Here is a 106,638-nt window from a genome sequence, read left to right as displayed (position 1 = left end):
AACCGGCGGTTTGAAGCCGCCGCCCGTGCCGGTGATGTCTTTGGAGTTGAACAGTAGGCTAAGTTGGTTGCGAGCCCCCGCAACCAATTAAGCCCTTAACCTCAATAGGTTACGGGCTTTCTTGATTCTGGGGCTGTCGCGCGGTGGTCGATTTGGCGCACCGGATTGACGGCGACTCTGGCCGGCCCCTATGCTTCTGGTTGGCGAATATGCTTAAGTCGTGACTTTTGGAACTGTGAAGTGGGCCCTGCTTTTGACATTGATGCCCTGCGTGCGGTGGTGGCCGGCATAGACTTGCGCAGTTTCGCGCGGGCCGCCGTGGCGCTCGGACGATCGCAGTCGGCCGTCAGCATGCAGCTCAAAAAGCTTGAGCGGCAGGCCGGCACGCAGCTGTTCGTGCGCAAGGGCAGAGGCCTGGTGCCGACCGAGGCCGGCGAAGCCCTTGCCGCGTATGCGCGCCGGATCATCGCACTCAACGATGAAGCCGCACGCGCATTGGGCGCGGCCGTCACTTCGGAAACCGTGCGTCTCGGCCTCCCCCAGGATTTCTTCGACGATGTGATGCCGGCCACGCTGGCGGCGTTTGCAAGCGATCATCCGGACGTTCATGTCGAGGTGCGTGCCGGCCCGAACCATACCTTGGGTGAGGAAATCCGCGCCGGCCGTCTTGATGGTGCAATCGTCTTCTTCCCCCGGCGGGCCGGGGGCGAGGGAGAACTTCTTTGTGAACTGCCGATGCATTGGCTTGCGCACACTGCCTTCGCCGACATCCCGGCGCAGACCCGGGTTCCGCTGGTGATGTTCGATCACCCCTGCCTGTTCCGACAGGCAACGCTTGCCAAGCTCGACCAGGTGGGCCGGCGCTGGCGGATAGCGGTGACGACACCAAGCCTCCCGGGCATATGGGGCGCGCTGCGTTCCGGGCTGGGAATCGCCGTGCGAACGGGCCATGGCGTGCCCGATGACATCATTCGCGTGGGCGATGGTCTCTGTCTGCCAAGCCTTCCGGTCATCGAGTTGAGAATGCTCCGATCACAAAACGCGACACCCGCCGCGCAAGCCCTGTGTCAGGCGCTGCAGAGGGAAACGCTTGATCGGGTGACTCCGCATTGAGAGGCCACCATGCCCGCAACACCACGGCACATCTTCAAGCCTTTCCCAATCGCCGCCACGATTGCCGCCGTCATCCATGAAGGGCGCATTCTTCTGGTGCGTCGGGCCAATCCGCCGGATGCCGGCCGTTGGGGGTTTCCGGGCGGCAAGATCGAAGCCGGCGAGCCGATGGAAACCGCCGCCGTCCGGGAGCTCTTCGAGGAAACCGGGGTCCGTGGACAAGCGCGCCGTGTCTTCACCGCGGTCGATGCCTTCGACCGCGACGAACACGGTCGGCTTCGCCGGCATTTCGTGCTGATTGCGGTGCTGTGCGACTGGGTTGCCGGCGATCCGGTCGCTGGGGACGATGCTCTCGAAGCGCGATGGTTTCGTCTGGACGAACTGGACGGCGCCGGACTTGCCCTCAGTCTCGATGTCGCCAAGGTTGCCCGTTTGGCAGCCGACATCGCCACCCAGCAGGACGGCCGGTCATGAGGGCCCACATCGTGCGTCCTTGAGCGGCATATACAGCTCCCCGCCTTCGCGGAACTTCTCGGCCATCTTCGCCATGCCTTCCTTCCGGGCCTCGGCGCGGATGTCGTGGGAGATGCGCATGGAGCAGAACTTCGGCCCGCACATGGAGCAGAAATGCGCCACCTTGTGCGCCTGGTTCGGCAGGGTCTCGTCATGCATGGCGCGCGCCGCGTCGGGGTCGAGCGCAAGGTTGAACTGATCCTCCCAGCGGAATTCGAACCGCGCGCGCGAAACCGCGTCGTCACGAATCCGCGCCGCCGGGTGGCCCTTGGCGAGATCGGCGGCGTGGGCCGCGATCTTGTAGGTGATGACGCCCACCTTCACGTCGTCGCGGTCGGGCAGGCCGAGGTGCTCCTTGGGCGTCACGTAGCAGAGCATCGCCGTGCCGAACCAGCCGATCATCGCCGCGCCGATCCCGGAGGTGATGTGGTCGTAACCCGGCGCGATGTCGGTGGTCAGCGGGCCGAGCGTATAGAACGGCGCCTCGCCGCAAACCTCGAGCTGCTTGTCCATGTTGGCCTTGATCTTGTGCATCGGCACATGGCCGGGTCCCTCGATCATCACCTGGCAATCCTTGGCCCAGGCGATCCTGGTCAGCTCTCCCAGCGTTTCGAGCTCGGCGAACTGCGCGGCGTCGTTGGCGTCTGCGATCGAGCCGGGGCGCAGGCCGTCGCCCAGCGAGAAGGACACATCATAGGCGCGGCAGATGTCGCAGATTTCCTCGAAGCGTTCGTAGAGGAAGCTTTCCCTGTGATGATGCAGGCACCACTTGGCCATGATCGAGCCGCCGCGCGAGACAATACCGGTGACACGGTCCACGGTGAGCGGAATATGGCGCAGGCGCACGCCGGCGTGGATGGTGACATAGTCCACCCCCTGTTCCGCCTGCTCGATCAGCGTGTCGCGATAGACCTCCCAGGAGAGATCCTCGACAATGCCGCCGACCTTCTCCAGCGCCTGATAAAGGGGCACCGTGCCGATCGGCACCGGGGAATTGCGGATGATCCAGTCGCGGATATTGTGAATGTTGCGGCCCGTCGACAGGTCCATCACTGTGTCGGCGCCCCAACGGGTGGCCCAGACCATCTTGTCCACCTCTTCCGCCATCGAGGAGGCAGCGGTCGAGTTGCCGATATTGGCGTTGATCTTCACCAGGAAGTTTCGCCCGATGGCCATCGGCTCGGCCTCCGGGTGGTTGATGTTGGACGGGATGATCGCCCTGCCCCGCGCCACCTCGTCGCGGACGAATTCAGGCGTGATGAAATCAGGAATCGCCGCGCCGAAAGCGTCCCCGTCACGGGTCAGCGCCTGCTTTGCCGCCTGCCGGCCGAGGTTCTCGCGGATGGCGACGAATTCCATCTCCGGGGTGACGATCCCGGCGCGGGCATAAGCCAACTGGGTGACGGCGCGGCCAGCCTTCGCGCGCCGTGGTTCGTGCCGGACGGGAAACGCCGGCGTCAGGCGCTCGCCCTGGGCAAAGCCGTTGTCCTCCGGCCTCACATGGCGGCCTTCATACCGCTCCGTATCGCCCCGCGCGGCGATCCAGGCCTCGCGCGGGCGTGGCAGGCCGCGCTCGATGGCGATCTCGGCCTCGGGATCGGTGTAGGGGCCGGAGCTGTCATAGACGGTGACCGGCGGCTCGCCCGCCGTGGGGTGCAGGTCGATCTCGCGCAGGGGAACGCGGATCTCGGGGTGGAGAACGCCGGTCTGCCAGACGCGGCGCGAGGCGGGGAGCGGTCCCGTGGTGACGGCGGGAGAGATGTCTTTCATCGGTCGGAGCCTCCAGTGCCCGAAGCGTGGAGACCCAGTTCGCGGGAATGAATGGAGGGTGGCCGCGTGAAACACCGTGGAGGTCTTGGCCAAAGCCGCGCAGCCCGAGCACCATCCCTACGCCAGTATGAACTGGATCAGGTTCATCGGGTCACTGCGCTGCGCGGACCTGCCGGACCGGCCATCAGAATCTCAGCCCCTTGGCGGGACCCCCCGGGTGAATGTGCCAAGACTGCGTTCCGACCCACGCTTTGTCAACCACCCGGCCGGCGGTTGAAACATACCCGTTTTCTTGAACCCAGACTCAATGAGCATTCGTTTTTCCAAACGGCGGCTGGCGTATAAGCTTGACGGAGCGACCATCGGGAGCCTGGAGACGTGGACATGCCGCCGGATTCACCAATCGGCTTCATCGGCCTTGGCACGATGGGCGCCCCCATGGCGCTGAACCTCGTGCGGGCCGGCGCGCCCCTCGTCGTCTGGAACCGGACAAGCGACCGTTGCGCCGCGCTGGAGCAGGCCGGCGCCACGGTTGCCCTTGACGCGGCCGATCTCTTCGCCCGTTGCGAGACGGTCCTTCTCATGCTGGAAAACGACACGGCGACCGACGCGGTGCTCTGTCGTCACGGCCCGGACTTCGCACGCCGCGTCGCCGGGCGGACCATCGTCTCCATGGGCACCGTCTCGGCGGACTATTCGAAACACCTGTCCGAACACATTCGCGCGGCCGGCGGGCGCTACGTCGAAGCCCCGGTTTCGGGCTCGCGCAAACCCGCCGAGGCGGGGCAACTGGTCGGCATGCTCGCCGGCGATGCCGAGGATGTCGCGCGCCTGCGTCCGGTCTTGTCCCCGATCTGCAAGGAGCTGGTCGACTGCGGCGCGGTGCCCGGTGCCCTGCACATGAAGCTTGCGGTGAACACCTTCCTGATCACGATGGTCACGGGGCTGGCCGAGGCGGCCCACTTCGCCGCCCGGCACGGCCTCGAGATGAGCCGTTTCACGGACATTCTGAACGCCGGACCGATGGCCAGCGATGTCTCCCGGGTCAAGCTTGAGAAGCTTGCGCGGCACGATTTCGCCCGTCAGGCGGCAATCTCCGATGTGCTGAAGAACAACCGCCTCGTGGTCGAGGCCGCCCGGGAGGCCGGGATCGCGTCGCCCCTGATGGACGCATGCCTCGCCCTCTACGGCGAGACCGAAGGCCTGGGGTTCGCGGACGAGGACATGATCTCGGTGATCCGCGCGATCGAGGCCCGAACCGACCGCAATTCACTGGTGAAGGCTGAGAAGGCGGGTACGACATGAGCGCGAATGGAATGGCAATCGGCCTCGGCGCCCTCTCGGCCCGCGCGCCGCTTCCCGGTCAAGAGCGTGCGGCTTCCCGCATCGGTGCCGCCCATGGCAAATGACCTCCTTCTACTCTGGCTTGCCGCGTTGCCGCTGATGGGAAGCCCCGGGCCGGCCACCATGAGCCTGGCCGGCCTCGGCACCGCCTTCGGCTTCCGGCAGAGCCTCGGCTACCTTGTCGGCATCATCATTGGCACGACGGTTGTCCTGCTTATGATCGCGACCGGCGTTACCGCCGTTGTCCTGACCCAGCCGATCCTTCTCACGGCGCTGACGATTCTCGCCGGGGCCTACATCCTCTATCTCGCGTGGAAAATTGCCACGGCGCCGGTCGGAGGGCTCGAGCCGAGAGCGAAAAATCGGAACCACTTGGTGGTTCCCGATTTTTCGCTCAGATCGGCTCTACACCTGAAATCGAGAGCAGGTCGTGCGAAATCTGAAGCGCTCCGCGATTCACATTTCGCACGATCTGCTCTCGCCCCTCGACCGGCGCAGGCGCCGTCATTCGTCCCGGGTTTCAGCTTGGCTATTGCCAATCCCAAGGCATTTGCCGCGATCGGGGCGGTCTATGCGGGCCACACCCTGGTCGCCGACGATCCCACGGTCGATGCCCTCTACAAGCTGGTTGCGCTGACGCTCGTCATCGTGATCGTCAACACCGCATGGCTCGCCTTTGGCGCGCTGTTTTCACGAGTGTTGACCAACCCCGTTGCCGGACGGGCGGTGAACATCATCTTCGCCATCATGCTGGTGGTGTCGGTGGGGTTGGCGCTGGTTGCGGCATAGAGCAAATCCCGAGCGATCCGGAACGGATCGCGACGACGATTTGCGTCAATCAAGAGTCTCAAATCCCGAGCGGTCCGGAACGGAGCGTGACGACGATTTGCGTCAATCAAGAGTCTCAAATCCCGAGCGATCCGGGACGGATCGGGACGACGATTTGCGGCAATATCAAAAGCCTGGAGCAGGTTGTGTGAGTCACAAATCAGGCAACATCCTCTACGGCGCCGGGCGGGTTGGCTCCCCCTCCTCCCCATTCTCCACGGGCTCGCGGTCTCGGGGATACCGCTCGGCCAGCGGGAAGGCCGGCAGCCAGGATTCGCGGCGCACCGTCCACAATTCGTAGGTCGGTTGCAACTGGTTGGGGGCGTCCAGGCTGCCCAGGTTCACCTCGACTTCGTCGCCCGAGCGGGCGTACACCGACGAGCCACAGCGCGGACAGAACACCCGCCCCTGGTACTCGCCGGTCTCGCCCTCGACCCGCAGCGCCGTCGCCGGGAACACCGCCGAGGCATGGAACAGCGCGCCGTGGTGTTTGCGGCAGTCCAGGCAGTGGCACAGCCCGACCCGAAGCGGCTGCCCGGTGGCTTCCAGACGCACGGCGCCACACAGGCAGCCGCCGGTGAACCGTTGCATGGTCTGCTCTCCTTCTGAAGCAGCGCCTTGGATTCTTGATATCGCGGCAAATCGCCGCCGCGAGCCCTGCCGGATCGCGCGCGATTGGCGCTAATCCATCATCGCCGGCAGGGCGAGCACGATCCCCGGCACCAGCACCAGCAACACCAGCCGCACCAGATCGGCCAACAGGAACGGCACGATGCCCTTGAACACGGTGCCGGTGGGCACGGTGGGCAGCACGGCGCGCAGCACGAAGACGTTCATCCCCACCGGCGGGGTGATCAGGCTGATCTCGGTGATCACCACCACGATGATGCCGAACCAGATCAGATCAAAGCCCATTCCGGCGACCAGCGGAAAGAAGATGGGCACCGTCAAGAGGATCATCGACATGCTTTCCAGCACCGCGCCCAGGGCCACGTAGACGACCAGGATCAGGGCCAGCACGGCGAGCGGCGGCAGGCCACTGTTCTCCACCCAGCCGCCGAGCGCGGTCGGCAACCCGGCCAGATTGATGAAGTTGGCGAACAGCAGGGCGCCGATCAGGATCGAGAACAGCATGGCGGTGGTGATCACGCTGTCCTTCAGCACCTCGACGAGCCCCGCGAGGGTCAGCCGGCGCCGCGCCAGGGCGAACAGGAAGGCCCCCGAGGCGCCGATGCCGGCCGCCTCGGTGGGGGTGAACAGGCCACCGTAGATGCCGCCCACGACGATCACGAACAGCGCCCCGATGCCGGCCACGCCGCGCGTCGCGGCCAGCGCCTGGGGCAGCGAGAAGGCCTCGCCCGGGGGGCCCAGCTCGGGGCGCCGCCAGGTCAGCACGGCGATTGCCGCCATGTAGCCCAGGGCGCCCAAAAGGCCCGGCAGCACCCCGGCGACGAACAGCTTGCCGATGTCGGTGCTGGTCATCAGCCCGTACAGCACCAGCACCACCGAGGGCGGGATGAGAATCCCCAGCGAGCCGCCGGCGGCGATCGAGCCGGTGGCCAGGCTGGGGTGATAGCCGTAGCGGCGCATCGGCGGCATGGCCACCCGGGCCATGGTGGCGGCGGTGGCCAGCGAACTGCCGCAGACCGAGGAGAAGCCGGCGCAGGCGGCGATGGTCGACATGGCCAGCCCACCCCGGAAGCGGCCCAGCCAGGCATAGGCGGCGGCGTAAAGCTGGTCCGACATGCCGGCCCGGGTGACGAAGTTGCCCATCAGCACGAACAGCGGCACCACGGAAAGATCATAGGACAAGACGGTGTCGAAGGTGATCTGGCCGATCATGTGCAGGGCCGGGGTGATGTTGCCCAGCATCAGGGCCACCCCGACCACCCCGACCAGCCCCATGGCAAAGGCGATGGGCAGGCCGAGAAACATCAGCACCAGGACGGCGATCAGCCCGAGGGCCCAGGGTTCCATGCCGAAGGGGGTCCTTTGGAAACGCGGTGGTCAGCGCCGGGAGAACAGGGCGGGCAGGGCGAACAGGGCAAGCACGGCGGCCAGGGCGGCGCCGCCGCACATCACCCAGGCCAACGGTGCCAGGGGGATTTGCAGGAACACCGTCTTGCCGCCGTAGGCCGCCAGATCGGCCGCCTTGACGGCCAGCCGCCAGGACAGCACGCCGAGCACCCCGGCGGCCAAAAGCTGCACCACGATCAGCCGGATGCGGCCCAGCGGTCCCTTGAACAGCGAGGTCATCAAATCGACCACCACATGCCGCCCCTTGAGGCCGACCAGGGGCAGGGCCAGGAAGATGATCAGCCCCATGCCCAACTCGGTCAGCTCGAAGGCGGCGGGCAGCGGGCTGTCGAACAGGCCGCGCCCGATGACGTCGACCAGGGTGACCAGCATCATGGCGAACAGCGCCCCGCCGGCCAGCAGGCTGAGCCCGTCGGCCGTGCGCTGGGCGGCCCGGCCCAGCCAGCCCTCGATGGGCGGTCCCTCGGTGGGCGGGTCCTCTTCGTTCGGTGCGCCGGAGGCGACGGGCGGGGCCTCTGCCCCGCCCGCGTTCTGGTGTCCGTCGGTGGCGTGGTCGCCGTCCTGCATGGGGGTGGTTACTGGTCGGCCCGGGCCAGCTCGGCCTCAAGCTCGGTCAGCAGGGCGCGGCCGTCCACCCCCTGTTCGGCCGCCTCGGCGATCCAGGCTTCGGTGACCGGGGCCAGGGTTTCCTTCAGGTCGGCCAGGAACTCGGGGCTCGGCTGGATGATCTCCATGCCGGCGGCGAGGTTGGTCTGGCGGCCCCGGGCGTCGGCGCTGTCCCAGGCCTTGCCGGCCCGGCGGGCGAAGGTTTCGCCGGCCGTCAGGTCGAGCACGCGCTGCATCTCGGGCGACAGGCTGTCGTACTTGGCCTGGTTCATGACCACGAAGAAGCTGGTGTTGTACAGCCCGCCGGGGACCGCCGTGCCGTACCTGATGGCCCGGTCGATCTTGAAGAAGGCCACCGATTCGTCGGGGAACAGCACCCCGTCGACGACCCCGCGCGACACCGCGTTGAACACCTCCGGCGGCGGCACCGGCACCGAGACCACCTTCAGGCGCTCGCCGACGGCGGCCGCGGTGCGCCCGCCGATGCGCATCTTCAGGCCCTCGGCGTCGGCCAGACTGGTCACCGGGCGGCGGGTGTTGAAGAAGTGCCCGGGGCCGTGGGTGAACAGGCTCACCACGTGCACGCCGTCATGCTCGGCCTGCAGGGCCGGGGTCTTCTCGAACAGCCGCCAGAAGGCCACCGACATGGCCTCGGAACTGGGGGTCATGAAGGGCTGCTCGACCACGTTGGTCAGCGGGAAGCGGCCCGGGGTGTAGCCGTGGGCGGCAAAGGTGATGTCGGCCAGCCCGTTGCGGGCGATGTCGAAGTGCGCCGCCGGCTTGCCCAGGGGGGCTTTCAGCATCTCGATGCGCAGCTCGCCGCCCGAGGCGCTGGCCACGCTTTCCTGCCACGGGCCCAGCATGTCGGTGACGATGGGATGGGTCGGCGGCAGCCAGTTGGACAGGGTCAGCACGGTCTCGGCGCGCGCCGGCTGGGCGCCCAGCACGAGGCCGGCCAGGCCCAGGGCGAACAGGCCGCGCGCCAGACGGCGGCGGCTGGTGATGGCGTGGAACATGGCGATGGTCTCCCCTCTCCCCGTGGGTGGCCCCCCCGCTGCCCCGGGGCGGCCTGACATGATCACATAACGCTTGCCCCGGGATCATACCCGATCGGCGGCACAAGGCCACACCCCGGTGCGGTGCAAGGTGGCTTGCCCGCGCCTCAACTTGTCCGGTCCCTAACTCACCCGTTCCCTAATACCAGACGGCGATGAGAGAAACTCACCGCCGGTTGGTATGAATGAAAGGGGCTTTGCCCCTTTGAAACCCCACCGGGGGAGCCAGGGGCTCCCCCGGACCCCCTCCATTCATTCATTGATCGCCGAGCGAGCGGCCACTCCCTGGTTGTTTTCGAAAGGCCAGCGAAGCTGGCCTGCAACCAAAAAACCCCGGGCGTTCCGCTCGGAGGTAGCGTTTGTTCACCAACGAATGTGTTCACCAACGAATGGAGGGGTCCGGGGAAGCCCTGCTTCCCCGGTGGGGGTTTGGGGGCAAAGCCCCCAACTCAAAGCTTGACCAAGCCGCGATGAGTCCTGCTCATCGCCGGCTGGTATAACTCACCCGTTCCCTAACTTGCCGGTTCCCTAATTTGCCGGTTCCCTAACTTGCGGCGGCGGCCGGGGTCTCGGCCTCGCTCAGGGTGGCGCGCAGGCGGAAGCGCTGCACCTTGCCCATGGCGTTGCGCGGCAGGGCGTTGAAGAAGGCGACGTCCTTGGGATGCTTGTAGCGGGCCAGCCGGCCCTCGAAGCGGGCCAGCAGGGCCTCGGCGGTCAGGCTGTGGCCCTGCCTCAGCACCACGCAGGCCACCGGCACCTCGCCCCAGCGGCCGTCGGAGCGGCCGACCACCACGGCGTCGGCGACTTCCGGCATGGTGGCCAGCAGCACCTCGATCTCGGCCGGGTAGATGTTCTCGCCGCCGGAGATGATGACGTCCTTCTTGCGCTCCATGATCCAGAAGCGCCCCGCCTCGTCGCGCCGTCCGATGTCGCCGGTGAAGTACCAGCCGCCGCGCAGGGCCTCGCAGGTGGCCTTGGGATTGCCCCAGTACTCGAACATCACGTTGGCGCCGCGCACCAGGAGTTCGCCGTTGGTGCCGTCGGGGACGTCGTTGCCCTCGTCGTCGACCACCCGGATGTCGCAATGCAGGGCGGCGCGGCCGGTCGAGCCGACGCTCCCCATGGCGTCCTCGGGGCGCTGGTAGATGGCGATGGGGCAGGTCTCGGTGGCCCCGTAGACCTGGATCACCGGCAGCCCGCGGGCATGGACGGCGGCGATCAGGTGGGGCGGCACGATGGAGCTGCCGGTGGTCATGCAGCGCAGGCTGGACAGATCGAGGTCGGCCCACTCCGGGCGCTCGATCAGGGCCTGGATGGTGGCCGGGACCAGCACCACCAGACTGGGCCGGTCCTCGGCGATGGCCCGCGCCGTGGCCTCGGCCTCGAAGCGGCGGTGCAGGGTGACCGTGGCCCCGGCGTAGAGGGCCGGCGTGGTCTGGATGTTGAGGCCGCCGACATGGAACAGCGGCAGCACGGTCAGCACGTGGTCGCGGCTGGTCAGGTCGTGCATGTGGGCCGAATTGAGGGCGTTCCACTGCAACGCCGCCTGGGTCAGCACGGCGCCCTTGGGGTGGCCGGTGGTGCCCGAGGTGTAGACCAGCAGCAGCGGGCAGTCCTGATCGACGTGCGGGTTGCTGTCGTCGCCGCGCGCCGTGGCCACCGCCTCGGCCAGGCGGTGCCAGTCGCTGCCCGGGGGCGGCACGAAGTCGGCGGCGACCAGCTCACACTCGGGCAGGCTGGCGTGGATGCTTTCGGCGTGGGCCTGGAAGGCGCCCTCGGCGATCAGCACCCGGGCCCCGGCGTCGCCCAGGATGTAGGCGTGCTCGGGTGCGGCGAGGCGCCAGTTCAGGGGCAGGAACAGCGCCCCCAGGCGGGCGCAGGCAAACAGCAGGGCGATCTGTTCCGGGGCGTTGTAGGCCAGACAGGCCACCCGGTCGCCGCGCCCCACCCCGAAACGGTGCTTGAGCGCCCGGGCGTGGGCCTTGATCAGACGGTCGAAGTCGGCGTAGGTGATCTCCCGCCCCTCGAACCGGATGGCCGGTTTATCCGGAGTAAAATCGGCGTGCCGCTCGATCCAGCGCGACAGATTGCTCACTCGTCACTCTCCCCGGGCAGGTACAACGCCTCGCGGCCCAGCCGGTCGAGGCACAGCTCGGCCGTCCACGGCAGCATCAGCGAGCCACAGCGGGCGTCGCGGTACAGGCGCTCCAGATGGAAGCGTTTCAGCATCGATTGGCCGCCGCAGGTGCGGATGGCCAACTGGGTCATGCGGGCGGCGGTTTCCATCACCGTGTGCTGGCAGGCGTAGGCGCGCAGTTTCGACTCCCGGCCGGGGTCGGCCTGGGCCTCGCCCATCACCTGGAACCACAACGCCTTGGCGGTTTCCAGTTGGATCGAAAGGTCGGCCACCGCGAGCTGCTTGGTCGGATACATGCGCCGCTTGACCGGCGGCATGCCGGGCAGCTCGCCGCGCAGGTAGCGCACGGTGAAGTCATGGGCCGCCTGGGCGATGCCCAGATAGGCCGGGGTCAGGGTCATGAACATGTGCGGCCAGCGCACGGCGGCCTGATGATAGACCCCGGGCGGCATCAGCTCTTCCTCGGGGTCGACCTCGACCGCCTCGAAGATCAGGTCGCGCGACACCGTGCCGCGCATGCCCAGGGGGTCCCACTCGCCGGTGACGGAAAAACCGGGGGCATCGCCCGGCACGGCGAGATAGAGGGTGTCGCGCCGCCGTCCCTCGCCACCCGGCGTGGTTTCGGTGCACAGCACCCCGTAATAGTCGGCGGCGCCGGCCAGACTGGCGAAGATCTTGCGGCCATCGACCCGCCAGCGGCCGTCCTCGGTGCGCACCGCCCGGGTCGAGAAGGCCGCCCCGCCGGCCGCCGCCGCGCCGCCCTCGGAGAAGGGCTGGGCGTAGATCTTTCCCGCCTCGACGATGCGCGCGTAGTGGCGGGCCCGGCGCCTTTCGTGGGTGGCCCGGGTGGCGGCGTCCATCTCCAGGCCGTCGGCCAGGGCCCCCGACCACAGGCACGAGCAGACGTGCATGTTCCAGGTCAGCGCCGTGGCCCCGCAGTAGCGCCCCACCTCGGCCGCCGCCAGGGCGTAGGTCTTGAGGTCGGCGCCCAGGCCGCCGTGGTCCTCGGGCACGCAGATGGCGAGCAGGCGGCTGGCGTGCAGGTCGTCGAAGTTCTGGCGTGGGAACTGGGCCGCGCGGTCGACCTCGGCGGCCCGGGGATGGAAGCGGGTCTGCCCCAGGTGGCGGGCGGTGGCGGCGATCTCGGCCTGGCGTTCGGTCAGGCCCCAGGTGGCCGGGTCGAACATCGGGGCATCGGGGGGGGCGCTGGGCGGAACGGCGGCGGGATCGGCGGGCATCAAGGGGCTCGTTCAGGGCTGCCGGGAAGGGGTCGGCACGGGGGAGGGGGCCAGGAAATCGACCAGGGCCTCGGTGAAGGCGTCGGGGTGCTCCAGGTGGGCCAGATGGCCGGCCCGCTCGATCACCTTGAGGCGGGCACCGGGAATCCGCGCCGCCAGACGGGCCAGGGTAGACCGTGGGGTGTTGGGATCGCAACCGCCACCGATGACCAACGTGGGCACGGTGATGTGGTCCAGCAGCGGGCGCCGGTCGAAGCCGTCGAGGGCGCCCAGGGCCATCCGGTAGCCGGCCTCCGGCACCCCCGACATGGTGCTGACGGCGGTCGCCACGCCGGCCGGGTCGGCGCTCGGCCCGACCATGCCGGGGACCAGGGAATCGGCCAGTTCGGCCATGCCCTGGCCGGCCTCCAGGGGGGCCAGGCGGTCGGCCAGGAAGCCCCGGGCGACCTCGGGATCGCGCCCGCCGAAGGCCGGCGGGGCGGCATAAAGGACCAGACTGAGCACCCGGCCGGGCTGTTGGGCCAGCAGTTCCAGGGCGATCATGCCGCCGATGGAATGGCCGACCAGATGGACGCCGGGCAGGCCCAGATGGTCGAGCAGGGCGCCGGCGGCGCCGGCCAGCGCGGTCATCCCCGGGCGGCCCGGCAGGGGCGGCGAGTCGCCATAGCCCGGCATGTCCCAGCACAGGCACCTCAGGCCGCTGGCGGCCAGCGCCTCGGCCGGGCCGGCGAAACACGCCTTGCCGCCGCCGATGCCGTGCAGGAAGAGCACCGGCGGGCCGTCCGTCGGGCCGACCTCGACATAAGCCGGCGGATCGGCCGGCAGGTCGGCCGGCAGGTCGGCCGGCAGGTCGAGCGGCGGGCTCATGGTGGCGCGCCCTCGGTGGGCGGCGCGGTCAGCAGGTCGAGCGGCAAGCCGTCGCGGATCACCACGGTGTCGTCCAGGGCGATGGTGCAGCCGCCCACCGGCAGGTCGAAGTGGCCCAGGGTGTGCCGCCCGGCGAACTCGTTGGCGCCGGTGGAATAGAGGAAGTTGCCGGCGTAGGCGCGCAGCTCGGTGCCGTTGGTCTCGCGCTGGTCGTACATGGCCAGCGCCTCGTAGCGGGCATGGGGGTTGAGGCCGAAGCCGACGTGGCTGGTGGCGTAGGCCTCGCGGTCGCCCCAGGCGGCGAAGTAGCGGCGCATCAGGGCGGCGTCGGTGCCCGTGCCGTCGAGCCCGGTGACGTAGTCGTCCTCGATGGTCAGGCGCACCGGGGCGCTCAGGTAGCGCTTGAAGGTCAGGTTGATGTCGCCGGTGTCGAGCACCAGCCGGCCGTTGACGCTGCCCGGGGCGGGAAAGCTGACCACCACCCCGCCCGGCCAGTGGGCCACCGTGCGCGGCCGGTCGCAGGTGCCCCAGACGCCGGCCGTGGTGGCCCCCTCCAGGCTGATGTCGAGATCGGTCCCGGCGGCCGAGGTGACGGTCATCCGCCGCGCCGCCCGGACCCGGGCCACCGCGTGGCGCACCCGATCCTTCAGGGCAGGGTCGGGCTTCAGGCGCTCCAGGGCTTCCGGGTGCTCGTTGGAGACCATCAGCACCCGCGCCCCGTCGGCCAGGATGTCGGGCAATTCGGGGGCGTGCAGCAGACCCTCGACGGTCAGGTCGACCACCATCTCGCTGGCCTTGAGGGCGGCGATGGCGGGACCCAAGTGGCCCAGGGCGTCGGAGGCCCCGGTCGAGCGCACCGGCACCGGGGCGCGCTGGGGCGGAGTCGGCACCACCACATGGAAGGGGCGCGCCTTCAGGGCGAGCAGGGCCAACTCGGCCAACTGGACATTGAGGGGGCGCGACTGGGTTTCCGACAGAATCGCCACGGTGGTGCCGGGTCCCACCTTGCACGCCGCGAAGACCTCGGCGAAAGTGTCGATCCACTTGCCTTCGATGCGGTCGGCGAACATCCCCGGATTCCCTGCTGGCCGCCCCGTGTTTGCCTCCAGGACGCCGCCCCGATGGGGGCCGTTTGATCCTCTCTACCAGGGTTGACTTGCCATTAAAAGGCATCGTTTCATATGAAAAAAATCCGCCCGGCCCGGCCTTCGGGTGGCGCGGAAAACGAGGAGGGACCCCGACCGACATGACCGCCGACAGCCGCGCCTTCCGCTCCGCCCTCGGCCTGTTCGCGACCGGGGTGACGGTGGTCACCACCGGCGACGGCGGCGGGCGCACCGCCGGCATGACCGTCAACTCGTTCTCCTCGGTCAGCCTGGATCCACCGCTGATCCTGTGGTGCCTGGGCAAGGGGTCGCCCAGCCAGCCGGTGTTCGAGGCGGCCGGGCATTTCGCGGTCAACGTGCTGGCCGCCGGGCAGGAGGCGTTGTCGACCCAGTTCGCCCGCCCGGGCGACAAGTTCGCCGGCGTCGACTGGCGCCCCGGGCGCTTCGGCGATCCCCTGATCGAGGGCGCCATCGCCACCTTCGAATGCCGCACCACGGCCCGCCACGACGCCGGCGACCATCTGATCCTGGTCGGTCAGGTGGCCCACTTCGACCACCGCGACGGCGAGCCGCTGCTGTTTTTCGGCGGCCGTTATGGCCGATTGACCAGCCAGTAGCCAAAACCCGATAATCCCAGCGCCGGGAGCCTCGGCGGGTCCCGGTCGATCCGATGAACCGTCCGCGAGGCCACAGCCCATGGACCGCATTCCCCTGCCCATCGAGCCCGATCAGGCCACCGGCCGGCTGCCCTTCGCCGCCGACTACCTGGCCTACCTGCTGGCCCGGGCCAGCCACCTGATCAGCCGTCATTTCCACGCCCATCTGGCCGAGCGCGGGGTGCCGGTGTCGGAGTGGCGGGTGCTCGGCATCCTGTCGCACGGCGAGGGGATGACGGTCGGCGAGCTGGCCCGCCTTGGGCTGTTCAAGCAGCCGACCCTGACCAAGCTGCTGGACCGGCTGGAGGACCAGGGGCTGGTGCGTCGCCGGCCCTGCCCCGACGACCGGCGCAAGGTGGGGCTGGTGCTGACCGGGGCCGGGCGCGCCCTGGTCGACGAGCTGATGGTCGAGGCCCGCCGCCACGAGGACGAGGTGCTGGCCGCCTGTGTCGGCGACACCCCGGTGGCCGGGCTGAAGGCCGACGTGCGCCGGCTGATCGTGGCGCTGGAAGGTCGCGTCGCGCCCCGGATCCGCGCGCCATCCTCCTGCCCGACATCCTGAGGCCGGGGCCGAGGGCGGCGCCCGTCTCAGCCCCCGGCCAGCCGGTTGATGGCGCCGGCCAGTTCCAGGTCGCGCCCGGTCAGGCCGCCGGCATCGTGGCTGCTCAGGCTGATCGAGACCCGGTTGTAGACGTTGGTCCACTCCGGGTGATGATCCATCTTCTCGGCCATCAGGGCGACCCGGGTCATGAACCCGAAGGCGGCGGTGAAATCGTTGAAGGTCAGCTCGCGGGTCAGGGCGCGGCCGTCGTCGGTGACCTGCCAGCCGGGCAGGTCGGTCAGGGCGCGGGCCCGTTCCTCGGCGGTCAGCAGCGGGGAGGCGGCGCTCATCCGGGGACTCCTTTGCGGCTCGGGGTGAGGTGCCCGGCGCCGCGGCGAGGCGGGAAAAACAGCCGCCGGGGGTTGCCAGCACGGCGCCGATCCCTCCACATGGGGGCGCCACCCGGGCCGACACAATGGGGCCCGGCGCGTTGTTTTTTCTCCCCCAGCCACAAGGAACCCCCCGCGATGACCGCCAGCCGTTTCTCCGAGCCGCCCGGGGCCGACTACCTGGAGGCCGTGGCCCAGGCCGCGCTGGAGGCCCTGCCGGCCAACATTCGCGGCCGGCTCGGCTCGGTGGTGGTGCGCATCGAGGACTTCTGCACCCCGGAGGTGGAGGCCGAGATGGGGCTGGAAAGCCCGTTCGACCTGCTCGGCCTGTACCACGGCGTGGCGCTGACCGGGAAAAGCCACACCGATCTGCCCCAGGGGCCGGACATGGTCTTTCTCTACCGCCGTCCGATCCTCGATTACTGGTGCGAGACCGGCGAGGACCTGGACCACCTGGTGCGCCATGTGCTGATCCACGAGATCGGCCACCACCTGGGCTTCTCCGACGAGGACATGGAGCGCCTGGAAGCCGAGGTGGGCGAGGACGGCGGCTGACCTGCGAACCGCCCCCCGATCCGGCCCAGGATCATTCCCGGCCGGACAGGGTCGTGGTAGGGTGGTGGACGCGATTGGCCGGCACGGGGGGGATGGACATGATCGGTGGCGAGGCGCCCGTACTGATTGTCGATGACGACCCCCTGGCCCGCGAGTTGCTCACCGCCGTGCTGGCCGGCTGCGGGGTGAGCCGGGTGCTGAGCGCCGGCGATGGCGAGGCGGCGCTGGCCGTGCTGGCCCAGGCGACGCCGCCGCCGGCGCTGATCATCAGCGACATTGACATGCCGCGCCTGGATGGCTGGAGTCTGGCCCGCCGGGTGCGCATGGGCGCGGTGGAAGCCTGCCGCGAGGTGCCCATCGTCATGCTGACCGCCAACAACAGCGACCGCAACCAGCAGAAGGCGGCGATCCACAAGATCACCGCCTATCTGGTCAAGCCGCCCACGCCCGACGCCGTGAAGGGCATCCTGTCAAGCTTGTAGCGGCAGCCGCACGGTGAACACCGAGCCCTCGCCGACGGTGCTCTCGACGCCGATCCGCCCGCCGTGGGCGAGCACGATCTTCCTGGCGATGGCCAGCCCCAGGCCGTGGCTTTTCTCGTCGCCGGTGGGGCGCACGCTGAGCCGCTGGAAGGTGCCGAAGACCTTGTCGATCTCCTCGGCCGGGATGCCCTGGCCCTGGTCGGCGACGGCCAGACAGCCGTGGCCGTCCTCGGCCCATACCGAGACGGTGACGGTGGTCCCCGGGTGGGAGAACTTGATGGCGTTGCCGACCAGATTGTCGATCACCTGGGCCAGCCGCCTGTCGTCGATCGGCACCCGGTCGACCTCGGCCAACCGGCGCTTCAGGGTGATCTGCTTGCGCTCGGCCAGGTTGGTCAGCAGGTCGAGCCGTTCGGCCACCACCGCGTCGAGCCGCTGGGGTGTCGCCTCGATGGTCAGCTTGCCGCTCTCGATGGCCGAGATGTCGAGCAGGTCGTTGAGCAGGGCGCCCATGTCCCTGGCCACCTTGCTGATGATCTGAAGGTAGCGGGCGCGGTCGGCCTGGGCCATCTCCGGCGCCGCCAGCATCAACTCGGAAAAACCCTGGACCAGACCGATCGGGTTGCGCAGGTCGTGCGCCGCCATGCCGACGAACTGGTCCTTGAGCTCGCTCAACTCGCGCAACTGCAACTGCTGGCGGTCGCTGATCCGGGTCAGCCGGCCCATGCGCGAGACCAGCTTGCGGTGGGCGTCGAGCAGTTCCGCCAGCGCCTCGGGCATGGCGGTGCCGTCATTCAGGGCCGCCTCGGCCCGGGCGATCAGCCGCTGTTCCCTGTCGGCGGGTCTGGTTTTCACGGGAGGGCCTCGAAGCTGGGCGCGGGGGGTCAAGAGGTCTCGTCGCCGGCGACCGGACGGCCGCTCTCGGGCAGGGTCTTCAGGTCGTGGATGACCTCTTCCAGCTCGGCGATGGCCTGCCGGCGGTCCTCGCCCTGCAGGCGCTCCAGGTCGGCCAGCAGCTTCAGGCCGTAGCGCTCCTTCCTGATGAAGCTGCGCCGGCTCAGGTCGGGGTCGTAGATGTTGGTGACGGCGAAGGGGCGGATCTCGCGGGCGATGCCCTTGACCCGCATGGCGGAGCGTTCCTCGGTTTCCACGAAGTCGCGGACCAGGGCGTAGGTTTCATAGGACATCAGGATGCCGTCCGGGTCGGCCTGGCTTTCCAGGCGCGCCGCCAGGTTAACCTCGGCGCCGATGATGGTGTAGTCCATCCGCTTGGTGCTGCCGAAGTTGCCGACGTTGCAATAGCCGGTGTTGATGCCGATGCGCATGGAAAACGGCCGCTCGAACCCCTCGTTGCGCCAGCGGGCGCGCAAATCCTTCATGCGCTGCTGCATGCGCACCGCCATGCGCACGCACTTGGCGGCGTCGGCGCGGTCGCCGTCGCTGTGCGGGTCGCCGAAGAACATCAGCATGGCGTCGCCGATGAACTTGTCGATGGTCGCCCCGTGGTCGATGGCGATGGTCGACATTTCGCTGAAGTAGTCGTTCAGCAGATAGGTCAGCGCTTCCGGTTGCAGGGTTTCCGAGGTTTCGGTGAAGCCCTTGAGGTCGGAGAAGAAGACGGTCAACTTCTTGCGCCGGGTGGCCAGCGAGACATCCTGCGCGCCCTCGAAGATGGCCTTGTAGATCTGCGGCGCCAGATAGCGCGACAGCTTGTCGGACAGCTCTTCCAGGCGGCTGTTCTTGCCTTCCAGGTCGCGCGCCAGCTCGTTGAGCTGGGCCTCGTTGCGGTCGCTCAGGCGCAGCAGCTTCTGGGTCGAGCGCATCTGCTTCTCGTAGGCTTCAAGCAGGCGCGAGAAGCCCTCGCGGGCCTCCGCGTCGGCGAACAGCTCGGGCCGGGCGAGCAGGGCCCGACTGTCCTCGACGATGGCCGATTCCTTCTTGAAGATTTTCGAGGTCATCAGGTTTCCAGAACCTTCAGCTCGAAGCGGGCGTGGGCCAACTCCTCGGCGAACTCGCCGCCCAGTTCCTCCATGTTGTCGTCGTCGGCCTCGTAGTGCCAGGCGACCAGCACGTCGTTGCCGCGCTCGGCCGCCGCGTCCATCATCTCGAACAGTTCCATCAGCACCTTGGCGGTGGAGCTGTTGAAGTAGATCAGTTCCAGATCAAGCCGGATGGTGGCGCCCTGCTGGCTTTCCAGGTGGGTTTCCAGGGCCTCGATGATCTCGCCATAGAAGCTGTCGACGTCTTCCGGATAGGACTCGCCCTTGATCAGGAAGGTGTTGGCGGCGAAGTCGAAGTTGATCTCGGGGCAACGCTTGGTCGCCTCTAGGGTGATCGGTTCCATCAAGGGTCTCCGGTGGTCTGTCGGGCGTCAGACATAGGCCTCAAGGCAGAAGTAGGTGTGGGTGTCGTCGATCTTCATGAAGTCGAAGGCGAAGCCCTGGGTGGCGTGGCGGGCGATGTCGATGAAGCCGACGCCGGCCCCCTTGCTGCCCTCCGGGCGGCCGTTCTTCAGGGTCTGCTTGTAGAGTGAGATCAGGGCGCCGCGGTCCAGCGACTGGATGTGCTCCAGGCTGGTCTTCAGGCGCGCCGTGTCATCGGTGCGCACCAGATTGCAGCAGGAAACGAAGTAGCGCCCCCCGTGGTGGCCGACGCTGAGCACGCCGAAGCTCAGCTCGTTCACCGTGTCGTCGCCGTTGTTCTGGGTTTCCCGCTCGGCCGAGTAGCGGATGATGTTCTGCACCTGCTCGACGAACACCGCGAACAGGCTTTTCGAGGTCTGCCGGCTGGCCTGTTCCATTTCCAGCTTCTTCTGGATGGCCTCGCCGATGCCGGTCAGGATGTCCTCGGTCAGGTAGCCGCTGTAGCAGAACAGGATGCCCTTCCTGGTCAGCACTTCCCGGAACGCGTACTGCTCTTGAGCCAGCATACCGGAACCCCTTGCTCGGCGCCGCGCGGTGCGGTGCGAAAGGACGGAAACGGCTGGGGCGTATCGGAAAAGCTGGCCGGGCCGCCGCCGTTCCCCCACCACGACGGCAGACCAGGGCGACGGCGCCTCTCGGCCCGCCGGTTATGATTCATGCCGGCCTGGCGGGTGCCACCTTCGCCCCTGCCATAAACAGTACCACCGTCCCCGGGGTCCATCAACGGCTGGGGGTGATGGCGGGTCTCAGGGACGCCTCAGGGACGCCTCAGGGACGCCTCAGGGACGCATGGTGCCGGTCTCGACGAAGCGCTGGTGCCAGGACAGCGCCTCGTCGAGCAGGGTCGGGCTGTGGCCGCCGAACGAGCCGGCCTCGGCGCGGGCCAGATAGTCGGCCAGGGCGGGGCGGAAGACGGGGTCGGCGCAGGTGTCGATGATGGTCCGGGCGCGCTGGCGCGGGGCCAGGCCGCGCAGGTCGGCCAGCCCGTGCTCGGTGACCAGCACCTGCACGTCCTGGGCGATGTGGTCGACGTGGCTGGCCTGCGGCACGATGGCCGAGATCGCCCCGCCCTTGGCGGTCGACGGGGTCATGAAGATCGACACATAGGCGTTGCGCGCGAAATCGCCCGAGCCGCCGATGCCGTTCTGGATGCGCGAGCCCATGATGTGGGTCGAGTTGACGTTGCCGTAGATGTCGGCCTCGATCAGCCCGTTCATGGCCAGACAGCCCAGGCGGCGCACCAGTTCCGGGTGGTTGGAGATTTCCTGGGGCCTCAGGATCAGGCGGTCGCGGAAGCGGTGGGCCTCGGCGTTGAAGCGCTCGGCGGCGGCCGGGCTGAGCGAGAAGGCGGTGGCCGAGGCCAGCGCCAGCTTGCCGCTGTCCAACAGGTCGAGCATGCCGTCCTGGATGACCTCGGTGTAGGCGGTCAGGTTGCCGAAGGGGGCGTCCATCAGCCCGGCCAGCACGGCGTTGGTGACGTTGCCCACCCCCGACTGCAAGGGCAGCAGCGAGGCCGGCAGGCGGCCCTTGGTCACCTCGTGGCGGAAGAACTCCAGAAGGTGGCCGGCGATGGCCTCGGCCACCGCGTCCGGGGCGGCGAAGGGCTGGTTGCGGTCGGGGCTGTCGGTTTCCACCACCGCCACCACCTTGTGCGGGTCGCAGCGGAAGGTCGGCTGGCCGATGCGCTGGCCGGCGCGGACCAGCGGGATGGGCACCCGGTCCGGCGGCAGGGCGGTGCCGTAATAGATGTCGTGCATGCCGAACAGAGCCTCGCTCTGCCAGCGGTTCACTTCCAGGATCACCCGCTCGGCGCGGTCGAGCCAGGTCTTGTTGTTGCCGACCGAGGTGGAGGGGATCAGCGAACCGTCCTCGGTGATGCCGGACACCTCGATCAGGGCGGTGTCGAGCGGCCCCAGGAAGCCCTGCCAGGCGACCGGCGCCACCTGGCTTAGGTGCATGTCGATGTACTGCATGCGCCCGCTGTTGATCTTCTCGCGGGCGATCGGGTCGGAGTTGTAGGGCAGCCGGAACTCGATGCCGTCGGCCTTGGCCAGGGCGCCGTCCAGCTCCGGCCCGGTCGACGCGCCGGTCCACACCCGCACCCGGAAGGGCCGCCCGGCGGCCTGCTCGGCCTCGATGCGCCGGGCCAGGGCCAGCGGCACGCTTTTGGGGTAGCCCGAGCCGGTGAAGCCGCTCATGCCGATGGTGCTGCCCGAGGCGATCAGGGCGGCGGCGTCCTCGGCGCTCATCAGCTTGCGGCGCAGCTCGGGGTGACGGATACGGGACTCGGCGCTCAAAAGGGGTGTCCTCCGGGCGGGAAAAGGCCAAGCGGGGGCCGCCCGGGCGCGCGGACCCGGCGACGGCGCAAGGCGGCTTTCTAGCCAGGAGGCAAGACCGTCGGCCAGTCGAAAGATGGCGCGCATGGCTGCCATGCGAAAATGCCGGGGCGGGGCGTGGCCCGGTGCCGCGCCCGGTTTGGTCCCCGGGGGGGGGTGGTCGAAAGGCGGGAGGTCAGCGGCGGGTGTGGCGGCTCAGCCAGTCGTCCACGGCCGCGCTGGCCGCGTCGTCCAGGTCCAGGCGCAGGTGGCTCGCCGTTTCCGAGGTGGCGACCACGACGCCCTCCAGCGGCATCAGGTCGGCCAGCGACAGGGTCAGCGTTTCGCCGACCGGCCACGGCAACTGTCGATCGACCACGGCCGCCCCGATGGGCGACAGGGCGTGCAGCAGACAACTGATCTGCTGGCGGTCGTCGGCCAGGGTGACCGCCTGATTGATCGTCCGCAAGGCCGAGGCGCGACTGTCGCCGCTGCCCTGGCCGCTGCCCATGATGCGGTTCAGCGACTCTTCCATGCCGCCGATGTGCTGGCGCACCGCCTGGGCGACGCTTTCCACCTCGGTGGCCTGGGCGGCGGTCTGCTCGGCGCTGCGCGAGACGTCGGCGATGCCGCTCGAGGTTTCCTGCGAGCCTTGCGCGGCGTGCTGGGCATTGCGGCTGATCTCCTGGGTGGTCGCCGTCTGCTCCTCGGTGGCCGCCGAGATGGTCGAGGTGATCTCGTTGATCTCGGCCACCACCTTGGCGATGGCCTGGATGGTGCCGACCGCCTGCTCGGTGGCGCTGCGCATCTCGCCGACCTGGCCGGCGATGGTCTCGGTGGCGCGGGCGGTCTGGGTGGCCAGGGTCTTGACCTCGCCGGCGACCACCGCGAAACCCTTGCCGGCGTCGCCGGCGCGGGCCGCCTCGATCGTGGCGTTCAGGGCCAGAAGGTTGGTCTGGCTGGCGATGTCGGTGATCAGGTCGACCACCTCGCCGATCCGCTCGGCGGCCTTGGACAGGGCATCGATGCGGCTGTTGGCCTCCAGCGCCTGCTCGGAGGCGCGGGCGGCGATGGTCGAGGCATTGCCCACCTGCCGGCTGATCTCGGTGATCGAGGCGGCCATCTCCTCGGCCGCGGCGGCCACCGCGTCGACGTTGGCGGCCGACCCGCGCGACGCCTCGCTGACCGTTTCCGCCCCCTGCACGGTGCCCGAAACCGCCATCGCCATCTGCCCGGTGATGTCGACCATGCGGCCTGCCTCGTCGCCGACCACGGCGATCACCCGGCGCACCTCGCTGTCCAGGGCGTGGCTCAGGGCGACCATCTCGCCCTCCACCTGGCGGGCGTTGCGGCGCTGTTGGGCTTCCTGCTCGGCCTGCAGGCGGCGCACCTGCCGGGCGTTCTCGCGGAAGCTTTGCACCGCCTGGGCCAGGCTGCCGATCTCGCTGCGCGAGTCGGTATAGGGGATATGGCGCTCGAGGTCGCCGCCGGCCAGCGCCGTGGTCGCCGAGACGATGCCTTTCAGCGGTCGGGTGATCCCCTGGCGCGCCACCACCAGCCCGACCACCAGCCCCAGCCCACCGCAGACCGCCAGAAGGCCCAGGATCCACCCCTGCAGGGTGCGCGCCGAGGCGAAGAAGCGCTCCACCTTCTCGCCCACGTACAGGATGCCGATGACCCGCCCCTCGGGCCCGATGATCGGGTCGTAGCCGGTGATGTAGGCGGTGCCGAGGATGTCGACGATGCCCCGGAACGGCTGGCGCTCCTCGAACACCGCGCGGAACGCCGCGTTGCGGGCCAGTTGCGTGCCCACGGCGCGCCCGCCGTCGTCGCGCACCACGTTGGTGGCCACCCGGGTGTCGCCCATGAACACGGTGGCCGTGCCGCCGACCTGGGCCACGATGGCATCGACCAGGGCGTTGTTGTCGTTGAGCACGGTGTCGCCGACCATCAACTGGCCGTCCTCCAGGCGCACCTGTGGGCCGTGCTCCTCGATCTCGTCCCAGGCGACGCGCATGTTGCGCTCGATGGAGGTCAGGGCATCCTGCTCGGCATAATGATCGAGCACCATCACGCTGCTCACCGCCACGGTCAGGCCGATGAGCAGGGTGTTGAACAGGATGACCAGCCCCACGCGCATCGAAATGGTCAGGTTCGGCCATTGCATCAGGCTTCCTCCCGTGTCGGGTGGATGTTCCGGCGGTCGGCGCGGCGTCGTGCGCGGCAGATATTTCAAGCCAGTAGTATGCCTGACCGGGCCCCACTCGGCTATGATGAAATTCCCCTGCAATGCGCGCGGGCTCTCGGCTTCGTCGAGGGGAGGCGGCGGCTCATCCCGATTTACGGGAGGGCGCGCCGCTTGAAGCGCGTGGCCGCCCGGGGCAGGATACCCATGCGGGTGCGGGGCGCGGAGGGCCAGGGGTGGCGGAGTTCGAGAACAGCGGCGACCACCGGGGGAGCAACGCCTTTCAGGGCGCTTCGGTGACCAATGATGGGCAGATCATCGGCACCCAGAACAACTACTACGCCAGCGCCCCGGCCCCGCCCGAGGTCTCGGCGGCGGACCTGAAGGCGGCGGGCGACCTGCTCGCCAGCCTGCCCGAGGATGCGGTGCCAAAGCCGGCGCCACTGCCCGCCGGCTCGGCCGTCACCTTTCGGCCCAACCCGCACTTCGTCGGCCGCCAGCAGGACCTGAAAGCCCTGGCCCGGGCCCTCAAGCGGGGCGGCACCTCGGCCATCGGGCCGACCGCCGCCGCCACCGGCCTGGGCGGTCTGGGCAAGACCCAGCTCGCCGCCGAGTTCGCCCACCGCTACGGGCGCTTTTTCGCCGGCGGGGTGTACTGGCTGAGCTGCGCCAAGGCCGCCGGCATCCGCGGCGAGGTGACCCGCTGCGCCCAGGCCATGGGGCTGCCGGTGGACGACCAGGACAGCATCGGCCGGGTGCTGGCCCGCTGGCAATCGCCGCTGCCCACCCTGCTGATTTTCGACAATTGCGAGGAGGAAGACCTGCTTGCCGAGTGGCGCCCGCCCAGCGGGGCGGCCCGGGTGCTGGTGACCAGCCGCCGCGCCACCTGGAGCAGCGGCCTGGGGGTCGAGGCCCTGCCCCTGGGCACCCTGACCCCGGCCGAGGGGGCGGCCCTGCTGCATGGGTTTCGCCCCGACCTGCCGGCGGACGACCCCGGCCTTGCGGCGATTTCCGAAGAACTCGGCCACCTGCCCCTGGCCCTGCATCTGGCCGGCAGTTACCTCAGGCGCTACCGCCACGTCCCCGAGGGCACGCCGGCCGCCTATCTGGCCGCCCTGCGCGCCGCCCCCGGCCTGGACCACGACTTCCTGGCCGGCGGCGAGTGGAGCCCCACCGGCCACGACCTCAACGTGGCCCGCACGTTTACCCTCAGCCTGGACCGACTGGACGCCGACGACTTGGCCGACCGGACCGCCTGGGTCCTGCTGTTCCTGATCCACGCCTTCGCCCCCGGCGAACCCATACCCCGCTGGCTGATCCATCGGGCGGCGGCGTCCCTGGAGACGCCGATTGACCCCAAGGCGGCCGAGGACGGCCTGCGCCGCCTGCTGGAGCTGGGCCTGATCGAGGAGGAGGACCCGGACGAAGGCACCCTGCGCATGCACCGTCTGGTCGCCCGCTTCCTCGCCGCCCACGCCGATACGGCCCGCCGAGTGGTGGAAAAGGCGGTGCTGGAGGCGGCCAGGGAGCAGAACGCCACCGGCCTGCCCGGCCCGCTGCTGGCATGGCAGCCTCACTTGCGTTTCGTGGCGGAAACAGCGGCGGATCAGGGCACCGAAGGGGCGTGGGTCCTGTGACTGCGTTGGGCGCCCACCTTCGGATGATCGCTGCGTATGCGGCGGCAAAAGAGGCTTGTCAGAGGGCCCTGGACCTTGAGGCACGGCGCAGGGACGCAAACGATCCGATCCTCGCCACGCTCAACAACAACCTGGGCGAGGTGCTCCGAGCCCAGAGTGATCTGTCCGGCGCCCGGGCGCACCTGGAACGGGCCTTGGCCATCCGGGAGCGGGCTCTGGAACCTGACCACCCGGACGTGGCCACCAGCCTCAACAACCTGGGCAGTGTGCTTTATGCCCAGGGCGATCTGTCCAGCGCCCGGGCGCACCTGGAACGGGCCCTGGCCATCCAGGAGCAGGCGCTGGAGCCTGATCACCCGGACGTCGCCAAAAGCCTCAACAACCTGGGTTGCGTGCTCCAGGATCAGGGCGATCTGTCCGGCGCCCGGGCGTCCCATGAACGTGCCCTGGCCATCCGGGAGCGGAAGCTGGGACCTGACCACCCGGACGTGGCCACCAGCCTCAACAACCTGGGCGGTGTGCTCCAGGACCAGGGCGATCTGTCCGGCGCCCGGGCGCACCAGGAACGGGCCCTGGCCATCCGGGAGCAGGCGCTGGAACCTCACCACCCGGACGTGGCCACCAGCCTCAACAACCTGGGCCTTGTGCTCCAGGCCCGGGGCGATCTGTCCGGCGGCCGGGCGTCCCATGAACGTGCCCTGGCCATCCAGGAGCGGGCGCTGGGGCCTGATCATCCGAACGTGGCCATCAGCCTCAACAACCTGGGCGCTTTGCTCCGGGCCCAGGGCGATCTGGTTGCGGCCCGAGAGCACATCGGGCGCGCCCTGGGCATCTTCGAAAAGCGCCTCGGGCCGGATCACTCCCACACTCAGATCGTGCGCCGAAACCTCGAAGGTCTCGACGCCCGGATCGGCACCCCACCCTCGGAGGGCAGCGGATTGAATACCTTCAACAACAGCGGCGACTTCAGGGGGGCCAATGTCTTTCAGGGCGCGCTGGTCCACAATCTGGGCCAGATCATCGGCACCTCGACGGTCTTCGCGGCCGACCAGGAGGCGCTGGAAAGCCGGCTGGCGGCGCTGGAAGAGGCGTTGGGGCGGGTGCCGGAAGAACACGCCGGGCAGGGGCGGGAACTGGCCGAGGGGGCGCGGGAACTTCTCGCCCAGGCCGCCGACCCCAAGGCCAGCCCCGGCCTGCTCAAGACCCTGGGGCAGGGCGTGCGGCGGCTGGCCGAGGGGTTGGCCGGGGTTCCCGGCCTGCTCGACAGCGCCAACGCCCTGCTCGACCTGATCGCCAGGCTGCGCAAGCTGTAGGGCGGCGCCCCAACCGGCCGCCCTTGAGCCCCTCAGAAGTCTTCCAGGCCGTCGATGTCCAGGGCCTTGAAGTAGGCCTCCTTGTCCTCGACCGGGGCCGGGCCGTTGATCGAGACCAGGATGCGGTTGTCGATCACCGCCTGCAATTCGCCCTCCTCGGTCTCGATCACCTTCTGGCGGTCGATGCGCCGAAGCTTGCCCATCTGGCCCATCATGGCGGCGTTGTTGAACACCGCCGCCAGGGCGCCGACCATCGGGCTGTCGGCGACCAGACTGATCTCCAGCCGCGTGTCGCCGTTGGAATAGCTGGCGCTGGCGCTCATGCCGCCGCCCATCATGCCGGCGGTCATGGCCTGGGTGTCGCCGTCCTGGCGCTCCCAGCCGGACAGCGGCTCGGGCAGGAAGTCGGCCAGCCCGGCGGCCTTCTTTTCCGACAGCATCTGGCCGGCGTAGTCCAACTCCTCCTTGGCCAGGGCGAGGTCGCCGTCGCGGTAGGCGTCGAGCGCCGCCTGCAGGCTGTCCTCGATCTCGTCGGCCCAGGCCGGGGAACTCAGCGGCGCCGCGCAGAGCAGCAGGGCGGCCAGCAGAAAGGGAACGGGACGCAGCATGGGGAACCTCCAGGGATGCGGGATCAGGGGGCGGTGAAGCCGATGGACACCCCGGTGGCGCCGTCCTCCGCCGCCACCGCCAGGGTGCCTCGTTGGCCGTGGCCATCGAACAGGATCATGGTCAGGCCGGCGGCGCGGGTGGCGTGCACCGTCTGGTAGCCGGCCTCGGCGAGCTTTTCTTCATAGTGGGCCGCCACCTGGGCCGGGGCCAGGGTGCCGCAGTCGAGGACCAGGGCGCGGCCGTCGTCCAGGGTCTGGGCGACGCGGCAGCCGTCCAGGATGCCGAACGCGGCTTCCGGCGACTGGGCGGCGGCGGGCGAGGCGAGCAGAACCGCCACGGCGGCGGCCAGGAACAGCGGACGGGGCACGGGGCGGACCTTTCGGGGCGGATCTGTCGGGTGGGGGCCAACAGCCGATGGTACGCCCCGGGTGCGATTGGCTCAACGCCCCGTTGAGGGTGCCGTTCCCCCCCGCCGCCGGATCGCCGCCCTCAGGCCGCCGCCGGGTTGCCGCGCGCCGGGCGCGGCGAGGGGCCGGGCGGGTCGTCGTCCAACTGCTGCCCGCTGGCCGCCCGGGGCAGGTAGACGGTGAAGGTGGTGCCCCCGCCCACCTGGCTGTCGACCACCATGGCGGCCCGGTGGCGGTTCAGGATGTGCTTGACGATGGCCAGCCCCAGCCCGGTGCCGCCCAACTGGCGCGAGCGGGCGCTGTCGACCCGGTAGAAGCGCTCGGTGAGGCGCGGCAGGTGTTCCTTGGGGATGCCGTCGCCGTGGTCGCGGACCGCGACGAACACGCAGTCGGCCCGGGTCGCCTGGGGCATCGCCACCGGGCCCCGGCGCAGGGTGCCGGCGGTGATCTCCACCCGGCCCGCGCTGGCCCCCGCCGGCACCCCGTACTTGATGGCGTTGGCCAACAGGTTCTGGATCACCTGGGCCAGCTCCTCGCGCTCGCCGATGACCGCCGGCAGGTCGTCGGGCAGGGCGGTCTCGACCGTCACCCCCTGGGCCCGGGCCTGCGGTTCCAGCGCCCCGACCACCGCCGAGACGACGCGCTCCAGGCGCACCGCGCCGGTCGGCGGGGTGTGCTCCATCAGCTCGATGCGCGACAGCGACAGCAGGTCCTCGATCAGCCGGTTCATGCGCTGCGCCTGCTCCTGCATGATGATCAGGAAGCGGTCGCGCGCCTCGGCGTCGTCGTGGGCCGGGCCGCGCAGGGTTTCGATGAAGCCGAGCAGGCTGGACAGCGGGGTGCGCAGCTCGTGGCTGGCGTTGGCCACGAAGTCGGCCCGCATCTGTTCCATGCGCACCAGGGTGGTGATGTCGTGCAGCATCAGCATGGCCACCGCGCCCTCGGCGGTGGCGGTGGGCAGCGGTTCGACGCGCAGGGTGAAGTCGCGGCGCACCGGCACCGGCACCACATAGGGCACCTCGCGCCCGCCGGCCCCGGCCAGCACCGCCTCGACCGCCTCCAGCACCAGCGGGTCGCGGAAGACCTGGGTCACCTCCTGGTTTTCCAGCACCCGGCCGAGAACCAGCCGGGCGGCCAGGTTGGCGCGCCGCACCACGCCCCCGGGATCGACCATGATCAACGGGTCGGGCAGGCTGTCGAGCACCGTTTCATGCGACAGGGCCAGCGACTTGAGCTGGCCGCTCTGGGTTTCCCACGAGCGGCGCAGGCGGGCGATGGACTGGGCCAGCTCGGCGGCGGCGCGCGAGTGGCGGGGCACCGGCACCGGCAGGTCGCCGCGGTCGGAGAGGTCGGCGGCGAAGCGCGAGATGCGCTCGAGGTCGCGGAAGCGGGGCAGGATCAGGGCGGCGGTGAGGGCCATCACCCCGGCCATGGTGAGGATCGCCGGCAGCGGGTCGAGCCGCCCCAGGGCGACCAGCAGGCCGAGCCCGAGCCCCGCCGGCAGCCCGACCGCCGCCGCCAGCATGGCGAAATCCCACAGCGAGTGTCGATGCCACATCGCCTGCCCCGTCGGCTGTTCCGTCGGCGGTTTGGTCGGCGGTTTCGCCGCCTGTTCCGTCGCCTGCCCCGTCACCTGTCCCGTCATCTGTCCCGTGGGCTGTTCCGTCGCCCATCAGGCCGCCCGTCGGCTTGTCGCCGGACGATGGGCCAGTTTACGGCACCACCGGCAACAGAACCATGACGGTTTCAGGAAGCGTTGATGGAATCGAAGCTGGCCAGCAGCGCCATGTGCATGAGGTCCGAGACGGTGGCGTCCATGCCGACGATCTGCGCCGGCTTGGACAGGCCCACGATGACCGGTCCGAGCAGGGTGCCGCCGCCCAGCTTGTCCAGCGTCTGTCCGGCGATGGTGGCGGCGTGCAGGCCGGGCATGATCAGCACGTTGGCCGGCCCGGACAGGCGGCAGAACGGATAGTGCGCCTGAAGCTGCGCGTCGAGCGCCACGTCGGCGGCCATCTCGCCGTCGTATTCGAAGTCCGGGCGGCGCGCGTCGAGCAGCTCCACCGCCTGACGCATGCGCTGCGACACCGCCCCGGTGGGGTTGCCGAAGTTGGAGTAGGAAAGCAGCGCCACCCGCGGCTCGTGGCCCATGGCGCGGGCCCGGGCGGCGGTCTGGATGGCGATGTCGGCCAGCGCCTCGGGGTCGGGCACCTCGTGGGCCGTGGTGTCGGCGATGAACACGGTGCGCCCGCGCGCCACCACGATCGAGACGCCGAACACCCGCGCCCCCGGTTTGGGGTCGATGACCCGGCGGATCTCCTCGAAGGTCTGGTAGTAGCCCCGGGTCAGCCCGGTGACCATGGCATCGGCCTGGCCGAGGGCCACCATGCAGGCGGCGAAGACGTTGCGGTCCTGGTTGACCATGCGCTGGGCGTCGCGTTCCAGCACGCCCTTGCGTTGCAGGCGCTGGTACAGGAACTCGGTGTACTGGGCGTTGTTTTCCGACAGCTTGGCGTTGTGGATTTCCACCCCGTCCAGATCGCCCAGCCCCATCGCGGCGGCGGTCTCGGCGATGCGGTGGGCCCGGCCGACCAGCACCGGCTCGCCATAGCCGGCGTTCCTGAAGGCCAGCGCGGCGCGGATCGCCTTTTCCTCCTCGCCCTCGGCGAAGACCACCCGGCGCGGATGCTCGGCCACCTCGGCGGCGATCGCCTGCAGGCTGGCCGCCGTGGGGTCGAGCCGGGCCAGCAGGTCGTGGCGGTAGGCGTCCATGTCGATGATCGGCTTCTTGGCCACCCCGGTCAGCATGGCCGCCTCGGCCACCGCCGGCGGGATGGTGGCGATCAGCCGGGGGTCGAAGGGCACCGGGATGATGTAGTCGGGCCCGTAGCGCAGGCGCCGCCCGGAGTAGGCGGCGGCCACCTCGTCGGGCACGTCCTCGCGGGCCAGGGCGGCGATGGCCCGGGCGGCGGCGATCTTCATGTCCTCGTTGATGGTGCGCGCGCGCACGTCGAGCGCCCCCCGGAAGATGTAGGGGAAGCCCAGCACGTTGTTGATCTGGTTGGCGTAGTCCGAGCGCCCGGTGGCCACGATGGCGTCCGGGCGCACCGCCTTCACCTCCTCCGGGGTGATCTCCGGGTCGGGGTTGGCCATGGCGAAGATGATCGGCTTTTCGGCCATCGTCTCGACCATCGCCTGATCCACCGCGCCCTTCACCGACAGGCCGAAGAAGACATCGGCGCCCGCCATCGCCTCGGCCAGGGTGCGCGCCTCGGTGGGGGCGGCGTGGGCCGCCTTCCACTGGTTCATGCCGTCCTCGCGGCCCTGGAAGATGACCCCCCGGGTGTCGCACAGGATGACGTTGTCGCCCGGCACGCCCATCGCCTTGATCAGCTCGACGCAGGCGATGGCCGCCGCCCCGGCGCCGTTGACCACCACCTTGAGGTGCTTGAGGTCGCGCCCGGTCAGCTCGGCGGCGTTGATCAGCCCGGCGGCGGCGATGATGGCGGTGCCGTGCTGGTCGTCGTGGAACACCGGGATGTCCATCAGCTCGCGCAGGCGCTGCTCGATGATGAAGCACTCCGGGGCCTTGATGTCTTCCAGGTTGATGCCGCCGAAGCTGGGGCCCAGGTAGCGCACCGCCTGGATGAACTCCTCGACCTCGCGGGTGTCCACCTCAAGGTCGATGCCGTCGATGTCGGCGAAGCGCTTGAACAGCACCGCCTTGCCTTCCATCACCGGCTTGCTGGCCAGGGCGCCCAGGTCGCCCAGGCCGAGCACCGCGGTGCCGTTGGAGATCACCGCCACCAGGTTGCCCTTGGCGGTGTAGTCGTAGGCCAGGCTGGGGTCGCGGGCGATTTCCTCGCACGGCCGGGCCACCCCCGGCGAGTAGGCCAGCGACAGGTCGCGCTGGGTGGTCAGCGGCTTGGTGGCCACCACCTCGATCTTGCCGGGCCGCCCGGAGGCGTGCAGCAGCAGGCTTTCCTGACCGATGTCGGCGCGGTCGCCGCCCCGGGCAAAGGCCGAACGGGGCTGTTGGGCGGGAGCTTTCGGATCGGCGGAGGAGGGGGCGCGGTCGGACATGGCGGCGGGCAACCCGGGGCTGGGAGTGGGGGAAAGGGCCGGGCCAGCGCCCCGGCGGACACCAGCGGGCCGGGCGGGTCGGGCGGGCTCAGCCGGCCGGGCGGTCGTGCAGGTGGATGTCGCGCGCCCCGGCCTCGGCCAGGATCTGGCGGGCCCGGGTCTCGGTCCCGGCGTCCTTGATGGCCACCCAGAGCAGGATGTTGCCATCCTTCAGGGCCTGTTCGAATTCCTCGCGGTGCGGCTCGGCGGCGATCTCGTCCAGCAGGTCCTTGACCGCCAGACCGCCCACCCCGGCGGCGACCAGCCCGGCCACGGCGGCTGCCGTGGGGCCGCTGGCCAGGGCGATCAGGCCGGCGGTGATGAGCGGCGTCTCGTAGCGCAGCTCGCCGAGGAAGGGCAGCAGGCGCTCGCTCAGGGATTTTTCCTCGTCCGGCTCGGCGAAGGCAGCTTCCAGCGAGCTGTGCGACGACAGGATGGAAATGTCGGCCTGGGCGAAGCCGGCCGCGCTCAGGGCGCGGACGGCGTTTTCGAACCCGGGGCGGTCGGTGAACACGCCGACCACCTCGCGCACCGGGCCGGCGGGCGGGGGGGTGTCTTGCGGGTCGGCCGGGGAGGCGTCTTGCGGGTCGCTCACGGGGCTGGGTGTCCTCAAGCGTTTCGGGAAGGGGAGGGCGCCGGGCGGGCCTTGCCCCGCACCCTCCCTGGACATAGCATCGCCCCGGGTGGCTGTCCATGTTGCCCACCCCGCCATCCACCCCCCGCCCGCTCGTCCATCCACCCCCCCCGCCCGCCCGTCCACCCGCCCGCCCACCCGCCAGGAATCGCCGTGTCCGACGCCAAGCCCACCCCGATGATGGCCCAGTACCTGGGGCTCAAGGCCGAGCACCCGGACTGTCTGCTGTTCTACCGCATGGGCGACTTCTACGAGCTGTTCTTCGCGGACGCCGAGCAGGCGGCGGCGGCGCTCGACATCGCCCTGACCAAACGCGGCGAGCACCTGGGCCAGCCCATCCCGATGTGCGGCGTGCCGGTGCACAGCCACGAAAGCTACCTCACCCGGCTGATCGAGAAGGGCTTCAAGGTGGCGGTCTGCGAGCAGACCGAGGACCCCGCCGAGGCGCGCCGCAAACGGGGCTCGAAGGCCCTGGTCAACCGCGAGGTGGTGCGCCTGATCACCCCGGGCACCCTGTCCGAGGACAACCTGCTGAGCGCCCGGGCGGCCAACTGGCTGGCCGCCGTGGCTCGCCTCAAGGGCGAGACGGGGCTGGCCTGGCTCGACATGTCGACCGGCGAGTTCGCCGTCCAGGCGCTGGCCCCGGGGCCGGCCGCCCTGGCCGCCGCGCTGGCCCGCCTCGCCCCCGGCGAGGTGCTGCTGCCCGAGGCGCTGACCCAGGACCCCGCCCTGTTCGAGACCCTGGCCCCCTGGCGCGACCGTCTGACCCCGCTGCCCGACAGCCGCTTCGATGCCGCCAACGCCCGGCGCCGCCTGGAACAGGTGTTCGGGGTGGCGACGCTGGAGGGCTTCGGCGCCTTTTCGCCCCCCGGGGTGGCCGCCGCCGGCACCCTGCTCGACTACCTGGAGTTGACCCAGAAGGGCCGCCTGCCGCGTCTTCAGCCGCCGCGCCCGGTGGCCGCCGGGGCGATCCTCGAGATCGACGCCGCCACCCGCCGCAACCTGGAGCTTTCGGCCACCCTGTCCGGGGCCCGGGCGGGCAGTCTGCTGGCCGCCATCGACCGCACGGTGACCGGCCCCGGGGCGCGCCAACTGGCGGCCTGGCTGGCCGCCCCGCTGACCGACCCCGAGGCGATCACCGAGCGGGCCGCCTCGGTCGAGCTGCTGACCCGCCTGGGCGACACCCGCGACGCCCTGCGCCAGCGCCTGCGGCGGGTCCCCGACCTGCTGCGCGCCCTGTCGCGGCTGTCGCTGGAGCGCGGCGGGCCGCGCGACCTGGCCGCCATCGCCGCCGGGCTGGCCGAGGTGCCGGACCTCAAGGCCGACCTGCTGGGCGCCGGCCTGCTGGGAACCGGGCGGGGCGCGGGCGCGCTGTCCGGCGGCGAGCGGCTGCCGGCTGCCCTGGCCCGCGCCCTGGCCGAGCTGGGCGAACACGGCCCCCTGGTCGAGCGCCTGGGCCGCGCCCTGGTGCCGGAACCGCCGCTGATGGCCCGCGACGGCGGCTTCATCGCCGCTGGCTACCATCAGGACCTGGACGAGCTGCGCACCCTGGCCAGCGAAAGCAAGCGGCTGATTGCCGCCCTGCAGGCCGAATACGTGGCCGAGACCGGCATCCAGAGCCTGAAGATCAAGCAGAACAACGTGCTGGGCTACTATATCGAGGTCCCCACCCGGCACGGCGAGAAGCTGCTGGCGGCCGGCCGCGCGCGCCTGGAGGAAGGTGGCGCGGCGGCGGGCACCGACTTCGTCCACCGCCAGACCACCGCCCAGGCCCTGCGCTTCACCACCGTTGCCCTGTCGGACCTGGAGAACCGCCTGCGCGGCGCTGCCGACAAGGCGCTGGCCCTGGAACTGACCCTGCTCGCCGATCTGGCCGGCGAGGTGCTGGCGCGCGGCGAGGAGATCGCCCGCGCCGCCGGCGCCCTGGCCTTCCTCGACGTCATCGCCGGGCTGGCCGAGGTGGCGGTGGATCGTGGCCATGTCCGCCCCACGGTGGACGCCAGCGACGCCTTCCTGATCGAGGGCGGCCGTCACCCGGTGGTCGAGGCCGCCCTGGCCGAGGCCGGCGAGGCCTTCGTCGCCAACGACTGCGACCTCACCGCCGAGCAGCGGCTGTGGCTTTTGACCGGCCCCAACATGGCCGGCAAGAGCACCTTCCTGCGCCAGAACGCGCTGATCGCCGTGCTCGCCCAGATCGGCGCCTTCGTGCCCGCCCGGGCGGCCCGCATCGGCGTCGTCGACCGGCTGTTCAGCCGGGTCGGGGCGAGCGACGATCTGGCCGCCGGGCGCTCGACCTTCATGGTCGAGATGGTCGAGACGGCGGCCATCCTCAATCAAGCCGGGCCGCGCGCCCTGGTCATCCTGGACGAGATCGGGCGCGGCACCGCCACCTACGACGGCCTCGCCCTGGCCTGGGCGACGCTGGAGCACCTGCACGACCACAACCGCTGCCGGACCCTGTTCGCCACCCACTATCACGAGTTGACCGACCTCGCCGACAAGCTCAAGGCGCTGACCTGCCGGACCATGAAGGTGCGCGAGTGGAAGGGCCGGGTGGTCTTCCTGCACGAGGTGGCGCCGGGCACCGCCGACCGCTCCTACGGCATCCACGTGGCGCGTCTGGCCGGGTTGCCGCCGGCCGTGCTGAAGCGCGCCGAAACGGTGCTGGGCGAGTTGGAAAGCCGTCACCGCCGCCACCCGGACGCCGACCTGCCGCTGTTCGCCGCCCACGCCACCGCCCGCCCGGCCGCCGCCCCGCCCGAGCCGGACCCCGAGTCCGACTCCGGCGCGGCGTTCGACCCCGGCGGCCGCGCGGCGCTTGAGGCCCTGGCCGGACTCGATCCCGACCAGCTCACCCCGCGTCAGGCCCTGGACGCCCTCTACAACCTGAAAAATCATCTGACGGAGGCAGGTTAGGACATCGTTCCGACAGGCCTTTTTCGGCCGAGTGTGACGTCCGTCACCGTATCGGGGCTTGGCAAGGCGCATGCTGTTGGGCACTTTGGGCGTCCTGTGTCGGAGCTCCTGCCGCGAAGAAGGTCTCCCCCCGAGTTGAAATCCACCGCGCTGCCCCCCGTTGCCCGCTCGCCGGGCGAGTTGCGCGCCGAGGTCGCCGCCCTGCGCGCCGCCGGCGCCTCGGTCGCCCTGGTGCCGACCATGGGCTCGCTGCATGCCGGCCATCTGGCCCTGGTCCGCCGGGCCGCCGAGATGGCCGACAAGGTGGTGGTGTCGATCTTCGTCAACCCCACCCAGTTCGCCCCGCACGAGGACTTCGACAGCTACCCGCGCCATTTCGAGAACGACCGGGCCAGTCTGGCCGCCGAGGGGCTGACCCATCTGGTCTACTACCCCGGGGTTGGCGACATGTACCCGGAAGGCTTCGCCACCCAGGTCTCGGTGTCCGGGGTGTCGGAGGGCCTGTGCGCCACCACCCGGCCCCACTTCTTCGACGGCGTGGCCCTGGTCGTCGCCAAGCTTTTGAACCAGTGCCGGCCCGATGTCGCCCTGTTCGGCGAAAAGGACTTCCAGCAGCTTCAGGTGATCCGCCGGCTGGTCGCCGACCTCGACATCGGGGTGCGCATCGAGGGGGTGCCCATCGTCCGCGAGCCGGACGGCCTCGCCCTGTCGTCGCGTAACGCCTACCTGACGGAAGAGCAGCGGGCCCGCGCCGCCCACCTGCCCCGCGTGCTGGCCCGCGTCGCCGGCCGTGTCGCCATGGGCGAGGACGTCGGCATCGCCTGCCGCGAAGGCATCGACGAGCTGTTCGAGGCCGGCTTCGACAAGGTGGACTACCTGGAAGTGCGCCGCGAGGCCGACCTGTCGCCGGTGCTCGGCCGGCGCGCCCCGGACCAGACCCACCGCCCGGCCCGTGTCCTGGCCGCCGCCCACCTGGGGCGCACCCGGCTGATCGACAACATGCCGGTCCAGTAAGGTCGTGCTTGCCTACACCCTGCGCCGGCTGATCCTCATCGTCCCCACCCTGCTGGGGATCATGATCCTCAACTTCATCATCGTGCAGTTCGCCCCCGGCGGCCCGGTCGAGCAGACCCTGGCCCGCCTGCAGGGCAGCGACATCGCCGCCACCGCCCGCGTCTCTGGCAGCGGCGGCGGCGACGCGGGCTTCTCCGCCTCCTCCTCGGGTGGTGGCGGCGGCAGCGGGCCGGCCGGCTCCTATCGTGGGGCGCAGGGGCTCGACCCCGCCCTGATTGCCCGCATCGAGGCCATGTACGGCTTCGACAAGCCGCCCTTCGAGCGCTTTGTCGACATGATGGGCAACTATCTGGCCTTCGATTTCGGCGAGAGTTTCTACCGCGACCGCACGGTGCTCCAACTGATCGCCGACAAGATGCCGGTCTCGGTGTCGCTGGGGCTGTGGACCACCCTGATCGTCTATCTGGTCTCCATCCCGCTGGGCATCGCCAAGGCGGTGCGCGACGGCTCGCGCTTCGACATGCTGACCAGCGGTCTGGTCATCGTCGGCTACGCCATCCCCGCCTTCCTGTTCGCCATCCTTTTGGTGGTGCTGTTCGCCGGCGGCAGCTACCTCGACTGGTTCCCCCTGCGCGGCCTCACCTCGCCCGACTGGGAAAACCTCTCCTGGCCGGCCCGCATCGCCGACTACCTGTGGCACATCTGCCTGCCCGTGCTGTCCATGGTCATCGGCGGCTTCGCCGGCCTGACCATGCTGACCAAGAACTCCTTCCTCGAAGAGATCAACAAGCAGTACGTGACCACCGCCCGGGCCAAGGGGGCGACCGACAAGCGGGTGCTCTACGGGCACGTCTTCAGAAACGCCATGCTGATCGTGGTGGCCGGCTTTCCGGGCGCCTTCGTCGCCATCCTGTTCACCGGCTCCATGCTGACCGAGATCATCTTCAGTCTCGACGGCCTCGGCCTGCTGGGCTTCGAATCAGCCATCAACCGCGACTACCCGGTGATGTTCGGAACCCTCTACGTGTTCACCCTGCTCGGCCTGCTTCTGAAACTGGCCAGCGACCTGACCTACCACCTGATCGACCCCCGCATCGACTTCGCCGCGCGCGACGCCTGAGGCCACAAGGACCCCGCCCCGGGCGACAGGTTGGGGGCGTCGCCCCCAAACCCCCACCGGGGGATCGAAGGCGATCCCCCGGACCCCCTCCAATCATTGGTGCGTAAACGCTCCCGCCGAGCGGAACGCCTATGGTTTTTGGTTGCAGGCCAGCTTCGCTGGCCTGCCTGAACCCAACCACAGCAGGGCACGACAAACGCCACGGATCAGCGTTTCAAATCGTTTGTTGTTTTCGCAGGCCGGCGAAGCCGGCCTGCAACCAACCCCGATCAGCGTTCAACGCCACCGTGGCGTTTTGCACCAACGAATTGGCGGGGGTCCGGGGGACCGCCTTCGGTCCCCCGGTGGGGGTTCGGGGGCAAGGCCCCCGAGGTGATGGCGTGGGGGTTCGGGGGCAAGGCCCCCGAGGTGATGGCGGGGGGGGGGCGGGGGCAGCGCCTCCGAGGTGATGGCGCGGGGGGCGGGGGCAATGCCTCCAAATCGTTTGGAGGGGCACAGGCGCATCGGGTACCAAGGGGGCGGTTCAAGGTCGAAAGAGGATCGTCGATGGGGTTTCGCTTGTCGCCCATGGCGCGGCGTCGGCTGGGCAAGTTCCGGCGCAACCGGCGCGGCTACTGGTCCCTGTGGCTGTTCGTGGCGTTGTTCGGCCTGTCGTTGTTCGCCGAGCTTCTGGCCAACGACAAGCCGTTGCTGGTGTCCTACGATGGTGCCCTTTACGTGCCGGTGGTCAAGGCCTATCCGGAGACCACTTTCGGCGGCTTTTTCGAGACCGAGGCCGAGTACACCGACCCCGAGGTCCAGGCCCTGATCGAGGCCCGGGGGTGGCTGCTCTGGCCGCCCGTGCCGTGGTCCTACGACACCGTGGACCGGGCGCTTCAAGTCCCCGCCCCCAGCCCGCCCGACGCTCGCCACTGGCTGGGCACCGACGATCAGGCGCGCGACGTTCTGGCCCGCACCCTTTACGGCTTTCGCCTTTCGGTGCTGTTCGGGCTGACGCTGACCTTGTTCAGCTCGGTCATCGGCGTCGCGGCGGGGGCGGTGCAGGGTTATTTCGGCGGCCTGACCGACCTTGTCTTCCAGCGCCTGATCGAGATTTGGCAGGGCCTGCCCATGCTTTATCTGCTGATCATCCTGGCCAGCGTGGTGACGCCCAATTTCTGGTGGCTGCTGGGGCTGATGCTGCTGTTTTCGTGGATGGCCCTGGTCGATGTGGTGCGCGCCGAGTTCCTGCGCGCCCGCAATTTCGACTATGTGAAGGCGGCGCGCGCCCTGGGGGTGTCCAATCCCACCATCATGGTGCGCCATGTGCTGCCCAACGCCATGGTCGCCACCCTGACCTTCCTGCCCTTCATCCTGAACGGCGCCATCACCACCCTGACGGCGCTCGACTTTTTGGGCTTCGGTCTGCCCCCGGGCTCGCCCAGCCTGGGCGAGTTGCTCAATCAGGCCAAATCCAATCTCCAGGCCCCGTGGCTGGGCATCACCGCCTTTCTGGTGCTCGGCCTCAGCCTGTCGTTGCTCATTTTCATCGGCGAGGCGGTGCGCGATGCCTTCGACCCCCGCAAAGCCTGAGGGACCCCCCATGACCGAGAGCGATCCCCCGCTGCTTGAGATCGACGATCTTTCGGTGACCTTCGGCCAGGGCGAGGGCGCGGTGGACGCGGTGCGCGGGGTGAGCCTTGCCATCCGCCGTGGCGAAACCTTGGCCCTGGTCGGCGAAAGCGGCTCCGGCAAGTCGGTGACGGCGCTGTCGGTGCTGAGGCTTCTGCCCTATCCGCCGGCCCGCCATCCCGGCGGCGCCATCCGGCTTCAGGGCGAGGACCTGCTGACGGCGCCCGAGGCCCGTCTGAGGCAGGTGCGCGGCGGGCGCATCGGGATGATCTTCCAGGAGCCGATGACCAGCCTCAACCCCCTGCAGCCGATCAGCCGTCAGGTGGCCGAGGCGCTGATCCTGCACCAGACCCTGGGGCGGGCGGCGCTGCGCCGGCGGGTGGTCGAGTTGCTTGAACTGGTCGGCCTGGCCGAGGCGGAAAAGCGCCTTGATGCCCTGCCCCATCAGTTGTCCGGCGGCCAGCGCCAGCGGGTGATGATCGCCATGGCCCTGGCCAACGACCCCGACCTGCTGATCGCCGACGAGCCGACCACGGCGCTGGATGTCACCATCCAGGCCCAGATCCTCGACCTTTTGGCCGAGCTCAAGGCGCGCCTGGGCATGGCGGTGCTGTTCATCACCCACGATCTGTCCATCGTGCGCCGCATCGCCGACCGGGTGGCGGTGATGAAGGACGGCCGGGTGGTCGAGCAGGGGGGCGCCGGGCAGGTCCTCTCCGCCCCCGCCCATCCCTACACCCAGGCCCTGCTGGCCGCCCAGCCCAAGGGCCGGCCGACCCACCCGCCGGCCGACGCCGCCCCGGTGCTGGAGGCGGCCGGGATCACCGTGCACTTCCCCACCGGGGGCGGTTTCCTGGGCCGGCGGGGCGAGCCGATCCGCGCCGTCGACGGCATCGACCTGGCGCTGAAGGAGGGCGAGACCCTGGGCGTGGTCGGCGAAAGCGGCTCCGGCAAGACCACCCTGGGCCTCGCCCTGCTGCGTCTTCAGGCCAGCCAGGGGCGGATCGCCTTCGCCGGGCGCGACATCGCCGGCCTCAAGACCCGCGCCCTGAGGCCCCTGCGCAAGGAGATGCAGATCGTCTTCCAGGACCCCTTCGGCGCCTTGAGCCCGCGCCTGTCGGTGGCCGAGATCGTCGGCGAGGGGCTGAAGGTGCACGGCCTGGCCGGCGATGCCGCCGAGCGCCGACGGGCGATTGCCCAGGCGCTGGAGGAAGTGGGCCTCGATCCCAAGGCCATGGAGCGCTACCCGCACGAGTTCTCCGGCGGTCAGCGCCAGCGCATCGCCATCGCCCGGGCCCTGGTCCTGAAACCCCGGCTGGTGGTGCTCGACGAGCCGACCAGCGCCCTCGATGTCTCGGTCCAGGCGCAGATCGTCGACCTTCTGCGCGACCTTCAGGCGCGCCACCGGCTGGCCTACCTGTTCATCAGCCACGATTTGCGCGTGGTCCGCGCCCTGGCCGACCGCCTGCTGGTGATGAAGGACGGCCGGGTGGTCGAGCACGGCCCGGCGGAAACCATCTTCCGCACCCCCAGCCACCCCTACACCCAGACCCTGCTGGCGGCGGCCCTGCTGGAAGCGAACTGAGGGGCGATTGGCCGTTGCGGTTGTCGGGCGGGGGGGCTACCATGCCCCCGTGTTCGCCTTTCGTTGCACTTTGGGAGCGTGCCCCCCCCCATGACCCCCCCCAAGACCCCCCGACGCCTCGCCACGGCCCGCCTGGGCTGCCTGCTTGTGGCCGGCCTGCTGCTGGCCGGCTGCAATACCACCAAGCCCATGGAGATGCCGCGACCGACCCATACCGGGGTCTCCGCCGCCGCCGCCAATCCGATGGGCGGTCTGGAAAAGATGGCCCTGACCCGGGTGGTGGCCGACATCCCCCGGGGCACCGTGATCGCCCACCTGCCCAGCAGCGGCATTGACGACCTGGAAGGCCACCTGTGCAACTATCGGCTCAGCGGAAACGGGACGCTCATGGAATGGGCCGCCGGGCCCAGTTCCTCCTTCGGCGATTGGGACCGCGACTTCGCCCGCATCTTCCGCGATGTGATGAGCCAGGCCGGCTACGAGGTGGCCGGCGATCCGCGCGACCTGTTCGGCCGAGACGAGGAACTGGCCGGGACCCGCTATCAGGTCGGCGCCCGGCTGCTCGAAATCAAAGGCAACGTCTGTCAGGCCCATGACTGGGTTTATGCCTTCCCGATGGATAGCTTCTCGGCCGAGTTCTACGTCAAGGTCGAGTGGAACCTGTACGACACCCTGAGCAAGGAAACCATCAAGCGCCTCACCACCGAGGGGTACGCCAAGCGCACCCGCTCCCAGGAACAGGGCCTGATGCTGACGCTGGGCGACGCTTTCGCCGTGGCGACCGAAATCCTGGCCGCCGACAAGGAATTCCACGCCTTCCTCAGCGGCGAAAACGACTCGCCCGCCCTTGCCGCCGGAAGGGCCGGGACCAGCCCCTACGACAGCCCGATCACCATCGCCGAGGTGCCCGACTCCGCCCGGCCGATGAAGGAAACCATGGACCGCACCCTGGACTCGGTGGTGCTGGTGCGGGTCGGCGGGGGCCACGGCTCGGGGCTGATCATCGACCCCCGGGGCTACATCCTGACCAACGCCCACGTGGTCGGCGAGGCCGACACCGTGATGGTGCGCCTGAACTCGGGCATCGAAGTGCAAACCCAGGTGCTGCGCCGCCACAAGGGGCGCGACGTGGCGCTGCTCAAGGCGCCGCTGGGCGGGCTCGTCCCCATGCCCCTGCGCACCCGCCCGGCCGAGCGGCTGGAAACCGTCTACGCCATCGGCGCCCCGTTCGACGAATCGCTGTCGGCCACCATCACCCAGGGCACGGTCAGCGCCCTGCGCACCGATGACAAGAGCGGCTGGGGCTGGATCCAGTCGGACGTCAGCATCACCGGCGGCAACAGCGGCGGACCGCTGGTCGACGGGAACGGCAACGCCCTGGGTATCGTCACCCAGGGCATCCCCACCCACCTCACCCATCTGGCCGCCGACCTGAACTTCATGGTGCCCATCGGCGAGGCCCTGGATGCCCTCAACATCCGCCCCGCCCAGCCCGGAAGCTGAAGGGGCGGCAGGACTTGATGGGGCTTGATGGGGCGCTGCCCCATACCCCGCCGGGGGATCGAAGGCGATCCCCCGGACCCCCTCCATTTCGTTGGCGCGGAACGCCGGCCGCGAGGTCAATTCGGATGGGGTTGGTTGCGGGCCAGCTTCGCTGGCCCGCGTAAACAAACACCAAGCAGCTCTACGAAGAACGATGCGCGGATCAAATCCGCGTATGACGGCTGTGTGATGGTTTTTGGTTCCGCAGGCCAGCGAAGCTGGCCTGCAACCAACCCCCATCCGCGCACGGCTCGACCTTAAGCGTTCCACACCCACGAACTGGCGGGGTCCGGGGGGACCGTTATTGGTTTGCGCAAACCGTCGTCGGGAACCTTCGGTTCCCTCGGGGTTTGCGCGGCCCCCCGGCGGTTCTGATAAGGCGATCCCTAAGGCCCCCCTCCAGTCCTTGGAGCGGAACGCTGGCAGCGGCTTGAATTCGGATGGGGTTGGTTGCGGGCCAGCTTCGCTGGCCCGCGTAAACAGACACCAAGGAAAAAGCGCCACTCGGACCGGATGCGCCCTTGTTCGGTTGTTTCCGCAGGCCAGCGAAGCTGGCCTGCAATCAACCCCATCCGCGCACGGCTCGTCCCAAGCGATGCACTCCAACGAATTGGCGGGGTCCGGGGGGACCCAGTCCCCCCGGCGGGGTTCAAGGGGCAGCGCCCCCTGTTTGGTTTTCTGTCCTCACTCGGGCAGCCGTTCGGCTCCGAGGTCGTCGAGCAGGGTGCTGACCTTGCTCATCACTGTTTCCAGGGTTGCCGGGTCGGTGCCCCGGGCGACCACGGCGGCGCCTACCCGGCCGTCGCGGGCGAAGGGGTAGCTGCCGATGTCGACCGCCGGGTGGCTGTTCTGGATGGCCTCCAGGGGGGCGGCCAGATCGCCTTCCTTCACGTAGGCGGCCAGCGAGCGCGAGAGGATCGGCGCCCCGGCGGCGAGGGTCGGTTTCAGGGCCTCGAACATGGCGCGGGCGATGGACGGCACCCCGGCCAGCACGTGGACGTTGCCGATGCGGTAGCCGGGGGCGGCGCTGACCGGGTTGTCGATCAGCGCGGCGCCGTCGGGTACCTCGGCCATTTTCAGGCGCGCCGCGTTGAGGGTTCCGGCGTCCGGGTAGTGGGCTTCGAGGCGGGCCACCGCCTCGGGATGGCGGATCACCTTCAGGCCGAAGGCCTTGGCGACGGCGGCGGTGGTGATGTCGTCGTGGGTCGGGCCGATGCCGCCGGTGGTGAACAGGTAGTCGACCTCGGCGCGCAAGGCATTCAGCGCCGCCACGATGGCCGTTTCGTGGTCGGCCACCACGCGGGCCTCGATCAGGGGGATGCCGAGCCGGGCCAGCTCCTCGCCGAGGAAAGCCAGGTTGGCGTCCCTGGTGCGGCCGGACAGGATCTCGTTGCCGATGATCAGAAGGGCGGCGGTGGGCATCGAAAACAACCTCCAGGCGGAACGCGGGGGGACGATGGTAACACCGCCGTTCCGGCTGGGGGTAGGCGCGGCGGCGCGCCGTGGGTATGATCCGCCCATCCCTTTACCCCAGCGGAGACCCCCGCCGTGAGCCTGATCCTCGACCGCCCCGATTTCGAGGCCGGGCGCGATGCCCTGGCCCTGCTCGCCTTTGCCGAAAGCCTGGCCGACGCCGCCCGGCCGGTGGTCTATCGCCACTTCCGCCAGCCGCTGGAGGTGGAGACCAAGGCCGACCTGTCGCCGGTGACCGTCGCCGACCGCGAGATCGAGGCCCAGATGCGGGCCCTCGTCCGGGGCAGCCATCCGGACCACGGCATCCTCGGCGAGGAGGCCGGCACCGAGGGGCTGGAGCGTGATCTGGTGTGGGTGCTCGACCCCATCGACGGCACCAAGAGCTTCATCTCCGGCATGCCCACCTTTGGCACCCTGATCGGGCTGGCCGAGCGTGGCCGGCCGCTGGCCGGGGTGATCGACATGCCGGCCCTGAACGAGCGCTGGAGCGCCATCAAGGGGCGGCGGACCACGGTCAACGGCACCCCGGTGGCGGTCAGCGGGCAGGGCGAGTTGGCCCAGGCCCGGCTGTTCTCCACGGCGCCGGAGATGTTCGGGAAGCCGGATCTGAAGCAACGCTACGACGATCTCGCCGGCCGGGTCGGGCTGCGCCGCTTCGGGGCCGACTGCTACGGCTACTGCCTGCTGGCCGGCGGCTGGATCGATCTGGTCGTCGAGGCCGACCTCAAGCCCTACGACTACATGGCGGTGGCGCCGGTGGTCGAGCACGCCGGCGGGGTGATCAGCGACTGGAACGGCCAGCCCCTGACCCTCAATTCGGACGGCCGGGTGGTGGCGGCGGCCAGCCGCCAGTTGCACGCCCGCGCCGTGGCCCTGCTCAAGGACCGCTGAGCGGCCACCCGTCAGCCCGGCGCCGGCGGCTGGGCGGTGGGCAGGATGACGTGGAAGGTGCTGCCGGCGCCGGGGGTGGATTCGACCCAGATGCGCCCCCCCAGGCGTTCGACGATGCGCTGGCACAGGGCCAGGCCGACCCCGGTGCCGGGGTAGGCATCGCGCGGGTGCAGGCGCTGGAAAATCTGGAAGATGCGGCCGAAGAAGGCGGGGTCGATGCCGATCCCGTTGTCGGTCACGCTGATGTGCACCTGCCCTGGCGGGGCGTCGTCATGGGCCGCCACGCGGACCCGGGGCGGCCGTTCGGCGGCGCGGTATTTCAGGGCGTTGCCGATCAGGTTGGTGAACAGCTGGGCCATGTGGGCCGGGTCGGCCTGGACCCGGGGCAGGGGGTCGATGACGATCTCGGCGTTGCTTTCGTGCACGGTCAGCGCCAGATCGTGGCGCACCCGCGCGACGATCGGGCCGAGGTCGAGCGGGCCCGGGTGGTGGACCGAGAACGACACCCGCGAATAATCGAGCAGATCGAGGATCAGGTTGCGCATGCGCACCGCGCCCTCGACCGCGTAGTGGATGATCTGCCGGCCCTCGTCGTCCAGGCGGTCGGCGTAGCGGCGTTCCAGCAGCTGCAGGAAGCTGGTCACCATGCGCAACGGCTCCTGCAGGTCGTGGCTGGCCACGTAGGCGAACTGTTGCAGGTCCTGGTTGGAGCGTTCCAGCTCCTCCCAGGCGCGGCGGCTGTCGGTGATGTCGATCAGCACGCCGTTGTAGATGGTGCCGCCGTCGGGTTGCGGATCGGGGGTCAGGGTCACCTTCAGCCAGCGCGGGGTGCCCTGGGCGGTGATCTTCACCTCGCCCTGCCAGGGGGCGCCCTGGGTCAGCGCGGCCAGACGTTCGGCCCGGTTGGCGGCGGCGCCGTTGCTCTCGTCGCGCAGGCTGTCGCCCAGCAGCACGTTCGGGCCGGCGGCGAGCAGGGCGGCGGGCGGCTGGCCGAGCAGGCTTTCCGCGCTTTCCGACAGGTAGACAAGGCGGGCCCGCTCGGGGCGGCCGGGCGGCACCCGCAACTGGCAGAAGGCGGCCCCGGTCTGCTCGGCGACCTGGTTTAGGATGGCTTCGTTGCGGCGCAGGCGGGCCGATTCGTGGACCCGCCCGGTGATGTCGCGCGAATGGCCGGCGAGCAGGGCCACCGTGCCATCCGGCCCCGGGATGGGGTGGATGTGGTTTTCGAAGTGCAGGCCCTCGCGCACGTCCTCGATCACCGCCGGGATGCCGCTGGCCGCCACCTGATCGGTGCGGGCCCGCCGGCTGGCCGCCAGTTGGGGCGGGAAGAGGGTGAACAGGTCGCTGCCGATGATGTCCTGGGGGCGCTTGCCGAAGCGCCCGGCGAAGGTGGCGTTGCAGGCCAGCAGGTGGCCGTCCGGGCGGAACAGGAAGGCGGCATCCGGCGCCGCGTCGAGCAGGGCCCGGTTGCTGCGCTCGGCGGTGGCCAGGGCCTCGACGGCGGCATGGCGCTCGGTGATGTCTTCCAGCAGGCCGGCCACGCAGCCGGGGTGGCCGTCGGCGTCGCGGATCAGCGACAGATGGACGATGGCCCGCATGGTTTGGCCGTTGGCCCGGCTGTAGCGTTTCTCGATGCGCGCCGAGTCGATCCCGCCGGCGAACAGCCGGCCCGCCAGTTGATCGCTGGTTGGCAGGTCATCCGGGTGGGTGAGGTCGCGGAAGGTGAGGTCTCGCAGCTCCTCCCAGGGGCGCCCGACCATGCGGCAGAAGGCGTCGTTGACCCACAGGTAGGCGCCGTCGAGGCCAACCAGGCTGAAACCGACCGAGCTGTGGGTGAAGGTTGCCTTCAGGGTGTCGAGGACGAAACCGGGAGCCTCGGCAACGGGGTCCGCGGGGCGTGTCATGGGGGGCGGCAATCCTTGATGCCTGAAGATTGTCTGGTTGGCGAGTATGGGCGCGCGCGGTGGGGCGGGCAAGCGGCGCGCGCCCCGGCCGGGCCCGCCAAGACGGCCACGCGCCAAGACGGCCACCATGGCGTCGCCTGAAGGATCGACCCGAGAGGCGCGCCGGTTGCCGACTCGGCTGGATGTTCTACCCAGGTTGTCTGTCCCGGGGGCTGTCATCCAACTTTAACACGCCAGTCACAAATGGTTCCCGGTCGCTGACTATTCTCGCTGCGGTGACAGGGCCCGCCGCCCCTGGTTCGCCGTGCCCGTGGCCGGCCCCTGAAAGGGGGTTCGGTTCGGCGCGGTCGCCGCGGCGAGAGGCGCCGCGGTTCCTCCCGGCTCCCCAAGGGGTCCTTTCCCGGGCCTTGCCGGGGCGACGGCGGACGGCGGTTTCCCTGACCGGTATCAACCGACCCACACGACATCGTTGGAGGTCCCCCAGTGTTCAAGAAGACCCTCGCCATCGCGGCCGTGGCTGCCGTGACCTGTGCCGGCGCCGCCGAGGCCCGCGACCAGGTTCAGATCAAGGGCTCGTCGACCGTTCTGCCGTTCGCCAACGTGGTGGTCGAGCAGTTCGGCAAGGCCTATGCCGGCAAGTTCAAGGCCCCGCACCTGGAGTCCGGTGGCTCCTCGGCCGGCCTCAAGGAGTTCTGCAAGGGCGTCGGTGAGAACTTCATCGACATCGCCAATGCCTCGCGTCCGATCAAGGACAAGGAAATCAAGGCCTGCGCCGAGAACGGCGTGACCGACATCATCGAGATCCGCATCGGCAAGGACGGCGTGGTGTTCGCCAACCCGGTCGACAAGCCGGCCTTCGCCTTCGAGCCGCAGCACATCTACCAGGCCCTGGCCGCCCAGGTGAACATGGACGGCAAGCTGGCCGACAACACCCACGCCACCTGGAACCAGATCGACCCGAGCTTCCCGAACCAGGAAATCCTGATGTTCATCCCGGGCGAGAAGCACGGCACCCGTGAGGTGTTCGAGGTCCGCGTCCTGGAGCCGGGCTGCGCCGAGACCGGTGCCGAGGACCTGTTCAAGGCCGCCGGCGACAAGAAGGCCAAGGGCTGCGCCCAGGTCCGCAAGGATGGCGTGTCGGTCGACATCGACGGCGACTACACCGAGACCCTGGCCCGCGTCGAGTCCAACCCCAACGGCATCGGCGTCTTCGGCCTCTCCTTCTACGAGGAGAACAAGGACAAGGTGAAGGTGGCCACCATGAGCGGCGTCGAGCCCTCGCTGGAGACCATCCAGAGCGGTGAGTACCCGGTTTCGCGCTACCTGTACTTCTACGTCAAGACCGCCCACCTGGGTGTCATCCCGGGCCTGGAAGAGTACGTCGACTTCTTCCTGTCCGACCAGATGACCGGCCCCGAGGGCATGCTGGCCGACAAGGGTCTGATCCCGCTGTCGGACGCCCAGATGGAAGAGGTCCGTCAGGGCTTCGCCAAGCGCGAGAACATCGCCGCCAAGTAAGCGGCTGATCGCGACGATCAGGGAGTGGCCGGGGCGGGAGAGCCCGCGCCGGCCACTTTCTTTCCCTTGCCCCGCTTCCTTTTGGTGCCCTGGTCCCCGTGAAGGGGGCCGCCGGTCGCCCTCCCCGCCCCCGCCCGCCCCTTTCCCGGTCAGGCCCGACGACGCCCCGCCGAAGGGGGCGCCCGGCCGGTCCCGGTGGTGCCGGCGTGGCACGCCACCCGGATGGGGGGCGGGGTGGCCGGCGCGGCGACTCCCCCCACGCCCGGGTCCACCCGCTTCGGGTCCCGCCCGGCGACGGCCCGGTCGCCCCGGGGTTTCCCTGGACGGGTCGTTTCCGTTAACACTTCCGACGCCCGGTTCCCCAACCCGGTTCCTGATTAAAGACAAGGCGCGACGCACGATGTCCTTGACCACGATGCTTCTGGTCCTTCTGGTGGCCGCCCTTGCCGTCTACTTCCTGGGCAGCCGTCGGGCCCGCCAGGTGGTGCGCGGCGAGATCCGCCAGCTTCACTCGCTGCCCCCGTTCTATGGCGCCTACGTCGGCCTGTGGCTGGCCGTGCCGGCGCTGGCGGTGATGATCCTGTGGCTGGCCATCGAGCCGATGATCCTCGGCGCCAGCCTGCGCGCCGACCTGCCGGCCAGCGTGCTGAACGGACCCAAGGACCAGATCGGCCTGATCGTCTCGACCATCAAGAGCCTGGCCACCGGCGGCGTCACCGGCTCGACCATCGAGCCATTCATGATGGAACTGGCCGACGACTACGCGGCCGCCAAGGCGACCGGGCGCAGCCTGATGACGGCCGCCGTGTTCGCCGCCGCCCTGGCCGGCGGGGTGGTCGGCTTCCTGCACATCCGGCCGGCCATGCGGGCCCGCAACCGGGTCGAGACGGTGATCCGCATCCTGCTCATCGTCGCCTCCTCGATTGCCATCCTGACCACCGCCGGCATCGTGCTGTCGATGCTCTTTGAGACCATCAACTTCTTCCGCGAGGTGCCGCTCGCCAACTTCTTCCTGGGCACCACCTGGGATCCGCGCTTCGCCGCCGCCGGCTCGGGGGGCGCCACCGGGCAGTTCGGCATGCTGCCGCTGCTCTGGGGGACCATGTTCGTGTCCATCGTGGCGATGGCGGTGGCGGTGCCGGTGGGCCTGTTCGCGGCCATCTACATGGCTGAGTACGCCGCCCCCAAGGTGCGTTCGGTGGTCAAGCCGCTGCTCGAGATCCTGGCCGGCATCCCGACCGTGGTCTACGGCTTCTTCGCCCTGGTCACGGTGGGTCCCTTCCTGCGCGACATCGGCGGCACCATCGGCCTGGACATCGACGCCCGCAGCACGCTGACCGCCGGCTTCGTGATGGGCATCATGATCATCCCCTTCGTCAGCTCGCTGTCCGACGACGTCATCACCGCGGTCCCCCAGGCGATGCGCGAGGGCTCCTACGGGCTCGGCGCGACGCGCTCGGAAACCATCCGCCGGGTGGTCTTCCCGGCCGCCCTGCCGGGCATCGTCGGCTCCATCCTGCTGGCCGTCAGCCGGGCCATCGGCGAGACCATGATCGTGGTCATGGCCGCCGGCGTGACCGCCAACCTGACCGCCAACCCGCTGGAGCCGATCACCACCGTGACCGTGAAGATCGTCAACCAGTTGACCGGCGACCACGAGTTCAGCAGCCCCCAGACGCTGGTTGCCTTCGCCCTTGGCATGACCCTGTTCGTCATCACCCTGGGCTTGAACATCGTCGCCTTGCGGGTGGTCCGCAAATACCGCGAGCAGTACGAATAGAGCTTGTAAAGAGGGGCTCCCGATGAGCAACGCCCACGCCGACGACAGCTTCGAGTCCGCCCCCCGGCGGGTCGAGGGCACCACCCGGACCAGCCACTGGCAGAAACGCCTGCGGCGCCGCTACGCCGCCGAGAAGCGCTTCCAGGCCTATGGCATCATCGCCATCTGTCTGGGCATCAGCTTCCTGGTGGTGCTGTTCTCCAGCATCATCGGCAACGCCCTGCCGGCCTTCACCGAGGCGCGCATCAAGCTTGAGGTGCACCTCGACCAGGGCGACCTGGGAATCAAGGACCCGAGCGACGAGGGCGAGCTTCTGCGCGCCTACTACCTGAAGCCGGTGCGCGAGGCCCTGAAGAAGGTCATCCCGCCGGCCGACCGGGCCGAGCGCAAGGACCTCTACGGGCTGCTGTCGGTCAACGCCGACGCCAAGGTGCGCCAGATGGTGCTGAGCGACCCCACTGTGCTGGGCACCACGCAGACCGTGTGGGTGCTGGCCAGCGGCGACGTGGACGTGATGATGAAGGGCATCATCGGCCGCGACGTGCCCGAGGAGCGCCGCCAGATCAACGACCGCCAGCTGGCCTGGATGGATCAGCTCGTCGAGCAGGGCCTGCTGGAGCAGAAGTTCAACACCACCCTGTTCACCGCCGCCGCCTCGGCCGAGCCGGAAGCGGCCGGTGTCGGCGCCGCCCTGGTCGGCTCGCTGATGATGATGGGCGTGGTGCTGATCCTGACCCTGCCCATCGGCGTCGCCGCGGCGGTCTATCTTGAGGAATTCGCCCCGGTCAACTGGTTCACCGACCTGATCGAGGTGAACATCAACAATCTGGCCGCCGTGCCCTCGATCGTCTTCGGCCTGCTCGGTCTGGCGGTGTTCATCAACTTCATGGAGCTGCCCCGCGCCGCGCCGCTGATCGGTGGCATGGTGCTGACCCTGATGACCCTGCCCACCGTCATCATCGCCACCCGGGCCGCCCTGAAGGCGGTGCCGCCGTCGATCCGCGAGGCCGCCCTGGGGGTCGGGGCGTCGAAGATGCAGTCCATCTTCCACCACGTGCTGCCGCTGGCCGGACCGGGCATCCTGACCTCGATCATCATCGGTCTGGCCCAGGCCCTGGGCGAGACGGCGCCGCTGCTGATGATCGGCATGGTCGCCTTCGTGGTCGACCATCCGTCCACCCCGCTGGACGCCGCGACCGCCCTGCCGGTGCAGATCTACATGTGGTCGGGCCTGCCCGAGCGTGGCTTCGTGGCCCGCACCTCGGCCGCCATCGTGGTGCTGCTCGGCTTCCTCATCATCATGAACGCCTCGGCCGTCTGGCTGCGCAGGAAATTCGAGAGAAGGTGGTAGACAAGATCATGGACCAGGAAAGCATCGAGCGTCCCAAGCAGACCGCCGGCACTCCGCTTCTGGAGGGTCGTCCGCCCAAGGTGGCGTCGCGCGGGGCCAATGTCTTCTACGGCGACAAGCAGGCCATCAAGGAAGTCAGCCTGGACATCGGCGAGAACGAGGTGACCGCCTTCATCGGTCCCTCGGGCTGCGGCAAGTCCACCTTCCTGCGCTGCCTCAACCGGATGAACGACACCATCGACATCTGTCGGGTGAGTGGCGACATCCGTCTCGACGGCCAGGACATCTATGACAAGAGCGTCGATGTGGTCGAGCTGAGGACCCGCATCGGCATGGTCTTCCAGAAGCCCAACCCGTTCCCCAAGTCGATCATGGAGAATGTCGCCTACGGGCCGCGCATCCATGGCATGATCACCGACAAGGCCAGCCTGGAAGAGGTCGTCCAGGGCAGCCTGGAGCGGGCCGGTCTGTGGGAAGAGGTGAAGGATCGCCTGGACACCCCGGGCACCGGCCTGTCGGGCGGCCAGCAGCAGCGGCTGTGCATCGCCCGCGCCATTGCCGTGCACCCGGAGGTGATCCTGATGGACGAGCCGTGCTCGGCGCTCGACCCCATCGCCACCGCCAAGATCGAGGAGCTGATTGACGAGCTGAGGGAAAACTTCACCATCGTCATCGTCACCCACTCCATGCAGCAGGCGGCCCGGGTCAGCCAGCGCACCGCCTTCTTCCACCTGGGCGAGCTGATCGAGTGCAACGACACCGAGCAGATCTTCACCAACCCGGAACACAAGCTGACCCAGGGTTACATCACCGGTCGCTTCGGCTGAGGGCAGGGGCCCCGGCCGGCGGATTGATCAGAAGGAATCATAGACGATGGCTCCCAGCGGACCGAACCACCAGCACACGGTGACATCGTTCGACGACGAGCTGCGCAAGCTCAACAACACCATCAGCCGCATGGGCGGTCTGGCCGAAACCCAGCTCACCCAGGCCCTGAAGGCGCTGTCGCAGCGCGACAGCGACTTGGCCAGCCGGGTGGTCAGCCAGGACGCGCAGATCGACCAGCATGACCAGGAGGTGCAGAACCTGGTGGTCCGCCTGCTTGCCCTGCGCCAGCCGATGGCCGACGACCTGCGGCTGATCGTCGGGGCACTGAAGGTCAGCGCCGATCTCGAGCGGATCGGCGACTATGCCGCCAACGTCGCCAAGCGGACCATGGTCATCAACCAGATTCCGCCGGTCAAGGCGGCCGGGCCGATCCCCCTGATGGGCCGGCTGGTGCAGGAGTTGATCAAGGACGTGCTCGACGCCTACGTGGAGCGCGACGAGGACAAGGCGCTCGACGTCTGGCGGCGCGACGAGGAGGTGGACGAGATGCACACCTCGCTGACCCGCGAATTCATCACCTACATGATGGAAGACCCGCGCAACATCACCTCGTGCACCCACCTGATGTTCATCATCAAGAACATCGAGCGCATCGGCGACCACGCCACCAACATCGCCGAGACGGTGCACTTCACGGTCAGCGGGCGGCCGATCTCCGGCCAGCGCCCCAAGGGTGACGCCGGCAGCGCCCCGGACCTCGGCAACGAGACGGCCTGAGCAGGAAAGACCTTCATCCGATGAAGCCCCTGGTGCTGATCGTCGAGGACGAGGTGGCCCTGGTCACCATGCTGCGCTACAACCTGGAGAAGGAAGGCTTCCGCGTCGCCGAGGCGGGCGACGGCGAGGAAGCCCTGACCCTGGTCGCCGAAACGCCGCCCGATCTGGTCCTGCTCGACTGGATGCTGCCGGTGATGTCTGGCGTCGAGGTGTGCCGCCAGTTGCGCCGCAAGCCGGCCAGCCGCGACCTGCCGGTGATCATGCTGACGGCGCGCAGCGAGGAAAGCGACAAGCTGCGCGGCCTCGACACCGGGGCCGACGACTACCTGACCAAGCCCTTCTCCATGCCCGAGCTGATGGCCCGGGTGCGCGCCCTGTTGCGCCGCGCCCGCCCGGCCAAGGCCAAGGGCAGTCTGATGTTCGCCGACATCGAGATGGACCTCAATGCGCACCGGGTGACCCGCGGCGGGCGCTATGTCCACCTGGGGCCGACCGAGTTCCGCCTGCTCCAGTTCCTGATGGAGCACCCGGGCACGGTGTTCAGCCGCGAGGAGTTGCTGAACGCCGTCTGGGGGCCGGACATCTATGTTGAGCCGCGCACCGTGGACGTGCACATCCGCCGTCTGCGCAAGGTGCTGAACGGCGAGGCGGAGACCGACGTCATCCGCACCGTGCGCGCCGCCGGCTACGCCCTGGACATCGCGCCGGTTTTGGGGTGAGGGGTCGCATGGGCCCGCCGGATGAGGGGCTCGGGGCCATCAGCCCATGAATTCATGGCCCGCCCTGGCGGCCGCTGCTTCCGGCCCCTATTTGAGGGCGACAGTTTAGAGGGCGCTTACTCTGAGGGCGACACTCCGGCGTTCGGGTCCCGGGACTCGGCAGGCGCGATTTGGCATGGCCAGGTCGCGCCTTTTTTCAATGATAACCCTCAATGTGGAATCATTCTAAAGTTTGTAGGGTGATTGGGTTCCCGGCGCCTCCCGGGTCGCGCCTCCCGCCGTTCCCATCGGCGCGCGAACCGGACCCGGGGTGCCTCCCTCTCCTCGGACCCTGAGGACGCACGCCCATGACCTCCGCCAAACTGATCGCCCTGGCCACCGCCGGGGTCCTGACCGCCCAGCTGACGGCCGGCCCCGCCGTCGCCGACGAGCTGATGGACATGGCCAACGAGTTCTTCGAACCCATCCCGGCCACCATCCCGGCGGTCAAGGACAACCCGGTGACCGACGAGAAGGTCGACCTGGGCCGCATGCTGTTCTTCGAACCGCGCCTGTCGCGCAGTTGGCTGATCTCGTGCAACACCTGCCACAACCTGGGCACCGGCGGTGACGACAACCTGGAAACCTCGATCGGTCACGGCTGGCAGAAGGGGCCGCGCAACGCCCCCACCGTGTTCAACGCGGTGTTCAACATCGCCCAGTTCTGGGACGGCCGGGCCGAGGACCTGAAGGCCCAGGCCAAGGGCCCGGTGCAGGCCGGCGTGGAGATGGCCAACACCCCGGACCGCGTGGTCGCCACCCTGAAGAGCATCCCGGAATACGTCTCGCTGTTCGAAACCGCCTTCCCCGGCGAGAAGGACCCGGTGACCTTCGACAACATGGCCAAGGCCATCGAGGCCTTCGAGGCCAAGCTGGTCACCCCCAATTCCCCCTTCGACCGCTTTCTGGTCGGCGACGCCACGGCGCTTGACGCCACCGAGCGCCAGGGTCTGGAACTGTTCATCGACAAGGGCTGCGTGTCGTGCCACTCCGGCGTCAACGTCGGCGGCAACGGGTACTTCCCGTTCGGCGTCGTCGAACGCCCGGGCGCCGAGATCCTGCCGGCCGGCGACAAGGGCCGCTTCCAGGTCACCAAGACGGCGGCCGAGGAGTACGTCTTCCGGGCCGGCCCGCTGCGCAACATCGAGCTGACCGCCCCCTACTTCCACTCCGGCAAGGTGTGGGACCTGGAGCAGGCGGTGGCCATCATGGGCACCTCGCAGCTCGGCGAGGAGCTGGGCGACGACGAGGTGAAGGCCATCACCGCCTTCCTGCGCACCCTGACCGGTGAACAGCCCGAGGTGGAATACCCCATCCTGCCCCTGGAAACCGCCGACACCCCGCCGCCGGAAGCCATGGAGCCGCTGGGTCAGTAACCGTCCTCCCTTCGATCAGGCAGACCATCACCAAGGGGGCGGAAGCCCCCTTGTTTCTTGCCCGGTTTTCTTGCCTGGGGCGGGCCCCAAAAAAAGGTGACCTACATACCTAACTAGCCAAGCGGCCAAACAGGGCGCGGCTAGGCAAGGCCACGCGCATAGGGGTTTCCGATCAGTCGTTGCATTCAATCTGCGGGGGGATTAACCGCTCGATTGCAAGTTGCGCAACAGACGGAGGTATGTCTTTTTGCTTGCGCCTGAGGTAAGTGGCGAATCTGCCGCCCTCAAGGTACTCCTCTTGGAGCCACCGCCTGTATTCTCCAAGAGCCTCCAAGGGGTAACAGTTAGCCATTTGTGGGTTCGACTTGGATTGCGGGTGGTCATCAGGGTACCTATGAGGAAATAGGCCGCGCTCACCAAATCGTGCGGTGAGATTGTTATCCTTCCAATGCTGCGCCCAGCACTTACCGATTGAGCCATCTGGTACGGTTCGTTCGCCAACGTCAGCCCCAGCCATGATAAGTTCATAGATAATTGTGTGAGCTTCGTTCAGTATGCTGAAATATCCGCGAGGTGCACTATGAAAGTTCATCTCAATACGTTCGTGCCATTTTCGTAGTGGTTCTGTATTGGCCCCTGATGGGTTGTAGCCAACTTGGCTGTAAATTAGCTCTTTGAGTTTTGAGCCGGCAAGAAGGCGGAAATTATCTCTTGCTTCTTCCTGACAATTAACACCTGCGTCGAAAGCGTAATATTCTAATATGGCAAGGCAAATCTCTGCTGGGTAGCAAAGGTGCTTTACATTCTTATAGGGCACTTCTACATGAGGGCGCTCAGCATGCAGCCCGGATTTTTCGAGTATGGACTTAATTGCTTTAATTCGAGGTTTTTCTTCATTCCATTGGGAGCTAATTGTTCCGATATGGGCATTCATCACGCCACACAACGCAGCCAGACCGCGCTGGTTGAGGTATGGCGTGCCGTCGGATAGTACGCCCATGCCGATCCCGGAGACCTCGGTCTCCTTGTCGATCCCGAGATCAAGCTGTTCGGAGCCGATTTCCTTGGAGCTTGAAGAGGGGGCTAAGTGACTGATTTTGTTGGCGTTCGAGGTGATTTCCTTTTTTGGAGAAACGACGGAGTTAACCACCTCATCAAACCCCGCATCAATCGGTTCGATCTCGCCCGGCTTCTTAGGCATGGCTACAACTCCTTGTAGGTCAGACGCTTGCCTTCCATGCGTTCGATTGTAGCGTTGATGAAGGCCATGGTGCTAGCCCTGGATGTGTTGTGCCGGAATGAGAATTCCTTCACGTACCGATGCAAGTGTTTGGCGCTCATGTAGTGGTAGATGCCGTAGTGCCCGCGCTTCAGGAGACCCCAGAAGCTTCCGACCCCTTTGTGTGGGCCATGTTGTTCACGAACTGGCGGGCGGAGTGGCAGGCGGTCTTGTGGTCATAGCCAATCTCTGCGAGGTCTTTGTAGCCCTTGAAGTCTTCGGTGACGACGACTGAGCCGTTGGAGACGTTCTCGCGGATGAACTCGACCAGTGTCTTCCCCTTGACGTTCTCAACGGGCTTGGCGCGGACTTCACCGTTCTCGTTCCGGATGCCAACGACAGGGGTTTTCCCAACGGCACCACGGCCCGCATTTAGCTTCTTGTTGGCTAGTTAAGTATATAGATCCCCAAAAAAAGCAGCCAGGCGCGGCGTCCGCCCCTGGCTGCGTCTTTATGGTCAGTCGGCCCGGCCGACTCCCAGAGCCTGCTGATACGGCCGCAAATCCCCGTCGCAATCCGTTCCGGATCGCTCGGGATTTGCCCCTACCCCTTCAGCTCGGCGGCGCGGGCGGCGACGATCTGGTCGGCCTGCTTGCCCGACAGCTCCTGCATGTGGTCGAAGCGGAAGGTGTAGGTGCCCACCCCCATCGACTGCGAGCGCAGGTCGGTGATCAAATCGGCGATCTCGGCCTGCGGCACGTGGGCCTGGATGATGTCCCAGCCTTCCCAGCCTTCCTTGGGGCTGAAGGCCAGGATCTGCCCGCGCCGGCTGGACAGCGCCCGCTGGGCCCGCGAGGTGGCCTCGGTGGGCACCGAGACCTCGACCATCAGGATGGGTTCCAGCAGCACCGGGTCGCACTTGGGCATGCCTTCGCGCAGGGCCATCTGGGCGGCCGTCTTGAAGGCCTGCTCGGAGCTGTCCACGGTGTGGTAGGAGCCGTCGTAGAGGTTGACCGTGAAATCGACCACCGGGAAGCCCAGCACGCCCTGCCGGGCGTAGTCCTTGACCCCGGCCTCGACCGCCGGGATGTAGGCCTTGGGCACCACGCCGCCGGTGATGCTGTCGGTGAAGGCCACCCCCTCGCCGCGCGGCAGCGGCTTGATCTCCACGTGCACGTCGCCGAACTGGCCGTGGCCGCCCGACTGGCGCTTGAAGCGGCCCTGCTGCTTGGTCGACTTGCGGATGGTCTCGTGGAACGGCACCTTGGGCGCGCTGGTGGCGATCTCCAGGTTGTACTGGCTCTTCAGGCGTTCCACGGCGACCTTCAGGTGGATGTCGCCCTGGCCCCAGAGGACCAGCTGGTTGGTGTCCTCGCGCTGCTCGACGAGCAGCGAGGGATCATCCTCGCACAGCCGGGAGAGGGCGTGGGTCAGCTTCACGTCGTCGCTGGCGCTGGTCGCCTGCACGGCCAGGGCGTAGACCGGGGCCATCGGCTTGGGCCAGTCGCCGTCGGGCTTCTGGCGGCCGTTCTCGATCAGCGCCCCGGTGGGCAGCTTCTCCAGCCGGCCCAGGGCGACCACGTCGCCGGCGACCGCCCCGGGAACCTTGGTGCTGTCGGTGCCGAGCAGGGTGAACATGCCGCTCGGGCGCTCGCCGTCGATGGTGCCGTTGTCCTTCATCTCGCCGGCGAACAGGCGGAGCAGGCTCATCTTGCCGGTGTGCTGGGCGTGCAGGGTCTTGAAGCAGCGGGCGACGGCGGGGCCGTCCGCATCCAGGCCCAGGCGGGTCGCGGTGTGGGTGTGGTCGGGGGTGTCGTGGCGCAGCGACTTCAACAGGCGGCCCACGCCCTCGAGGTTGGTCGCCGAGCCGAACAGCACCGGCACCACCAGATCATTGGCGATGTCGCGCGACAGGTCGGCGTAGATTTCCCCGGCCGGGGGGACGGTGTCCTCGAGCAGCTTTTCCAGCAGGTCGTCGTTGAAGTCGGCCAGGCTTTCCAGCATCTCCTGGCGCGCCTCGGCCTCCCGCTCGCGCACCGATTCGGGCAGCTTGACCAACTGGCTGGCCTCGCCCTGGCGGTACTTGTAGGCCCGCTCGCTGACCAGATCGACATAGCCGGTGATGGTTTCGCCGTCGCGGATCGGCACCTCGCGCAGGACCATCGGGCGCGACGACACCGCCTGCAACCCCTCCAGCACGGCGCGCACCGAGATGTGGGCGTGGTCGACCTTGTTGATGAAGATCAGGTGGGGGATTTCGCGCTCGTCCAGGAACTTCAGGAGCGGGGTGAGCATGGCGGCCCGTTCCGGCTCGGGATCGACCACCACCACCGCGATGTCGGCCACCATCAGGGCGTTGTAGGTGTCCTGCATGAACTCGATCGAGCCCGGGCAGTCGAGGAAGGTCCACGCCTGGCCCATGTAGTCGGCCCGGGCGACGTTGACCTCCACCCCCATCTGGCGGTCGCGGGCCTCGGGCGAGCCGTCGCCCACGGTCGAGCCCTCGGTCACCTTGCCCAGCCGGTGGATGACGTCGGCCCGCATCAACATCGCTTCGAGCAGGCTGGTCTTGCCGCTGGTATACGGTCCGACAAGCGCGGCCACGCGCTGGCTGGTGACGGAATGACCCATGACGGATGTTTCTCCCTTGGATGAAGCCGGTTGCTCAACTGGGGACGGTTGCCCCTTGATAAGGCCATCAAATCAACCCGCACCCCGAATGGCAAGGCCACTCGGGGTCACCCAACCGGGCAGGGGAGGGGGGGTAGGGATAGGGGCGCGGCAGGGGTGGGGGCACCCAAAAGGTCTACGCCCCCGCCACCTTGGGTAGATCGGCCAGGGCCCTTTCCAGCGCCGCCGGATCGAACGCCGGGTCGGTCAACTGGCCGGCGAAATAGCTGGTGTAGGCCTGCATGTCGAAGTGGCCGTGGCCCGACAGGTTGAACAGGATGGTCTCGGCCTTGCCCTCCTGCTTGCAGCGCATCGCCTCGTCGATCGCCGCCTTCACCGCGTGCGAGGATTCCGGCGCCGGCACGATGCCCTCCTGGCGGGCGAACGCCACCGCCGCGGCGAAGCACTCGGTCTGCTGATAGGCCCGCGCCTCCATCAGCCCCAGGTTCAGGGCGTGGCTGACCATCGGCGCCATGCCGTGATAGCGCAGACCCCCCGCGTGGCTGCCCGGCGGCATGAAATGGGCCCCCAGGGTGTGCATGCGGACCAGCGGGGTGAGCTGCCCGGTGTCGCCGTAGTCGTAGGCGCAGGGGCCCTTGGTCAGGGTCGGGCAGGAGGTCGGCTCGACGCCGATGCAGCGCACCTTGGCGCCCTTCAGCTTCTCGGCCATGTAGGGGAAGGCCAGCCCGGCGAAGTTGGAGCCGCCGCCGACACAGCCGATGACCACGTCCGGCTGATCGCCGGCCATCTCCATCTGGGCCATCGCCTCCTGGCCGATCACCGTCTGGTGCAGGCACACATGGTTCAAGACGCTGCCCAGGGCATAGTGCGTGTCGTCGCGCTGCAACGCCAGTTCCACCGCCTCGGAAATGGCGATGCCCAGCGAGCCGTTGGAGTCCGGGTCCTCGGCCAGGATGGCCCGCCCGGCGGCGGTGTTGGGCGACGGGCTGGGAATGCAGGTGGCGCCGTAGGTCTCCATCAGGGCCCGCCGGTAGGGCTTCTGCTCATAGGAGACGCGGACCATGTAGACCTCGACCTCGAGCCCGAACAGCGAGCCGGCAAAGGCCAGCGAACTGCCCCACTGGCCGGCCCCGGTCTCGGTGGTCAGCCGGCGCACGCCTTCCTCCTTGTTGTAGAAGGCCTGGGCGACGGCGGTGTTGGGCTTGTGGCTGCCGGCCGGGCTCACCCCCTCGTACTTGAAGTAGATTTTGGCCGGGGTATCGAGCGCCTTTTCCAGCCGCCGGGCGCGGACCAGCGGCGACGGACGCCACAACCGAAGGACCTCGCGCACCGGCTCGGGAATGTCGATCCAGCGCTCCAGGCTGACCTCCTGGGCGATCACCCCCATCGGGAACAGCGGCGCCAGATCGTCCGGCCCCAGCGGCTGACCGGTCCCCGGATGCAGCGGCGGCGCCAACGGCTCGGGCAGGTCGGCGGCCAGGTTGTACCAGGCCTTGGGCAGACGATCCTCGGGCAGGAAAAACTTGGTGCTGTCGGTCATGAAAAGGCTCCGAAACGGCGCGGGACAACAGACACACCCTTTCTAGCCCGCCCCACCCCCAATGGCAAAACCTTGCCCCCGCGCCGCGCGGCCTTTATCTCCGGACACAAGGCAAGGGGGCGCTGCCCCCTTGAACCCCCGCCGGGGGGACCAGGGGCCCCCCCGGACCCCCGCCGTGACTTAAAACCGGACGGAGGGGGGCTTGCCCCCCTCCATCCGGTTTTGATTCATGGGTGGGGTCTGGGGAGGCCCCTGGCCTCCCCAGCGGGGTTCAAAGGGGCGGCGCCCCTTTGCGTGTGCTCGGGAGGTAACGGCGGCATGGCGCGGTGGCGGTTTTGGGTTGATCGGGGGGGCACCTTCACCGATCTGGTGGCGCGGCGGCCGGACGGGGGTCTTGTCACCCACAAGCTGTTGTCGGAGAACCCGGGCCGCTACGAGGACGCGGCCTTGCAGGGCATCCGCGATCTGCTGGGGGTGGCGCCCGATGCGCCGATCCCGGCCGAGCGGGTGGACAGCGTGCGCATGGGCACCACGGTGGCGACCAATGCGTTGCTGGAGCGTCAGGGCGATGCGACGGCGCTGTTCATCACCCGGGGCTTCCGCGACGCACTGAGGATCGGCACCCAGCACCGGCCGGACCTGTTCGCGCTGAACATCGTGCTGCCGGAGATGCTCTATTGCGAGGTCCACGAGATCGACCAGCGCCACGCCGCCGACGGCACGGTGCTGGAAGAGCTGGACGAGGCCCAGTGCCGGGCCGCCCTGCAGGCGGCCTACGACAAGGGCATCCGGGCCTGTGCCATCGTCTTCCTGCACGGCTACCGGTATCACGCCCACGAGCTGCGGGCCGGCGAGATGGCGCGCCAGGTGGGCTTCACCCAGGTCAGCCTGTCGCACCGGGCCAGCCCCCTGATGAAGCTGGTCGGGCGCGGCGACACGGCGGTGGTGGACGCCTATCTGTCGCCCATCCTGGCCCGCTACGTGGACCGGGTGGCGGCTGATCTGGGCGATACCCGGCTGCTGTTCATGCAGTCCAACGGCGGGCTGACCGATGCCCGGCGCTTCGCCGGCAAGGACGCCATTCTCTCCGGCCCGGCCGGCGGCGTGGTGGGGATGGCCAGGAGCGCCGCCATGGCCGGGTTCGAGCGCCTGATCGGCTTCGACATGGGCGGCACCTCGACCGACGTGTCGCACTTCGACGGGGTCTATGCCCGCACCCAGGACAGCGTGGTGGCCGGGGTGCGCATCAAGGCGCCGATGATGGAGATCCACACCGTGGCGGCGGGCGGCGGCTCGCGGCTGGCCTTCGACGGGCGGCGCTTCACGGTCGGGCCGCAGTCGGCCGGGGCCGATCCGGGGCCGGCCTGCTACCGGCGCGGCGGACCGCTGGCGGTGACCGACTGCAACGTCATGCTGGGCCGCTTGCAGCCCGAGTTCTTTCCGGCGGTGTTCGGGCCGGGCGGTGATGAACCCCTGGACCGGGCGGCGGTCGAGGCGGGCTTCGCCGAGCTGGCGGGCAAGGTCGGCCAGCCGGCCGAGGCGGTGGCCGAGGGCTTCCTGACCATCGCCGTCGAGAACATGGCCAACGCCATCAAGAAGATCAGCGTGGAGCGCGGCCACGACGTGACCCGCTACACCCTGGTCTGCTTCGGCGGGGCGGGCGGTCAGCACGCCTGCCGGGTGGCCGACGCGCTGGGCATGAAGACGGTGTTCATCCATCCCTTCGCCGGGGTGCTGTCGGCCTATGGCATGGGGCTGGCTGATCTGCGCGCGGTGCACCAGCAGGCCATCGAGGCGCCGCTGTCCGACACCCTGTCCGACACTCTGGCCGATGATCTGGACGCGGCGGTGGAGGAGCTGGGCCGCCGGGCGGCGACCGATCTGGCCGAGCAGGGCATCGGGGCCGACGACATCCGCCTGGAGCCCCGGGCCCTGCTGCGTTATCAGGGCACCGACACGGCGCTGGAGGTGCCCTATGGCACCCCCGCCGCCATGACCGAGGCCTTCAACGTGGCGCATCGCCGCCAGTTCGGCTTCCTCATGCCCGAGGCGCCGTTGCTGGTCGAGGCGCTGTCGGTGGAGGCGGTGGGCGGCACCGCCCAGGCCGCCGACCCCGAACTGCCGCCCCCCGACCGGGCCGGCCCGCCGGCGCCCAAGGCCACGGTGGGCATGGTCTGCCACGGCGCACGGCGCGATACCCCGGTGTTCGCGCGCGACGACCTGGGCCCCGGCGATGTGCTCGACGGCCCGGCGCTGATCGCCGAGGCCACCGGGACCACGGTGGTCGAGCCCGGTTGGCGGGCCGAGATGAACACCTACGGCCACCTCATCCTGACCCGCGTCGCCACCCTGCGCGGCGCCGCCCCCATCGGCACCGACGCCGACCCGGTGATGCTGGAGGTGTTCAACAACCTGTTCATGAACATCGCCGAGCAGATGGGCGCCACCCTGGCCAACACCAGCCATTCGGTGAACATCAAGGAGCGGCTGGACTTCTCCTGCGCGGTGTTCGACGGGGCCGGCAATCTGGTTGCCAACGCGCCGCACATGCCGGTCCATCTGGGCAGCATGGGCGAAAGCGTGCGTGCCGTGCTCGACAAGGTGGGCGACCGGCTGGCCCCGGGCGATGTCTACGCCCTCAACGCGCCCTACAACGGCGGCACCCATCTGCCCGATGTCACCGTCATCACCCCGGTCTTCGACGAGGCCGGCGAGGAGCTTCTGTTCCTGGTCGCCTCGCGCGGCCACCATGCCGACATCGGCGGCATCACCCCGGGCTCCATGCCGCCCCATTCGCGCACGGTGGAGGAAGAGGGGGTGCTGCTCGACGCCGTGCCCCTGGTCGCCGAGGGGCGCTTCCTGGAGGCGGAAATCAGCCAGACCCTGTCCAGCGGCCCCTGGCCGGCCCGCAACGTGGCCCAGAACATCGCCGACCTGAAGGCCCAGGTGGCGGCCAACGAAAAGGGCGTCACCGAGCTTCGCCGCATGGTCGGCGAGTTCACCCTGCCGGTGGTCAAGGCCTACATGGGCCACGTGCAGGACAACGCCGAGGAAAGCGTGCGCCGGGTCATCGACCGGTTGTCCTCGGGCCGCTTCCGCTGCGAGATGGACGACGGGGCGGCGGTCGAGGTGGCGGTCACCGTCGATGCCGCCAGCCGTTCGGCGCGGCTCGACTTCACCGGCACTTCCGGGCAGCATCCGGGCAACTTCAACGCTCCCGCCGCGGTCACCCGGGCGGCGGCGCTGTATGTCTTCCGCACCCTGGTCGATGCCCCCATCCCGATGAACGAGGGCTGCCTGAAGCCGCTCGACATCCACATCCCGGAAGGCTCGATGCTCAACCCGGCCTACCCGGCGGCGGTGGTCGCCGGCAACGTGGAGACCAGCCAGGTGGTGGTCGATGCCCTCTATGGCGCGTTGGGCGTCATGGGCGCGGCGCAGGGGACGATGAACAACCTGACCTTCGGCAACGCCACCCATCAGTACTACGAAACCCTGTGCGGCGGGGCCGGGGCGGGGCCCGACTTCGACGGTTGCTCCGGGGTGCATACCCACATGACCAACTCCCGCCTGACCGACCCGGAAGTGTTGGAATGGCGCTTCCCGGTGCGAATCGAGGCCTTCTCGCTGCGGCCGGGCTCGGGCGGCGCTGGCCGGCACAAGGGCGGCGACGGGGTGGTCCGGCGCCTGAAGTTCCTGGAGCCGATGACCGCCGCCATCCTCTCCAACCGCCGCCGAATCGCCCCCTACGGCATGGCCGGCGGGGCGCCGGGAGAGGTGGGGCGCAACAGTGTGGAGCGCCGCGACGGCACCACCGAGGACCTCGGCCCCACCGCCCGCACCGAGATGAACCCGGGCGACGTGCTGGTCATCGAGACACCGGGCGGCGGGGGCTACGGGGCGCCCGACCGGTGAGGGCGGCACGCAAGGGGGCGCTGCCCCCTTGACCCCCGCCGGGGGGACCAGGGGCCCCCCCGGACCCCCGCCGTGACTTAAAACCCCACCGAGGGGGGCAAGCCCCCCTCGGTGGGGTTTTGATTCATGGTGGGGTCTGGGGAGGCCCCCGGCCTCCCCAGCGGGGTTCAAAGGGGCGGCGCCCCCTTGCGCGGCGGCCTCACAGGCCGGCGCACAGGTGGCCGCCGTCGATCGGCAGGGTGGCCCCGGTGATGTAGGCCGAGGCCGGCGAGGCGAGCAGCAGCAGGGCGCCGTCCAGGTCCCTGGGCTGGCCCAGGCGGCGTTGCGGGATGCGCCGGATCAGCTTCTGTCCGGCCTCGGTGGCGAAGAAGTCGCGGTTGATCTCGGTCTCCACGTAGCCCGGGGCCAGGGCGTTGACGCGCACGTTGTGGCGCGCCCACTCCAGGGCCAGGACCTGGGTCAGGTGGATCAGCCCGGCCTTGGCGGCGGCGTAGGGGGCGACCCCGGCGGTCGGCCGCAGCCCCAGGATGGAGGCGATGTTGATCAGACTGCCGCCGGTCGGCTCACCCTGGCTCATGCGGCGGGCGGCTTCCTGGGCGACCAGCCAGGCCCCGGTCAGGTTGGTGTCGAGCACCGTCCGCCAGTCGCTTTCGGTCAGCTCCAGGGCCTTTTCGGTCAGCGCGATGCCGGCGTTGTTGACCACGATGGTGGGCCGGCCGAGGCTCTCCTCGGTGGCCGTGAAGCCATCGACCACGCTGGCCCGGTCGGTGACGTCCATGGCCACGGCCAGTGCCTGGCCGCCGTCGCGGGCGATCTCGCCGACCGCCTGATCGAGCCGGTCGAGCCGCCGCGCGGTCAGCGCGACGCGGGCCCCGGCCCGGGCCAGCACCCCGGCCATGTGGCGGCCCAGGCCCGACGAGGCACCGGTGATCAGGGCGACCTCGCCGGAAAGGTCGAACGGCGTCATCGGCGACCCGTCGCCCGCTGTTCCGGCGCGGCTCACGAAGCGGCCTCGTCGGCCGCCGCCCGGGCCTGCTGGCGCAGGATGTACTTCTGGATCTTGCCGGTCGAGGTTTTCGGCAGCTCGGTGAAGACCACCGTGCGCGGCGCCTTGAAGTGGGCCATGTGGTCGCGGCACCAACTGATGATGTCGGCTTCGGTCAGGCTGCCCTCGGCGTCGGGCTTCAGGGCCACGAAGGCGCACGGGGTCTCGCCCCACTTGGGGTCGGGGCGGGCGACCACGGCGGCTTCCATCACCTCGGGGTGGCGGTAGAGCACCTCCTCCACCTCGAGGCTGGAGATGTTCTCGCCGCCCGAGATGATGATGTCCTTCGAGCGGTCCTTGACCTCCACGTAGCCGTCCGGGTGGCGCACCGCCAGATCGCCGGTGTGGAACCAGCCGTCGCGGAAGGCCGCCTCGGTGGCCGAGGGGTTCTTCAGGTAGCCCTTCATGACGGTGTTGGAGCGCACCATCAGCTCGCCCACCGTGAGGCCGTCGGCCGGCACGTCGGTCATGTCCACCGGGTCCATCACGCGGACCTCCTCCAGGGTGGCGTAGGCCACCCCCTGGCGGGCCATGCGGGCGGCCCGCTCGGGCAGCTCGAGGTCGGCCCACTCGGGCTGCGGCAGGCACACGGTAGCCGGGCCGTAGGTCTCGGTCAGGCCATAGAGGTGGGTGACGTTGAAGCCCATCTTCTCCATGCCGGCGATCACGGCGGAGGGCGGCGCGGCGCCGCCGGTGGCGATCTCGACCCGCTGCGGGAAGCTGCGCCGGTCGCTTTCCGGGGCGTGGATCAGCATGCCCAGCACGATCGGCGCGCCGCACATGTGGGTGACGCCATGCTCGGCGATCTGCTCGAAGACGCGCGCCGGCTCCAGCTTGCGCAGGCAGACATGGGTGCCCAGCGCCGCCGTCACCGCCCAGGTGTAGGTCCAGCCGTTGCAGTGGAACATGGGCAGGGTCCACAGATAGACCGACTGCTGGCTGAGGTGGAAGGCCTGGGCGTTGCCCAGGGCGTTCAGGTAGGCCCCGCGATGATGGTAGACGGCCCCCTTGGGGTTGCCGGTGGTGCCGCTGGTGTAGTTCAGCGCGATGGCCCGCCATTCGTCGTCGGGCAGCGGGAAAGTGGCCTCGGGGTCGCCCTCGGCCAGCAGGTCCTCGTAGGTCAGCGCACCGATCAACTCGCCGCCCTCGGCCAGCGGGTCGTCGATGTCGACCACCAGCGGCGGGTGTTCCATGCGCTTCACCGCCTCGGCGATGACCGGGCTGAAGGCGCGGTCGGTCAACAGCACCTTGGCCTCGCCATGCTCCAGGATGAAGGCGATGGCCTCGGCATCCAGGCGGATGTTCAGCGCGTTGATCACCGCCCCGCACAGCGGCACCCCGTGGTGGGCCTCCAGCATGGCCGGGGTGTTGGGGGCCATCACGCTGACCGTGTCGCCCACCCCGATGCCCCGCCGGGCCAGCGCCGAGGCCAGCCGCACCGACCGCGCGTGCATCTCGCCATAGGTGCGCCGCAGCGGCCCATGGATGATCGCCACCTTGTCCGGGCAGATCACCGCCGCCCGCTTGAGGAAGGAGATCGGCGTCAACGGCACATGATTGGCCGCCACCGGATCAAGACCCTGCTCGAAAATACCCCCCTCGGACATGCTCACCGGCTTTACTCCCTGAAGCCAAAAAAACGGGCCCCAGTATCGAAACCCCGCCCCATCCCGGTCAAGCCCGCGCCGCGCACGAGGCCGTCGCCAGGATGGGGGCGGGCCTGATACCGTGGCCGGCGGAGCGGACTGATGGCAGGTCGAGAGGGCGGGCATGGATGACGTGCTGGCGCGGGTGGCGGGGTTGCGGCGGGCCGGACGGTTTGGCGAGGCGCGGGCCCTGGTCGCCGAGGCCTTGGCCGCGGCGCCGCGGAATGCCGACCTGTGGCATGCCGAGGGGGTTCTGTGCCGCGCCGAGGGGCGCCCCGGCGCGGCGGCGCGGGCCTTCGAAAAGGCCCTTGAACTGGCGCCGGGGCGTCTGGAAACCCGGGTGGCGCTGGGCAACGCGCGCCGCCTGATGGGTGACTCGGCGGCCGCCGAGGCGCTGTACCGGGCGGTGCTCGCGGACCGCCCCGGGCATCCCACGGCCAGCCTGAACCTTGGCACCCTGCTGGCCGACGAGGATCGCCTGGAGGAGGCCGAGGGGCATCTGGCGGCGGCGCTGGCCGCCCTCGACAGCCATCCCGAGGGGCTGCCCGCCTGGGGCCTGGAAGGGGCCGAGGCGCGGGCCCATGTGGCCACCGGCCTGGGCACGGTCAGGCTGCGCCAGGGCCGGCCGGCGGCCGCCCTGCCGCTGCTGGAGGAGGCCCATCGGCTGACCCCGGACGACGCCACCACCGCCTTCAACCTGGCCTGGGCGCTGTTCGCCGCCGGCCGTTGGACCGAGGGCTGGGGGCCCTATGGGGCGCGGACGCGGCTGCCCGGCCTGGCCCCGCCCCAGGGGCTGGTCGGGCGGCGCTGGGATGGCACCCCGGGCGGCCAGGGCGAAACCCTGCTGCTGTACGGCGAGCAGGGCCTGGGCGACACCCTCCAGTTCGCCCGGCTGGTCGGACTGGCCCGGGCCCGCTGGCCGGGTCGCCTGGAGTTGGCGGTGCACCGCCCGCTGCGCCGCCTGTTGCGCCGCGCCGTGCCGGCCGACACCGTGCTGCCGCTGGACGCCATCGGGCCGCACCACGCCCAGGCCAGCCTGCTCGACCTGCCGGTGCTGCTCGGGCTGCCCGAGCCGGCGGCCATGGCGGCGGCGGCCCCGGCGCCTTATCTCAAGGCTCCCGGCCCGCCGCCCGACTGGCTGCCGGCGGACGGCTGCCGGGTCGGGCTGGTGTGGCGGGGCGGGGCCGACAACCGCATGGACCGCATCCGCTCCTGCCCGCCGGAAGCCCTGCTGCCGCTGCTCGACCTGCCGGGGGTGAGTTGGGTCAGCCTGCAACTGCCCCGGGGCGCCGACTCCCCGCCGCCGCTGGCCGCCCTGCCCGGCCTGGAGGGGCGGGTCGACGATCTGGCCGAGACGGCGCGCGTTATCGCCGGGCTCGATCTTCTGATCGGGGTGGATACGGCGGTGACCCATCTGGCCGGCGCCCTGGGCGTGCCGACCTGGCTGCTGCTGGCCCATGCCCCGGACTTCCGCTGGGGCACGCAGGGCACGCGCAGCCTTTGGTATCCCGCCGCGCGGCTGTTCCGCCAGCCCCGGCGCGGTGCCTGGGCGCCGCTGGTGCGGGCCGTGCGGCGGGGATTGGCGAGTTGCCTGGAGACGTGCTAAATTGTACCCAGGCGGCGTCTGCGGACCGCCGCCAACGCGGCAGAAGGCGCGCGTTTTCACCCGGTCGTCACGCGGTTCCCTGCCCCATTGCGGGCTGGGCCGTTGTTTGGTGGTGCACGGAAAAGCCGTGGCAGAGGTGACGTCATGATCAATCCCTTGAGCACAACCGGGTTCCAGCAAACCTCCATGGCCGACGTGCTGCTCAGCATGGCGAGCAGCCGGGTGGCCAGCGAGCTGAAAGCCGAGCAGACGGACATCGAGCGGCGCTACGGCAGCAAGGACGATGCGATCAACGCCGAGTCGGACCGCTGGGTGACCGTCAAGGCGCAGGTCAACAACGCCGGGATTGCCGTCGACAACGGTTTTGACGCCATCAAGGAAGCGCGCAACCTGCTGATCGGCATGCGCAACGATCTGGCCGACATGGCCGACGACCCGGAGTTCCACCGCGACCGCTTCAACACCAAGCTGAACCAGTTGAACGGCGCCATGGACATGTACTCCAAGGAGTTCAACCTGCTCGGCAACGTTCAGCAGACCGACTGGACGCCGAACCAGATTGAATACCGCAACGATCTGGGCATCGGCACCACCACCCTGACCGGCACCTACGCCGGCAGCGACTTCTACATCACCGACGACTCGGGCGGCCAATGGGTGCCCGACCCCGATTCCTACTCGCTGGAGTACTACCCGGAAGGCTTTCCCGGCGAGACCGACGGCGAGCTGATCTCGCTGTCCAACGGCGTCACCCTGGACAGCTACGACGCCGACAGCGGCGCCATCACCATCACCCTCAACCTGGGCGATTCGGAAAAGACCGTCACCGGCACCCTGCACCAGGGCGGCAACGGCCTGATGGGGGCGTGGTTCTATGGCGACTTCCTGGACGGCGATGGCGCGGTGGACGAAGACAAGCTGAACGCCGCCCGCGACGCCATCACCCGGGCCGAACTGGAGATCGATCTGGCCGAGGGCCATCTGGTCGGCCTGAAGAACCAGGTGGACATGGACAGCCGCCATGCCGACCGTGAAATCAAGGCGCTGTCGAACTCGCGGCGCGACAACCTCTATGACCAGCTCGAGGAAACCACCGACCTGCAGCAGAAATTCCAGCAGCAGTATCAGGTGATGGTCACCAACCTGGAGAACATGAGCCTGGAGCAGCAGCGCTACCTGGACATCTTCGCCTCCACCCTGGCCAACTCGCCGTTCCTCGACACCTCCATCTGAGGGCGCCGAGGGCACCGGCGGCGGATCGCCGCCCCTCGGATGTTCTTTACATGTTCTCATTTCCGGGGCTACACTCCCGGGCATGGAACGCCGTCCCGACCACCTGCGCCCCGACCACCTGCGCCATCGCCGCGGCGCGATCAGCAATCCCACCGGGCGCTACGAGCCGACCCGGCGGGAAGGCGTCGATGACGGCTGGGCCGACTGGGAAGCCCCCGAGCCGCCGCGCACCGAGGTCAGCCACGACACGACGCGCGAGATCATCTGCCGCAACAGCTCGCCCGACATCCCCTTCGACCGTTCGATCAACCTTTATCGCGGCTGCGCCCACGGCTGCATCTACTGCTATGCCCGCCCGACCCACGCCTATCTGGGGCTTTCGCCGGGGCTCGATTTCGAAACCCGCCTGACCGTCAAGCCCGACGCCCCGGCCCTGTTGCGCCGCGCGCTGAAGCGAAAATCGTACGTCTGCCGGCCGCTGGCCATCGGCACCAACACCGATCCCTACCAGCCGCTGGAACGCCGCTATGCCCTGATGCGGCCGATCCTGGAAATCCTCGCCGAGACCCGCCATCCGGTGATCATCACCACCAAGTCGGCCCTGATCCTGCGCGACCGCGACCTGCTGGTCCGGCTGGCGGCCGACGATCTGGTCCGCGTGCGGCTCTCGCTGACCACGCTGGAGGCGTCCCTGGCCCGCTCTCTGGAGCCGCGCGCCACCCCGCCGGCCGGCCGCCTCGCCGCCCTTGCCACGCTGACCCGGGCCGGGGTGCCGGTGGGCGTCAACATCGCCCCGGTCATCCCCGGACTGACCGACCACGAGCTGGAAAACCTGCTGACCGAGGCCCATCGCCACGGCGCCGTCGATGCCATGTACCTGCTGCTGCGCCTGCCCGGCGAGGTGGCCGAGCTGTTCGCCGAATGGCTCCGCGCCACCCTGCCCCAGCGCGCCGAACGGGTGCTGTCACGCCAGAAGGCCTGCCGCGACGGGCGGCTGAACGACAGCCGCTTCGGCCACCGCTTCACCGGCCACGGCCCGGACGCCATCCTGCTCGCCCAACGCTTCCGAACCACCTGCCAACGCCTGGGCCTCAACCCCGACCGCGGCCACCCCCCACCCACCCACCTGTTCACCCCCAACCCGACCCAAGGCACCCTCTTCCCGTCCTGAGCCGACTGGCGCCGGAGACAGGCAAGGGGGCGCTGCCCCCTTGACCCCCGCCGGGGGGACCAGGGGCCCCCCCGGACCCCCGCCGTGACTCAAAACCACCCAGAGGGGGCGCGCCCCCTCTGGGTGGTTTTGACTCATGGTGGGGTCTGGGGAGGCCCCCGGCCTCCCCAGCGGGGTTCAAAGGGGCGGCGCCCCTTTGCGTGTCTCTGATGCCAGCCGGCTCAGGTCGGGCGGTGGGCTGGCCAGCGGCCGGTGGCGAGCAGGTGGTGGACCTGGTTGTGGACGGTTTCGGCCAGTCGGGTGGTGGCGGTGGTGGGGGTGCGTCCGGCCGGTCGGGCGAGGACCAGGCGGCGCGACAGGCCGGGGTTTTCCAGGTGTCGGGTGGTCAGGCGTCCGGCCGCCACCTCCTCGGCCACCGCGGCGGCGGGCAGCAGGGTATCGCCCAGGCCCTTGGCGACCAGCCCCTTGATGGCTGGCAGGCCTTCCACTTCCGGGTCGATCCACGGGCGCACGCCAAGGCGGGCGGCGGCCTGATCGACCAGGACGCGCAGGCCGTGCGGCGGGCTGGGCAGGATCAGGCGGCGCGTCAGGGCCTTGGCCAGGGGCAGCGGATGGCCGGTCTGCGGGTCGCTGCCGGGGGCCGAGACCAGGACCAGCGGTTCGTCGAGCAGCGGCTCCAGATGCAGTCCCGAGCCCGGGGCGGCATGGTAGAGGATGCCCAGGTCGAGTCGCCCGGCCTCCAGCCACTCGGTGACAAAGCCGCTGAAGCCCTCGACCACCTTCAGCCGCACCCGGGGATGCCGGGCGGCGAAGTCGGCCACCACCTCGGGCAGCAGGACCAGGGCGGCGGTCGGCGGCACCCCCAACACCACCTCGCCGGCCGGGGTGGCGTTGCCCTTCAACTCGGCCTCCAGGCTGGTGAACTGGCGGACCAGCGGCTCGGCGCGGGCAATCAGGGCGCGCCCGGCGGCGGTCGGCTTGACGCCCCGGCCGTGGCGGGCGAACAGCGGCGTCCCGACCTCGTCCTCCAGGCGCTTGAGCTGGCGCGACAGGGCCGGCTGGGCGGTGTCCAGACGCTCGGCGGCGCGGCTGATGCTGGCGCAGTCGGCGATGGTGAGCAGGGCGCGAAGGGCGGCGATGTCCATGGGGGCGCGACTTCATCCATATCACAAAGGCATGGGAGATGGCTTGTCCATGCCATTGCAGGCTAACTCCCTCCCGGCTACCGGTGAAGCACCAAACCACCGCAAGGAAGCCGAAACGATGTCCGACATCCCGCGTCTGGTCGAGGCCCACGACGATATCCGCGACGCCGTGCGCAAGCTGTGCGCCGACTTCCCCGGCCCCTACTGGCGCTGGCTGGACCGCGAGCGGGCCTACCCCAGGGACTTCGTCGCGGCGCTGACCGAGGCCGGCTATCTGGCGGCGCTGATCCCGGAAGAGTACGGCGGCAGCGGGCTGCCCCTGTCGGCGGCCGCCGCGATCCTGGAGGAAATCCAGCGGGCCGGCTGCAACGGCGCGGCCTGCCACGCCCAGATGTATGTCATGGGCACGGTGCTGCGCCACGGCTCGGAAGAGCAGAAGCGCCGCTGGCTGCCCGAGGTGGCCAGCGGCCGGCTGCGTCTTCAGGCCTTCGCGGTGACCGAGCCGACCAGCGGCACCGACACCACCTCGCTGTCGACCACGGCGGTCAGGGACGGCGACGGCTATGTGGTCAACGGCCAGAAGGTGTGGACCAGCCGGGCCGAGCATTCCGACCTGATGCTGCTGCTGGCCCGCACCACCCCGCGCGATCAGGTGAAGAAGCGCACCGACGGGCTGTCGGTGTTCCTGGTCGACATGCGCGAGGTGAAGGGCAAGGGGCTGAGCATCCAGCCCATCCCGACCATGATGAACCACAACACCACCGAGCTGTTCTTCGAGGACATGCGCATCGGCGCCGACTGTCTGGTCGGCGAGGAGGGCAAGGGCTTCCGCTACATCCTGGATGGCATGAACGCCGAGCGCATCCTGATCGCCGCCGAGTGCGTCGGCGATGCCCGCTGGTTCATCGAAAAGGCGGTCACCTATGCCAATGAGCGGGTCGTCTTCGGCCGCCCCATCGGCCAGAACCAGGGCATCCAGTTCCCCCTGGCCCGGGCCCATGCCCAGTCCGAGGCGGCCGCCCTGATGGTCGATTCGGCGCTGGCCCGCTACGAGGCCGGCGTCCCTTGCGGGGCCCAGGCCAACATGGCCAAGATGCTGGCCAGCGAGGCCGCCTGGGCGGCCGGCGAGGCGGCCATCCAGACCCACGGCGGCTTCGGCTTCGCCGAGGAATACGACATCGAGCGCAAGTTCCGCGAAACCCGGCTTTATCAGGTGGCGCCCATTTCCACCAACCTGATCCTTTCCTATCTGGCCGAGCACGTGCTGGGCCTGCCGCGCAGCTACTAGATGAGGGCACCCATGACCGATCCCGCCGCCGGGCCGCTGTCCGGACTCCTCGTGGTCTCGGTGGAACAGGCCGTCGCCGCGCCCTATTGCGCCAGCCGGCTGGCCGAGGCCGGGGCCCGGGTGATCAAGGTGGAACGCCCCGGGGTGGGCGATTTCGCCCGCCACTACGACCACGCGGTGGACGGCGAAAGCGCCTACTTCGTGTGGCTCAACCGGGGCAAGGAATCGGTGGCGCTGGACCTCAAGGACCCGACCGACGCCGCCCTGTTGCAGGCGATGATCGCCAAGGCCGACGTGCTGATCCAGAACCTCGCCCCCGGCGCGGCGGCCCGCGCCGGGTTCGGGTCGGCCGAGATGCGGGCCCGCCACCCCCGGCTGATCACGGTCGACATCTCCGGCTACGGCGAGGCCAACGCCTTCACCGACATGAAGGCCTACGACCTTCTGGTGCAGGGCGAAAGCGGGCTGGCCAGCGTCACCGGCACGCCCCAGGCGCCGGGCCGGGTGGGGGTGTCGGTGTGCGACATCGCCTGTGGCATGTACGCCTATCAGGCGGTGCTGGAGGCGCTGATCGCGCGCGGCATCAGCGGCCAGGGCAAGGGCATCGAGGTGTCGCTGTTCTCCGGCATGGCCGACTGGATGACCGTGCCGTTGCTGCACCACGACCGGGGCGGCAAGGCGCCGGCCCGGGTCGGTCTGGCCCACCCCTCCATCGCGCCGTACGAAAGCTTCGCCACCGCCGACGGCGGGCGGATCATCGTCTCCATCCAGAACGAGCGCGAATGGGCCACCTTCGCCGCCGACATCCTGGGCCACCCGGAGTGGGCCGCGCCCGACCACGACTTCGGCAGCAACGTGAAACGGGTGGCGGCGCGCGACCGGCTGAGCCCGGAAATCGCCGAGGTCTTCGCCCGCCACACCACCGAGGACATGCTGGCCCGCCTGCGCCACAGCCGCATCGCCTGCGGGCGCCTGAACGACGTCGCCGCGCTGTCCACCCACCCGGCGCTGGAACGGGTGACGGTGGACACCCCGGCCGGACCGGTCGCCATGCCCGCCCCGCCGGCCAAGGTGGACGGCGCGTGGCGCACCCCCGGCCCGGTGCCCCGCCTGGGCGCGCATACCGAAAGCCTGCGCGCCGAGTTCGGGGTGTCCTCGTAGGAAGAAAGGGGTTTCGCCCCCTGCCTTCCGGGGGACCGAGGCGGGGCCGGCCCGCGGAACCGACAACCAAGCGTCATACAGGGAGAGCCGAGGGATGACCGCCACCACCGACCCCACCGCCTGGATCGGCCGCCAGGAGGAGACCACCGAAACCCTCGGCCCCTGGCCGCTGATCGGTCTGGCCGCCACCCTGGATCGCGACCCCGGCGGCATCGGCCCGGGCACCCCGCTGCCGCCGCTGGCCCACTGGCTGTACTTCCTGCCGCGCACCCCGGCCCGCGACCTGGGCCCCGATGGGCACGCCAAACGGGGCGGCTTCCTGCCCCCCATCGACCTGCCCCGGCGCATGTGGGCCGGCGGCCGGCTGCGCTTCCTGGGCCCGCTCACCGTCGGCGAGACGGCCCTCAAGCGCTCGACCATCCGCGCGGTGACGGAAAAGAACGGCAAGAGCGGCCGCCTCGTCTTCGTCACCGTCGGCCATCAGGTGCTGGTCGACGGCGAGCTGCGCATCGACGAGGAACAGGACATCGTCTACCGCCCGCTGCCCGAGCCCGGCACCCCGGTCCCCCCGCCGCCCGCCCCGCCCGCCCTGGAAAGCCATTTCACCGGCACCCTGACCCCCGACGCGGTGATGCTGTTCCGCTACTCGGCGCTGACCTTCAACGGCCACCGCATCCACTACGACATCGACTTCTGCCGCGATCACGAAGGCTATCCCGGGCTGGTCGTCCACGGCCCGCTGACCGCCACCCTGCTCGCCGACCTGGCCCAGGCCAACAGCCCCACGCCCCTGGCCACGTTCAGCTACCGGGGCACCGCGCCGCTGTTCCACGACCAGCCGGTGACCCTGAACGGCCACCGACAGGACGCCACCACCACCCTGTGGGCCACCGCTCCCGATGGCCATCAGGCCATGCACGCCGAGGCCACCAGCTGAGCCGACACACGCCGGGGGACCCCCCAGGGTCCCCCGGCGGGGGAGCGGGGATGGCGCCCCGCGCTTGACACTGCTCCCAGGGGGCCCACTTAGCGGGGGAGGGCTTTTTCACGTATCTTCGAGGACTCAAGCGTATGCGGTTGGCCGGTTTGCCTGGGGGGGTGTCTCCCGGGCCGCGCCTTTACAATCTGTTTCCGTTGCTGGCCGGGCCGATGGCGGGGTGGGCGGATCATTTCGCGCGCATCGCGGCGATGGACTTTGACTGGGTGTACCTCAACCCGATCAGCTATCCCGGGTTTTCGGGCAGCCTCTATGCGGTGAAGGACGAGCGTCGGCTGCATCCGCTGCTGAAGGGCGACGACCCCCGCCCCGATGGCCAGATCATCGCCGCCATGGTGGCCGAGGCCCACGAACGGGGCCTCAAGGTGATGCTGGATCTGGTCATCAACCACGCCTCGCGCGACAGCCTGCTGGCCGAGGCCCATCCCGAGTGGTTCGTGCGCGACGCCAGGGGCGGTCTGGTCTCGCCCCATGCCGCCGACCCCAACGACCCGGACAACCCGGACAAGCGCACGGTGTGGGGCGATCTGGCCGAGTTCGATCTGTCGCCCGGGCCGGCCCGCCAGGCCCTGGTCGGCCATTTCGCCGATCTGGTCGGCTGGCTGGTCGGTCTGGGGGTGGATGGCTTCCGCTGCGACGCCGCCTACAAGGTGCCGGCCGAGGTATGGGCCGGGGTCATCGGCGCCGCCCGCCGGGCCAACCCCGAGACCCGCTTCTTCGCCGAAACCCTGGGCTGCGCCACCGAGGAGGTGGCGGCCCTCGCCCCGGCCGGCTTCGACATGCTGTTCAACTCGGCCTGCTGGTGGGATTTCCGGGCCGACTGGTTCCTCGACATCTACGCCGAACAGCGCACCATCGCCCCCTCGGTGGCCTTCCCGGAGAGCCACGACACCGAGCGCTTCGCCGCCACCCTGGCCGATCTCGACCCCGAGGCGGCGGCGGCCCGCGCCGTCTGGCAGTATCTGTATGCCGCCTCGGTGTCGAGCGGGGTGATGCTGCCGGTGGGCTACGAGCTGGGCTTCGCCCGTCGGCTCGACGTGGTCGGCAGCCGGCCCGGGCAGTGGGAGGTCCCCCGCTTCGACATTTCCGCCGCCATTGGTGCCATCAACCGGGCCAAGGCGTCGCATCTGGCGCTGTCGGCCGAGGTGCCGATGCGCCGCCTCGACTCGCCGACCGGGGTGGTCGGGCTGCTGCGCCAGTCCGAGTTCGACCCCGACTGGGCGCTGATCGTCATCAATCCTTCGGGCAACGGGCCGTGGTCGCTGGACTACGATGACCCCGACGACCCGCTGGCCCGCCGCGCCGCCCAGGGTGGCGAGCCGCTGACCGCCATGCCGGAGGGGCCGTGGAAGCCCACGGCCGAGGCGCCACTGCTCGATCTGGCCGATGGCGAGGTGCGCCTGTTCGTCGGCCCCTGAGACTCTCTCCCGCCCCAACGCGAAGACCGCCCATGACGCCTTGCCCGACGCCTTTCCCCACCGTCTCCCAGCCGATTGTCATCCAGAACGTCACGCCCTCGGTGGACGGTGGCCGCTATCCGGTGAAGCGGGTGGTGGGCGATCTGCTCACGGTCACCGCCGAGGTCTTCCGCGACGGTCACGGGGTGCTGGGCGTGGTTCTGGAAAGCCGGCCCCGGCCCGATGCCGCGTGGTCGGCGGTGCCGATGACCCTGGTCGAGCCGGGCCTCGACCGCTGGCGCGGCGAGCTGCCGCTGACCGCCCTCGGGCGTTGGGACTACCGGGTGGTCGCCTGGGACGACGCCTGGGCCACCTGGAGCCGCGACATCACCGCCCGCCTGAAGGCCGCCCAGGCGCTCGATCTGGAGCTGATCGAGGGCCGCCACCTGATGGAGGCGGCGGCGCGCCGCGCCGAGGCGGCCGGGGCGGACGAGGACGCCCGCTGCCTGACCGGCATCCTGGGTGAGGCGGCGGCCCACCGCGAGGTGGTCGAGCGGGTGCGCCGCCTGCTGCATGGCGACGTGGCCGAGCTGATGGCCCGCCACGCCGACCGCACCCGGGCGGTGGTCCAGGAACCGGCGCTCGAGGTGGTGGTCGAGCCGACCCTGGCCCGCTTCGCCGCCTGGTACGAGGTGGCGGTGCGCTCGCAGACCGACGACCCCACGCGCGGCGGCACCTTCGATGACGTCATCGCCCGGCTGCCGGAAATCTCGGCGCTCGGCTTCGATGTGCTCTACCTGATGCCCATCCACCCCATCGGGCCGCGCTTCAGGAAGGGGCGCAACAACAGCTTTCCGGCCGAGCCCGGCGAGCCCGGCAGCCCCTATGCCATCGGCGGGCCGGAGGGGGGGCACACCGCCATCCACCCCGACCTTGGCAGCTTCGAGGATTTCGACCGGCTGGTCCGGGCGGCGACCGACCACGGGCTGGCCCTGGCGCTCGACATCGCCTTTCAGTGCAGCCGCGACCATCCGTGGATCGATGAGCATCCGGAGTGGTTCCAGTGGCGCCCGGACGGCTCCATCCGCTATGCCGAGAACCCGCCCAAGAAGTACCAGGACATCGTCAACCTGGATTTCATGGGCCCCCATGCCGAGGCCATCTGGACCGCCCTGCGCGAGGTCTTCCTGTTCTGGTGCCGGCGCGGGGTGCGCATCTTCCGGGTCGACAACCCGCACACCAAGCCGGTGCCGATGTGGGAATGGCTGATCGGCGAGGTGAAGGCCCGCCACCCGGACGCCATCTTCCTGGCCGAGGCCTTCACCCGTCCGCCGATGATGCTGATGCTGGCCAAGGTCGGCTACAGCCAGTCCTACAGCTACTTCACCTGGCGCAACTTCAAGCCCGAGCTGATCGCCTATTTCGAGGAGCTGACCCGCCCGCCCCATGTCGAGGTGATGCGGGCCAACCTGTTCCCCTCCACCCCCGACATCCTGCCCGAGTTCCTGCAACGGGGCGGCCGTCCGGCCTTCCGCATCCGGGCCGCCCTGGCGGCGCTGCTGGGCAGCCTTTATGGCATCTACAACGGCTATGAGCTGTGCGAGAACGCCGCCCTGCCGGGGCGCGAGGAGTACCTGGACAGCGAGAAGTACCAGATCAGGGTGCGCGACTGGAACGCCCCGGGCCACATCAAGGCCGATCTGGCCCGCCTCAACCGCATCCGGCGCGATCATCCGGCCTTCGCCGACCCGGCCACCCTGACCTTCCATCCGGCCGACGACGACAGCGTGCTGTTCTTCAGCCGCATCCTTCCCGGGGGCGGCGACATGGTCTTCGTCGCCGTCAGCCTGGACCCCTTCGAGCCGCGCCGGGCCACCTTGAGCTTCCCCCTGGAGCGCATGGGGGTGGGCCCCGGGCAGCCCTTCGAGGTGCGCGATCTGGCGAGCGGCCGGCGCCGCCTGTGGCGCGGCGCCGAGCACACCGTCACCCTGGACCCGGAAGAACAGCCGTGGCTGGCCTTCAAGATCACCCCGTGGGCCTCGGTCAGTTACGTGGACCCCTACTACGGTTAGGGATATTGTGGCCCCGCCCCTCCTGCCCGCCTTGCCAGGACTTCGTTCGCCGTCATGTCGCATCCCCGCCCCACGCCCCGGCACACCGGTGACCCCGCCCCGCAGGACGATCCCCTGTGGTACAAGGACGCGGTCATCTATCAGTTGCACGTCAAGGCGTTCTTCGACTTCAGCAACGACGGCATCGGCGACTTCGCCGGCCTGACCCAGAAGCTGGACTATCTGGTCAGCCTGGGGGTCAACGCGGTGTGGGTGCTGCCCTTCTACCCCTCGCCGCTGCGCGACGACGGCTATGACATCGCCGACTACAAGGGGGTGCACCCGGCCTATGGGCGGCTCGCCGACTTCAAGGCCTTCGTCAAGGCGGCCCACGCGCGCGGCCTGAAGGTGATCACCGAGCTGGTCATCAACCACACCTCGGACCAGCACCGCTGGTTCCAGCGGGCCCGGCGGGCCAAGCCGGGCTCGGCCCACCGCAATTTCTATGTGTGGTCGGACGACGACCGCAAATGGCCCGAGACGCGGATCATCTTCACCGACACCGAGACCAGCAACTGGACCTGGGACCCGGTGGCCCAGCAGTACTACTGGCATCGCTTCTTCAGCCACCAGCCGGACCTCAACTTCGACAACCCCCGGGTGCTCGACGAGGTGATCCGGGTGATGAAGTTCTGGCTCGATACCGGGGTCGACGGGATGCGCCTCGACGCCATCCCCTATCTGGTCGAGCGCGACGGCACCAACAACGAGAACCTGCCCGAGACCCACGCCATCATCAAACGCCTGCGCGCCTGGATCGACGAGCACTACCCGGGCCGCATGCTGCTCGGCGAGGCCAACCAGTGGCCCGAGGACGTGCGCCCCTACTTCGGCGACGGCCCCGGCGACGAGTGCAACATGGCCTTCCACTTCCCCCTGATGCCGCGCATGTACATGGCGCTGGCCCAGGAGGACCGCCATCCCATCACCGACATCATGCGCCAGACGCCGGACATCCCGGCCACCGCCCAGTGGGCCATCTTCCTGCGCAATCACGACGAATTGACGCTGGAAATGGTCACCGACCGCGAGCGCGACTACCTGTGGAACTACTACGCCGCCGAGCCCAGGGCGCGCATCAACCTGGGCATCCGCCGCCGGCTGGCCCCGCTGGTCGACAACGACCGGCGCAAGATCGAGCTTCTGAACAGCCTGTTGATGTCCATGCCGGGCACCCCCATCGTCTATTACGGCGACGAGTTGGGCATGGGCGACAACATCTACCTGGGCGACCGCGACGGCGTGCGCACCCCCATGCAGTGGAGCAGCGACCGTAACGGCGGCTTCTCGCGGGCCGATCCGCAGCGCCTTTACCTGCCGGCCATCCAGGATGCCATCTATGGCTTCGCCACGGTCAATGTGGAGGCCCAGGCGGCCAACCCCTCCTCGCTGCTCAACTGGATGCGCCGGCTGATCGCCGTGCGCCGGCGGCACAAGGCATTCGGCCGCGGCCACCTCGACTTCCTCTACCCCGGCAACCGCAAGGTGCTGGCCTACCTGCGCCGCGTCGAGGAGGCCGACGGCGGGTCGGGCGAGACCATCCTGTGTGTCGCCAACCTGTCGCGCGCCGCCCAGCCGGTGGAGCTTGATCTGTCGGCCTTCAAGGGCCGGGTGCCGGTCGAGCTGATGGGCCGCTCGGCCTTTCCGCCGATCGGCGATCTGCCCTACTTCGTCACCCTGCCGGCCTACGCCTTCTACTGGTTCCTGCTGGCCGAGGAGGAAGAGGCGCCGATCTGGCACGAGCCGCAGCCCCCGGTGCTGCCCGAGTTCGTCACCCTGGTGCTGGGCAAGACCGGCGGCCTGGGCCAGGGCAAGGGCCTCGACACCCTGACCAACACCGCCCTGCCCGATTTCCTGCCCCGCCAGCGCTGGTTTGGCCTGAAGGGCCTGGGCCGGCCCAAGGTGGCGGCGGCGGCCCGCGTCGAAGTGCCCGCCGGGCGCGGCGAAACGGCGCCGCTGGCCGCCGCCTGGCGGGTCGGCGAGGGCGAGGACAGCCACCTCTACTTCCTGCCCCTGGCCGCCGCCTGGGAAAGCCGCGACCAGGACCCGCAGGAGCATCTGGCCGCCTTCGCCGTGGCCAAGACCCGCCAGGGCGCCCGGGCCGGCCTGCTGGTCGACGCGGCGCTGGGCGACCTTGGCTTCGTGCGCCGGCTGGCCGCCGACATCCTGGCCGGGGCCCGCCACCCGGGCGAGGAGGGGGCCGAGCTGGTGGCCCATCCGACCAGCGCCGCCGCCGGCGTGACCTTCGAGCCCGAGGCCGAGGTGCAGCGTCTGGGGGCCGACCAGTCCAACACCTCGCTTCGGGTTGGCGAGGGCCACATCCTGAAGCTTTACCGGCGCCTGGAACCGGGCATCCACCCGGAGGTGGAGATGGGCCGCTTCCTGACCGACCGGGCCGGCTACGCCAACATCCCGGCGGTGCTCGGCCACGCCGAGTTGACCCTGCCCGGCGAGGGCGGGGCGGCGGCCTGCGCCATCCTCCAGGCCTACGTGGCCAACCAGGGCGACGGCTGGTCATTCACCCTCGATTACCTGGACCGTTTCCTGGAGGAGGTGGAGCTGCTGCCCGAGGAGCCGACGGCCGCCCCGCCGGGCCCCGAGGAGGAACCGCGCCACGCCTATTTCATGAGCCTGATCGCCACCCTCGGGCGGCGCATCGGCGAGTTGCACCGCGCCCTGGCCGAGGCCGGCGCGCGGCACGCCGACGAGGCCCCCGATTTCGCCCCCGAGCCGCTGACGCCAAAGGCCCTGGAAGCCTGGGCCGAGGCGGCGGGTGACCAGGCCCGGGCGGCCCGTCAGGCGCTGAAGCGCATGGTCGGTCGGCTGCCCGGGGACAGCCCCCTGGCGGCCGACATCACGGCCCGGCTGGACGACTGGAAGGCGGTCAAGCAGCGTATCGCCGAGCTGGCCGATCCGACCCGCCACGGCGGCGCCGGGCGGCTGATCCGCCTGCATGGCGATTTGCACCTGGGTCAGGTGGTGATCGCCAAGGACGACTTCTTCCTGCTCGACTTCGAGGGCGAGCCGGCCCGCTCGCTGGACCGCCGGCGGGCCCGCGGCACTCCGATGGCCGACGTGGCCGGGATGCTGCGCAGCTTCGACTACGCCGCCTGGGCCGCCCTGTTCGCCCAGGCCGACCGTCAGGCCGAGGCCGGCACCGACATCCTGACCCGTCTCAAGCCGCATGCCGAGGCGTGGCAGGCGGAAACCCGCGCCGCCTTCCTCGACGGCTACGCCGAAGCCGTGGAGGGCTGCCCGGGGCTGGGTCTCGACCCCGCCCTGATCGACCTGATGAGCCTGACCAAGGCGCTCTATGAAATCGCCTACGAGGCGGCCAACCGGCCCGACTGGCTGTCCATCCCGCTGGGCGGGCTGGCCCACCTGCTGGCTCAGCCGGTGGACTGACCGTCCCCCCCGTTCCTCTTTTCTGAATGCCCACTGGAGGCCTCATGCCCCGCAAACTGGTCGACAAGGCCACCGAAACGGCCATCGTCACCGCCGACGCCCACGATCCGTTCACCCTGCTCGGTCTGCACCGGCGCGGCGACGGGGTGCTGGTGATCCGCGTCTTCGACCCCCGGGCCGAGGCCTTGACCCTGCTCGACGCGGCCGACGACAGCCCCCTGGTCGCGCTGGCCAAGGTCCACCCCGACGGCCTGTTCGCCGCCGAGGTGCCGGGGCGCGAGGCGTGGTTTCCCTACCGGCTGGCGCGCACCGTGGGCGGCGAGACGGCGGTGGTCGAGGACCCCTACCGCTTCCCCCCCTGGCTCGGCGAGACCGACGTCTACCTGATCGCCGAGGGCACCCACCAGCGCCCCTACGAGCGCCTGGGGGCCCATCCCACGGTGTATGAGGGGGTGCCCGGGGTGGCCTTCGCGGTGTGGGCCCCCAACGCGCGCCGGGTCTCGGTGGTCGGCGACTTCAACGACTGGGACGGCCGGGTGCACATGATGCGCTCGCGCGGCGGCGCCGGGCTGTGGGAGCTGTTCATTCCCCACCTCGTCGCCGGGGCGCTGTACAAGTTCGAGATCAGGGCGGCCGACGGCAGCCTGCTGCCGCTGAAGTTCGACCCCTACGGCTTTTACGGCGAGAAGCGGCCGGCCAACGCCGCCATCGTCCATGGCCTGACCGACTTCCCGTGGACCGACGAGGGCTGGATCCGGGCCCGCGAGGCGGCGGCCGGCGGCCTCGATCGGCCGATGAGCATCTACGAGGTGCATCTCGGCTCGTGGGCCCGGGTGCCCGAGGACGAGCACCGCTTCCTGAGCTACGACGAGCTGGGCGACCGGCTGGTGCCCTATGTGCGCGACCTGGGCTTCACCCACATCGAGCTTTTGCCCATCCACGAGCACCCCTTCGACGGCTCCTGGGGCTATCAGCCGGTGGGCCTGTACGCGCCGACCAGCCGCTTCGGCGACCCCAGCGCCTTCAAGCGCTTCATCGACCGCTGCCACAACGCCGGCATCGGGGTGATCATCGACTGGGTGCCCGGCCACTTCCCGACCGACGCCCACGCGCTGGGCCTGTTCGACGGCACCCACCTTTACGAACACGCCGACCCGCGCAAGGGCCGGCACATGGACTGGGACACCCTGATCTACAACTTCGGCCGCATCGAGGTGCGCAACTTCCTGATCGCCAACGCGCTGTACTGGATCGAGCAGTTCCACATCGACGGCCTTCGGGTCGACGCGGTGGCCTCGATGCTCTACCTCGACTACTCGCGTCAGGACGGCGAGTGGATCCCCAACCAGCACGGCGGCAACGAGAACCTGGAAGCCATCGACTTCCTGAAGCGCCTGAACGAGCTGGTCTACGAGCTGGGGCGCGGGGCGATGACCATCGCCGAGGAAAGCACCGCCTGGCCGATGGTCAGCCGGCCCACCTACCTGGGCGGCCTGGGCTTCGGCTACAAGTGGAACATGGGGTGGATGCACGACACCCTGGAATACTTCAAGAAGGACCCCATCCACCGCCGCTGGCACCAGAACCAGCTCACCTTCGGCCTGCTCTATGCCTTCAACGAGAACTTCATCCTGCCGCTGAGCCATGACGAGGTGGTGCACGGCAAGGGCTCGCTGTTCGGCCGCATGGCCGGCGACCGCTGGCAGAAGTTCGCCAACCTTCGGGCCTACTACGGCTTCATGTGGGCCCATCCGGGCAAGCAGCTTCTGTTCATGGGTGGCGAGCTGGGCCAGGAGCGCGAGTGGGACGAGGACCAAAGCCTCGACTGGCACCTGCTGGAGGACCCGCTCAATCGCGGCGTGAAGGATCTGGTGGGCGAGCTGAACCGGCTTTACGTGGCCACCCCGGCCCTCTACCAGCAGGACTTCGACCCCCGCGGCTTCGAGTGGATCGACGGCTCGGACGCCGACAACAGCGTGCTGTCGTGGATCCGCTGGCCGCGCGACGGCAGCGCGCCGATTGTCTGCGTCGCCAACCTGACGCCCCAGGTGTTGCAGGGCTACCGGGTCGGCGTGCCCTGGCCGGGGGCCTATCACGAACGGCTGAACACCGACGACAGCCGCTTCGGCGGCAGCGGCGTGGGCAACGGCCCGCTGGTCGACTCCGAGCCGGTGGAAGGCCACGGCCGTCCCCACTCGCTGCTCCTCACCCTGCCCCCGCTGGCCACCGTCTGGCTGCAACCGGTCAACCCCTGACCGGGCGCGGGCCGAAAAGGAAAGGCTCCCGATCCGCCAGGATCGGGAGCCTTTTTTGTGTGGTGTCCGGCCGCCTCAGCCGTGCAGCCACCAGGCGGCGGCGACCCCGGTGGCGGCGGCGGCGAGGCCAGCCCAGCGCAGGGTCTCGGGCGGCATCTCCAGCACCTGGCGCATCATGCGTTGCATGGTCTCCGGCAGCAGGGCGTAGAGCAGGCCCTCGATGACCAGCACCAGGGCCAGCGCCATCCACAGATGGTCGCTCACCGGGCCCTACCGCGCCTCGGCATCGGCGTCCTGACCGAAGTAGCGGAAGAACTCGCTGTTGGGCGACAGGACCAGGGTGGCGCCGCCGTCGCCGATGCCCTCGCGGTAGGCCTGAAGGGTGCGGTAGAAGCGGAAGAACTCCTGGTCGCGCCCGTAGGCCTTGCCGAGGATGCGGTTGCGCTCGGCGTCGCCCTCGCCGCGCAGGCCCTGGGCGGTGCGCTCGGCCTCGGCCAGGATGATCGCCTTGTCGCGGTTGGCCTCACCCTCGATGCGGTCCTTCAGCTCCTGGCCTTCCGAGCGCAGCTTGCGGGCCTGGGCCTCGCGCTCGGAGCGCATGCGGTCGAACACCGACTGGCTGGTCTCGGTGGGCAGGTCGGTGCGCCCGATGCGCACGTCGATGACCTCGATGCCATAGGTCGGTGCCTGCTCGCGCACCGCCTGGGTGATGGCGTCCATCACCGCCACCCGGCGGTCGCCCAGAAGGTCGATCAACTGGGCCTTGGCCACCTGATTTCGCACCTGGGCATTGAGGATGTCGCCGAAGCGGTTGCGCAGGCCGTTCTCGTCGCGCACCGTCTTGTAGAGCTCCAGGGGGTCGACGATGCGGAAGCGGGCGAAGGCATCGACGTTGATGCGCTTCTGGTCGGCCAGCGGCAACTGCAACACCGGCGGATCAAGCGGCAGGATGCGGTTGTCGTAGAACAGCACCGTCTCGACCATCGGCACCTTGAACTTGAGGCCCGGCTCTTCTTCCAGCCGCACCGGGTTGCCGAAGCGCAACACGATGGCCTGTTCGGTCTGCTGCACGGTGAACAGGCTGCTCGACAGGATGACGGCGGCGACCACCGCGATCACCCCGAAGACGAGGAGTCCGATATTCTTCATCGCTGGTCACCTCCGGTGCGGCGCTTCTGGACTTCGGGCAGCGGCAGATAGGGGGTGACCCCCTGGCCGCCCTCGGCCGACGGGTCGATGATCACCTTGTCGGAATTGCCCAGCACGTCCTGCATGGTTTCCAGGAACAGGCGCTGGCGGGTCACCTCGCGGGCCGTGGTGTAGCTGTCGTAGACCTCGTCGAAGCGCTGCGCCTCACCCTTGGCCTGCTCCATCACCTCGGCCTTGTAGGCCTCGGCCGCCTGCACCACGCGCGCCGCCTGACCCTTGGCCCGGGGCAGGATGTCGTTGCGGTAGGCCTGGGCCTCGTTCTGCAGACGCTCCTTGTCCTGGCGGGCCCGCTGGACGTCGTTGAAGGCGTCGATGACCTCCTTCGGGGGGTCGGCCTTGTCCATCTGCACGCCGGTGATGCTCACCCCGGCCTTGTAGCTGTCGAGGATTTCCTGGATCAGCGCCTTGGCCTCGAACTGCACCTCGCCGCGGCCCTCGGTCATGATCGAATCGAGGGTGCGGGTGCCGACCACCTCGCGCATGGCGCTTTCGGCGGCCGCCTTGATGGTCACCTCGGGGTCGCGGATGTTGAACAGGAACTTGCCGGCGTCGGCGATCTGCCACTGCACCACATAGCGCGCGTCGATGATGTTCTGATCGCCGGTCAGCATCAGGCTTTCCTCGGGCACGTCGCGGGCCACGGTGAAGTTGCCGCGCCCGTCGGGGCTGCCGCGAAAGCCGATCTGGATGCTGTTGACCACCGTCACCTTGGGCTTGATGACATCGCCCACCGGGGCCGGGAACCAGTAGTTCAGGCCCGGGCTGGTGGTCTTCATGAAGGCGCCGAACAGCAGCTCCACGCCCTGTTCGTCGGGCTGCACGCGGTAGAAGCCGGTGGCCGCCCAGGCGGCGACGACGATGATCACCGCCAGCGCGATGCCCTTGCCGCCCATGCCGCCGGGGAACAGGCTCTTCAGCTTCTCCTGGCCCTTGCGCAGCATGTCCTCGATGTCCGGCGGCGGGGGATTGGGCCGGCGCGCTCCGCCGCCACCACCACCACCGCCCCACGGGTTGCGGCCGTCGCCGTTACCGTTGCCGCCGCCGCCCCAGGGGCTGCCGCCACCCGGGCCGCCGCCCCACGGGCCGCCCTGCTGATTGAAAACTTTCACTGTCTGCTCCGCCCTCGAAGTCGTGATTGGGGTCGGGAGAGCCGGCCGGCCCCCCAAGGATTGCCAAGGGTTATAGGCCACCGGACGGGACTCTGTACAGCCGGCCGGGGCGCACCCCATATGGGGCCTTTCCGCACCCGGCGCGAGGGGGTAGGGTCCGCTTTTGCGGGCGCCGCCGCGCGCCCTCCCCGAAGACCCTTGGCGAGCAGGAACAGCAACGACATGGCCGAGATCACCCGCGAACGGATTCTGGACGAACTGCGCAGCATCATCCACGCCGACAGCGGCTCGGATCTGGTCTCGGCCGGCTGGGTCGGCGAGGTGGTGATCCGCGATGGCCACGTCACCTTCACCCTGGAAGTGCCGCCCGAACTGGGCCCGGAAATGGAGCCGGTGCGCGCGGCGGCCGAAAAGGCCGTGCACGCCCTGCCCGGGGTGCTCACCGCCACCGCCGTCCTGACCGCCCAGCGCCAGGGTGGTGGGCAGGGTGGTGGGCAGGCTGGCGGTGGGGCGCCCGAGGAGGGCGGACCCAGGGGCCAGCAGGCGTTGCACGGCAAGCTGGCCCTGGGCTCGGTGCGCCACATCGTGGCCGTGGCCAGCGGCAAGGGCGGGGTCGGCAAGTCGACCACGGCGGCCAATCTGGCCCTCGCCCTGTCGCGCCTGGGCCTCAAGGTGGGGCTTTTTGACGCCGACATCTACGGCCCCTCCATGCCGCGCATGCTGGGCCTCGCCGGGGCCGAGCCGACGACCACCGACAGCGCCATCCTGCCGCTCGAGAACCACGGCCTGAAGATCATGTCGATCGGCTTCATGGTGCCCGAGGACGCCCCGGTGATCTGGCGCGGGCCGATGGTCATCGGCGCCCTCGAGCAGCTTCTGCGCGACGTCGAGTGGGGCGAACTGGACGTCATGGTGATCGACATGCCGCCCGGCACCGGCGACACCCAGCTCACCATCAGCCAGCGGGTGCCGCTGTCCGGCGCGGTGATCGTCTCCACCCCGCAGGACATCGCCCTGCTCGACGCCCGCAAGGGCCTCAACATGTTCCGCAAGGTCGAGGTGCCGGTGCTCGGCCTGATCGAGAACATGAGCTATTACGTCTGCCCCAACTGCGGCCACCGCGAGGAACTGTTCGCCCATGGCGGCGCCAAGCGCACGGCCGAGGAAATGGACTGCCCGTTCCTTGGCGAGATCCCGCTCGACATCAGGATCCGCGAAACCTCCGACGCCGGCACGCCGATCGTCGTCGCCGAGCCCGACAGCCCCCACGCCAAGGCCTACGCCGCCATCGCCCAGGCCCTCAAGGACACCCTGGAGGGCGACGACGGCCAGCCCATGCCCGCGATCACCGTCTCCTGAGGCTCCCTTGATCCAGGCCCGGGGATCGCTTAAAGCTTCTCGTTACGACCATCCTTGGCGAAAGGTCCGACCCGTGCGGCGATCCCCTGTCCTCATCCTCGGCGGCGTGCTTGTGGCCGGCCTCCTCGGCGGCGGCCTCACTGGCTGCAGCAACGCCAAGAAAACCCTCGGCCTGGAGCGCCGGCCACCCGACGAATTCGCCGTCGTCGCCCGCGCCCCCCTCGCCGTGCCACCGGAATACGACCTGAGGCCCCCCGAACCCGGCGCCCCACGGCCCCAGGAAGGCACCACCCGCGATCAGGCCCGCAACACCGTGCTCGGCGCCGGCGGCGCCGGCTACAGCCGCAACGACTTCTCGCGCGGCGAACAGGCGTTGCTCAAACTGGCCGGCACCGACCGCAACGTGGACAACATCCGCCAGGTGGTCGATCGCGAAACCTCCGCCCTGGCCGCCGAGTCGGAAGAATTCACCGACCGCCTGATGTTCTGGGACGACCAGATCCCCTTCGGCGCCGTCGTCGACGCCGACAAGGAATCCCAGCGCATCCGCGAAAACCAGGCCCTCGGTCGCGCCATCACCACCGGCGAAACCCCGACCATCGAACGCCGCAAGAAAGCCCTGCTGGAAGGGATCTTCTGAGCCCCCGAACGGAGGCGCGCGGCTGGATAAACGGGGGCTCTGCCCCCGAACCCCCACACCTTGCAAAACGGGGGCCTTGCCCCCGAACCCCCACCGGGGGATCGAAGGCGATCCCCCGGACCCCCGCCATTTCGTTGGTGCGCATCGCGAACGTGGTGCCAAGTCTGCATGGTGTTTGGGTGCAGGCCAGCTTCGCTGGCCTGCGAAACAACCTCCAACAACAGCCTCCTCAGGCGTTGAGCTGATTCGCGCATCCGGCGTGTTTCGGAAGAATCTTGTTGTTTGCACGCCGGCCAAAGGCCGGCGTGCGGAAAACCCATCCGTGCCTCAGGGCACGACCGGCAATGGGCCCCCCGATTAAGTCAATAGGGGTCCGGGGACCCAAAAGGGTCCCCGGCGGGGTTCAAAGGGGCGGCGCCCCTTTGATTCGTTGGCTTGCGCGCGCCGTCGTCGGCCGGCAAGTGCCGGCCTCGGGGCGCGCGCGGGGCAGCGCCCCATAAAGCCGCCGCAAGGCGGCTTCAAGCCGGGGCCACTGCTGGTTTCCCTCACCCGCGCGGGTTGCTGACGGTGGCGGTTGGGGTCAGTTGGTCGGTCGGGCAGATCAGTTCCAGGACGCGCACGCCCTCGGCATTCAGGGCTTCGCTCAGGGCGGTTCGGGCGCTTTCGGTGGTGTCGGCCTGCCAGGCTTTGGCGCCGAAGGTTCGGGCCATCTCGGCGAAGCGGGGGTTGGTCAGGGTGGTGGCGCTGACGCGGCCGGGGAAGCGGCGTTCCTGGTGCATGCGGATGGTGCCGAAGTTGGCGTTGTTGACCACCAGAAGCAGCAGGTTGGCGTGTCGGGCGATGGCGGTGGCCAATTCCTGGACGGTCATCATCAGGCAGCCATCGCCGGCCAGGGCGACGACCGGGGTTTGCGGGCGGGCCAGGGCGGCGGCGATGGCGGCGGGCAGGCCGTAGCCCATGGAGCCGCTGGTCGGGGCGAGCTGGGTGCCGTACTGGCGCCAGGCGAAGAATCGGTGCAGCCAGATGGCGTAGTTGCCGGCCCCGTTGCAGAGGATGGCGTCGTCGGGCAGGTGCTGGCGCAGGTGGCCCATCAGGGCGGCCAGATCGGGTCCCTGGGCGGGGGCCGGGGGCGGGGCCGAGAAGGCATCGACGGTGGCCCGGCAGGCGGCGCGCCAAGCCGGGTCGCGCGCCGGCCCGGGGAGGGGCGGGGCGGCGGCGAGGGCGGCGAGCAGCGGTTCCGGGTGGGCCTGGATGGCCAGATCGGCCTGATAGACGCGGCCCAGTTCGTCGCCGTCCGGGTGGACGTGGACCAGCCCCTGGGCCGGCGTCGGAACGGTGAGGCGGCTGTAGCCGCCGGTGGTCATCTCGCCCAGGCGGGGGCCGACGGCGACGATCAGGTCGGCCTCGGCGAGGCGCTCGGCCAGCCCCGGGTCGATGCCGATGCCGACATGCCCGGCGTAGCAGGGGTGGGTGTTGTCCAGGCAGTCCTGGCGCCGGAAGGCGGCGGCCACCGGCAGGTCAGAGGCTTCGGCCAGGGTCTTGAGGTGGGTGCTGGCGGCGGCCGTCCAGCCACCGCCGCCGACCAGCAGCAGGGGCCGGCGGGCGGCGGTCAGGCGGGCCGACAGGTTTTCCACGTCGGCCGGACGGGGGGCGGCGCGGGCCGGCTCGACGCGACCCGGGCGGCGCTCGGGCCAGTCGGCGGGGCCGCTCAGCATGTCCTCGGGCAGGGTCAGCACGACCGGCCCGGGGCGGCCGTTCATGGCGCTGGCGTGGGCGCGGGCGATCAGCTCGGGCAGGCGGGCGGCGTCGTCCACCTGGCCGACCCACTTGGCCAGCGGGCCGAACATCTGGCCGAAGTCGATTTCCTGAAAGGCCTCGCGCCCCAGCATGGCGCGGTCCACCTGGCCGATCATGAGGATCATCGGGGTCGAGTCCTGGGCCGCCACGTGGACCCCGGCGCAGGCGTTGGTGGCGCCGGGGCCGCGGGTGACCAGACACAGCCCGGGGCGCCCGGTCAGCTTGCCGTGGGCCTCGGCCATCATGGCGGCGCCGCCTTCCTGGCGGCAGGTGACGTATTCCAGGTCCGGGTAGTCGAGCAGCGCGTCGAGCACGCCGAGGAAGCTTTCCCCGGGCACGCCGAAAATGCGCTCGGCGCCCTGGTCGGCCAGACAGCGGACCAGCAGGCGGGCTCCGGTCGGGGCGGTGGCGGTCATGGGCTGGGTCCCGTCATCAAGAGGGGGTGGGCGCCATGGCTTTACTCCCAACCCGCCTGCCGGGGCAATGGGTTGGGGCGGAAAACGGCCCGCCGCGCGTTGCGTTCACCGGGGCCAGGGGTTATCTCTGGGCCAGGGAGTGTTTTTACCTTGAACCACTTGTGAGCCACCTGGGAACCATCCGTGAGTCACCTGTGAATCACCTGTGAAACACCTGGGCCGGTGGGCACCGGCCGTCTCGGAGAGGGAGAGAATCTTATGGGTCGAGTTGCCATCGTCACCGGCGGAACCCGCGGCATCGGGCGGGCCATCTGCGAGCACCTGAGGGACTCCGGCTATCGGGTGGCGGCCAACTATGCCGGCAACACCGAGGCGGCCAACCGCTTCCACGAGGAGACCGGCATCCCGGTGTTCCGCTTCGACGTCTCCGACTTCGGCGAGTGCGAGGCCGGGGTGGCCAAGGTGAGCCGCGAGTTGGGTCCGGTCGAGGTGCTGGTCAACAACGCCGGCATCACCCGCGATGGCACCATGAAGCGGATGACCTACGACCACTGGGAAGAGGTCATCCACACCAACCTCACCTCCTGCTACAACATGTGCAAGGTGGTTTGGGAAAGCATGCTCGACCGTGGCTTCGGGCGCATCGTCAACGTCGGCTCGATCAACGGCCAGGCCGGGCAGTACGGTCAGGTGAACTACGCCGCCGCCAAGTCGGGCATCCACGGCTTCACCAAGGCGCTGGCCCAGGAGGGGGCGCCCAAGGGGATCACCGTCAACGCCATCGCCCCCGGCTATGTGGATACCGACATGGTCCGCGCCGTGCCCCACGAGGTGTTGCAGAAGATCATCTCGCGCATTCCGGTGGGCCGCCTGGGCAAGGCCGAGGACATCGCGCGCGGCGTGATGTTCCTGATCGACGACAACGCGGGCTTCGTGACTGGGGCCACGCTGTCGATCAACGGCGGCCAGCACATGTACTGAGCCGGTGGCCGGGACGCCGAGCAGCGGGGAAAGCGTCGCGGCCGCCCTGGCCGCCCGCCGGCGGGCCACCGCGGTGGGCGGCACGGCGGTCCTGATGTGGGCCCTGCTGGCCCCGCTGACCACGCTCAGCGGCGACATGCCGCCGCTGCAGATCACCGCCCTGGCTTTCGCGGTGGCTTTCCTGATCGGCTGCGGCACCTGGGGGCTGGAGATCCGGCGGCGCGGCCTGGAGGCGGTGCTGAACGGGTTGAGGCTGCCCTGGCCGGCCTGGTTGATCGGGGTCGGCGGGCTGTTCGGCTACCATTTCCTCTACTTCCTGGCCCTGTCCTCGGCGCCGCCGGTGGAGGCCAGCCTGATCGCCTACCTGTGGCCGCTGCTGATCGTTCTGTTCAGCGCCCTGCTGCCCGGCGAGCGGCTGCGCTGGTTCCATCCGCTGGGCGCCCTGGCCGGGCTGGCCGGCACCGCCATCCTGGTCGCCCGGGGTGGGACGATCGACTTCGCCTCGCTGGAGCCCGGGCACGGGGTGGCCCTGGCCGCCGCCCTGGTGTGGTCCGGCTATTCGGTGCTCAACCGCCGGCTGACCCATGTCCCGACCCAGGCGGTGGGGGCCTTCTGCGGGGTGACGGCGGTGCTCGCCTGGCTCGCCCATCTCGCCGTCGAGACCACCGTCTGGCCGGACCACCCGGGGCCCTGGCTGGCCGTGCTGGGGCTTGGCCTGGGCCCGGTGGGGGCGGCCTTCTTCACCTGGGATCACGGGGTCAAGCGGGGCGACATCCGGGCCCTGGGGGCGGCCGCCTATGCGGCGCCGCTGCTCTCCACGCTGATCCTGGTCGGGCTGGGGCTGGCCACCTCGCGGCCCAGCCTGTGGCTGGCCCTGGGGCTGATCGTCGGCGGCGCCGCGCTGGCCTCGGGCGATCTGCTGGGAGGTCCCCGGAGGGGGCGCGGATAATGCGCCGGACGCCATAAGCTGTTAGGCTGATGGGCGATGTCGCGCGCCGTCCCGGCGCCGGCCAGATGCGAGGGAGAGTGATCGATGTCGGATCAAGCGAGCAATCCCACGCCGCCGGGCGGCGGCAGCCTGGAGGTGGGCCTGGAGGGCAAGGGCTCGGCCAATCTGGTCTACATTCTTTACCTGGTCGGTTTTCTGGTTGGCATCACCAGCATCATCGGGGTGGTCCTGGCCTACGTGAACCGGGGCAAGGACCCGATGCTGGACACCCACTACACCTTCCAGATCCGCACCTTCTGGATCGGCCTACTGGGGGGACTCATCGCCGCCGTCACCAGCGTCATTATCGTCGGCTGGGCGATCATGCTGGTTCTGCTGGTGTGGGCGGTGATGCGCATCATCACCGGCATGCAGAAGCTGAGCAAGAACCAGCCGGTGGCCGACCCCACCACCTGGGGCTTCAAGGCCTGACAAGCTGGACCTGACAAACTCGGCCCGCCAAACTGGGCCCGCCAAACCGGTGCGTCGGGCCGGCTGGCGCGGGCGGCGACAGTGACCTGATCTGCGACCTGAACTGTGCCTGAACTGTGACCTGGCGCACAGTCGCCGCCGCGCCGGTGCCGATCCTCCTATACAAACACCGTCCGAGGCAGTACGTTTTTTGATGTGCTCTGGAAGGCTGCGGCGGTCACCTTGAGGGTGGCCCGCCTTTCCGTGGGCGTGCGGCGCCCGCCGCCAAGGGCGGGTGCGGCAGCCAAGGTGGTGTGGACCCGAGCAAGTTGGTGTGGACCCGAAATCGTCATGGCCGACAAGAAGCTCTCCGTCGAGGACGTCAACCGGCTGCTCGCCGACCCCTCGCCCGACACCCGGGCCGAGACGGCCGGCAAGCTGGCCCGCCAGTTCGATGACGAGGAACTCTCGCCCGGCGAACGCGAGCTGGCCGAGGACATCTTCCGCCTGATGGTGCGCGACGCCGAGGTGCGGGTGCGCCAGGCGTTGGCCGTCAACCTGAAGGAAAACCCCCTGCTGCCCCACGATCTGGCCCGCACCCTGGCCGACGACGTGGACAGCGTGTCCCTGCCCATCCTCGAATTCTCCACCGTGCTGACCAGCGAGGATCTGGTCGAGATCGTGCGCTCGCAGGGGGCGGCCAAGCAGATGGCGGTGGCCCGCCGGGCCAGCGTGGCGCCGGAAGTCTCCGACGCCCTGGTCGACCATGGCGACGAGGACGTGGTGGCCACCCTGGTCGGCAACGCCGGGGCCGAGATCACCGAAAGCGCGATGCTCAAGGCGGTCGACAAGTACGGCGACAGCGACAAGGTGCAAAGCCCGCTGGCCCACCGCTCGGGCCTGCCGGTGACGGTGGCCGAGCGGCTGGTCACCCGGGTCTCCGAGCACCTCAAGACCTACATCATCCGCCATCACGAGCTGCCGGCCGATGTCGCCGCCGACCTTTTGATGCAAAGCCGCGAGCGGGCGACGATCACCCTGTCCACCGAGTCTTCCGAGGACGAGGTGGAAACCCTGGTGACCCAGTTGCGCGACAACGGCCGCCTGACGCCGTCCATCGTGGTCCGCGCCGTGTGCATGGGCGACATCAAGTTCTTCGAATACGCCATGGCCCTGCTGGCCGGCATCCCCATCGTCAACGCCCGTCAGTTGATCCACGACCAGGGCAACCTGGGTCTGCGTGGCATCCTCGAGAAGACCGGCCTGCCGCGCTCGATCTTTCCCGCCGTCCGGGCGGCGGTCGAGGTGGCCGCCGAGACCGATTATGACGGTCTGGAGGACGACCGGGCCCGCTACTCGCGGCGCATGATCGAGCGGGTGCTCACCCAGTACGGCGATCTGGGCGTCGAGTTCGAGAGCGGCGACCTGGAATACCTGATGGCCAAGATGAGCGCCCTGCCGCCCACCCTGGCCAGCGGCGCCTGATCGCGCGCCGTTGCCGCGCCGGGGGCGCCGGCCGGCCCACACGCCGCCCAAGGCCCTTTCCATCAGCCGGTCCGATCGGCCCTCAAGCCCGCCTTGCGGGCCGCCGCCGCGCGCCACACCTCGGCCAGGGCGGCGGCCTGGGTCGGGCCGTCGCACAGCCGGGCAATGCGCTCGGCGCCGGCGGCGCCCAGGCGCCGGGTCCGCGCCGGGTCCTCGGCCAGGGCCAGGATGTGGTCGGCCATCTGCCCGGCGTCGAAGCGGGGCAGCAGGACGCCGGTGACGTCGTGCTCGACGAAGCGCTGATAGCTGCCGACGGTCAGCACCGGCCGCCCGGCGGCCAGGGCCTCCAGCACGTCGCGGCCCCAGGGGTTGTTGCCCCGGCTCAGGCGCAGCAAGGCGTCACAGCCGACGAGAACTCTTTCCGGATCGGAGATGTGGCCCAGGAAGCGGATCATCCCGGCAATCTGTGATCTCTCCACGACCTGATCAAACTGCCACCCTTGACGGGCGGCCTGGGCAAGTGGTCCGGGGTAACGGCGAGGCATCCGCATGGTGCCTGCGACCAGAAAAACAACCCGGTCCTGCGCGCCGCGCGCGGCCAGCGCCTGAGCCACCTCGAGCAGGCGATCCGTGCCCCTGATCCAGGCGAAGTTGGCCAGCAGCGCCACCTTGAACCGCGGGTCATCGCGGCAGGCCGGATGCGGCGCCGTTCCCGGCGCGGGAGGTTCGGCGATGTTGAACAGCACCGGACCGATCGGAGGGTGGCGGCCCAGGTCTTCGGCATTGCGTCGTTCGTTGTCGGAGATGAACACCTGCCCGTCAACGGCTCGGTGGATCAGGTTCACCTGAAGGTGACCGAACACCGTGTTCGGTAGCATCGTGCGCCGATGCAGCGTGACGGCAACCCGCGTGCGGGCCTTGAGCCAGTAGGCGAGAAGCCACAGTCCCTCGTGATTGAGGTGGACCACATCCGCCGTCCGTGCGGTGTCGACAAGACGGCGCAGGAAGCCACGGGCTCGGAAAAGCTGCGTGGCAAGGCGGGCGAGATCCAGCAGGGTTCGGCTGTTGCGCTCCAGGGCGCTGATCTTGGGCATTTCGGGAGTTACCCGACAGGGGATGCCAAGCTCTTGATATTTTTCCACAACAGAGCCCGGCCGGCGACACCAGACCAGAGGCTCGACACGCTCACGGTCGATTCGGCTCAGGCTGGCCAGCAGCGAGCGCGATGACCCCCCGTGGCCGCCCTCGATGTCCAGGCAGAGGACCTTCAAGGGGCGACCGCCATCCGGCGGCGCGGGGGCTGGTTGGAGCCGGTTGCCGCCGTCGCTCATCCCAGCGCCGCTTCCAGGGCCGCGCAGACGGTGTCCACGTCGGCCTCTTCCAGGTCCGGGAACAGGGGCAGCGACAGGCAGCGGGCGTAATAGGCCTCGGCCCCGGGGAAGCGGGCCGGGTCGGCGGCGGGACCGAGCGTGTCGGCCAGATGGGGCTGGCGATAGAGCGGGATGTAGTGCACCTGGCTGCCGATGCCGCGCGCCTTGAGGGCGGTCATGGTGGCGGCGCGGGCCTCGGGGCCGGCGGCGAAGTCCTCGACCCGCACCCCCATCAGGTGCCAGCCGATGGTCCCCTCGAACAGCGGCTCCAGCGGCTTGACCCGGGGGCTGAGCGGGGCGAGGCGTTGAAGGTAGTGGTCGCGCAGCCGCCGCCGCTTTTCGACGAAGGTGTCCAGCTTGGTCAACTGACTCAGGCCCAGGGCGGCCTGGAAGTCGGTCAGCCGGAAATTGCCGGCCAGGCTGTGCATCTCGTAGTACCACGGCGCCGTGGCCAGGGAGTCGGCGCGCAGGGGGGCCGGAGCGCGCACCATGCCGTGGTTGCGGTGGCGCCGCGCCGCCTCGGCCAGGGCCGGGTCGGGGCTGGTCACCATGCCCCCCTCGCCGGTGGTGATGGTCTTCGCCGGGTGGAACGAGAAGGCCGCCGCGCGGCTGAAGGTGCAGGCGCCGACCGGCGCGCCGTCCGGGGTTTCGACGCTGCCCAGGGCGTGGCAGGCGTCCTCCACCAGCACCGTGCCGTGGCGGCGCGCCACCTCGGCCAGGGCTGGCAGGTCGGCCGGCGGCCCGCCCAGGTGGACCACCGTCACCGCCGCCGCCGGCTGGGGCAGGGCGGCCAGGGTGGCGGCCAGGGTGTCCGGGGTCAGATGGCCGCGCGCCGGGTCCACGTCGGCCACGGCGAGCCGCCCGCCCAGGCGCAGCGCCGCGCTGGCGGTGGCCAGGAAGGTGATGGCCGGCACCACCACCGGGCGCCCCGGCACCTCCAGGGCGGCGTAGATCATCTCCAGCGCCGCCGTGCCGCTGTTGCAGGCCACCGCGTGGGCGGCGCCGACCCGGGTGGCGAAGGCGGCCTCGAAGGCGCCGACCCGGGGGCCGGTGGTCAGCCGCTCATCGAGCAGCGCCTCGGCCACCGCCGCGCGGTCGGAGTCATCCAGGGTGTGGCGGGCGTATTCGGCCAGCAGGTTGGCGGGCGGGCTCACCTTGGGGGCTCCTGATCAGGCGGTTTCGATCATGGCCAGCAGCTCGTCCGGGGTCAGCCAGTGGTCGTTGCTGTTGCTGGCGTACTCGAACTCCGGATCGACCGGGCGCACCTCGCCGGGCAGGTCGGGGTCGCGCGACCAGAAGGCCAGGCTGGGCTGGATCACGTAGCGGTCGGCCAGTTCCACCGTGTTGCGGGCGTCGCCAAGGGGGATCATCACCTCGTGCAGCTTTTCGCCGGGGCGGATGCCGACCACCTCGTGCCCGAGGGCCGGCGCCATGGCGCGGGCCAGATCGACGATGCGCATGCTGGGCAGCTTGGGCACGAAGATCTCGCCGCCGTGCATCAGGCCAAGGCACGACAGCACGAAATCGACCCCCTGTTCCAGGGTGATCCAGAAGCGGGTCATCTCCGGGTGGGTGATCGGCAGCGTGGTGGCGCCGCCCGCGATCCGCTTGCGGAAGAAGGGGATGACGCTGCCCCGCGAGCCCAGCACGTTGCCGTAGCGGACGACCGAGAAATGGCAGCCCTCGCGCCCCGACAGGTTGTTGGCGGCGACGAAGATCTTGTCCGAGGCCAGCTTGCTGGCGCCATACAGGTTGATCGGGTTGGCCGCCTTGTCGGTGGACAGGGCGAGCACCCGCTCGACACCGCTGCGCATCGCCGCCTGGACCACGTTCTCGGCTCCGATGACGTTGGTGCGGATGCATTCGAACGGATTGTACTCGGCCGCCGGGACATGCTTCATGGCGGCGGCGTGGATCACCGTGTCGATGCCGCGCATGGCGCTTTCCAGGCGCTCGCGGTCGCGCACGTCGCCGATGAAATAGCGCACGGCGGGGTGGCTCTCGGGAGCGAAGCGCTGGCTCATCTCCCACTGCTTCATCTCATCGCGCGAGAAGATGACCAGGCGCCGGGGCGGCCTTTCGGCGGCCAGGGCGCGGGCCACGAAGGCGTGCCCGAAGGAGCCGGTGCCGCCGGTCAGGAGGATCGAACGGTCGGCGAGGTCGAAGGGAGGGAAGACGGCGCTCATGCGGGGCTCTCAAGCGGTTGGGGCCGAAAGGGGGGAAGCAGAGGGGTGGGGCCGGGTGGCGGCGGGCGTGTGGGCGGCGGCGTGGAACTGCTGGAAGGCGCGGGCGTACCAGGTGTCGCTGCCGACCAGATCGGCGTGCGTGCCAATCGCCTGAAGCTGGCCATCGACCAGCACCGCGATGCGGTCGGCGTGGGTCACCGTGCTCAGCCGGTGGGCGACGATCAGGATGGTGGTTTCGGTCTCGCGGTGCAGGCGTTCCAGGGCCTGGCGGAAGGCGTCCTCGCTGTCCGGGTCGAGGTTGGCGGTCGGCTCGTCGAGGATCAGGATGTCGGCCCCGCGGACGATCGCCCGGGCCAGATCCAGGCGCTGGCGCTGGCCGCCCGACAGGCGCACGCCACCGTCGCCGATGGGGGTGTCGTAGCCCTGCGGCAACTGGCGCAGGAAGGCATCGGCGCCGGCCAGCTCGGCGGCCCGCTGGACGGCGGCCCGGTCGGCCTCGGGGTTGCCATAGCGGATGTGGTCGCCGGCCGTGCCGTTGAACAGCTGGGCGCTCTGCGGGGCGTAGGCGATGGCCCGGCGCAGGCTGGCCCGGGTGAAGCTGTCGGCCGGCACGCCGTCGAACAGCACCCGGCCGCCCTGGGGCGTGCGCAGGCCCGGCAAAAGGTCGATCAGGGTCGACTTGCCGCTGCCCGAGGGGCCGACCAGGGCCAGCATCTCGCCCTTCCTGATGGTCAGGTTGATGCCCCTGAGGGCGCTGCGCGGGCTGTCCGGATAGGCGTAGGTGACCTTTTCGAAGCGCACCTCGCGGCTCAGGCCGGGGTAGGGGCGCCCGCCCCCCGGGCCTTCCGAGGCGGCGCGCATGGCGGCGGCGCGGCCCAGCACCATTTCCAGCGCTCCCTGGGCGGCCAGCACCCCCTGGCGCTGCTTGACCAGGCTCTTGATGACCGGGATCAGGCGCAGGGCGATCACCGAGAACAGGCCGATCTCCTCCAACCCCATGCCGGCATGGGTGGTGGCGACGTAGAGGAAGACACAGGAAAAGGCGATGAACACCGGCTCCAGCACCACCTCGGTGCGGGCCTGCAGGCGGCCGACCCGCACCCCCCGCTGGCGCTGACGGTCGACCAGCCCATCCATCTCGGCGATCTCGGCCGCCTCGGTGCCCGACAGGCGGACCAGCCGCGGCGAGCCCATGCGGTTGATCAGGAAGCTGCTGGCCTCGCTGTTGGCGTTGGCCAGGGCGTTGCCCTGGTGGCGCGTCTGGCGCATCCAGCGGCCCAGGGCGAGGGCGGTCAGCGCGCCCAGGGCCAGGGCGGCCAGGGTCATCGGCCACGAGAGCAGGAACAGGATGACCAGATAGGTCGCCGCGATCAGCCCATAGCTGGTTATCTGCAAGGGCCCGAGCAGGGCAACCAGGGCCCGGGTCAGCTCGGTGGTCATGGCGTTGATCAGGTCGCCGATGGGGGTGCGGTCGTGGTAGTCGGCGGCCGCCGCCAGATAGCGCCGGAACAGGTCGGCGCGGACCGTCATCTTGGTCCGCTCGTTGAGGCCCAACTCGAACAGCAGGCGCAGATAGGTGAAGGCCTGGCGGGCCAGGAACAGTGAAAAGGCGATGACCAGCAGCAGGGCCAGCGTGACCTCGAGCCCCAGCCACCGGGCGCCGGCCACGGCGTGGGCCCACAGCCCGCTGGCTTCGGTCAGCGCCGCCAGATCCCCCTGCTTCTGGATGAACTGCAGGATGGGCAGGAAGATGCCCACGCCGGCCGCCTCGGCCAGGGTCGAGAGCAGGGCCAGCAGGACCACCAGCGCCGCCTCGTGGGGGCGCACGCCGAACTGGCGCAGGGTGTTCAGCCAGTTCTTCATGGGTCGGCAACCGGGCTTAGGTGCAGCACCGCCGGGGCCAACACCCGCTCGGCCGGCAAATGGGCCAGGGCGCTCCGGTAGCTGCCTTCGGGGTCGGCCACGTCGGTGATCAGCACGGCGTCGGCCACCTCTGGTCCGGGCAGGTCGGGCAGCACCGGAAAGCCGTGGCAATGGGGCTCGTTGGAGCCGGGCAGGACGATGCCGACGATCTCAACCCCGGTCTCGCGCGAGGCCAGGAAGGCGATCTCGGCCAACTCGCCGCGCCCGACCAGGGCGACGCGGGTCAGCCCCTGGGCCTCGCAGTGGCGCAGCAACTCCAGGCACTGGGTCCGGGCGCGGCGGAAGAAGCGCAGCGAACTGGACAGGTAGCTGACCGTCAGGCGGCCCTTCTCGGCCAGGCCCTTGGGGGTCAGGTAGTAGGCGTAGCGGCGCCGCGGGGCCGAGCGGATCTTGACCAGCCCCTTGGTCGCGCAGCGCTTGATGAAGGCGTTGACCAGCCCGGTGGCGATGCCCAGGCGGCGCCCCAACTCGGCCTGCGACAGCGCCCCGTCGTGCTCCAGTTGGCTCAACAGCTTCAGGCGCAACTCGCCGTGCAGGCCGTCCTTCACCTCGCGGAAGGCGCGGCCGTCGCCCGTGTCGGCGCCGGCATCGATGGCGCTGTCGTCGCCCGGGGGGGGTGGGGGGTCGCCGGGGGGGCGCTCCATGTCCGGCGTCCTCGGGCCCGAAGGGAGGGTGGGGGTGGTGGCCGATGGGCGGGTGGCCGATGGGGGGGTGGAAAAAGTGGCGTTCACGTCGCGAACATACAGCCCCGCGCCCCGGCCGGTCAATTGGCCAGCCCTACAGCAGCACCAGCGCGGCCAGCCCCAGGAAGGCGAAAAAGCCGACCACGTCGGTGACCGTGGTCAAAAACACGCCAGAGGCCAGGGCCGGGTCCACCTTCAGCTTTTCCAGGCCGAGCGGGATGAGGATGCCGGCCAGCCCGGCGCCGACCAGATTGATCACCATGGCCGCCCCGATGACCAGCCCGATCTCCGGGCGGCCGAACCAGGCCCAGGCCACGGCGCCGCTGATCACCGCCAGCATCACCCCGTTGAGCAGGCCGACCAGGGCCTCCTTGCCGATCAGCCGCAGGGCGTTGTCGGCGGCCAGTTCGCGGGTGGCCAGGGCGCGCACGGCGACGGTCATGGTCTGGGTGCCGGCGTTGCCGCCCATCGAGGCGACGATGGGCATCAGCACGGCCAGCGCCACCACCTGCTGGATGGTGCTTTCGAACAGCCCGATGACCAGCGAGGCCAGGACGGCGGTGCCCAGGTTGACGATCAGCCACAGAAAGCGGCTTTTGGTGGTCTTGTAGACCGTTTCGTAGACGTGGGTCTCCGACAGGCCGGCCATGCGCAGCATGTCGTCCTCGGCCTCCTCGTCGATGACGTCGACGATGTCGTCAATGGTGATGCGCCCGATCAGCCGTCCCGAGGGATCGATCACCGGGGCCGACAGCAGGTCGCGCTGACGGAACAGGAAGGCCACGTCTTCCTGGTCGGTGGTCGAGGCGATCACCGGCACGTTGGGATCCATGATGTCGCCCAGCCGGGTCGGCCGCTTGCAGCGCAAAAGGCGGCTCAGGCGCACCGTGCCGATCGGGCGGTGGCGCGGATCGACCACGAACAGCTGATAGAACTCGTCGGGCAGGCGGGCGTTGGAGCGCAGGTAGTCGATGGTCTCGCCGACCGTCCAGTAGCTGGGCACGGCGACCAGCTCGCGCTGCATCAGGCGCCCGGCCGTGTCCTCCTCGAAGGCCAGGCCGTGCTCGATGGCCATGCGCTGGTCGCCCGGCAGCCGGGCCAGGACCTGGTCGCGCTCTTCCTGGCCCAGGTTCTCGACGATGTAGACGGCGTCATCCGAATCCAGGTCGGCCAGGGCGGCGGCCAGATCGGCGAAGCCCATCAGCTCCACCACCTCGTCGCGCACCGTCTCGTCGAGCTCGGGCAGGAAGTCGTAGTTCAGGCTGTCGCGGCCCATCTCCAGCAGGCGGGCCCGCTGGTCGCGGCTCAGGCGCTCGATCAGGTCGGCCAGATCGGCGTGATGCAGGGTGGAGACCAGCCGCGAGACAGCCGCCGCGTGATCGTTGTCCAGCCCCTCGACCACCATGTCGATGAAATCGGGGCCGAGCCCGAACACCTCCGCCGACTCGTCGTCGGGGGCCTGGGGCGAGGCTTCAAGCCGGTGGTCCGCCATCGCTGGTCTCCCTGGGCTGGGTGGGCGAGGAAGGGGGACAGGTGTCTTGTCTTAAAGGAGAGGGCGGTCGAACCCGCCGGCCGGGGCACGGGCCCGGGGCACGGGCATGGCACCCGCCCCGGGTGATATCGGATGGCGGCGCCAGGGCGCAAGTCGGCCGCCCCGCCGCCTGCCGGAGTCGGGGTGTACGGCCCGGCCCCTGGCGGGGCGTGCGGCCCGGCCCCTGGCGGAGCGTGCGGCCCGGCCCCTGGCGGGGCTTTTAAGTGGGCTGTCGGGGATCGGTTGGTGCGGCCGAGAGGACTCGAACCTCCACGTCCATACGGACACCAGCACCTCAAGCTGGCCTGTCTACCAGTTCCAGCACGGCCGCGCGCAGGAGCGGGTTTCTTAAGGCCTGTCGGCGGGGCTGTCAACGCGCCCCTTGACGCGCTCCCCGGAAAGGCGCTTTTCCAGGGGACCCCACCCTTTCGCCAGGCTTAAAAGGCCCCCCTTCGCATGACATCGCCGGTTGCCCTTTACCAAACCGCCGAGCCCGTTCCCTACCCGGCGGCGCTGGCCGCCATGGAGGCCCGGGTGGCGGCCATCCGCGCCGGCACGGCGGCCGAGGCGCTGTGGTTCCTGGAGCACCCGCCGCTGTACACCGCCGGCACCAGCGCCCGCCCCGACGACCTGCTGGCCCCCGACCGCTTCCCGGTCCACCCGGCCGGGCGGGGCGGCCAGTACACCTACCACGGTCCCGGCCAGCGGGTGGCCTACGTGATGCTCGACCTGAGCCGGCGCGGGCGCGACGTGCGCGCCTTCGTGGCCGACCTGGAAGGCTGGCTGATCGCCACCCTGGCCGAGCTCGGCGTGCGCGGCGAGCGGCGCCCCGGGCGGATCGGCATCTGGGTTCCCGACGCCCCCGGCGGCGAGGCCAAGATCGCCGCCCTGGGCATCCGGGTGCGCCACTGGATCAGCTTTCACGGGGTCGCCCTGAACGTCGATTGCGACCTCGACCACTTCGCCGGCATCGTGCCCTGCGGGCTGGCCGGGCACGGCGTCACCTCGCTGGCCGCCCTCGGCCGGGGGGCGCCGATGGCCCGGGTGGACCGCGCCCTGATCGACTCCTTCGGCCGGGTGCTGGGCCGCGAGGTGGTCGCTTCCGGCCCCTTCCCGGACCTCGAGGGAACCGGCCAACCCCCCGCAATGGCGCAGGAAACCGGGCCTTGAGGAGCCCCCGGCGGGGGTCGCGAATTCGTCTGATGAACCTACTTGCCCCAGGGCCTTGTCGGGACCAGAATGGCGCCGCCCGCCGTCCGCTAGCTGGGGGAGCCCCGTGAAGTTCTTTTCCGACCGCACCCGCCCCGCCCACCTCGGCCCCTTTCCCCTGGAACGCCTGGCCCGCCAAGAGCACCTGCCCGCCGTCCCCGAGGAACGCCGCCCGCGCACCCTGACCCTGCCCGACACCATCCTGGGCCGCGAGATCGCCGCCCAGATGGCACTGCTCGATCCGTTCCGCGACAGCCTGATCAACCGCACCCAGGCCGACATCCCGGACGACCCCGAGTACAACACCCGGGTCCTCAAGGCCGCCGCCTACGACCTGGACGCCGCCATGGTCGGGGTCTGCGAGCTGCCGCGCGACGCCGTCTCCGATGATCGTCTGGTGCCGCCCCCCCATGGCCACGCCCTGGTCATCGTGGTCGAGCACGCCCACCCGCCGGGCCGCGACTCCCGCGCCGAGGGCTGGGCCGAAGGCGCCACCCCCGGCGCCGCCGCCCTGATGGCCATGGAAATCGCCAACGCCCTGGCCGCCTACATCCGCACGCTGGGCCACGACGCCCGGGCCCACGCCCCGGGCCACAGCGAAGTGGACCTGGAACGCCTCGCCGTCGAGGCCGGCGTCGCCCAGTGGCGCAACGGTCAGGCGATGAGCCCCTTCCTGCTCGACAACTGCGAATTCGCCGTGGTCAGCTCGGCCCTGCCGCTGGTCGCCGACGACCCGCTGCCCGACAACGTCTACATCCCCATGGTCTCGTGGTCGGTCGGCCGGGGCGGCAGCACGCCGGCCCTGGAACGGATCAGCGAGCGCTTCCGGCGCTCCTACCACGGCCGCTACCCGATGCACAAAATCCGCCGGGTGCGCCGGCCCAGCGCCGGTTTCGACGACGACAACCCGCCGCCGCGCACCCCGCAACCCACCCTGCCCTTCGCCCGCGACCCGGACGATCCCACCCTGAACCGCCGCGACCGCCGGGCCCTGAGGCATCCGATGACCGCCGCCGTGAGGCCCATGATCGAGGCCCTGGCCCCCCTGCACGACGGCCCCAAGGCCGAGGAGATGGTGGAATCCCTGGTCCAGATCGGCGATCCCACCGCCAACGTGCGGGCCATCAAGTCCCTGGCCTACATGCTGGGCGCCGACATGGTCGGGGCCTGCCCCATCCCCGAGTTCGCCTGGCACACCCAGCGCGCCGACGGCCGCCCCATCAATCCCGACCACAGCCACGCCGTGGTCATCCTGATTGACCAGGGGCAGGCCAACATGATGGGCTCGACCGGCCACGACTGGGTCAACGGCGATCCCTGCCCGCGCACCGCCCTGCGCGGCAGCCGCATCGCCACCCTGCTCGCCGCCACCCTGCGTGGCCTGGGGCACGACGCCCGGGCCCACGGCCCGGCCGATGGCGAGCTGCACCACGCCCCCCTGATCCTGGAAGCCGGTCTGGCCGAAATGAGCCCGGTCGCCGACCGCCTGATCAATCCTTACCTGGGCACCCGCTTCCGCTCGGTGGTGGTCTCCACCAACCTGCCCCTGCGCGGCGACATGCCCCTGTGGTTCGGCCTGCAAAAGGTCTGCAGCAAATGCCGCCAGTGCCTGCGCGCCTGCCCGGTGGGGCGGATCCGGCTGGGCTTCGGCGGCGATTCCCTTGGCCCCAGCCCGGACGGCGCCGGCCCGGGGCGCTGCGAACTGCCCACCGATCCGGAAAGCGGCGACATCACCGGCCAGGGCGTGGCCTGCGACGACTGCATGCGCACCTGCCCCTACAACAACGACGGCACCTGGCTGAAACGCGCCCTGCTCGACGCCTCCATCAAATCGGACATCCCCCGGCGCACCATCTGTCTGCTCGACGAGTTCCTGATCGAGGACAAGATGACCCCGAGCAAACGCTGGTGGCACCCGCTGGAAATGATCGACGGCGTCGCCCGCTGGCAGGAAGATCAGGTGATCACCCCCCCCGCCGCCGAAGAGCCGGAACCCACCGAGTCGACCTGACCGCCGACGGCGGCGCAGGGGTCAGAACGGGGGCTTTGCCCCCGAACCCCCACCGGGGGACCGAGGCGGTCCCCCGGACCCCCGCCATTTCGGGGGGGCGCAGCGCCAGGGCGGAGCCGGGCACGCATGATGTTTGGTTGCGGGCCAGCTTCGCTGGCCCGCGAAAACAACCAAAGCCCGATCATCGGATTTGACGGTTCCTCGCAAGGTTCGGCTTGATGGCGAGGGTTTGGTGTCTG

General features: G+C 69.7%; 82 protein-coding genes, 1 tRNA gene, 1 pseudogene and 1 riboswitch. Of the genes and pseudogenes, 43 read left to right on the top strand and 41 right to left on the bottom strand.

Annotated elements, in window-relative coordinates; all coding sequences use genetic code 11:
- Nucleotides 1–240 precede the first annotated feature (240 nt).
- Nucleotides 241–1,113 (top strand): LysR substrate-binding domain-containing protein, encoded by an 873-nt coding sequence (locus BLR95_RS05190; RefSeq protein ID WP_218119488.1) that lies wholly within the window; start codon nucleotides 241–243, stop codon nucleotides 1,111–1,113.
- Nucleotides 1,114–1,122: 9 nt separating this feature from the next.
- Entirely contained in the window at nucleotides 1,123–1,587 is a 465-nt protein-coding gene (locus tag BLR95_RS05185; RefSeq protein ID WP_092616431.1) for an NUDIX hydrolase, read from the top strand.
- Here BLR95_RS05185 and thiC read toward each other — a convergent pair.
- Complete coding sequence (gene thiC, locus BLR95_RS05180; protein WP_092616428.1) at nucleotides 1,582–3,396, bottom strand: phosphomethylpyrimidine synthase ThiC; 1,815 nt, start codon at nucleotides 3,394–3,396, stop codon at nucleotides 1,582–1,584. The two genes, BLR95_RS05185 and thiC, sit on opposite strands and share 6 nt — an antisense overlap.
- 96 nt (nucleotides 3,397–3,492) lie before the next feature.
- Nucleotides 3,493–3,622, bottom strand: a riboswitch (TPP riboswitch).
- A 158-nt stretch (nucleotides 3,623–3,780) separates the two neighbouring features.
- Here thiC and BLR95_RS05175 point away from each other — a divergent pair.
- Both BLR95_RS05175 and BLR95_RS05170 read left to right on the top strand, forming a co-directional pair.
- Entirely contained in the window at nucleotides 3,781–4,701 is a 921-nt protein-coding gene (locus tag BLR95_RS05175) for an NAD(P)-dependent oxidoreductase (RefSeq protein WP_092616425.1), read from the top strand.
- 6 nt (nucleotides 4,702–4,707) lie between these two features.
- The gene (locus BLR95_RS05170; RefSeq protein ID WP_218119487.1) at nucleotides 4,708–5,529 is read left to right on the top strand and encodes a LysE family translocator; all 822 of its coding nucleotides are present in this window, start codon (nucleotides 4,708–4,710) and stop codon (nucleotides 5,527–5,529) included.
- A 213-nt stretch (nucleotides 5,530–5,742) separates the two neighbouring features.
- Here the strand turns inward: BLR95_RS05170 and BLR95_RS05165 are convergent, their stop codons facing one another.
- From BLR95_RS05165 to BLR95_RS05130, 8 genes are all read right to left on the bottom strand, one after another.
- Nucleotides 5,743–6,159, bottom strand: a complete 417-nt coding sequence (locus BLR95_RS05165; RefSeq protein WP_092616419.1) for a GFA family protein — start codon at nucleotides 6,157–6,159, stop codon at nucleotides 5,743–5,745.
- Between the two features lie 90 nt (nucleotides 6,160–6,249).
- Nucleotides 6,250–7,545, bottom strand: a complete 1,296-nt coding sequence (locus BLR95_RS05160) for a TRAP transporter large permease (RefSeq protein WP_092616416.1) — start codon at nucleotides 7,543–7,545, stop codon at nucleotides 6,250–6,252.
- A gap of 30 nt (nucleotides 7,546–7,575) precedes the next feature.
- The gene (locus BLR95_RS05155) at nucleotides 7,576–8,172 is read right to left on the bottom strand and encodes a TRAP transporter small permease (protein ID WP_092616413.1); all 597 of its coding nucleotides are present in this window, start codon (nucleotides 8,170–8,172) and stop codon (nucleotides 7,576–7,578) included.
- 8 nt (nucleotides 8,173–8,180) lie between these two features.
- Entirely contained in the window at nucleotides 8,181–9,227 is a 1,047-nt protein-coding gene (locus BLR95_RS05150; RefSeq protein WP_176787627.1) for a TRAP transporter substrate-binding protein, read from the bottom strand.
- A gap of 583 nt (nucleotides 9,228–9,810) precedes the next feature.
- Nucleotides 9,811–11,361, bottom strand: coding sequence for a class I adenylate-forming enzyme family protein (locus BLR95_RS05145; protein ID WP_218119486.1), 1,551 nt, complete (start codon nucleotides 11,359–11,361; stop codon nucleotides 9,811–9,813).
- Nucleotides 11,358–12,641 (bottom strand): acyl-CoA dehydrogenase family protein, encoded by a 1,284-nt coding sequence (locus BLR95_RS05140; protein ID WP_218119485.1) that lies wholly within the window; start codon nucleotides 12,639–12,641, stop codon nucleotides 11,358–11,360. The genes BLR95_RS05145 and BLR95_RS05140 overlap by 4 nt, the downstream gene beginning before the upstream one ends.
- A 12-nt stretch (nucleotides 12,642–12,653) precedes the next feature.
- A complete protein-coding gene (locus tag BLR95_RS05135; protein WP_092616406.1) occupies nucleotides 12,654–13,508 on the bottom strand; it encodes an alpha/beta fold hydrolase in 855 nt (284 codons plus the stop codon).
- Complete coding sequence (locus BLR95_RS05130; protein WP_092616403.1) at nucleotides 13,505–14,578, bottom strand: 2,5-dihydroxypyridine 5,6-dioxygenase NicX family protein; 1,074 nt, start codon at nucleotides 14,576–14,578, stop codon at nucleotides 13,505–13,507. The genes BLR95_RS05135 and BLR95_RS05130 overlap by 4 nt, the downstream gene beginning before the upstream one ends.
- Before the next feature lie 176 nt (nucleotides 14,579–14,754).
- Here BLR95_RS05130 and BLR95_RS05125 point away from each other — a divergent pair, with 176 nt between their 5' ends.
- Together BLR95_RS05125 and BLR95_RS05120 are read left to right on the top strand one after the other, a co-directional pair.
- Nucleotides 14,755–15,231: a flavin reductase family protein gene (locus tag BLR95_RS05125; protein WP_092616400.1), complete on the top strand. Its 477-nt coding sequence runs from the start codon at nucleotides 14,755–14,757 to the stop codon at nucleotides 15,229–15,231.
- 79 nt (nucleotides 15,232–15,310) lie between these two features.
- Complete coding sequence (locus BLR95_RS05120) at nucleotides 15,311–15,832, top strand: MarR family winged helix-turn-helix transcriptional regulator (protein ID WP_092616397.1); 522 nt, start codon at nucleotides 15,311–15,313, stop codon at nucleotides 15,830–15,832.
- 26 nt (nucleotides 15,833–15,858) lie between these two features.
- Here the strand turns inward: BLR95_RS05120 and BLR95_RS05115 are convergent, their stop codons facing one another.
- Entirely contained in the window at nucleotides 15,859–16,161 is a 303-nt protein-coding gene (locus tag BLR95_RS05115) for a 4a-hydroxytetrahydrobiopterin dehydratase (RefSeq protein WP_092616394.1), read from the bottom strand.
- Nucleotides 16,162–16,338: 177 nt separating this feature from the next.
- Between BLR95_RS05115 and BLR95_RS05110 the strand changes: the two genes are divergently transcribed.
- Nucleotides 16,339–16,755: a metallopeptidase family protein gene (locus tag BLR95_RS05110; protein ID WP_092616392.1), complete on the top strand. Its 417-nt coding sequence runs from the start codon at nucleotides 16,339–16,341 to the stop codon at nucleotides 16,753–16,755.
- Between the two features lie 92 nt (nucleotides 16,756–16,847).
- Entirely contained in the window at nucleotides 16,848–17,237 is a 390-nt protein-coding gene (locus tag BLR95_RS05105; RefSeq protein ID WP_092616389.1) for a response regulator, read from the top strand.
- On the opposite strand, the gene BLR95_RS05100 is transcribed toward BLR95_RS05105, so the two are convergent.
- The 6 genes from BLR95_RS05100 to BLR95_RS05075 form a co-directional block, all read right to left on the bottom strand.
- Nucleotides 17,226–18,092, bottom strand: a complete 867-nt coding sequence (locus BLR95_RS05100; RefSeq protein ID WP_092616386.1) for a sensor histidine kinase — start codon at nucleotides 18,090–18,092, stop codon at nucleotides 17,226–17,228. The genes BLR95_RS05105 and BLR95_RS05100 overlap by 12 nt on opposite strands.
- A 29-nt stretch (nucleotides 18,093–18,121) precedes the next feature.
- Entirely contained in the window at nucleotides 18,122–19,195 is a 1,074-nt protein-coding gene (locus BLR95_RS05095) for an adenylate/guanylate cyclase domain-containing protein (protein WP_092616383.1), read from the bottom strand.
- Nucleotides 19,195–19,581, bottom strand: coding sequence for a DUF1987 domain-containing protein (locus tag BLR95_RS05090; RefSeq protein WP_092616381.1), 387 nt, complete (start codon nucleotides 19,579–19,581; stop codon nucleotides 19,195–19,197). The genes BLR95_RS05095 and BLR95_RS05090 overlap by 1 nt, the downstream gene beginning before the upstream one ends.
- A 27-nt stretch (nucleotides 19,582–19,608) precedes the next feature.
- Nucleotides 19,609–20,166: a SiaB family protein kinase gene (locus BLR95_RS05085; protein ID WP_092616378.1), complete on the bottom strand. Its 558-nt coding sequence runs from the start codon at nucleotides 20,164–20,166 to the stop codon at nucleotides 19,609–19,611.
- A gap of 273 nt (nucleotides 20,167–20,439) precedes the next feature.
- Entirely contained in the window at nucleotides 20,440–21,957 is a 1,518-nt protein-coding gene (scpC, locus tag BLR95_RS05080) for a succinyl-CoA:acetate CoA-transferase ScpC (protein WP_245689257.1), read from the bottom strand.
- A 214-nt stretch (nucleotides 21,958–22,171) separates the two neighbouring features.
- Nucleotides 22,172–24,142, bottom strand: a complete 1,971-nt coding sequence (locus BLR95_RS05075; RefSeq protein ID WP_092616373.1) for a methyl-accepting chemotaxis protein — start codon at nucleotides 24,140–24,142, stop codon at nucleotides 22,172–22,174.
- 254 nt (nucleotides 24,143–24,396) lie between these two features.
- On the opposite strand from BLR95_RS05075, the gene BLR95_RS15700 reads away from it, so the two are divergent.
- The gene (locus BLR95_RS15700; protein WP_092616370.1) at nucleotides 24,397–25,797 is read left to right on the top strand and encodes an NB-ARC domain-containing protein; all 1,401 of its coding nucleotides are present in this window, start codon (nucleotides 24,397–24,399) and stop codon (nucleotides 25,795–25,797) included.
- Nucleotides 25,725–27,110, top strand: a complete 1,386-nt coding sequence (locus BLR95_RS05065; RefSeq protein ID WP_092616367.1) for a tetratricopeptide repeat protein — start codon at nucleotides 25,725–25,727, stop codon at nucleotides 27,108–27,110. The genes BLR95_RS15700 and BLR95_RS05065 overlap by 73 nt, the downstream gene beginning before the upstream one ends.
- 32 nt (nucleotides 27,111–27,142) lie before the next feature.
- On the opposite strand, the gene BLR95_RS05060 is transcribed toward BLR95_RS05065, so the two are convergent.
- The 5 genes from BLR95_RS05060 to BLR95_RS05040 all read right to left on the bottom strand — a co-directional run bounded on the left by BLR95_RS05060 (nucleotide 27,143) and on the right by BLR95_RS05040 (nucleotide 32,843).
- Entirely contained in the window at nucleotides 27,143–27,718 is a 576-nt protein-coding gene (locus BLR95_RS05060) for a hypothetical protein (protein WP_092616364.1), read from the bottom strand.
- 23 nt (nucleotides 27,719–27,741) lie between these two features.
- On the bottom strand, nucleotides 27,742–28,086 hold the full coding sequence (locus BLR95_RS05055; RefSeq protein WP_092616361.1) for a hypothetical protein: 345 nt from the start codon (nucleotides 28,084–28,086) through the stop codon (nucleotides 27,742–27,744).
- 122 nt (nucleotides 28,087–28,208) lie between these two features.
- A complete protein-coding gene (locus BLR95_RS05050; protein ID WP_092616358.1) occupies nucleotides 28,209–29,684 on the bottom strand; it encodes a sensor histidine kinase in 1,476 nt (491 codons plus the stop codon).
- A 188-nt stretch (nucleotides 29,685–29,872) separates the two neighbouring features.
- Entirely contained in the window at nucleotides 29,873–32,209 is a 2,337-nt protein-coding gene (locus tag BLR95_RS05045) for an NADP-dependent malic enzyme (protein WP_092616355.1), read from the bottom strand.
- 88 nt (nucleotides 32,210–32,297) lie between these two features.
- Nucleotides 32,298–32,843: a hypothetical protein gene (locus BLR95_RS05040; RefSeq protein ID WP_245689256.1), complete on the bottom strand. Its 546-nt coding sequence runs from the start codon at nucleotides 32,841–32,843 to the stop codon at nucleotides 32,298–32,300.
- A gap of 216 nt (nucleotides 32,844–33,059) precedes the next feature.
- Between BLR95_RS05040 and mutS the strand changes: the two genes are divergently transcribed.
- The 6 genes from mutS to BLR95_RS05010 all read left to right on the top strand — a co-directional run bounded on the left by mutS (nucleotide 33,060) and on the right by BLR95_RS05010 (nucleotide 42,631).
- Nucleotides 33,060–35,798 (top strand): DNA mismatch repair protein MutS, encoded by a 2,739-nt coding sequence (gene mutS, locus BLR95_RS05035; protein WP_092616536.1) that lies wholly within the window; start codon nucleotides 33,060–33,062, stop codon nucleotides 35,796–35,798.
- Between the two features lie 135 nt (nucleotides 35,799–35,933).
- Nucleotides 35,934–36,812 carry a pantoate--beta-alanine ligase gene (panC, locus tag BLR95_RS05030; protein WP_092616351.1) on the top strand — a complete coding sequence of 293 codons (879 nt, stop codon included), beginning with the start codon at nucleotides 35,934–35,936 and terminating at the stop codon, nucleotides 36,810–36,812.
- 4 nt (nucleotides 36,813–36,816) lie between these two features.
- Complete coding sequence (locus tag BLR95_RS05025; RefSeq protein ID WP_092616348.1) at nucleotides 36,817–37,932, top strand: microcin C ABC transporter permease YejB; 1,116 nt, start codon at nucleotides 36,817–36,819, stop codon at nucleotides 37,930–37,932.
- Nucleotides 37,933–38,478: 546 nt separating this feature from the next.
- Nucleotides 38,479–39,504: an ABC transporter permease gene (locus BLR95_RS05020; RefSeq protein WP_092616345.1), complete on the top strand. Its 1,026-nt coding sequence runs from the start codon at nucleotides 38,479–38,481 to the stop codon at nucleotides 39,502–39,504.
- Between the two features lie 10 nt (nucleotides 39,505–39,514).
- Entirely contained in the window at nucleotides 39,515–41,128 is a 1,614-nt protein-coding gene (locus BLR95_RS05015; RefSeq protein ID WP_092616342.1) for an ABC transporter ATP-binding protein, read from the top strand.
- Between the two features lie 90 nt (nucleotides 41,129–41,218).
- Nucleotides 41,219–42,631 carry a S1C family serine protease gene (locus BLR95_RS05010; RefSeq protein WP_092616339.1) on the top strand — a complete coding sequence of 471 codons (1,413 nt, stop codon included), beginning with the start codon at nucleotides 41,219–41,221 and terminating at the stop codon, nucleotides 42,629–42,631.
- A gap of 723 nt (nucleotides 42,632–43,354) precedes the next feature.
- Here BLR95_RS05010 and BLR95_RS05005 read toward each other — a convergent pair.
- The gene (locus BLR95_RS05005) at nucleotides 43,355–44,092 is read right to left on the bottom strand and encodes a competence/damage-inducible protein A (protein ID WP_092616336.1); all 738 of its coding nucleotides are present in this window, start codon (nucleotides 44,090–44,092) and stop codon (nucleotides 43,355–43,357) included.
- Between the two features lie 126 nt (nucleotides 44,093–44,218).
- Here BLR95_RS05005 and hisN point away from each other — a divergent pair, with 126 nt between their 5' ends.
- Nucleotides 44,219–45,034 (top strand): histidinol-phosphatase, encoded by an 816-nt coding sequence (gene hisN, locus BLR95_RS05000; protein WP_245689254.1) that lies wholly within the window; start codon nucleotides 44,219–44,221, stop codon nucleotides 45,032–45,034.
- 11 nt (nucleotides 45,035–45,045) lie between these two features.
- On the opposite strand, the gene BLR95_RS04995 is transcribed toward hisN, so the two are convergent.
- The gene (locus BLR95_RS04995) at nucleotides 45,046–46,938 is read right to left on the bottom strand and encodes a sensor histidine kinase (RefSeq protein WP_176787623.1); all 1,893 of its coding nucleotides are present in this window, start codon (nucleotides 46,936–46,938) and stop codon (nucleotides 45,046–45,048) included.
- Between the two features lie 483 nt (nucleotides 46,939–47,421).
- On the opposite strand from BLR95_RS04995, the gene BLR95_RS04990 reads away from it, so the two are divergent.
- The 7 genes from BLR95_RS04990 to BLR95_RS04960 all read left to right on the top strand — a co-directional run bounded on the left by BLR95_RS04990 (nucleotide 47,422) and on the right by BLR95_RS04960 (nucleotide 55,326).
- Nucleotides 47,422–48,456, top strand: coding sequence for a substrate-binding domain-containing protein (locus BLR95_RS04990; RefSeq protein ID WP_092616330.1), 1,035 nt, complete (start codon nucleotides 47,422–47,424; stop codon nucleotides 48,454–48,456).
- 400 nt (nucleotides 48,457–48,856) lie between these two features.
- Entirely contained in the window at nucleotides 48,857–50,236 is a 1,380-nt protein-coding gene (gene pstC, locus BLR95_RS04985; RefSeq protein WP_092616326.1) for a phosphate ABC transporter permease subunit PstC, read from the top strand.
- Between the two features lie 22 nt (nucleotides 50,237–50,258).
- On the top strand, nucleotides 50,259–51,587 hold the full coding sequence (gene pstA, locus BLR95_RS04980; protein ID WP_092616323.1) for a phosphate ABC transporter permease PstA: 1,329 nt from the start codon (nucleotides 50,259–50,261) through the stop codon (nucleotides 51,585–51,587).
- An 8-nt stretch (nucleotides 51,588–51,595) separates the two neighbouring features.
- Complete coding sequence (gene pstB, locus BLR95_RS04975; RefSeq protein ID WP_092616530.1) at nucleotides 51,596–52,414, top strand: phosphate ABC transporter ATP-binding protein PstB; 819 nt, start codon at nucleotides 51,596–51,598, stop codon at nucleotides 52,412–52,414.
- A gap of 46 nt (nucleotides 52,415–52,460) precedes the next feature.
- Nucleotides 52,461–53,192 (top strand): phosphate signaling complex protein PhoU, encoded by a 732-nt coding sequence (gene phoU / locus BLR95_RS04970; protein ID WP_092616320.1) that lies wholly within the window; start codon nucleotides 52,461–52,463, stop codon nucleotides 53,190–53,192.
- 20 nt (nucleotides 53,193–53,212) lie between these two features.
- Complete coding sequence (phoB, locus tag BLR95_RS04965; RefSeq protein WP_092616316.1) at nucleotides 53,213–53,911, top strand: phosphate regulon transcriptional regulator PhoB; 699 nt, start codon at nucleotides 53,213–53,215, stop codon at nucleotides 53,909–53,911.
- 347 nt (nucleotides 53,912–54,258) lie between these two features.
- On the top strand, nucleotides 54,259–55,326 hold the full coding sequence (locus tag BLR95_RS04960; protein ID WP_092616313.1) for a cytochrome-c peroxidase: 1,068 nt from the start codon (nucleotides 54,259–54,261) through the stop codon (nucleotides 55,324–55,326).
- Nucleotides 55,327–55,498: 172 nt separating this feature from the next.
- Here BLR95_RS04960 and BLR95_RS15450 read toward each other — a convergent pair whose 3' ends face one another.
- From BLR95_RS15450 to BLR95_RS04940, 4 genes and pseudogenes are all read right to left on the bottom strand, one after another.
- Nucleotides 55,499–56,527 carry a BstA C-terminal domain-containing protein gene (locus tag BLR95_RS15450; RefSeq protein WP_143130934.1) on the bottom strand — a complete coding sequence of 343 codons (1,029 nt, stop codon included), beginning with the start codon at nucleotides 56,525–56,527 and terminating at the stop codon, nucleotides 55,499–55,501.
- 2 nt (nucleotides 56,528–56,529) lie between these two features.
- Nucleotides 56,530–56,993 (bottom strand): annotated as a pseudogene (locus BLR95_RS16015) (IS1595 family transposase); the annotation flags it as partial.
- Between the two features lie 155 nt (nucleotides 56,994–57,148).
- A complete protein-coding gene (locus tag BLR95_RS04945; protein ID WP_092616307.1) occupies nucleotides 57,149–59,176 on the bottom strand; it encodes an elongation factor G in 2,028 nt (675 codons plus the stop codon).
- A gap of 175 nt (nucleotides 59,177–59,351) precedes the next feature.
- The gene (locus tag BLR95_RS04940) at nucleotides 59,352–60,716 is read right to left on the bottom strand and encodes a TrpB-like pyridoxal phosphate-dependent enzyme (RefSeq protein ID WP_092616304.1); all 1,365 of its coding nucleotides are present in this window, start codon (nucleotides 60,714–60,716) and stop codon (nucleotides 59,352–59,354) included.
- A 318-nt stretch (nucleotides 60,717–61,034) separates the two neighbouring features.
- Between BLR95_RS04940 and BLR95_RS04935 the strand changes: the two genes are divergently transcribed.
- On the top strand, nucleotides 61,035–64,631 hold the full coding sequence (locus BLR95_RS04935) for a hydantoinase B/oxoprolinase family protein (protein ID WP_092616301.1): 3,597 nt from the start codon (nucleotides 61,035–61,037) through the stop codon (nucleotides 64,629–64,631).
- Nucleotides 64,632–64,830: 199 nt separating this feature from the next.
- On the opposite strand, the gene BLR95_RS04930 is transcribed toward BLR95_RS04935, so the two are convergent.
- Nucleotides 64,831–65,598, bottom strand: a complete 768-nt coding sequence (locus tag BLR95_RS04930) for an SDR family NAD(P)-dependent oxidoreductase (RefSeq protein ID WP_092616298.1) — start codon at nucleotides 65,596–65,598, stop codon at nucleotides 64,831–64,833.
- Nucleotides 65,599–65,630: 32 nt separating this feature from the next.
- The gene (locus tag BLR95_RS04925; RefSeq protein WP_092616528.1) at nucleotides 65,631–67,283 is read right to left on the bottom strand and encodes an acyl-CoA synthetase; all 1,653 of its coding nucleotides are present in this window, start codon (nucleotides 67,281–67,283) and stop codon (nucleotides 65,631–65,633) included.
- A 163-nt stretch (nucleotides 67,284–67,446) separates the two neighbouring features.
- Here BLR95_RS04925 and BLR95_RS04920 point away from each other — a divergent pair, with 163 nt between their 5' ends.
- The 3 genes from BLR95_RS04920 to BLR95_RS04910 all read left to right on the top strand — a co-directional run bounded on the left by BLR95_RS04920 (nucleotide 67,447) and on the right by BLR95_RS04910 (nucleotide 71,332).
- A complete protein-coding gene (locus BLR95_RS04920) occupies nucleotides 67,447–68,928 on the top strand; it encodes a tetratricopeptide repeat protein (RefSeq protein ID WP_092616295.1) in 1,482 nt (493 codons plus the stop codon).
- A 144-nt stretch (nucleotides 68,929–69,072) separates the two neighbouring features.
- Nucleotides 69,073–70,161: a hypothetical protein gene (locus tag BLR95_RS04915; protein ID WP_092616293.1), complete on the top strand. Its 1,089-nt coding sequence runs from the start codon at nucleotides 69,073–69,075 to the stop codon at nucleotides 70,159–70,161.
- Nucleotides 70,162–70,243: 82 nt separating this feature from the next.
- A complete protein-coding gene (locus tag BLR95_RS04910) occupies nucleotides 70,244–71,332 on the top strand; it encodes a PA0069 family radical SAM protein (RefSeq protein ID WP_092616290.1) in 1,089 nt (362 codons plus the stop codon).
- A 221-nt stretch (nucleotides 71,333–71,553) separates the two neighbouring features.
- On the opposite strand, the gene BLR95_RS04905 is transcribed toward BLR95_RS04910, so the two are convergent.
- The gene (locus tag BLR95_RS04905; protein WP_092616287.1) at nucleotides 71,554–72,477 is read right to left on the bottom strand and encodes a LysR family transcriptional regulator; all 924 of its coding nucleotides are present in this window, start codon (nucleotides 72,475–72,477) and stop codon (nucleotides 71,554–71,556) included.
- Nucleotides 72,478–72,595: 118 nt separating this feature from the next.
- Here BLR95_RS04905 and BLR95_RS04900 point away from each other — a divergent pair, with 118 nt between their 5' ends.
- From BLR95_RS04900 to glgB, 7 genes are all read left to right on the top strand, one after another.
- A complete protein-coding gene (locus tag BLR95_RS04900) occupies nucleotides 72,596–73,765 on the top strand; it encodes an acyl-CoA dehydrogenase family protein (protein WP_092616284.1) in 1,170 nt (389 codons plus the stop codon).
- 12 nt (nucleotides 73,766–73,777) lie between these two features.
- Nucleotides 73,778–74,926 (top strand): CaiB/BaiF CoA transferase family protein, encoded by a 1,149-nt coding sequence (locus BLR95_RS04895; RefSeq protein WP_092616281.1) that lies wholly within the window; start codon nucleotides 73,778–73,780, stop codon nucleotides 74,924–74,926.
- 94 nt (nucleotides 74,927–75,020) lie between these two features.
- On the top strand, nucleotides 75,021–75,863 hold the full coding sequence (locus BLR95_RS04890; protein ID WP_092616278.1) for an HTD2 family dehydratase: 843 nt from the start codon (nucleotides 75,021–75,023) through the stop codon (nucleotides 75,861–75,863).
- A gap of 134 nt (nucleotides 75,864–75,997) precedes the next feature.
- Nucleotides 75,998–77,341, top strand: coding sequence for an alpha-amylase family glycosyl hydrolase (locus BLR95_RS04885; protein WP_092616275.1), 1,344 nt, complete (start codon nucleotides 75,998–76,000; stop codon nucleotides 77,339–77,341).
- Between the two features lie 32 nt (nucleotides 77,342–77,373).
- Nucleotides 77,374–79,392, top strand: coding sequence for an alpha-1,4-glucan--maltose-1-phosphate maltosyltransferase (locus BLR95_RS04880; protein ID WP_092616272.1), 2,019 nt, complete (start codon nucleotides 77,374–77,376; stop codon nucleotides 79,390–79,392).
- 54 nt (nucleotides 79,393–79,446) lie between these two features.
- A complete protein-coding gene (treS, locus tag BLR95_RS04875; protein ID WP_092616269.1) occupies nucleotides 79,447–82,836 on the top strand; it encodes a maltose alpha-D-glucosyltransferase in 3,390 nt (1,129 codons plus the stop codon).
- A 44-nt stretch (nucleotides 82,837–82,880) separates the two neighbouring features.
- On the top strand, nucleotides 82,881–85,091 hold the full coding sequence (gene glgB / locus BLR95_RS04870; protein ID WP_176787619.1) for a 1,4-alpha-glucan branching protein GlgB: 2,211 nt from the start codon (nucleotides 82,881–82,883) through the stop codon (nucleotides 85,089–85,091).
- A 75-nt stretch (nucleotides 85,092–85,166) separates the two neighbouring features.
- On the opposite strand, the gene BLR95_RS04865 is transcribed toward glgB, so the two are convergent.
- From BLR95_RS04865 to hflK, 3 genes are read right to left on the bottom strand one after another with little or no spacing between them, the layout of a single operon-like run.
- Nucleotides 85,167–85,355 carry a DUF2065 domain-containing protein gene (locus BLR95_RS04865; protein WP_245689251.1) on the bottom strand — a complete coding sequence of 63 codons (189 nt, stop codon included), beginning with the start codon at nucleotides 85,353–85,355 and terminating at the stop codon, nucleotides 85,167–85,169.
- A gap of 6 nt (nucleotides 85,356–85,361) precedes the next feature.
- Nucleotides 85,362–86,240 carry a protease modulator HflC gene (hflC, locus tag BLR95_RS04860; RefSeq protein WP_092616263.1) on the bottom strand — a complete coding sequence of 293 codons (879 nt, stop codon included), beginning with the start codon at nucleotides 86,238–86,240 and terminating at the stop codon, nucleotides 85,362–85,364.
- Nucleotides 86,237–87,409 (bottom strand): FtsH protease activity modulator HflK, encoded by a 1,173-nt coding sequence (gene hflK, locus BLR95_RS04855; RefSeq protein ID WP_245689250.1) that lies wholly within the window; start codon nucleotides 87,407–87,409, stop codon nucleotides 86,237–86,239. The genes hflC and hflK overlap by 4 nt, the downstream gene beginning before the upstream one ends.
- 222 nt (nucleotides 87,410–87,631) lie before the next feature.
- Between hflK and BLR95_RS04850 the strand changes: the two genes are divergently transcribed.
- Entirely contained in the window at nucleotides 87,632–88,768 is a 1,137-nt protein-coding gene (locus BLR95_RS04850; protein WP_092616258.1) for an Mrp/NBP35 family ATP-binding protein, read from the top strand.
- A 73-nt stretch (nucleotides 88,769–88,841) separates the two neighbouring features.
- Entirely contained in the window at nucleotides 88,842–89,408 is a 567-nt protein-coding gene (locus BLR95_RS04845) for a DUF3035 domain-containing protein (RefSeq protein ID WP_245689249.1), read from the top strand.
- A 545-nt stretch (nucleotides 89,409–89,953) separates the two neighbouring features.
- Here BLR95_RS04845 and BLR95_RS04840 read toward each other — a convergent pair.
- A complete protein-coding gene (locus BLR95_RS04840; protein WP_092616256.1) occupies nucleotides 89,954–91,621 on the bottom strand; it encodes a thiamine pyrophosphate-dependent enzyme in 1,668 nt (555 codons plus the stop codon).
- A 258-nt stretch (nucleotides 91,622–91,879) separates the two neighbouring features.
- Between BLR95_RS04840 and phbB the strand changes: the two genes are divergently transcribed.
- The 4 genes from phbB to spbR all read left to right on the top strand — a co-directional run bounded on the left by phbB (nucleotide 91,880) and on the right by spbR (nucleotide 95,486).
- Nucleotides 91,880–92,602, top strand: a complete 723-nt coding sequence (gene phbB / locus BLR95_RS04835) for an acetoacetyl-CoA reductase (RefSeq protein ID WP_092616253.1) — start codon at nucleotides 91,880–91,882, stop codon at nucleotides 92,600–92,602.
- 4 nt (nucleotides 92,603–92,606) lie between these two features.
- Nucleotides 92,607–93,551, top strand: a complete 945-nt coding sequence (gene yddG / locus BLR95_RS04830) for an aromatic amino acid exporter YddG (protein WP_425438430.1) — start codon at nucleotides 92,607–92,609, stop codon at nucleotides 93,549–93,551.
- An 84-nt stretch (nucleotides 93,552–93,635) separates the two neighbouring features.
- Nucleotides 93,636–94,022 (top strand): DUF4870 family protein, encoded by a 387-nt coding sequence (locus tag BLR95_RS04825; protein ID WP_218119484.1) that lies wholly within the window; start codon nucleotides 93,636–93,638, stop codon nucleotides 94,020–94,022.
- Nucleotides 94,023–94,352: 330 nt separating this feature from the next.
- Nucleotides 94,353–95,486: a SpbR family protein gene (gene spbR, locus BLR95_RS04820; RefSeq protein ID WP_092616250.1), complete on the top strand. Its 1,134-nt coding sequence runs from the start codon at nucleotides 94,353–94,355 to the stop codon at nucleotides 95,484–95,486.
- A gap of 62 nt (nucleotides 95,487–95,548) precedes the next feature.
- Here the strand turns inward: spbR and BLR95_RS04815 are convergent, their stop codons facing one another.
- The 7 genes from BLR95_RS04815 to BLR95_RS04785 form a co-directional block, all read right to left on the bottom strand.
- On the bottom strand, nucleotides 95,549–96,817 hold the full coding sequence (locus tag BLR95_RS04815; protein ID WP_092616247.1) for a glycosyltransferase family 4 protein: 1,269 nt from the start codon (nucleotides 96,815–96,817) through the stop codon (nucleotides 95,549–95,551).
- On the bottom strand, nucleotides 96,814–98,010 hold the full coding sequence (locus BLR95_RS04810; RefSeq protein ID WP_245689248.1) for a DegT/DnrJ/EryC1/StrS family aminotransferase: 1,197 nt from the start codon (nucleotides 98,008–98,010) through the stop codon (nucleotides 96,814–96,816). The genes BLR95_RS04815 and BLR95_RS04810 overlap by 4 nt, the downstream gene beginning before the upstream one ends.
- Before the next feature lie 15 nt (nucleotides 98,011–98,025).
- Entirely contained in the window at nucleotides 98,026–99,042 is a 1,017-nt protein-coding gene (pseB, locus tag BLR95_RS04805; RefSeq protein WP_092616244.1) for a UDP-N-acetylglucosamine 4,6-dehydratase (inverting), read from the bottom strand.
- 9 nt (nucleotides 99,043–99,051) lie between these two features.
- Entirely contained in the window at nucleotides 99,052–100,905 is a 1,854-nt protein-coding gene (locus BLR95_RS04800) for an ABC transporter ATP-binding protein (protein ID WP_092616241.1), read from the bottom strand.
- Nucleotides 100,902–101,609, bottom strand: coding sequence for a winged helix-turn-helix transcriptional regulator (locus tag BLR95_RS04795; RefSeq protein ID WP_092616220.1), 708 nt, complete (start codon nucleotides 101,607–101,609; stop codon nucleotides 100,902–100,904). The genes BLR95_RS04800 and BLR95_RS04795 overlap by 4 nt, the downstream gene beginning before the upstream one ends.
- Nucleotides 101,610–101,742: 133 nt before the next feature.
- A complete protein-coding gene (mgtE, locus tag BLR95_RS04790) occupies nucleotides 101,743–103,140 on the bottom strand; it encodes a magnesium transporter (protein WP_092616217.1) in 1,398 nt (465 codons plus the stop codon).
- Between the two features lie 283 nt (nucleotides 103,141–103,423).
- Nucleotides 103,424–103,510 (bottom strand) — tRNA-Leu (locus BLR95_RS04785).
- 125 nt (nucleotides 103,511–103,635) lie between these two features.
- Between BLR95_RS04785 and lipB the strand changes: the two genes are divergently transcribed.
- Entirely contained in the window at nucleotides 103,636–104,349 is a 714-nt protein-coding gene (gene lipB, locus BLR95_RS04780) for a lipoyl(octanoyl) transferase LipB (RefSeq protein WP_092616214.1), read from the top strand.
- Between the two features lie 106 nt (nucleotides 104,350–104,455).
- On the top strand, nucleotides 104,456–106,399 hold the full coding sequence (locus BLR95_RS04775) for a hypothetical protein (protein ID WP_092616211.1): 1,944 nt from the start codon (nucleotides 104,456–104,458) through the stop codon (nucleotides 106,397–106,399).
- The last annotated feature ends 239 nt before the right edge of the window (nucleotides 106,400–106,638 follow it).

This window comes from Roseospirillum parvum (assembly GCF_900100455.1).
GTDB classification, from domain to species: domain Bacteria; phylum Pseudomonadota; class Alphaproteobacteria; order Rhodospirillales; family Rhodospirillaceae; genus Roseospirillum; species Roseospirillum parvum.
Note: the sequence above shows the minus strand (reverse complement) of the source record. Positions and strands in the feature narration are given on the sequence as shown.

What these genes read in the sequence shown, in the direction of transcription:
- BLR95_RS05140 (WP_218119485.1), bottom strand. Translation starts at nt 12,641, where the DNA reads ATGCCCGCCGATCCCGCCGCCGTTCCGCCCAGCGCCCCCCCCGATGCC.
- BLR95_RS05150 (WP_176787627.1), bottom strand. Translation starts at nt 9,227, where the DNA reads ATGTTCCACGCCATCACCAGCCGCCGCCGTCTGGCGCGCGGCCTGTTC.
- glgB (WP_176787619.1), top strand. Translation starts at nt 82,881, where the DNA reads ATGCCCCGCAAACTGGTCGACAAGGCCACCGAAACGGCCATCGTCACC.
- BLR95_RS04935 (WP_092616301.1), top strand. Translation starts at nt 61,035, where the DNA reads ATGGCGCGGTGGCGGTTTTGGGTTGATCGGGGGGGCACCTTCACCGAT.
- BLR95_RS15450 (WP_143130934.1), bottom strand. Translation starts at nt 56,527, where the DNA reads ATGCCTAAGAAGCCGGGCGAGATCGAACCGATTGATGCGGGGTTTGAT.
- BLR95_RS05110 (WP_092616392.1), top strand. Translation starts at nt 16,339, where the DNA reads ATGACCGCCAGCCGTTTCTCCGAGCCGCCCGGGGCCGACTACCTGGAG.
- BLR95_RS04815 (WP_092616247.1), bottom strand. Translation starts at nt 96,817, where the DNA reads ATGAGCGACGGCGGCAACCGGCTCCAACCAGCCCCCGCGCCGCCGGAT.
- mutS (WP_092616536.1), top strand. Translation starts at nt 33,060, where the DNA reads ATGATGGCCCAGTACCTGGGGCTCAAGGCCGAGCACCCGGACTGTCTG.
- BLR95_RS04905 (WP_092616287.1), bottom strand. Translation starts at nt 72,477, where the DNA reads ATGGACATCGCCGCCCTTCGCGCCCTGCTCACCATCGCCGACTGCGCC.
- BLR95_RS04825 (WP_218119484.1), top strand. Translation starts at nt 93,636, where the DNA reads ATGTCGGATCAAGCGAGCAATCCCACGCCGCCGGGCGGCGGCAGCCTG.
- BLR95_RS05130 (WP_092616403.1), bottom strand. Translation starts at nt 14,578, where the DNA reads ATGTTCGCCGACCGCATCGAAGGCAAGTGGATCGACACTTTCGCCGAG.
- BLR95_RS04920 (WP_092616295.1), top strand. Translation starts at nt 67,447, where the DNA reads ATGGATGACGTGCTGGCGCGGGTGGCGGGGTTGCGGCGGGCCGGACGG.
- pstC (WP_092616326.1), top strand. Translation starts at nt 48,857, where the DNA reads ATGTCCTTGACCACGATGCTTCTGGTCCTTCTGGTGGCCGCCCTTGCC.
- BLR95_RS04930 (WP_092616298.1), bottom strand. Translation starts at nt 65,598, where the DNA reads ATGACGCCGTTCGACCTTTCCGGCGAGGTCGCCCTGATCACCGGTGCC.
- spbR (WP_092616250.1), top strand. Translation starts at nt 94,353, where the DNA reads ATGGCCGACAAGAAGCTCTCCGTCGAGGACGTCAACCGGCTGCTCGCC.
- BLR95_RS04880 (WP_092616272.1), top strand. Translation starts at nt 77,374, where the DNA reads ATGACGCCTTGCCCGACGCCTTTCCCCACCGTCTCCCAGCCGATTGTC.
- BLR95_RS05155 (WP_092616413.1), bottom strand. Translation starts at nt 8,172, where the DNA reads ATGCAGGACGGCGACCACGCCACCGACGGACACCAGAACGCGGGCGGG.
- BLR95_RS05090 (WP_092616381.1), bottom strand. Translation starts at nt 19,581, where the DNA reads ATGGAACCGATCACCCTAGAGGCGACCAAGCGTTGCCCCGAGATCAAC.
- hflC (WP_092616263.1), bottom strand. Translation starts at nt 86,240, where the DNA reads ATGAAGAATATCGGACTCCTCGTCTTCGGGGTGATCGCGGTGGTCGCC.
- BLR95_RS05060 (WP_092616364.1), bottom strand. Translation starts at nt 27,718, where the DNA reads ATGCTGCGTCCCGTTCCCTTTCTGCTGGCCGCCCTGCTGCTCTGCGCG.
- BLR95_RS04840 (WP_092616256.1), bottom strand. Translation starts at nt 91,621, where the DNA reads ATGACCGCCACCGCCCCGACCGGAGCCCGCCTGCTGGTCCGCTGTCTG.
- BLR95_RS05175 (WP_092616425.1), top strand. Translation starts at nt 3,781, where the DNA reads ATGCCGCCGGATTCACCAATCGGCTTCATCGGCCTTGGCACGATGGGC.
- BLR95_RS05160 (WP_092616416.1), bottom strand. Translation starts at nt 7,545, where the DNA reads ATGGAACCCTGGGCCCTCGGGCTGATCGCCGTCCTGGTGCTGATGTTT.
- BLR95_RS04925 (WP_092616528.1), bottom strand. Translation starts at nt 67,283, where the DNA reads ATGTCCGAGGGGGGTATTTTCGAGCAGGGTCTTGATCCGGTGGCGGCC.
- phoB (WP_092616316.1), top strand. Translation starts at nt 53,213, where the DNA reads ATGAAGCCCCTGGTGCTGATCGTCGAGGACGAGGTGGCCCTGGTCACC.
- phoU (WP_092616320.1), top strand. Translation starts at nt 52,461, where the DNA reads ATGGCTCCCAGCGGACCGAACCACCAGCACACGGTGACATCGTTCGAC.
- pstB (WP_092616530.1), top strand. Translation starts at nt 51,596, where the DNA reads ATGGACCAGGAAAGCATCGAGCGTCCCAAGCAGACCGCCGGCACTCCG.
- BLR95_RS04910 (WP_092616290.1), top strand. Translation starts at nt 70,244, where the DNA reads ATGGAACGCCGTCCCGACCACCTGCGCCCCGACCACCTGCGCCATCGC.
- BLR95_RS05125 (WP_092616400.1), top strand. Translation starts at nt 14,755, where the DNA reads ATGACCGCCGACAGCCGCGCCTTCCGCTCCGCCCTCGGCCTGTTCGCG.
- BLR95_RS04850 (WP_092616258.1), top strand. Translation starts at nt 87,632, where the DNA reads ATGGCCGAGATCACCCGCGAACGGATTCTGGACGAACTGCGCAGCATC.
- BLR95_RS04995 (WP_176787623.1), bottom strand. Translation starts at nt 46,938, where the DNA reads ATGACACGCCCCGCGGACCCCGTTGCCGAGGCTCCCGGTTTCGTCCTC.
- BLR95_RS05085 (WP_092616378.1), bottom strand. Translation starts at nt 20,166, where the DNA reads ATGCTGGCTCAAGAGCAGTACGCGTTCCGGGAAGTGCTGACCAGGAAG.
- BLR95_RS04945 (WP_092616307.1), bottom strand. Translation starts at nt 59,176, where the DNA reads ATGGGTCATTCCGTCACCAGCCAGCGCGTGGCCGCGCTTGTCGGACCG.
- BLR95_RS04915 (WP_092616293.1), top strand. Translation starts at nt 69,073, where the DNA reads ATGATCAATCCCTTGAGCACAACCGGGTTCCAGCAAACCTCCATGGCC.
- BLR95_RS04890 (WP_092616278.1), top strand. Translation starts at nt 75,021, where the DNA reads ATGACCGCCACCACCGACCCCACCGCCTGGATCGGCCGCCAGGAGGAG.
- BLR95_RS05045 (WP_092616355.1), bottom strand. Translation starts at nt 32,209, where the DNA reads ATGTCCGACCGCGCCCCCTCCTCCGCCGATCCGAAAGCTCCCGCCCAA.
- BLR95_RS05010 (WP_092616339.1), top strand. Translation starts at nt 41,219, where the DNA reads ATGACCCCCCCCAAGACCCCCCGACGCCTCGCCACGGCCCGCCTGGGC.
- BLR95_RS05105 (WP_092616389.1), top strand. Translation starts at nt 16,848, where the DNA reads ATGGACATGATCGGTGGCGAGGCGCCCGTACTGATTGTCGATGACGAC.
- BLR95_RS05095 (WP_092616383.1), bottom strand. Translation starts at nt 19,195, where the DNA reads ATGACCTCGAAAATCTTCAAGAAGGAATCGGCCATCGTCGAGGACAGT.
- BLR95_RS05115 (WP_092616394.1), bottom strand. Translation starts at nt 16,161, where the DNA reads ATGAGCGCCGCCTCCCCGCTGCTGACCGCCGAGGAACGGGCCCGCGCC.
- pstA (WP_092616323.1), top strand. Translation starts at nt 50,259, where the DNA reads ATGAGCAACGCCCACGCCGACGACAGCTTCGAGTCCGCCCCCCGGCGG.
- BLR95_RS04895 (WP_092616281.1), top strand. Translation starts at nt 73,778, where the DNA reads ATGACCGATCCCGCCGCCGGGCCGCTGTCCGGACTCCTCGTGGTCTCG.
- treS (WP_092616269.1), top strand. Translation starts at nt 79,447, where the DNA reads ATGTCGCATCCCCGCCCCACGCCCCGGCACACCGGTGACCCCGCCCCG.
- BLR95_RS05005 (WP_092616336.1), bottom strand. Translation starts at nt 44,092, where the DNA reads ATGCCCACCGCCGCCCTTCTGATCATCGGCAACGAGATCCTGTCCGGC.
- BLR95_RS05065 (WP_092616367.1), top strand. Translation starts at nt 25,725, where the DNA reads ATGGCAGCCTCACTTGCGTTTCGTGGCGGAAACAGCGGCGGATCAGGG.
- BLR95_RS05015 (WP_092616342.1), top strand. Translation starts at nt 39,515, where the DNA reads ATGACCGAGAGCGATCCCCCGCTGCTTGAGATCGACGATCTTTCGGTG.
- BLR95_RS05165 (WP_092616419.1), bottom strand. Translation starts at nt 6,159, where the DNA reads ATGCAACGGTTCACCGGCGGCTGCCTGTGTGGCGCCGTGCGTCTGGAA.
- BLR95_RS05020 (WP_092616345.1), top strand. Translation starts at nt 38,479, where the DNA reads ATGGGGTTTCGCTTGTCGCCCATGGCGCGGCGTCGGCTGGGCAAGTTC.
- BLR95_RS04900 (WP_092616284.1), top strand. Translation starts at nt 72,596, where the DNA reads ATGTCCGACATCCCGCGTCTGGTCGAGGCCCACGACGATATCCGCGAC.
- BLR95_RS05050 (WP_092616358.1), bottom strand. Translation starts at nt 29,684, where the DNA reads ATGTGGCATCGACACTCGCTGTGGGATTTCGCCATGCTGGCGGCGGCG.
- mgtE (WP_092616217.1), bottom strand. Translation starts at nt 103,140, where the DNA reads ATGGCGGACCACCGGCTTGAAGCCTCGCCCCAGGCCCCCGACGACGAG.
- BLR95_RS05185 (WP_092616431.1), top strand. Translation starts at nt 1,123, where the DNA reads ATGCCCGCAACACCACGGCACATCTTCAAGCCTTTCCCAATCGCCGCC.
- BLR95_RS05120 (WP_092616397.1), top strand. Translation starts at nt 15,311, where the DNA reads ATGGACCGCATTCCCCTGCCCATCGAGCCCGATCAGGCCACCGGCCGG.
- phbB (WP_092616253.1), top strand. Translation starts at nt 91,880, where the DNA reads ATGGGTCGAGTTGCCATCGTCACCGGCGGAACCCGCGGCATCGGGCGG.
- lipB (WP_092616214.1), top strand. Translation starts at nt 103,636, where the DNA reads ATGACATCGCCGGTTGCCCTTTACCAAACCGCCGAGCCCGTTCCCTAC.
- pseB (WP_092616244.1), bottom strand. Translation starts at nt 99,042, where the DNA reads ATGAGCGCCGTCTTCCCTCCCTTCGACCTCGCCGACCGTTCGATCCTC.
- BLR95_RS05135 (WP_092616406.1), bottom strand. Translation starts at nt 13,508, where the DNA reads ATGAGCCCGCCGCTCGACCTGCCGGCCGACCTGCCGGCCGACCTGCCG.
- BLR95_RS04960 (WP_092616313.1), top strand. Translation starts at nt 54,259, where the DNA reads ATGACCTCCGCCAAACTGATCGCCCTGGCCACCGCCGGGGTCCTGACC.
- BLR95_RS04800 (WP_092616241.1), bottom strand. Translation starts at nt 100,905, where the DNA reads ATGAAGAACTGGCTGAACACCCTGCGCCAGTTCGGCGTGCGCCCCCAC.
- BLR95_RS05075 (WP_092616373.1), bottom strand. Translation starts at nt 24,142, where the DNA reads ATGCAATGGCCGAACCTGACCATTTCGATGCGCGTGGGGCTGGTCATC.
- BLR95_RS04795 (WP_092616220.1), bottom strand. Translation starts at nt 101,609, where the DNA reads ATGGAGCGCCCCCCCGGCGACCCCCCACCCCCCCCGGGCGACGACAGC.
- thiC (WP_092616428.1), bottom strand. Translation starts at nt 3,396, where the DNA reads ATGAAAGACATCTCTCCCGCCGTCACCACGGGACCGCTCCCCGCCTCG.
- BLR95_RS05170 (WP_218119487.1), top strand. Translation starts at nt 4,708, where the DNA reads ATGGAATGGCAATCGGCCTCGGCGCCCTCTCGGCCCGCGCGCCGCTTC.
- BLR95_RS04885 (WP_092616275.1), top strand. Translation starts at nt 75,998, where the DNA reads ATGCGGTTGGCCGGTTTGCCTGGGGGGGTGTCTCCCGGGCCGCGCCTT.
- BLR95_RS04940 (WP_092616304.1), bottom strand. Translation starts at nt 60,716, where the DNA reads ATGACCGACAGCACCAAGTTTTTCCTGCCCGAGGATCGTCTGCCCAAG.